This is a genomic window from Rhizobium sp. SG741 (assembly GCF_012275435.1).
GTDB lineage: Bacteria > Pseudomonadota > Alphaproteobacteria > Rhizobiales > Rhizobiaceae > Rhizobium > Rhizobium lusitanum.
Window position 1 is genome coordinate 345,598 of record NZ_JAAZQP010000006.1, and the last position, 96,615, is coordinate 442,212.

Below are 96,615 nucleotides of genomic sequence, written 5' to 3' on the forward strand. Positions count from 1 at the left end.
TGCGGCCGAGCCGGCGCTGCTATCGGGCGTGATCAGGCTCTGCATGATGAAGGCCATCAGAAGCGCGCACTGGTTCGTCGTGGCGATGATCGCCAGATTGAGGCCGCCTGTTATCAGGGGCGCCATCATGGCCAGCGACAGCAGCCCCAGCAGCGGCAGTTGATACATGAACGATTGCAGAGTGCCGACCGAGGCAAAGTTCGGAATAAACAGGGAAAAGCCGGCAACCAGCAGTACAAGCAGAACGACAAGCCCCGTATGTGCGCCGGGAATGCCCGCCTTCATGCGCGTCATCAGGTCGGAAAGACCGTTGTTGAGATTATAGAGAAGCGGCGGTTCAGCCATTGGATGGTGCTCCCGCGATGATACGATGGCGGCGGCCCGGCCGCGAGCTGATCACCGTGATCGAGGTCGAAATCAGAATGGTGACGCCGATGACGATCTGGAAGAAATAGGAGGAGACGCCGAGCAGGTTGAGCCCGTTCTGCAGCACGGCCAGGAGCACGATGCCGAGCAGCACGCCAGGCACGGTGCCGATGCCGCCCGTCAGGCTGGCGCCGCCGAGAACAGCGGCGGAGAGCACGGCAAGCTCGGTATTGTACATGGCATTGGGCACGCTTTCGCCGACCCGGTGGGCCTGCAGGAGCCCGGCGATCGCCGCCATCAGCCCGAGATAGCCGTAGGCGACGAATTGCAGGCGGCCGATATTCATGCCGACCCGCCGCGCGGCCTCGGCATTTCCCCCCATGGCATAGAGCTGACGCCCAACCGAAGAGCGGGTCATCCATGCCCATGTAAACAGGGTGACGACCGCCATCGCGACGATCGGAAGCGTCACCCGGACGATATCGCCCGATGCCGTCTCCATCCGCCAGAACACGATGCGATTCGTCCACCAGTCCGGCAGCGTATAGATCGACTTGCCGCCCGAGAAATACATGAGCAGCGAAAAGCTGACGCTCATCATGGCGATCGTGGCGATAATGGACGTGATGCGCACATAGTGGACGAGCAGCGCATTCAGGCAGCCGAGCGCGACACCGATCGCCAGACCGCAGAGGATGACGACAGGCGCGGGAAATCCGAGCTGCGTTGCGAGCAGCGCCGCGCAGTATTGCGCCACGGATGCCGTAGCCGCAAAGGAGATGTCGATGCCGCCGGAAACCAGGACGACGAAAAGCCCCATCGCCATGATCGCCTGCACCGAATAGGTCTCAAGCAGATCGATGATGTTCGCAAGCGTCAGGAAATCACGCGCCGTCAGCGAAAAGACGATCACCACCACGGCAATGACCGCCAGCAGCCACGCTTCCGGGCGGCGCCGCAACTGCACGAGAAAGGACGATCCGGCGGCCATTTGGCTATCCTCATGCATAGATGCGCTCCTTCATGTTGGCCTCGGTGATCTCGCCCGGCACCGCCTCGCCGACGATGCGGCCGGCGCGCATGTGGAGGATACGGTCACAGGTCGCGAAAAGTTCGGACACCTCGTCGGAGATGAGGATGACGGCAACGCCCTGGCGTGCCAGATCGGCGACCACATCGTAGATGCCCTGCTTGTTCTTGATATCGACGCCGACGGTGGGGGAATCGAGGATCAGGACCTTCGGCCGCGTGGCGAGCCACTTCGCCAGAACGACCCGCTGCTGATTGCCTCCCGAAAGCGTCTGCACGGCCCGATCGGCTGACGGGACCTTGATGGCGAGGCGCCGCACCCAATCGTCGGCGAGTTGCCTGCGTGCGTTGCCGGGGATGAGCCCAAGCCGGTTTGCCATGCCCCGCATGACCGCAAGCATGATGTTGTCGCCGATCGATTGTTGCAGGATGACGCCAAGGCTCAAACGATCCTCGGAGACGTAGGCGATGCCGGCGCGCACAGCGTCGCGGTTGGAGCGAAGCGCAAGCTGCCGGCCTTCCAGGCGAATGCTGCCGTGCTCGGCGCGATGCATGCCGAACAGCGTCAAGGCAAGCTCGGTGCGGCCCGACCCCAGCAATCCGGAGATACCCAGCACCTCGCCGCGACGAAGGGTGAAATCGATATCGGCGAATTCGCCGCGACGTGACAGACCGCTGACCTCAAGGACAGGCTCGGCCTTGCCCATATCGCGGGCGACAATCGAGTGATCGATATCGAGCCCGGTCATCAGATGCGCGATCCTCTTCTCGTTCACCTGATCGGCGGGCCAGGTGCCGACCTTGCGGCCGTCGCGCATCACGGTCACCCGCTCGGCGATCTCGACCACCTCGTCAAGCCGGTGGGAAACGAAGACGACGGCAATGCCATCGGCCTTGAGCCGCCCGACGATGCCGAGCAGACGATCGACCTCCGTCCGCGTCAGCGAGGCCGTCGGCTCGTCCATGAAGATCAGCCGCGCCTCGGCGACGAGCCCGCGCGCAATGGCGACGATCTGGCGCTCGGCAACCGAAAGGTCTGATACCACGAGATCGAGGTCGAGGGTAAAGCCGAGCCTTGCGAGGATTGCACTCGCACTCTCGCGCATCCGCTTCCAGCTGACCGGCTTCAAGAGCCGATCGAGATGGTTTTCGACGGCGATGTTTTCTGCAACGGAAAGATTGGGAAACAGGGACAGATCCTGAAAGATCACCTGGATTCCCAGAGCCTTGGCACCGGCCGGATCAAGCGGAAGAACCGGCTTGCCTTCGATTTCGATGGTGCCGGCCGAGGGCGGATGCACCCCCGCAACGGTCTTGATGAGCGTCGACTTGCCGCAACCGTTCTCGCCGACAAGGCAATGGATCTCGCCTGGGCGAACGTCCCAGTCGATTTCCTCCAATGCACGCACGCCGCCGAACCGTTTGGACAGCCCGGTTAAACGAAGAAACGGAACATCATCGCTCATCGATCCACTCCGATTGTTTGGGTTGGGCGGCGGCGGCAATGCAGCCAACCGCCGGCCCTCGGGAGGAACGCCTAGAGACCGAGCGCGACCAGCCGGTCGATATTCTGCTTATCGAGGGATTCAAGCTTCTGCGCCTGAATGAGCTTCTTGTCCGGATAGACGCGCACCTTGCCGACGCCGGTCAGCTCCATATTGTCGGTCGGTTCCTTGCCGGCCGCCAGGATGGAAGCGAGCTGAACGAAGATCTCGCCAGCCGTCATCGGATTCCAGATGAAGCCGCCGCGGATCGTGCCGGACTTGACGTACTTGACGCCCTGCCCCGGCGAGAAGCCACCGACCAGCGCAATCGACTTGGCTTTTTCACGATCGTCGAGGACGCGGGCAGCGCCGATCGGCCCCTGCGAGCCGAATGTCAGGATGCCCTTGAGATCCGGATTGGCGCGAAGCTGATCCTGAGTGGTCTTGATGCTTTCATCCAGGCTTTCGGCAACGCCGAAGCGATCGCCGAGCATCTGCATTTTCGGATATTTCTGCTTCTGATAGGCAATCGCCGCATCGGCCCAGGCGTTGTGGAGCGGAACAGTCAGCGAGCCGACATAGACGATATACTTGCCTTCCCCGCCCATCTCCTTGGCAATCAGGTCCATATGCGCCTGACCATAGCCTTCGATGGTCGTGAGCTCAAAGTCCCAATCCGCTTCCTTCTGGCTCGGGCCTTCGTGGGCCAGCACCTTGATACCAGCTGCCCGCGCGCGGCCGAGAACGGGGTCGAGCGCTGCGGAATCGTTCGGCACGATACCGATGACCGCAACCTTGCGGGCAATCAGGTCTTCGATGGCGCGGACCTGCTGAGCAGCATCCGCCTGTGTCGGCCCGACCATCCAGGCATTCGTCTTGAATTCCGGCGCGGCCTTCTTGATGCCGACTTCCATGGCATTGAACCACGGGATGCCGCCGATCTTGACCACGACGCCGAGTTGCGGTTCAGCCGCCTGGGCTACGCCGATCGTGCCGCCAAGCGTGCCGACAACGACGGCGCCGCCTATTCCGGTGAGTATGGTTCGCCTTGTAACTTCCATTTTCTTCCTCCCAGTTTCAGTTTACCCGCCTCCTCAAGCGGGTTCCGCGGTGTCGAACCACGGATCTCGACGGCGCAGCGCAAGCGCCGCGTGACCGGCTTGCCGGCAGAGCCGGTCATGCGCCGCAACAGCAGCGCCCAGGCCTGCTCGGCCATTTCCTCGACAGGCTGACGCACGGTCGTGATCCCGGGCGTCACCAGCCGCATCCATTCCATCTCGTCGAAGCTCGCAAAGGCGATATCGCCTGGCACGGAAAGGCCGATCTCAGCCATGGTGCAGTAGGTCAAAAGCGTCGTGCCCTGATCGAGCGAAAACAGCGCGCCGGGCAGCGGGCGATGGCGCAGACGCTCCTCCAGAAGCTGTGCGCCATGGGCGTCATCGATGCCGATTTCCAGCATCTCGACCCGCATGTGCTTGGCCGACGCACGCACGCCTTCCCAACGCTCGCGTATGTTACTGATCGAAAGACTGGTGCCGACGACGAGGCAATCCTCATAGCCCTGTTGATCGAGATGCGCAGCGATGGCACCGGCCGACGGCCCGTTGTCGACGGCAATCAGATCGAAGCCGGCGGCATCGGGTATGCGGTCGGCAAGGACAACGGGTGCAAAGAAGCCATCCGGCAGGCGCTCGGCAAAGGCGCCGTCGCAGGGAATGACGATCAGGCCGGCGGGGCGCCAGGCGCGAATCTTGCGCAGCCGGTCAGCCTCCTCCTCCGCATTGTTGCGCGCTGATACGACGACCAGATCGTAGTCTGCGAGGCGCGCCAGATGCTCCAGCGTGGAAACGAAGGAGGCGAACATCGGATTGGTAAGATCTGGCACAACGACGCCGGCGAGCTGCGCCTTGCGCGAGCGGAGCCGCGACGCGCCGAGATCGACGACGTAACCAAGCTCGCGTACCGCATCATTCACGCGCCGGGCAAAATCGGGAGAAACCGTTGGCTTGCCGTTGAGGACGTTCGAGACCGTCGCGACCGAAACGCCGGCCCTGTCGGCCACCATCTTGATGGAAGGGCTTTGCTGTCTCGACATCTTGCCCTCCCCCACTACGCCCTCGCCAATGATAATATGAAAACTCTGGTGAAACGATTTATTGTAAGCTATACCTGAGTAAGTGCGGTGTCAACATGAACGCTTTCAAGTATAAAACGATTCATGTCTTCCGCACTGCAGCAATTCATTTTGCATCCACGAAACCGGGAGGAAGATCATGAACAAGCTGGGAGTTCACGCGCTGGTATGGGAAGCCGGCTGGAGCAAGGAGGAATGCGCCCGCGCAATCGCCAGTAGTGCCGAGGTGGGCTACGATTTCATCGAGGCACCGGCGCTGGATCCGAGCCTGATCGATCCGGAGTTTACCCGTCGCCAGTTGGAAAAGAACGGCATCGGCATCAACTTCTCGCTCGGCCTCGATTTCGACAGCGACATTTCAAGCGGCGACAAGGAGAAGGGACGGCGCGGCAAGGAAAAGCTCGAGCAGGCCATCGCCGTCAGCCGCGATTGCGGTGGCGAATATATCGGCGGCATCCTGCATTCGGCCTTCGGCAAATATTCCGAGCCGACCACGGCGGCAGGCGTCGCACAATCGGTCGAGATTCTGCGTCAGGTGGCCGAGACAGCGGCGCGAAGCCACATCACGCTCGTCCTCGAAGTGGTCAACCGCTACGAATCCAACGTGCTGAACACCGCCGCGCAGGCCGTCGAGATGTGCAAGCGCATCGGCATGCCAAACGTGAAGGTGCATCTGGACGTGTACCACATGAATATCGAGGAATCGGATATTCAGGCCGCCATTCTCGAGACGGGCGACCATCTCGGATATTTCCACACGGGCGATTCCCATCGTGGCTACATGGGCTCGGGCACGATCGACCTTGCCGGCGTTTTCCGCGCCCTTGTCCGCTCCGGCTACACAGGCCCGATCACCTTCGAATCCTTCTCCTCGCGCGTCGTCGGCCAGCCGCTCGAAGGCATCCTCGGCATCTGGCGCAACCTTTGGGACGATGGCCGCGACCTTGCCGAGCATGCCCTGATGTATACCAAGGCCCAGCTCAAGGCCGCTCAGGAGGCACAGCGCCAAAGCCTGCAGCGCAGCCTCCTGCCTTGATGGCGGGCGTCAACTTACGCTGAACGAGACCCTGCTCGACAGCGGGGTCTCCACTTCGGGTCGCATGCCGCGGCCCACTCCCAATTACAGGCCTCTGTTCGCTTCTGTGCGGACGGAGTAGCTCGCGGCGGTGCCGCGTTTGTCGCCGGGCGACAGGCCGACGCCACGCCTCGATCCGGGTTGCGTTTTAGCCCAAAAATGGGCCGAGCTTGGCGTGCAATATATATAGCTCACGGCCGCTGAAACGCTTAAAAAGACGCGCATCAGCTTTCACCGAAGGATCAATTCGATGACGAAATTTCGCTTCGCCCTCGCGGCGTCGGCAGCGCTTCTTTGCCTCGCCGGTGCTGCAAACGCCGACGACCTGACGTTCACGCTCAAGAACGGCACCAAATCCGTGCTCACCAATTTCTATACGTCCCCGGTCGGCGTCAATAATTGGGAAGACGATGTCTTCGGCAAGCAGGTACTGAACCCCGGTGAGAGCATGGATATCACCATCGGCGACGGTCGGACTGTCTGCAAGTACGACATGAAGTTCGAGTTCGAGGAAGGTTCCAGCCTCGATACGACGACGGACACCCAGAACCTGTGCGAACTCGGCAGCTATACCATCCACGAATGAGGTAGGCAGGATGCGCCGGCACCCACCGTCTTCGATTGGGGCAAGTCGATCATGCCTCGAAATTACGCAATGAGACGATGGCTTTACCCGTTCTCCGGCGCCTGCCGGAATCATTATCAGCAGACCGATTGGAGACTGCGATGCGGCAAGTGCTTGTATTGATTTTTGCGATGACTTTTGCTGCCGTTGCCCATGCCGATCCTCTGGCAGATTTGGCTACTGCACAAAAGGCCGTCATCGAAGCCTGGACCAAGGTGCCGTTCTCACAACAGAACGTCATCTTCGTGGCCGAGCCTTCAACGGGTTACGGGGTTTACAAGAAACGTGACTCAAACGTTTTCAAACCCGGCGAGCCCATCTTCAGCTATGCCGAACCGATCGGCTATGGCTGGAAGCAGCTTCCGGACAGTCTCTATGAACTCCACCTCGTTGCCGACCTCGACATTATCGACGCCAGCGGCGAGGTCGTGTGGAGTAAGAAGGGCTTCTTGGATAGCGACCTTCAAAGCCACAAGCAGAATTTGGAGTTCAAGCTAGACATGACCTTGAACGTCGACGGTGCACCGGCCGGCAAATACAAGCTTCACTATACGCTGTATGACATGACCTCGGGAAAGACGAGTTCCTTCGATCAGGATTTCGAGATCGCTTCGGCCAGCTGATTGCGGTCAATCATACTCCTTTTCCGGCTGTCTCCGCACTGCCGAAAACCATGCCAACCTCACATATCCGCTGAGATTGATCGACGACCTAAAACTCAAAGACAGAATGGAAGCCCCCATGAAAAAGATGCTGCTCATCGCCGCTGCGCTCGCAGTCTTTCCAATGCTCGCCAATGCCAAGACGCTCGCCTTTCCGAGCGAAGCGCCCGTTGCCAGCGTCACCATCCCCGACAGCTGGAAGCCGAAGGAAACCGAATCCGGCATCGACGCCAATTCGCCTGATGCCGCCATCTACTTTGCCCTCGATGTTGCCACTGGCGACAATGTCGAGAAGGTCATCGGCGATGCCGTCGATTTCCTCGACAAGAACGGCGTCAAGATCGACGCCAGCACCCGCAAGGATGACGACAGCAACGAAATCAATGGCATGAAGCTGTCGATCCTGAACTGGCAGGGCACCGATGCAGACGGAGCCGTCAACATCAATCTCGGCGTCCTTTCGCCGGCGCCCAACAAGATCCTCGTGCTCACCTATTGGGGCTCCAAGGAAGACCAGGCCAAGCACGAAAAGGAAGTGCTCGGTATCATCGGCTCGATCCAGCCAGCGAAATAACGATCTTCAGCTGGAGACCGCAGGCGCGGCGGCAGCATCGGCCTCCCGTGGGCTCGCCGGAAACGGCGGGCCTATTTATTTGATACCGAGGGCGCGGCTCGCGCAGCCAGGATACCTTCACTCCGCTTGTATCGGCAGCCGAAATCATGTCATGAAGCAAAGCTGAGCGAACCAAACGTTGTGGAGCGGGACCATGAAGAAGATCGGATTCCTTTCATTCGGCCACTGGACACCCTCGCCCCAATCGAAAACGCGTTCGGCATCCGATACGCTCCTGCAATCCATCGATCTCGCCGTCGCTGCCGAGCAGCTGGGCGCGGACGGCGCCTATTTTCGCGTGCATCATTTTGCCCGCCAGCTCGCTTCGCCGTTTCCGCTGCTGGCGGCCGTCGGGGCCAAGACCAGCCGCATCGAGATCGGCACCGCCGTCATCGACATGCGCTACGAGAACCCGCTCTACATGGCCGAGGACGCAAGCGCAGCTGATCTGATCGCCGGAGGCCGACTGCAGCTCGGCATCAGCCGCGGCTCACCTGAACAGGTGATCGATGGATGGCGCCACTTCGGTTACGAGCCGGCCGAGGGTGAGAGCGACGCCGACATGGGCCGGCGGCATGCGGACGTGCTGCTCGACATCCTGCGCGGCGAAGGATTTGCGCAACCCAACCCCCGACCGATGTTTCCCAACCCGCCCGGCCTCCTGCGTCTCGAACCGCATTCGGAGGGCTTGCGCGAACGGATCTGGTGGGGGGCGAGCTCGAACGCGACCGCTGTCTGGGCAGCAAAGCGCGGCATGAACCTGCAAAGCTCAACGCTCAAAAACGATGAGAGTGGGTTGCCATTCCATGTCCAGCAGGCCGATCAGATCCGGGTCTTCCGCGAAGCCTGGAAGGAGGCCGGCCACAAGCGCGAGCCGCGGGTCTCGGTGAGCCGCAGCATCTTCGCACTGGTCAACGATCTCGACCGCGCCTATTTCGGCAGCAGCGGCAAGGACGCGGACCAGATCGGCTTCATCGACGACAATACACGGGCAATCTTCGGACGCAGCTATGCCGCTGAACCGGATCAACTGATCGAAGAACTCAGGAAGGACGAGGCTATAGCAGAGGCCGACACTCTGCTTCTGACCGTCCCCAACCAGCTCGGTGTCGAATACAACGCGCACGTGATCGAGGCGATCCTCACCCACGTCGCGCCCGCTCTCGGCTGGCGTTGATGGCGCCGGCCATTGATTTTGCTTGAGTGGATAGCCCAAGCGTCAGGGCCGCCACCGCATCATATCGTCGGGACGAACACCTTCTCCGGAAAGGCTTTCTCCAGCACGTCCAGAAACGCGCGAACCTTGGCGCCGATCAGACGGCGCGAGCTTTGGAGTGCCCAGATTTCCACCGCCGGACCTCTGAGGGTTCCCCAATAAGCGAGCCGGCCCGCCGCAATATCGTCGGCGACAAGAAGCTTCGGCAACAAAGCCACGCCGGCACCCGCCAAAACGGCATCACGAACCATTAAAAGCGATGAAAGACGAAGGACAGGCTCTGGTTTCAGCACCACGTCTGGCTCTGCTCCGGAGCCAAGTCGCCACGCGGCCGTCTGTGAGGATGCACTGAGCAAGACGGCCTTCACGGCAAGCTCTTCGCCGTCTGCCGTTGGCGAGGGGCGCCGCATGCCCGGTGGCGCCACGATCAGGCGTTCGTCATTGAGGAAGCGGCGACCGACGAGCCGTTCGTCCGGTGCCGGATCAATGCGGATGATCAGGTCGTAGCCGTCTTCGACCGGGTCGACCTTGCGATCCTCGGCGACGATATCGAGCTGGACCTCGGGATAGGCCAGGGCAAAACGCGCGCCGATGCGACCGAGCGCGACATGGGCGAAGACCACGGGCGCGCTGACACGCAGGCGTCCTCTCGGGGTTGAGGCCCCGAGGACAACCGCCTCGCCGGCCTCGGCGATTTCAGATAGCAGCCCATCGGTGCGCTCATGGAGCGCCCGTCCCTCGTCAGTTAAGCGCAGGCTCTGCGATCCGCGTTCGATCAGCCTGACACCGAGGCTCTGCTCGAGCTCGGCAACCCGACGCGACAGCGTCGCCTTCGGCCTTCCGGTGACGCGGCTGGCGCGACCGAACCCGCCATGGGCAGCGACCAGATTAAAGTCGGACAAAGCCTGCAGATCCATACTCATGTTCCATAATTGAGACGACCTGTCTTAATATAGCCATCTCCAAATAGAAATTGGAACGGCTATCTTTCTTCTCGAGACATCGGGTCTCTCGCAACATCTTGAGGAGTTTTTAAAATGGCTATTCTTGTTACCGGCAGCACAGGGACCATCGGGTCCCAGGTCCTGGCCCACTTGCAGGGTCACAATGTCGATGTCCGCGCCCTGACGCGCTCGCCTGAAGCGGCACAGCTTCCCTTGGGCGTAACGCCGGTCCGCGGCGATCTGGCCGACCCGGATTCGTTGCGCGCCGCGCTGAAAGACGTCAGCACATTGTTCCTGCTCGCCCCGAACGTTGCCGACGAACTGACCCAGACGATGCTCGCGCTTGCCGTCGTCCGCGAGGCCGGCGTCAAGGGCATCGTTTATCTCTCGGTGTTCAAGGGCGAGGCCTATGCCGACGTTCCGCATTTCGCCGGCAAACACACGGTCGAGCGGATGATCGACGCTCTCGATCTCCCGGCCACGGTTCTCCGCCCAGCCTATTTTATCCAGAACGACCTTCGTCAGAGGGATCTGTTGCTGAATGTCGGTGCCTACGGCGTACCTGTGGGGTCGAAGGGCATCTCGATGGTCGATATTCGCGATATCGGCGAGGCGGCTGCGCTCGAACTAATCCGGCGGGAGCAAGCTTCCGCACCGCTCGGCCGCGAGACCTATACGCTGGTCGGTCCGGACAGTTTGACGGGCGAGGACATTTCCGCCATCTGGAGCGAAGCGCTCGGCCGCGTCATCCGCTATGGCGGCGATGATCTTGTTACGATGGAACAGCGTATGAAGACCATGCTGCCCGCCTGGCATGCGCTCGACCTGCGCCTGATGTTCAGCCGCTACCAGACGGATGGCGCGGTCGCCGCGGCGGACGACATTCGTCGTCTCACCGGGCTGCTCGGTCGCGCACCACGCTCCTACAGCACCTTTGCCAGAGATGCCGCCGCCCAATGGGCAAAGAACTGACAGCTGTAGACTTCATCGGCCGAAGCGAAATCTCGTGGCCCAACATGGGGCCGCGAACAGGAGCAACGTCCTTCATCCCGATCCGAAACGGCGGGCAACTCCAATCCTATGACGGCAGATCCTCGATCTCGGCTGTCAGCCATTGGCGAAACGCCTTCATCGATGCGGTTTCCGCGCGCGATTTCAATCGTGTTAGCCAATAGCTTCCGGTGATAGCGGTGATCCGGAACGGCTGCACGATCCTGCCCGCCTCGATCTCATGCGAGAACATGGCGACGGGGACGAGTGCCACGCCGACACCACGCGCCGCGGCCTCCACCAGTGTCAACGAAGAATCGAACATCCAACCGCGAAGATTGGGCGGCGTGAGGCCTGCCGCCCTGAACCAGAGAGCCCACTCATCGATCCGGTAGGAGCGCAGCAGCTCGACATCGGCAAGGTCGGCCGGCGTGCGCAAACGCGCGCCGATCGACGGCGTGCAAACCGCCGACAGCGGCGCATCCATCAGATGGATCGCCTCGGTTCCATGCCATGCCCCATCGCCGAAACGCAGGAAGAAATCGAGCCCATTGAGCACCATGTCAGCACGATTGTTGTTCGTCTTCAGACGCAGATCGACATGTGGATGCTGAGCCTTGAACGAACTCAGCCGAGGCAAAAGCCAGCCGATCGCAAAGGTGCCGACCACACCGACTGTCAGGATCTCGTCGAAGTTGCCTTCCTCCAGCTGGCTCAAGGTGGCGCTCATGCGGCGAAATGCGTCGGTCAGCACGGGCAGCAAGGCATGGCCCTCGTCGGTCAATGCAAGTCCGCGCGGCAGCCGTTTGAACAGCGTTACCCCGAGCACATCCTCCAGCGCCTTGACCTGATGGCTGACGGCCGTCTGCGTCACCCGGAGCTCAAGGCCGGCCCGCGTGAAGCTGCAATGCCGCGCCGAGGCTTCGAAAACGCGGAGCGCGTTCAGCGGAAGTTGTGAAATGTCCATTATGTCCTAAGCCCAAGTTTTTCTCATGCCTAAGCCCAGAATTGATCGTTTGTCTAGGGCACAAGGGGGCGCCATAGTCTGCGTCGCGAGGTGATTGCAGGGGCCAAATGACCCCCAGGCGGCATCGACTGCAACCCCGACCGTGCCCACCAACCCCGGATCCATGACCTCAGGCCGCAATCATCTGCGCGGCCTGTCCACCAATATGAGGACATTATCTTGCACATGCATTCCATCTCGCTACCGAAACTCGGCATGATCGCCAGCTGCCTTTTCTATGCGGTCAGCGCCCATGCGGCAGACGGCAACGATCAGGATCGGCTGGAGCGAGCCGTCAATGATGCAATCCGGCCGGTCATGACGGAAAACGATGTCCCGGGAATGGCCGTCGCGATCACGATCAAGGGCAAGCATTACTTCTTCAACTATGGCGTCGCCTCGAAGGAGACTGGTCAGAAGGTCACAAACGACACGATCTTCGAGCTCGGCTCGATCAGCAAGACCTTCACCGCGGTTCTCGGATCTTACGCTCAGGTCAGCGGAAAACTGTCACTTTCCGATAAGGCGTCGAAGTATCTGCCCGCGCTTACCGGCGGCAGCTTCGACAAGATCAGTCTTCTGGATCTCGGCACATACACGGCAGGCGGCCTGCCCCTGCAGTTTCCGGATGATGTGACTGATCAGGATAAGATGATCGCCTACTATCGCAACTGGCACCCATCCTATGCACCGGCCACCCATCGGCTCTATTCCAATCCCAGCATCGGCTTGTTCGGTTATCTCGCCGCCGAAGCCATGGGCAAGCCATTCGATGCGCTGATGCAGGAAAAGATCTTCGCGGGCCTCGGCCTCAATCATACCTATGTCCGCGTCCCGCCGGGCGAGATGGGCAATTATGCCTACGGCTATTCGAAGCAGGACAAGCCGATCCGCGTGACGCCAGGCGTCCTGGACACGCAAGCCTATGGCGTAAAGACCACTTCGGCTGACATGGTCGGCGTTCTCGAGGCCAATATGGACGGCTCTCGGCTTGACGAAACCCTTCAGCGCGCGATCGCCGCGACCCATGTCGGCTATTACACGGTAGGAAACACGACACAGGCGCTGGGCTGGGAAATCTACGCCTATCCGACGACGCTCACCCGGCTACTGTCAGGCAATTCATCGGACATGGCGCTGAAGCCACATAAGATAACCCGGCTCGTGCCACCACAACAGCCGCGCAAGGATATCTTGCTCAACAAGACCGGCTCGACCAACGGTTTTGGCGCCTATGCGGCCTTCATTCCGGCCAGACAAATCGGGATCGTCCTGCTGGCGAACAAGAACTATCCGATCCCGGAACGCGTCAAGGCCGCATACAAGATCCTGACAGCAATCGAAAGCCTGCCCGGCTCGAACGGCGCGCAATAGGAGGCGGCACCTTCGGAACGTGTTTGATCCACAAAGGGGCCGGCTCTCGGAGAAACGTCGAGGGCCGGCCGCTTTCGTTCTATGTGTCGATTGCTATCGATTGCCGAAAGACCGGTGCGGGGCAGCATCTGCTTGGGAGGCTTCCACCCCGTTGAAGAATTCCTGCAGGAGCCGGGTAATCCGCTCGGGGGATGTGCCCTTGGCATATTCTTCCTGCATACGGCGTCTCACTAATATTTCCAAGACTGACATTTGCTTCACCTCATCAATCCGGCGCGAGGCAAATGTCGCTCTCAATGGCATGGGAGGCAAGTTACAGTTTCTTCATGGTTTTGATCGACCGAAACCGAAATAAACCGAGGGCGCCATGATCTGCCCTTGATCCCGTGCGAGAGCCGGGATGTCCGATCAGGATCAGCTCATCACTAGAGTTGCCAATTGCCAACGCATCGTAGAATTGAAAGCGGCTAAACGGTCGGTTGTTTGCGTTTCGTTAACTTCCGTGCTTTAGCGCGCACACCCCGGCCTCTGGACGAGGTCGTATGCAAGGAATGAACAATGCCCGTAAAGAAAAGCTCTGCTTCTGATGTTTTCCAACGCAAGATCTCGGATTTTTGCGACCTGAGGCTCGCACCTTTGCTGCAGCCCCGCAGCTTTGAAAACCTCAAGGGCTTCATGATCGGGCTTGTCGTCTTCCAGTCGCGTCCTCCGCTGCGGGCCGGAAGAGTGGACTGGCAGGAAATCGCAACGCTTTGCGGCATGGATGCGGAAATGAGCCCGGAGTTCAAACGCGCGGCTCAACCCGGTTTTGACGCGATTCTTCGGTGGCTGAGAGCGGGCCAAGGCAATAAGGCGGCCATCCCTCATGCCGCTCAAAAAGGGCAATTGCAGAGCGCCGGCAAAGCGGGCATCGTGGCGCGGACGGAGCGTCGAGCAATAGCGCCGCAAAGACCATAAGGCAGCCCTCATTGCGGCCCACCTGGCGTCCGTATCACTCTTTTCCTCGCTCGACAGATCGCAAAAAGCCGTACAGTATAATACCAGTATCGGACAGGACGAAATTTCGCTCCTAGTCGTGCGATCGAAGGGAAGGTTTGCCTTGGCGACTGATATCATCGACCTGGTCAGGAGGGAGTTCGCAGCCGGCGCGCCGGGGATGCCGCTGTACAAGCAGCTCAAGACGGCGATCGAAACCGCCATTCGCAACCACGCCTTCAAGTCCGGCTCGGCTCTGCCAGGCGAACGGTCACTCGCCGAGGCCCTGTCGCTGTCGCGCGTGACAGTCCGCAAGGCACTCGCCATGCTGGAAGAGGAGGGCATGGTGAGCCGGCGGCAAGGCGCACGCAGCGAAATCGGCTCCCGGGTCGAAAAATCGCTTTCCACGCTGACCAGCTTCTCAGAAGATCTGCGGGCGCGCGGAATGGAGCCTGGATGCATCTGGCTTTCCAAGCAGTTAACCCGGCCTTCCCCGGCTGAAATGATGGCGCTCGGCATCTCCGCAAACGCGCAAGTCCTGCGCATGCGCAGGGTACGGACCGCCGATGGCGCACCGATTGCGGTGGAGCACGCGGCCGTGCCCGTACGCTTTCTTCCCTCACCTTCGTCCGTTGGCGATTCCCTCTACGAAGCTCTTGCCCAGCGCGGCTTTCTGCCCCTGCGCGCCGTCCAGAGAATGCGGGCGCGGGCCGCTTCTCCTGAAGATGCACAGCATCTGCGCTGCGAGCCGGGCGCACCGATCCTGACGACGGAACGCCGCTGCTTTCTCGCCGATGGAGAGATCGTCGAATATTGCGAGACGCGCTACAAGGGTGAGGTCTACGACTTCGTCTTCGAGCTCCAGAGATAATACCAGTTTAAAACCGGTTGCTTTCTGGTGACCTTGCTCTATCGTGACCCTTCGAAAGGGGTGCCGAATGCGCAAGGAAGATCTCAATCTAAGTCTTATCGTCTCCTGCCAGCCCGTGCCCGATGGCGCGATGGACGAGGCTGTTTTCGTGGCCGGCTTTGCGCGCGCGGCACTCGCAGCCGGCGCGCGAGCCCTGCGCATCGAATCATCAGCCTATGTCGCCGCAGTCAGATCAGCCGTCGACGCGCCGATCATCGGCATCGTCAAGCGCGATCTCGATGACAGTCCGGTGCGCATCACACCCTTCATCGCCGATGTCGAGGCGCTCGCCGATGCGGGTGCCGATATTATCGCCTTCGACGCCACGGATCGGCCTCGCCCAGCAACTATCGAGGCGCTTCTGGCGGCCATCAAGGCCAGGGGCCTGCTCTCCATGGCCGATTGCTCCTGCCTGGACGATGCGAAACGGGCGCTGGCCGCCGGCGCCGATTTCGTCGGCTCGACCATGTCGGGCTATGTCGGCGGCCCCGAACCGGCGGAGCCGGATATCGCGCTGATCGCCGCCATGCGGCAACTGACACCCTATGTCATTGCCGAAGGCCGCATCCGCACCCCGCAGCAGGCGGCCGACGCCGTGCGCGCCGGCGCCTGTGCTGTTGTCGTCGGATCGGCGATCACGCGCACCGAGCACGTGACATCATGGTTCCACGACGCCGTTTCGACCGCCTTCTCGCAGCGCGACGCGGCGACGCTTGCGATCGATATCGGCGGCACGAAGATACTTGCGGCGCTGGTACGCGGCGTGCAGGTGCTGGCCGAGGCAACCATTGCCACCGGTCGGGAAGCGGGTCCCGACGATTGGCTGGCTGCCATCGCCGAACAGGCCAAGCATTGGAGCGGCCGATACGAGCGCGTCGGTATTGCCGTAACCGGCCTTATCGACGAAGGGCGCTGGTCGGCGCTCAATCCCGCAACGCTCGCGCTCCCCGATGGCTACCCGCTCGTCGCGCAGGCAAGCAAATTGTTCGGCAAACCCGCCTTTGCCGTCAACGATGCCCAGGCCGCAGCCTGGGGCGAGCACAGGTTCGGCGCCGGCGGCAACGAGGATACGGTGTTCCTGACCATATCCACCGGCATCGGCGGCGGTGTCGTCATCAACGGAAGCGCCCTGCTCGGTCTTGCTGGCCATTTCGGCCAGCTACGCAGCCCGACGCTCGGCGAAGCTCCACTCGAGGATGTCGCTTCCGGCCGCTGGATGGCAGCCGAGGCCGCTCGTAGCGGACATCAGGCCGAGGCGCCCGAGATCTTCGAGCACGCTCGCAACGGCGCAGCCTGGGCGCAGGCGATCGTCGCGCAGTCGGCGCTGCGCGTCGCGCTCCTGTGCCGCGACGTTCAGATGATGTTTGCCCCGAAACGCATCGTCATCGGCGGCGGCATTGGTCTGGCATCCGGCTATCTCGACGCCATCAGCGCGCATCTCGTAGCGCTCCCGCCGCACCTCGCGCCGCATCTGGTCGCCGCAAGCCTCGGCCCACGCGCCGGCATCATCGGCGCGGCGGATCTTGCCAGCCGCAACGGATAGACGGACCCAATTCAATGCAAGAAACAACGATAAAGGAAAGGGAACAATGATGAAATTCAAGCACATATCGTCCGCAGTGCTCGCCCTTGTGCTATCAGCGGCAGCGCTTCCGGGCTTGGCGAACGCCAAGGTGGTCGTACTCGGCTGGCCTGGTGGTTCGGAGGAAACGGCACTGCGCGCCACCACCGACCTTTACAACAAGACGGCGGCGGATGCCGACAAGATCGAACTTCTGTTCTTCAATCGCGACGGCTTCTTCGACAAGCTGCAGGCCGATATGGCCGCCGGCTCGAATGCCTTCGATGTCAATCTCGTGGCGACCTATTCGATCGGCCGTTATGCACCCTACATGGAGCCGATCGAACTCAATGCCGACGCGCCGAAGGTTTTCGGCGACGCCGTGCTGAAGACGATGCAGTTCGACGGCAAGCAATATGGTGTGCCGACCGACCTCTCACTGCACTTCATGTACTACCGCAAGGATCTCATCGACGCGCTTATCGCCGACCCCGATGCCAAGGCCAAATATGCCGAGATTTCAAAGAAGTATCTCGGCAAGGAGCTTGCGCCCAAGCAGCCGGATGACTGGACGTGGGATGACTGGGCGGCGACCGCGCTCTATTTCAGCAAGCAGGTGAACCGTCAAAGCCCGGTGCGCTACGGCACCGTGCTGCAGATGAAGAACCTCCTCTTCAACATGATGGTGTTCCAATCCCTGCCGCGCGCCTATGGCGGCGACTGGACGGACGCGAGCGGCAACGTCACTGTCGATTCCGATGCCTACAAGACCGGCCTCACGCTCTACAAGACACTCTATGACGCCGGCGCTTCGCCGAAGGATTCACTGAGCTACGAATATGCCGAGACCAATGCCGCCTATAGTTCCGGGCAGGCAGCCACCGCGCTGCAATGGAATGCCGCCGCGGCCGAACTCACCGATGCGAAGAAGTCGCCTGTGGTGGCCGATGTCACCGGCATCGTCGCGCCGCCGGCCGGGCCGAATGGACGCGCCGACCATATCCACGGTCTCGGCCTCGGCCTGAACAAGAACGCCAGGAATAAGGAAGGCGCCATCAAGTTCCTCAAATGGCTGTCCTCGGAGGACGCGGCCCTTGCCTATGCCCGTGCCGGTGGCTCCCCCGCCCTGACGCCTGATGTCGTCACCAAGGTGGCCAAGGAACGTCCTGATCTGGTCAAGCTCGGCGAATTTGCCAGCAAATACGGCTACGTGATGACAGGCGCCACCTCCGCAAAGGCGCTTTCTGTGTACGAACTGCAGGCCAAGGAATTCACCGGCTACTGGTCCGGCCAGCAGAGCCTTGAGGATGCGCTTGCCCACACCAAGGCAGGCATGCAGGATCTGTTGAAAAAATAGGGACAGGGCCGGATGCCGGCTCTACGGCATCCGGCCGCTGCGGCTGACAATATGGCTCTCGTAAAACGCGCCGAAGGCAGGCTCTACCTGGCACCGCTTGTCGGGTTTCTTCTGCTGTTCCTCGGCTTTCCGGCACTTCTCAATCTTCTCTATTCCGTCTCCACGGTCTCATTCGAAACGCTGCGCAGCCCTCAGATCAGTGGCTTCGGCAACTATGCCGCGGCCCTGACGGACGCGGCATTTTGGCAATCGGTATGGTTCTCGCTGCGCTTTGGCATCATCACGGCGGTTTCGGAGTGCCTGCTCGGCCTTTTCCTGGCGATTTTCCTAAAGCCGCTCCTGTCGGCACGGCCGGTACTGATGGCACCCTTGATGCTGCCGCTGATGGTCGCGCCCGCCATGGTCGGCCTGATGTACCGCCTCGTGCTGCATGAATTCGCCGGACCGGTGCCCTATTACCTGTTCGAATGGTTCGGCGACAGCCCGGCCTTCCTCGATTATGCGAATGCCTTTCGCACGCTCATCGTGATCGAAGTGCTGCAATGGACGCCATTCGCCTTCCTGCTTTTTTACGTCGCCTATATCGCCATTCCCGAAGACGTCCACGAGGCGGCCGCCCTCGACGGCGCCACGGGCCTGCAGCGGCTGTGGCGCATCGACCTGCCGCTGATGCTTCCGACGCTGACCGTCGCCTTCTTCATACGCTTCATCGACGGCTTCCGCGTTTTCGACAACGTCTATGCATTGACCGGCAGCGGCGCCGGCGGATCGACGACGTCGCTTTCGATCTACATCTACCAGGCCTTCTTCAAGGAAGGCGCCATCGGCAAGGCGGTGGCGGCCTCTGTCGTGCTGTTCATCAGCTCGCTGCTGGTCCTCTACGGCTTGAACTGGCTGAGCGCCCGAAGGAAAAGATAGGATGCTTAAGTCGCTGCGCTGGATCGTCTACGGCCTCGTGGTTTTTGCCATGAACTTCCCCGTCCTCGTCACCCTTATCACCTCGTTCAAGACGACGCGCGAAATCGCCGGCAATCCCGGCCTATGGATCGAGCAACCGACCCTCGACAATTATCTGAAGGTGCTGACGGAAACCGAGCGCTTCAACATCTTCCTCTATCTCGCCAACAGCACCGCAGCTGCCCTCATCGGCACGACCCTTGCGATCCTGCTCGCCTTCCCTGCGGCCTATGTGATCGCGCGCAGTGAGACCGGCCAAAAGCTCTTGCTTCCGCTCGTCATCAACCTCCGCGCCGTTCCCCTGATCGTCTTCGCGATCCCGCTTTATATGATGTATCAATGGCTCGGCCTGCTCGACACGCAGATCGGCCTCGGCCTCATCTTCACGATCGTCAACATTCCACTGGCTCTGGTGATGCTGGTCAACGCGATATCGGACGTGCCGGTGGAGCTCGATGAGGCCGCGACCGTCGATGGAGCAAGCGTCTTCGACATCATGATCCGTATCATTCGCCCGGTGATCCGCCCGACGCTTGTAACCACCTTCATCTTCGGCTTCATCACCGCCTGGAACGAGTTTCTCTTCGGGCTGATGCTGACGACCAGCCGCGCCGTGCCGATGACCGTCGGCGCCTCCTTCTTCTTTGCCGCCAGCGGCGGCGGCGTGCAGTGGGGCATGGCATCGGCCGTCATGATCCTCGGAGCATTGCCGCCGGCGCTGCTCGGTATCGTGATGTATCGGCAGCTGTCCGGCTCGATGACGGCAGGTGCGGTCAAGGGCTAGGCGCGGCTAGAGCCCGCTTGCCAGCGAGACGAGGATATCGGCGCCCCGCGCGACCTCCTCCATGTCGACATGCTCATCGGCGGCGTGAGCCTGTTCGATCCGGCCGGGACCGAAGATCACGGTCGGCGTTCCCGCGCGCGTAAGCTTGGAGGCATCCGAGCCGAACGGCACGCCGATAGCCTCATGAGGCAGACCCGCCTTAGCGAGAACCGCCGACAGCTCCCGGACGATGCGCGCATCCCGCGAGACTTCCATCGACACGGAATCGACGAACGGAGCCTGCATAAGAATGTCGGCACCGGCGGCATGACCCCGCGCAAAGGCGTTCACCACGTCAGCGATTTCCTGCCAGGCTTCATCACCGGTCTGATCAGGCAGGGTGCGCAAGTCGAAGGTCAAGGAAGCATGACCCGGCACGGTGTTTGCTCCTTCGCCCGCCTGCATCAGCGTGCAGGTCAGGCTGCGGCGGCCAAGCAGCGGATGCGTTCGATCGGTCGCGCGCATGTAGCCACGGAGATGGTGCAGGAGATCGGCAGCAACGGCCAAGGCGTCGATGCTGTCCTCAGGCTTTGACGCGTGCCCTGCCCGCCCCCGCACATCGATGACCCAGCGAATGACACCTTTGCAGGCGCGGACGATGGCAAGGCTGGTCGGCTCGCCGGCAACGCCGAGATCATAGGGCTGGTGAGCACGCACATGGTGCTGAACGCCCCTGAAGGTCGTCTCTTCATCGATCGCGGCAACGAAGGTGAGATCGCAGCCGCAGCCGCGCCTTTTCAGCGCCCGCATAGCCAGCATGAACATGGCGAGGCATCCCTTGTCGTCGACAGAACCTCGGCCATAGAGCCTCGTGCCCTCGATGCGCGGCTGGAAGGGCGACGCCATGCCCTCCACCTGAACCGTATCGGTATGCCCTTCCCAGATCATCGCCGGCGCTCCTGGCCGGCCACGCAGATGGGCGACGACATTGGGGCGTCCAGGCAGGACCTCCTCCATCGCGACCTCGATCCCCTCGCGGCTCAACCAGTCGGCGATGAACGTGGCCAGCTTTGCCTCGCCGAACCAGCCCGCCGGCAAGCTCGGCTGAAGGAAGTCGGGATTGATGCTGGGGATCGACACCATGGCGCTCAACAGGCTCACAACCTCTTGCGGTTCGATGCGATCATGTCCTGCAGCGGCACTCATCCGGTCGATCCTCTCTATGGCCTATCGCGTGATATGACCGACGCGACATGCCTCGGCATGCATCAACCGCCAGCACCCATCTCCTTGGGCGAGCGCAGACGCGGCGAGAGCCGTGCGGAGATGCGGTCGCAGGCGGCTTGCAGGACGCTGAGCGTGGCGGCGTGGCGGCTCTCCCGCGTATGACGATTGATATAGGCGATGATAATCGACGCGATGGCATTGCCATCGGCACCGATGACGGGACAGCAAATGTCCGTAATGCCGACGAAGTCACGGCTGTTATGCAGCTCGTAGCCTCTTCGGCGTATGGCCGTCAGTTGCTTGTCCAGCGCCTTGCGGTCGATCGGTGCGGCTGAGCGCGCCTGGCATTCATCGATGATCCGTTTCGCCGTGGCGGGTGATTGGAAGGCAAGGATCACCTGGCCGGAGGTTGAATCCGTTGCGAGCCGACCGTAACCCAGCCTCAGCGTGAACGACATGTCCTCGCCGCCGGGCACGGCGGCGGTGACGACGGTCAGCCCGTGGCTGATGACGACGAGATGGGGCGACTGCTGGCTTTCCAGAGCGATCGTGGACAGCTCCGGCATCGCCGCAGTCATCAGGTCCTGGGTGCTCGGCGTATGCAGCCCGAGCTTGAAAAGCCGGTCCGTCAGCGAAAAGGCATCCGTCTCGGCATCGCGCTCTATGTATCCGCGTTCCTGCAGGGCAACGAGCATGCGAAAGATCTCATTCTTCGAACGGCCCAAGCCGTCGGCGATCGCCTTCATCGTCAGGGACGTGTCGGCCTCGGCAAGCAGTTCCAGGACTTCCAACCCCTTCGTCAGGGCTGGAGCCGAGTAGGAAAGCTTGCCGCCCTCATTGGAACCATTGCTCATGAATCGAATCCTCCATGGGTCACCAACCATAGGAACTGCAGTAGCGCTTGTCATTCGTTTCATATTCAAACTTGACACCATATATAAAACCGCCATGATACCTCCAGCAAGATAGATGAGCGGACGCCATGACAAATTTCAGTGTGGTAAAATCGGGCGCTTCGGAGCGAAAGCCGCTGACACCGCGTCGCAACAGCATCTTCACCTCAGTCGATCTCGATCGCTCCGGCAAGCAGATCGGCTATTTCTGCGTGCCGCAATCGCCGCATGACGATGCCTGGGGTGTCGTTCAGGTGCCGATCGCCGTCGTCAAGAACGGTACCGGGCCGACGGTGCTGATCGAAGCAGGCAACCATGGCGATGAATATGAAGGGCCGATCGCGCTCGGCGAATTGCTGCGCGAAATCGATCCGGCCGACGTGACTGGACGCATCATCGCGATCCCGGCCATCAACGTGCGTGCCGTCGAGGCCGGCCAGCGGACATCACCCATCGACGGGCTCAATTTCAACCGCAGTTTTCCCGGCGATTTCAACGGCACGCTGACAAGCCAGATTGCCGCCTATGTCAACGATTGTCTGTTTCCCATCGCGGACTATTTCCTTGATCTCCACTCCGGCGGATCGTCGCTGATGATCCTCCCAAGCGCCATCATCGAGCCGTCTCCGACGACGGAGGGGCATCGGCGCAACATAAGGGCCACCCTCGCCTTCGGCGCACCGACCGTCGTCATGATCGACAATCTCGGCGACACCCGTACGTCGACTGCGGCAGCCAACCAGCAGGGCCTGATCGTCATCGGCAGCGAAATGGCCGGCGGCGGCCTCGTCAGCCAGGAAGCGCTCACCATCTGCCGACGTGGCATCCGCAATATCCTCAAGCATGCGGGCGTGCTGAAAGGCGCGCCGGATGTACCGGCCGGCGCCAATGCGAGGGTACTGAAGGTGCCGGGCACGGAGGGCTATGTACTTTCCGAGGACGACGGCGTGTTCGAGCCGATCAGCGAGCTCGGCACCGCCGTCAAGAAGGGCGAGATCGCGGGCCGGATCCATTTCCTGCGCTCGCCGGCCCGGGAACCCGTCATCCTCCATCATCCGATCGATGGTATCGTTTTCGCCAAGCGGCAGCCCGGCCGGGTCCGCCCCGGCAATTGCTGTTTCGTGCTTGCCAACGAATATCCGGAGGCGTTGAGCAATGAGCTATGAGGATATCAAGGCCGCCGCCCTTCGCATCGCCCCCTTCGTGCGCCGCACGCCGACGATCAAGCTCGAGCATTGCGCCGGCTTCGATCTGCGCAACGATTTCCACCTGAAGCTCGAATGCCTGCAGGTCAGCGGCTCCTTCAAGATCCGCGGCGCGGCAAATCGCGTAAGGTCGCTGCCGCCTGAGCGAATTCAGCGGGGCCTTGTGGCGGCCTCCGGCGGCAATCATGGTCTCGCCACCGCCTACATGGCGCATCAGTCCGGCGTTCCGGCAACGATCTTTCTGCCGAGCAATGCCAGTCCCATCAAGGAAGAGAAGCTTCGTCGCTGGGGCGCGGAGGTTCGCCGTGCCGGCAACGTATGGGACGAGGCACAGGAGGCCGCACTTGCCTTTGCCGAACGGCAAGGCGCATTCTGCATGCATCCCTTTGCGGACGAGGCCATCGTTTCAGGCCAGGGAACGGTGGCTTTGGAGATGGTGGAACAATTGCCCGCGGCCGATCTCTACATCGTCGCGATCGGCGGTGGCGGCCTGATCGCCGGTATGTCCCAGGTCATCAAGACGGTCAATCCGAAGGCGCGGATCATCGGCGTCGAGCCTGTCGGCTCGCCAACGCTGCGCGCCTGCTTGGATGCCGGCCGGGTCGTGCGCCTTGCCGAGGTCACCACCAGGGTCGCAACGATGGCCTGCGGCCGCACGGACGAGTGCATCTACGAGATCGCACGGCGCAATGTCGATGATATCGTTCTGGTCGACGACGATGCCATGCAACGTGCCGCTGCACTGCTATGGTTCGAGTTCGGTATCGCTGCGGATTTGAGCGGCGCTGCCTCATTGGCCGCCGTCATGTCGGGAGCCCTCGTGCCGCCACCCGGAGCCCGCATCGCCGGCCTCGTCTGCGGCTCGGGAGTCGATGGCTTTAACGCGTAAAGGTTGAATAATTCTAGCACATTTAGAAAGTGCTGTATAAGAATGAGCGCAAAGCGCCATAGTCGCCGACAGGACGCGTCACTGGGGACGAATGCCTGACCGGCGGAATGTGAAGAAGAGGCGAGACAATCGCCCGCCATGATCACGAAAAGCCTTCAAGGCAGAGGAGAACAGAAACATGCGCGCACTTCTGAAAGCATCCGTCGCCCTGCTCGCGCTTGCGCTTGCAACACCATCGATCGCCAAGGACAAGGTTCTTGGCCTGGCAGCGATCGACCTGCAAAACTCGTTCTTCGTCCGCATGAAGGAAGCCGGCGATGTCGCCAGCAAGGACTATGGCGTAAAGGCCACCTGGCAGAGCGCCGAGGGCAGCTTGGAAAAGCAGGTCGGCATTATCGAGAATTTCGTCAACCAGGGCGTCAGCGCCATTCTGATCGACCCGATCGACAAGAATGCTGTCGTTCCTGCCATCAAGAAGGCGCTGGCTGCCGGCATCCCGGTCATCACCATGGGCAACAAGGTCGAGGCCGGCGGCAACTATTCGACGCTCTATCCCGACTATGACAATATGTCGATGGTCGCCCGTGCCGTCGGCACGTCGCTCGGCGGCGAGGGCGAAGTCGCCTTGCTTGTCGGCTCTCGCGGCAACTTCGTTTCAGATACGCGCGAGAAGGGCTTCGTCGAAACGATGAAGAAGGAGTTTCCGAAGATCAAGATCGTCGGCATCGAGCCGACCGGATGGGATGCCGCCAAGGCAACCAACGCCGCGCAGACATGGCTGACGACCTATCCGGATCTTAAAGCCATCGCATGCATTTCCGACAGCCTTTGCCTTGCCGCCGATTCCGTTGCCAGCTCGATGAACATCAACCTGATCTATGGCGGCTATGACGGCGATGCCGAGATGAAGGATCTGATCGACAACGGCAAGATGGTCATGGATGTGCTCACCGGCGCCTATCGCGTCGGCTATTGGAACATTGCGGTCGCCGCACGTCTTGCCAACGGCGAGAAAATGCCGAACGATCTCTTTATGCCGACTTATTTCGTGACCTCGGACGCGACAGCGGAAAAACTGAAGAAGGCCGGCCTCAATTTCGAGCATATCAACACCGACAAGGAAGCGGTGGAAGCCAAAAACTATACGGAGCAGCTTGGACCGAAGGTTCCGACCTCGGCAATGACCGTCGGGAAATAAGTCCGACGCAGGGCTGCCGGTACGCATCCGTACCGGCGGTCCCCACTCCATGAACATCCTGAATCCTCGCCCCTCCGGGCGATGCGCATCGTGTTCGAGAGGCGGCCGACCATGCTTCAAAACCGGATTTCATCCCTGCTCCGCCGCAACGAGCCGGTGCTGGTGATCGTTCTTGCTATTGCCGTCGTCGTCTTCGGCTGGATCGACCCGCGGTTCCTGACGGCGGGCAACTTTGTGAGCATCGCCCAGCAGAGCGCCGTCATCGCACTCATCGCCTTCGCCATGACGGCCGTTATCATTGCCCGCGGCATCGATATCTCCGTCGGCAGCACGCTGGCGTTTTCCGGTGTGGCCGCCGGTCTCGTCTATGCAGCGACCGGTTCGGCTGCGGCGACACTCCTGACCGCAATCCTGGCCGGCTCCGTCATAGGCCTGCTGAACGGCGTGTTGATCGGCTTTGCCGGTATCTCTCCTTTCATTGCAACGCTCGCGACCATGGCCTTCGCACGCGGGCTTTCGCTCAGCCTTTCGGGCGCATCGAGCATCGCGATCGACAATCCCATCGTTCTCTATGCCGGGCGCGAAAGCCTCGGTCCCATTCCAGCTGCCATCATCGTCGCAGCCGTCTGCCTGCTTGCCTGGTGGTTCGTCCTTGCCCGTACCGTCTATGGCCGCTGGATCTATGCCATCGGCGGCAATGCCGATGCGGCGCGGGCCTCCATGGTGCCGGTCGGCCTTGTGCGCATCTCGGTCTATCTCATCGCCGGAGCCACCGCCGGGCTCGGCGCCATCCTGACGATCGGCCGTCTCGGCTCGGCCCAGCCGCTGGCCGGCACTGGCCTCGAATTCACCGCCATCACGGCAGCGATCGTCGGCGGCACCAAGCTGTCCGGCGGGCAAGGCTCCATCTGGGGCACCGCGATCGGGGCATTGCTTCTCGGCGTGATCAATACCGGGCTATCCTTTCTCCAGGTGCCGCAGATCGTCATCTACTACATTACCGGCGCCCTTATTCTCGTTGCGGTGCTGGCCAGCCAGCCGGAGAGCATCACAGCATTCGTCAAAAGCGGCCGGCGCAAAAGCCAAGCGACAAAGGCCGCTCCGCCTCAGAATGGCACGGCGAAAGCGCCGGCGGGTCGGAGCATAGAGCTGCGCGCCCTCGGCAAGTCATTCCCCGGCGTCAAGGCGTTGGACGGCGTTTCATTCGCTATATCGTCGGGCGAGGTCGTAGCGCTCGCCGGCGAGAACGGTGCTGGCAAATCGACGCTGGTGAAGTGCATTTCCGGCGTCTATCGGCCTGATGAAGGCGAGATCGCCATCGACGGTCGTCTGGTCGATTTTCATGCGCCGAGCGATGCCGAGGGCATCAGCGTCATCCACCAGCATTTCAGCCTTTCTCCTGATCTGACGGTCGCCGAGAACCTCTTCGTTGGTCGCGAGCCGCATACGCGCCTCGGTCTGCTGGACCGTGGCCGCATGCGACGTGAAGCCGCCGCGATCATGCGGGAGCTGTCGCTCGATATCGACATCGATGCCGAACTGCGGACCCTCTCCGTTGGCCGCCAGCAGATGGTGGAGATCGCCCGCGCCGTCCTGTCCGACGGCTGGCTCTTCATCATGGACGAGCCGACGAGCGCGCTTTCCAATCGCGAGCGGGATCATCTCTATGAGCTTATCGCCAAGCTCAGGCAACGCGGAGCGGGCATTCTCTACATCTCGCACAAGATGGAGGAAATCTTCAGCCAGTGCGACCGCGTGGTCGTGTTGCGCGACGGCAAGTTCATCGGCGAACGGCAGACGCGGCTGACCAACGAAGCGGAGATCGTCTCGATGATGGTCGGCCGCGATCTCGGCGACATTTTCCCCTATCTCAAGGCCGATATTCGCGAAAAAGCGGTGGAGGTGCTGGATGCCTCGAACGGCAAGCTGCTGAAATCCGCCTCGCTCTGCGTCCATCGCGGCGAGATCGTTGCGATTGCCGGACTGATGGGCAGCGGCCGTTCGGAAGTGCTGCGGTTGATCGCCGGTCTGGAAACGCTGCACGGCGGGTCCATCGAGATCTTTGGCAAGGGGCAATCCGGCGGCGACATCAAGGCGGCGAACCGCGCCGGCATCGTCTATATCCCGGAGGACCGGCACCTCGAAGGCTTTGTTGGCACCATGTCCATCCGCGACAACCTTTCGCTCGCCTGGATACGCGGCAATAGCCGCTTCGGCCTGCTGTCGCCGCGCCGGATCAGCCGCTTGGCGGGCGAATTGATTGCCTCCCTCGGTGTGCGGCCGGCACAGCCGGACAAGCGGACAATCGAGCTTTCCGGCGGCAACCAGCAGAAGGTCGTCATCGGCAAATGGCTGGCGACGAAGCCGCAGATCATCCTGCTCGACGAGCCGACGCGCGGCGTTGACGTCGGCGCCAAGTCCGAGCTGCACCACCTTATCGCCGAGCTGAAACGGCAGGGCGCCGCCATCCTGATGGTATCGAGTGAATTGCCCGAAGTGCTCGGCGTCGCCGACCGCATCATTGTCATGCGCGAGGGGCGTTCGGTTGGCGAACTCGGGCGCGGCGCCAGCGAAGAGGACGTGATGGCGCTCGCCTTCAGCGAAACTATTCAGCCCTCGAATATCAATCCGAACGACGCCCAGAGCGCACCGCAACACGTTGCGTGAGGAGGTTTTAATGAGCAGACTGCGCATAGCGATCGTCGGCGCTGGCTTCATGGGACATCTGCATGCTCGCGTGGTGGCCGATAGCGACCTTGCCGACGTTTCCGCCATCATCGATCCGAATGTCGAACTCGGCCGACAGGCAGCGGATGAATTCGGTGTTCCTCATTTCGCAGATGTGGCGTCCGCGCTCAGCGCCGGCGCGGCGGATGCCTATATCGTCGCCGCACCCGACCGGCTGCATGAGGCCGTCACCTGCGAACTCCTCGAGGCAAGCAAACCAGTCCTTCTCGAAAAGCCGATGGCCCATACGCTCGACGCGGCCAAGGCCATTGCAAGAACGGCGAAGAGAAGCGGCGCGCGCCTGCTCGTCGCCCATATTCTTCGCTTCGATCCCCGCTATTGCGAGGCAGCAGTTGCCGTGCGTGAAGGCCGCATCGGCCAGCCGATTCATGCCAGCAGCGGCCGTTTCACCAAGCGCGACGTCGGCCAGCGGATGAACGGCAAGTCGAGCGTCTGTTTCTATCTGGGCATTCATGACATCGACATGCTGCAATGGATCAGCGGCGCCGACGTCACCTCGGTTTACTCGCGCGCAGTCTCCAAGCTCATGCCCTCGCTCGGCATCGCTTCGGAGGACGCGATTTTCTCGACGGTCGAAATGTCGAACGGCATGAGCGGCCAGCTCTATTTCGGCTGGACGCTGCCGGATACCGCTCCGACCGGCATATGGGCGCGCACCGAAGTCGTCGGCACCGATGGCCTGATCGATCTCGATGTCCGCGACCATGGTCTGCGGCTGCTATCGCGCGGCTCCTGGTCTTTGCCTGATAGCCAGCACTGGCCGACGACGAACGGACATATCGTCGGCGATCTCTACGAGGAAGTCAGGCATTTCATTTCGGCGGTCCGATTCGAAAAACCCTTCGTCATGTCGGTCGAGGATGCCTTGAGGGCTGTTGCCGTCAATGACGCCATCCTGCGCAGCGTCGACACCGGCAAACGCGAAGCGGTGGAAGACTGGCACATTTGAGGCGGGACAGATGATGACAACGACAAACAATCTGCGGCTGAGGCGTATCCTCGATCTTTCACCGGTCATCCTGCTCGCAGTGCTGCTGGCGGTCTTCTCGGCCGCTGATCCGCGCGTGATCTCGACGCAGAGCCTGATCAATATCGTGTCGCAGGCAACACCGGTTGCGGTGCTCGCCCTTGGCGCGCTGATTGTGCTCTTGACCGCCGGCATCGATCTGTCGGCCGGCGTCGGCGTTGCCTTCTGCGCCGTGCTGATCGCGACCTTGATCGATTCCGGTCTCGGCCTGCCTGCTGCGCTGGTGATCGCGCTGGTCGTCATGCTCCTCGTCGGATTGGTGAATGGCCTCGTCATCGCGCTGCTGAGAATCCCGCCCTTCGTAACGACGCTTGCCACCATGGTGGCGCTGCAGGGCGCGACGCTCGGCGTCGCCTCCAAGGGCGTGCTGGTGCTGCGCGAGCCTGCACTCAAGTTCATCGGCATCGAACGCACCCTCGGCATACCGAACGTCATCTTCGCAACGCTCGCCATCATCCTCGTCGCCGCCGTGCTGATGCGCCGCAGCGCCTTCGGGCTAAGAACCTACGCCCTCGGCTCCGATGCCGCGGCGGCAGAACTGGCCGGCATCCCGGTCACGCGACACTTTATCCTCGTCTACTGCGCATCCGGCCTTTTCGTGTTTCTGACGGCTTTCATCATGATCAGCCGGGTTCCCGTCGTCACGCCAAATATCGGCGGAACATCACTGCTGCTGGATGCGATCGCAGCCGCCGTTCTTGGCGGCACCAGCATCTTCGGCGGCCGCGGCACGGTCTGGGGCGCCGTGGTCGGCGCGCTGATCGTCAGCCTTTTGACGACGGCCCTGCGCATCTTCGGTACGGACCCATCGAGCCTGGAACTCTACAAGGGCGCCATCATCATCGCCGCGCTTCTTGCCGACGCCGCCATGACCCACGCGAAGGCTCGCCTCGTGGAGGCTTCACGATGACCTCCTCTCGTGATGATGCCACCACCAAGCACACAACCGGCTTTGCCTTCATGACCTCGCCGGACGCGAAGGCGCTGAGCAAAAGCGGACGGAAAAGGCCGGTCGCAATATTGCCGGTCGGCGCCGTCGAACAGCACGGCCCGCATCTGCCACTCGGCGTCGATATCTGGCTTGCCCATGCCGTCGCGCTCGCTACGGCTGAAGGCGAAGAGGGTATGCGCGTCTGCGAGCCTTTGGCCTATGGCTCCTCCCATCATCATCGCGCTTTCGCGGGAACGATGAGTCTCAGCCCCGACACATTCATCGCCGTTCTGGTCGATCTCTGCACCTGCCTTTCCGAGGACGGCTTTCTCCCCGTCATCCTCAATGGCCATGGCGGCAACCGCGCTGCCATGCAGGTGGCGATCACCAAGCTCGGGCAGCGCGGCATCACGTCAGCCGGCTTCTCCTATTTCGACCTTATCGCCGACATAGCGGCCGAGGTCCTGCCCGATGCGGCCGGCGGCACCGGCCATGCCTGTGCGCTCGAAACCTCCCTGATGATGCATGTCGTGCCGGCAAGCGTCCGCGAACCGTTGATTCCGGAGGGCACGACACCGCCCTCCTGGCCGGATCCGCATCTGTTTGCCGGCTCTGCCGTTACCGTGTGGAGGCCGTTCGAAACCATCCGGGACAATGGCGTCATCGGCACACCATCGGAAGCATCCCGGCAAGCCGGAGAAACGCTGTTTGCCGCCGCCGTCGAGCGTAGCCGCGCCACGATCCTCAGAATCCAAAAGGACTACGGTCAAAGGAGGCCTTCATGACATTCCATTTCAAATCCTCGATCGACGGTCCGCACCTGCGCGGCATGCCGATCGTCAGCGAGACGGAATCGGGCGCGCGCGTCGGCAAGAACCGGATCGGTTCGGAATGGGTTGCCGGCAGCACCGGCACCTTTCTTGCGGTCGACAGTCCGGCAACGGGCGAGAGACTGGGATATCTGGCGCTGTCGACCCGCGCCGATGTCGGGCGCGCGGTGGCAGCCGCACAGGCCGCGCGCGAAACCATGCGCAAGATGGGCGTCTTTGCGCGCGCGGCCCTTTGCATGAAGATCGCCGACGAAATCGATCGCCGCGCCGAGGAACTCGCCCGACTTCTGTGCCTTGAACAGGGCAAGCCTTTCCACGCCGAGGCCAAAGGCGAGATTGCCGCAGCAGCCCTCGGCTTCCGCAATGCTGCCGAGCAGATCAAATGGCTGGAAACGGCTGCCTTCCCGGTCGCAGACGTCAACAAGCGCGCCTTCAGCTTCCTGCAGCCGAAGGGCGTCTTCGCCATCATCACGCCATGGAACTTCCCCGCCGCCCTGCCCTGCCTCTATTATCTCGGCCCGGCAGTTGCGACCGGCAATAGCGTCGTCTGGGTCCCGGCGCCGACGACGTCGCTGATCGCTGTAGCGCTGATGGAATGCATGATCGAGGCCGGGGTGCCTGATGGTGTCATAAACCTCGTTCTCGGCGATGGCGCGGAGGTTGGCGATGAGGCCGTCATCCACCCGGGCATACATGCCATCGGCTTCACCGGTAGCTCGGCCACAGGCGCGACAATCGCTCGCCGTGGCGCCGGCAAGCCGCTGCTGCTCGAGATGGGCGGCAATGGCCCGACCATCGTGCTTGCCGACGCCGATATCGACATGGCGGCGGCCGAGATCGGCGCGGGCTGCTTTGCCAATGCAGGGCAGATTTGCACCGCGACCGAGCGGGTTCTCGTGCATAGATCCGTGCATGATCGCTTCGTGGATGGGCTGATGAAAGCGGCCGGCAAGGTGCGCATGGGCGATCCCTTCGACCCGTCGACAACGATGGGGCCGCTCAACAATGCGGCATCGCTCGACAAGATGCTGAGCCATATGGCCGATGCGCATGCTCATCAGGCACGCGTCGTGACCGGCGGTGGCATAGCCGTGGGATTGCCGACCAACCTCTATTTCGAGCCGACAGTCGTGACCGGACTGACACGCGAGAGCCTTTTGAACACCGAGGAATCCTTCGGCCCGGTCGCCCCGGTGCTGACGTTCGATACGGATGAGGAGGCTTTGGAGCTCGCGGCCTCCAGCCCATACGGCCTGTCGGCGGCGGTCTTCACCAACACGATCAAGAGGGCCTTCTTCTTTACCGAAAGCCTTCGCGTCGGCATCGTCAACGTCAATGAGAAAAGCTGCTATTGGGAGCCGCATATTCCCGCCGGCGGCGCAGCCGGAACGCGGAGCGGGCTTGGCCGCACAGGCGGCCGGCACACGCTCATGGAAATGTGCGATCTGAAGACGATGACGATCGATATTTCGCGATAAGCAGGAATGCTGCCGGCCCGGCAACACGCCGGGCCGCAATAAAAAAATGGCCTTCGCACACAAAGGAAACGAAGGCCAGTTGGGGAAAACAGTCAAAAATCAGTCGCGCGGCAGCACGCGCAGGATAGCCTCGATCTCCACGGTGATGCCGTTCGGCAGGGATCCCATGCCGACGGCGGAGCGAGCATGGCGGCCCGCCTCACCCAGCACTTCGATGAGCAGATCCGATGCCCCATTGATCACCTTCGGATGATCGGCAAACTCGGCAACCGCATTGACCATACCGAGCAGCTTGATCACCTCGACACGGTTGAGATCGCCGACGGCATCGTGGATGACGCCGAGCAATTGCAGGCCGACGAGGCGCGCATGCTGATAGGCTTCCTCCAAGCTCACATCCTTGCCGACCTTGCCGACGCACCAGGACCCGTCGGGGCGTTGCGGCCCCTGCCCGGCGAGATAGAGCATCTCACCGCACAACTTGGCCGGAATATAATTGCCCGCCGCTTTCGGCGTCTTCGGCAGCGTGAGCCCCAGGGCACTCAGCCGTTCGTAAGCATCCATCGCCATGCGTCCGCCCTCCGCTTTCAATGGACAGCCCGTCGCAGGCTGTCAGCCATCTTCTCGCCTATCATGATGGTGGTGAGATTGGTGTTGGCCTGGCAGTCGAGCGGCATGATCGACGCATCGATGACGCGCAGGCCTTCGAAGCCGTTGACGCGGCATTCCGGATCGACGACGCCGGCGCCGGCACGCCCCATGCTGCAGCCACCGATACCGTGCTGTGCATCGGAAGATTGCGTCAGCAGGAAATCCTCCACCGCTATATCGCTGGCAGTGTCGAGCCAGGAGAGCGGCAGATCGGAATCACCCAGCAATATGCCTTCGGTGATGGCCTGGATCGGCGCCTGCGCTGCCATCCTGCCGAGATGGCGGTAACCGGCGCGCATGCGCGCCAGATCGAGCGGATGGGACAGCATGTTCTCCTCGACGACGGGCTGATCGAGCGGATTGACCGAGCGGAGGCTGACCGAGCCGCGGCTCTTGGCCTCCATGAGGATCAGATTGATCATTGCCTCGCCGAATTGGGCGCTGTCGGATTCGACGCCGATACCACCGTGGTTCATCGACACCAAGAGAATATCGTCGCGTTGCGCGCCCGGAAGACCCGAGCTCATGCGCACGCAGCAATTGGTATGGCGCGCGTTGACATCGGTCGCCTTAAACTCGCTCTTCAGCTTCAGCTCGATGCGGCAGTAGGGATGATCGAAGAAATTCTCGCCCACCGGCAAGTCAGCGACAACCTCCACGCCGCGTTTTCTAAGCAATGTCGCCGGGCCGATGCCGGAGCGCTGCAGAATGACGGGCGAGTGAATGGAACCGGCCGAGAGAATGACGAGCGGCGCAAGGAATGTCTTCGCCTGACCATTGACGATGGCGCTCACCCCCGTCGTCCTGCGGCCATCAAGCATGACCTTGTCGACGGTCGTCGAGCCGATGATCGTCAGGTTGGCACGGCCGCGCGCCGGCTCCAGATAGGCATCATTGACCGAAACGCGTTTGCCATTGCGGCTATTGATGGGATAGCAGCACACGCCTTCGGCTTCAGGGTCATTCAGGTCATCGTTCCAGCTATGGCCGAGAGCCAGCGCACTGTCGCGCATCGCCCTATCGACATTGCCCCATGTATCGACAGGCGCGCGATAAATCGGTGTCGGCCCGCCGCGACCATGGTAGTCCGCATCGATAGGATCGTCCTCGAGCCGGTTGAAGAATGGAAGCACATCGGTACCGGACCATCCGTTACAGCCGATATCGGCCCAGCGATCGAAGGCATGGAGCAGGCCGCGAATGGCAATCTGACCGTTGACGGCGGTCGAGCCGCCCATGCCCTTGCCGCGCCAATAGACGCGATGCGGCTGCCTTTTCGTCCGGCGCGCCATCAAATCCGGATACATGTAGGCTTCCTGGAAGCGGCGCGGCAAAAGGAGGTTGAACGGGTTCGGACTTTCCATTTCGGCTGGCTGTTCGCTGCTACGATAGTCGGGGCCGGCCTCCAGCAACAACACCTTCTTGCTTAGGTCTTCCGTCAACCGGCCGGCAAGCACTGCACCGGCGGCTCCGGCACCGACAATGATGACATCATAAGGCATGCGGTCATTCCCCGTTCTATTTGTGTGATATTTCGCCTGCGCGACGTACTCCCCATTGCAGCCGGCCATAAGGACACCGGCGCATCAAGATCATCACATTTCGGTTTATATGTAAATGAAATTTTGTATATGAAACCATGTACTTTCTCGTCGATTCTCGCCGAAAATCACACGTACGCGGCAGCGACATCAACCGACCATTTTGGGGTCCATCAGCTCACGACGCTGGATTGCCTCTGCAATGCCGATGCTATCAAGGATTGGCAAAGCCTGCATCTGTCATGTCGGCAATATCGTCGAAACCAACAGGCGGCGCGGATTTGCTCAGCGCCCGCCTTCCGCGTACGTCAGGACACACCGCTTTCATCTGCAGCAAGCGAAGGCTGTTGCACGGCTGCACGCCGCCGCCGCGGCATATCACCGAAGAGCCCGCCGGGACGCACCAACAGGATGATGCAGAGCATCACGCCGATCGCCACGATCTGCAGGGACGCTGCGCGAGCCTGCTGTTCCGGCGAGACCAGCGCGCTCGTCAGCGCGCCGGACCCTGCCCAGATCGCCCAGACAAGGACGCTGCCGACAACGGCGCCCTTGTTGCTGCCCGAGCCGCCGACGATCAGCATCACCCAGACCTGGAAGGTCAGGATCGGAACGTAATTGTCCGGCGCGATGAAGCCGACGAAATGCGCCTGTATGGCCCCCGCAAGCCCCATGATGGCTCCGCCAACGGCAAAGGCCTGCACGCGATAAAAACGCGCGCTCTTGCCGAGAGAAACGGCGGCACGTTCATCTTCGCGGAGCGCCTTCAGCACGCGTCCCCAAGGGCTGTGCGACAAATGCTCGAGAGCCAGGTAGACGACCAGCATCACGATCGCCACGACGCCAAGATTGGCAAAATTGAAGAGCAATGGCGTTTCGGCAAGGCTTGCGAAGGGACGCGGGATGAAGCCGATGCCGAAGGGGCCGCCCGTCAGGCTTTGTGCGTTCAACGCCACGAGCTGGACGACGACAGCAACGCCGAAGGTGGTGATCGCAAGATAATCCGACTTCAGCCGCAGCGTGGCGACCCCGATGATAGCAGCAGCCAGACCGGCAACGATCATCCCGCCGAGCCAGCCGACAGCGATCGGCAGATCGAACCCGCCGAAGCGACCGGCGGCGTCCGGAGTGGTCAGAAGCGCCGACGTATAGGCTCCGATGGCGACAAAGCCGGCAAGGCCGACGTTGAAGAGACCGGTCAGACCCCATTGCAGGTTCAGTCCGAGGGTAATGAAGGAAAAGATCAGCGCCGTCGTCAGGAAGAAGGCGCCATAGCCAAGAATGTCCATCATCGCTCCTTCACTCCGAAAAGGCCAATCGGCCGGATGAACAGCACCGCCATCAAGATGATGAAGGAGACGGCGGCGCGCCATTCGGCGCCGATAAGCTGCACCGCACCAGCCTCGGCAAGGCCGATGATCAGGCCGCCGAGAACAGCGCCCGGCACGCTGCCGATGCCGCCGAGAATGGCGGCTGCGAACATCGGCAGCAGCATGTCGAAGCCCATCAGCGGACGGATCTGCACGAGAATGCCGATCATGACGCCGGCAACGCAGGCAAGACCGCCGCCAATCAGCCAGGTGACGCGAACGACCTTGGCGACATCGATGCCGACGACGCGGGCAAGCGCCGGGTTCTGGCTGAGCGCCTGCATGGAGCGGCCGGTCTGCGTCTTCGTGATCAGCAGATGCACGCCGAGAACCAGCAAAGCCGTGACGATCAGAAGCACGATCTGGTCGGGCGTGATGCGAATGCCGAAACCGACAGGCATGGCGATCTGGATGGCACGGCTGAAATAGGTCGGCCGCGAGGTGAAGAGGAATTCGAGCAGGCTGCGCAAGGCCATGGAGGCGCCGAAGCTTGCCATGACGACGATGATCGACTGCCCCTTGGAGCGAAGCCTGGAAAACAGGACCTTATCCAGCGCCAGAGCGAGAAGTCCGGTGAAGCCCATGGCAATTATTACCGCAACGATCAGCGGCCAGCCGAAGGAAAGCGGTCCGATCGGCGCGACCTTGCCGAAGATAGCGCCAATGGCGCTGACGACGGCAAGCGTCGCATAGGTGCCCCAGGCCATAAAATCGCCGTGGGCGAAATTGGAAAAGCGCAGGATCGAGTAGGTCAGTGTCACGCCGATGGCACCAAGGCCGATCATCGAGCCTGTCAGCAGACCATCGACGATGAATTGCAGGTTCATGCCGCACCTCCTGCTTTAGAGACGGTTGGGCGTTGGCCCAGATAGAGCTCGGCGACGACGGGGTCGTTCCACAGCTCGGACGCCACCCCTTCATGCCTGTCCTTGCCTTCGACGAGGACAAAGGCGCGGTCGCCGATCGAAAGGGCGGCCTTCGCATTCTGTTCGACGAGGAGAATGGTGACGCCCGACTTGCGGATATCAGTCAGCATCTCGAAGACCATCGACACGAATTTGGGCGAGAGACCTGCCGATGGCTCGTCGAGTACGAGCAGCTTTGGGCGCACGATGAGGGCACGCGCGACGGCCAGCATCTGCCGCTGACCGCCCGAGAGATTGCCGGCTGCGATGCGGCGATGACGGGCCAAATCCGGGAAGGTTGCGTACATTTCCTCGATACGAACAGGCACCTCTTTCGCCTTCAAGATGCCGCCAGCGACCCTCAGATTGTCATCCACCGACATCAGTGGGAAGACATTTTCCGTCTGCGGCACGAAAGCGAGACCGAGCCGCACCATATTGTGAGCAGGCGCGCTCGTTATATCATTGCCAGAGAGTTCCACTTTGCCGCTTTCGATCGGCACCAGGCCGGCAATCGCCTTGATGAAGCTCGACTTGCCGGCGCCATTGGGGCCGAGGACGACGACGATCTCCTTTTCAGCGACCGTGATCGAGGCGCCGCGTACGATCGGTACGCCCGGCTCGTAGCCGGCGACGAGATCGCGAACGATGAGGACAGGCTCGCTCATGCCGCGCCTCCGAGATAGGCTTCGATGACGCGGGGATCGCGGGCGACCTCGTCCGGCGTGCCCTCGCAAAGAAGTTGGCCGCTCGCCATGACGAGCACGCGGTGGCAAAGGCGCGTGACCATATCGATATTGTGCTCGATCAGAAGAAAAGTGACGCCGCGCTGGTTGATGTCGCGAATGCGGTCGATGATGGTCTCAAGAAGCGTCGCGTTGACGCCGGCGGCCGGTTCGTCAAGCAGGATGAGCGCGGGATCGGCCATCATGATCCGGGCAAGCTCCAGAAGCTTGCGCTGACCACCCGAAAGCACCCTGGCCGGCTCATGCGTCAACCGCGTCAGGTGGACGAGGTCGAGCAGTTCCATGGCCTTTGCCTGGGCCGCCTTTTCCTCCGCTGCGACTTTCCAGGGACGCAGGAAATTCGACAGCAGGCGCTCGCCGGCCTGACCCTGCGCCGCCAGCATGACATTGTCGAGCAGGCTCAAATTGGGGAAAGGGCGCGGAATTTGGAACGTCCTGCCTAGGCCACGGCCTATGCGGCGATGCGCGGGCTCGCCTGCCACCGGCGCACCGTTCAAAATGATCTCGCCGCTGCTCGGGGCAACGCTGCCGGCCAGCAGATCGAACATCGTCGTCTTGCCGGCGCCGTTCGGACCAATCAAGCCGAGAATCTCGCCTTGCCGCACATGGAATGAAACGTCGTTGACGGCGGTGACGCCGCCGAAACGTCGCACCACATTCTTGGCCGTCAGAACAGGCCGGGCTTCCTCCCCATGCCGTTCAGTTGTCGTACTCATGAGATCCCTCTGGCCGGAAGCCGGTCGTTGCCGCTCCCTGATTATTTGATTTGTGATCACACTTGCATTGATCACGCTAATCAGCTTTAATCCACTCCGCAAGCCAAAAAAGGGACTTCGAATGCAAAAGGCCACCGCCGAAAAGAGCGATCCGATTGCCGCACAGCTTGCGCCCGTTGGCCGCGAGACCGTCCAGGACCGCGTCTATTCCGAGCTGCGTCGCGCGCTGATCGGCGGGTTGTTCGAGCCCAGCCAGGTACTGACGATCCGGGGGCTCGCCGATGCGCTGATGACCAGCACCATGCCGGTACGTGAAGCTCTCGGCCGGTTGATCACCGAAAAGGCGCTGGAAGCCCTTCCCAACCGTTCGGTGCGTGTGCCGCCGATCACGCTCGAGCGCATGGATGACCTGTTGCGCGCCCGCATCCTGATCGAGGGCGAGGCCATTGCGTTGGCCGCAACCCGCATGACCCCGCGCCTGATCTCCACCATCGAGAGCATGCTCAGCGAATGGGATGAGATGCGCGCGCTGAAGCACAAGAAGGACGTCGACCGCGAGGTGACGCTCAATCAGGCCTTCCACTTCGAAATCTACCGCGCCTGCGGCTCGGCCGTCCTGATCCCGATGATCGAGAGCCTGTGGCTGCAGTCGGGCCCGTGCATCCGCGTCGCCATCTATGCCTTTTCGGAGGCGGGCGAGGTCGATACCGCTCATTATCACCGCACGATCGTCAAGGCGATGGCTGCACAGAACGCCAGGGAAGCACGCGAAGCGCTGGTCGCCGATATCAGCCGCCCCTTCGTGTTCCTGCGCAACAAGCTGGAAGCCGATTCCAAGAAAGGCATACCCGCATGAGCCAACGCGCCATCAAGATTTCCGAACCGCGCTCCAGCCTGAGCGTTTTCGCACCGATGCTCGACGCCAAAGCGCCCGACAACGCAGCCTTTATCTGGGATTATCTCAGTGAAGCGCGCATCGTTGCCGGCATTCACGCCATGTGGACCGGCCCGGAGATCTCCTGCCCGATCCCGCCCGGACACCTGACGGGCGCCTCCTATGCGGCAGCCCTGCCAGCCGAGAATGCGACGCTGACGCCGCAGCCCGGCGACATCGTGCTGAGCTATGTGCCGCCGCGCATGTGGGGCGGCAATCCCGACGCAATCTTCGACATCGGCCTATTCTACGGACAGGGCGCTCGTCTGCTTTTCCCGATCGGCTGGCTTGCCGGCAGCGTCGTCGCACAGGTCAGGCCCGAGGAGCGCGAGCAGTTCGCCGCGGCCTGCGGCATCATCCGCCGCAACGGCGCCTGCGACGTCGCCTTCGAGCGCGCGGAGATCTGAGATGGCAGCCGAAGCCGACGACAGTTTCGAGCTCTTCGACCTCAGGATCGAGGCGGTCGTTCCCGAAGGCAAGCCGATCTATTGCGGCGCCAAACCTGGCGATTATTTCGAGTTGAAGGGCGAGATGCTGTCGCTGCCGCCGGGTCAGGGCTTCTCGATCTACTCGATCTCCGCCGTGTTGCCGCTGCTGGCGGCCAAGCAGCGGCCGACCCACAAGAATGACTGGATGACCTCGGACGCGGAAATCGCCTGCCCCGACCCGAATTGCGCGAGCCGGCTGCGGATCGTCAGAACAGGTAAGCGGCGATTCAGCCATGCCGACACGACGGCCGAGCCGTTGCCTGAAGGAGAATGATCGTAAATGAGTGCCAAGACGTTCGAACTGAGCCCCGGATATTCTATCTCGCGCGTCATCCGCGGCGGCTGGCAGCTGGCCGGAGGACATGGCGCCGTCGATCGCTCCCAGGCCGTCACCGACCTGATCGCCGCCTTCGACGTCGGGATCCGCACCTATGATTGCGCCGACATCTATACCGGGGTCGAGGAGCTGATCGGCGAGGCCCGCGAGCGGCTTCGCAATGAACGTGGCGCGGAAGCGGCAAGAGCCATGAACGTCCATACCAAGCTCGTGCCGGATCTGGAGAAGCTTGCCACGATCAGCCGCGACTATATCCGCGGTATCGTCGACAAATCCTTGCGCAAGCTCAAGACCGAGCAGCTCGACCTCGTGCAGTTCCACTGGTGGGATTATGCACTGCCCGGCTATCTCGACGCGCTCGGCTGGCTCGATGAGGCACGTCGTGAAGGTAAGGTGCGGAATGTCGGCACGACGAATTTCGACACTCCGCATATCGCCGAAATCCTTGAGGCTGGCATCCCCCTGGTCAGCCAGCAGCTGCAATATTCGGTTCTCGACCAGCGACCTCTCAACGGCCTGTCGCAGCTGGCGGCCGAGAAGAACGTGAAATTCCTGTGCTATGGCTCGGTGGCCGGCGGCTTCCTCAGCGACAAATGGCTGGGCCAATCCGAACCCGACATGCCGCTCGAGAACCGGTCGCTGGTCAAATACAAGCTGATCATCGACGATTTCGGCGGCTGGGATCTGTTCCAGTCGCTGCTCCGCACGCTGAAGACGATCGGCGACCGTTATGACGTCGATATCGCCACGATTGCCAGCGCCTGGGTGCTGGAGCAGCCGCAAGTGGCCGCAGTCATCGTTGGCGCCCGCAATCAGGCACATGCACTTGCCAACGCGAAAATCATGGACATCGCGCTTGACGACGAAGACCGCAGGCAGATCGCTGCGATTATTAGCCAAAGCCGAGGACCTGAAGGCGACGTCTACACGCTGGAGCGGGATCGCAACGGCAGGCACGGTTCGATCATGCACTACAACCTGAATGCGGGGAAGATATGAGCCAGGAACCGCCGCTCTTTCAGAAGGCCCGTGCAGAGGTCCTTGCCTTCCATCGCTTCTTCGAGGAGTGGTATGATGCAGCGACCGCCGATAGCGTCGACTTTGCCCGTTGCGATCGCACTTTTGGCCAGTCCTTCCATATGATCCCGCCGACCGGGCGCCTGTTCAACCGCGCGGAGACCATCGAACTGATCCGCGCAAATCGCGCGACCTATCGCGGCGACTTTACCATCGAAATCACCGATATCAGCGCCGGCTTCGAGACGGCGGATACGATCGTTCTGACCTATGTGGAAGCGCAGTGGCGCGCCGGCAAGCATAGCCGGCGCCAGGCAAGCGCTCTCTTCACCGCAAGTTCATCGGCACCCAACGGCGTCGAATGGCAGCATCTGCATGAAACCTGGCTGCAGATGCCGGACAACTGACAGGTTCGCAAAAAACGCAATGAAAATCGTTGACCGAACAAGGGGAACAAAGATGAAAAAGACGATATTTCAAATCACGACGGCCCTGGCTCTTCTGGCTGCGGCCAGTGCTGCCAATGCTGCCGACTGCAAGGTAACCGTCGGCCTGGTGATGGAACTCACCGGCCCGGCCGGCGAATACGGCCAGGCTGGCGCAAAATCCGTCGAGATGGCCTTCCGCGACATCAATGCCGCCGGCGGCGTGCATGGCTGCGATCTGGTGACGGATACGCGCGACAGCCAGAGCCAGGGCAATGTCGCCGTCGACGCGGCGACGCAGCTCGTGCAGGTCAAGAAGGTGCCAGCCATCATCGGCGGCATTATATCTTCCGTGACCATCCCGATCCTGACCTCGGTGACCGCGCCTGCCAAGATCGTACAGGTATCGCCCGCCGCCTCCTCGCCGACGCTGACGGCACTCGGCCGCGACGGCAAGACCAACGGCATCTTCTTCCGCACCATCACCTCGGATTCACTGCAGGGCATCGCCGCCGCCAAATATGCCATCGACAAGGGCTTCAAGAAGCTGGCGATCATCCACGTTAACAGCGACTTCGGCGTCAACATGGTCGCGGAATTCTCCAAGGCCTACAAGGCGCTCGGCGGTACGATCGTCTCCACCACGCCCTACAATGAGAAGCAGTCGAGCTACGCGTCGGAAGTCACCGCCGGCATGGCCGGCAGCCCTGACGGACTCTATCTGGTCAGCACGCCTGTTGATGGCGCAACGATCGCCCGCACCTGGATCTCCCAGGGTGGCCCGCAGAAATTCCTGCTCAATGACGGCATGAACAGCCCGGACTTCATCGATTCCGTCGGCGCCGACTATCTGAAGGATGCCTATGGCACGTCCTCGGGCACGACACCGACGCCGTCGACCGACTATTTCAACAAGAACTACAAGGATTTCTCGGGTATCGAGCCCTCCAATCCGGCCGCCGACCGCGCCTATGATGCCGGCGCCATCGTCGGACTTGCCCTCGCGATCACCGGCGACGACACGTCCAAGCTCAAGGATGCCATGTTCAAGGTCGTCGATCCGAAGGGAACGCCGATCTACGCCGGCAAGGAGGAATTCACCAAGGGCCTCGGCCTCATCAAGGATGGCAAGCCGATCCGCTACGAAGGCGTCATCGGACCGGTCTCGTTCGATCAGTATGGTGATATCACCGGTCCCTTCCGCCTTTGGAAGATCGTTGACGGCAAGGTGACGACCGACAGCCAAATGACGATGGAGGACGTCTCGGCGCTCAAGGACAAGATCAAGTAAGCCGGCGAAAGGTCATCGGCAAAACTGCGAGGTGCTCCAACCGGGCGCCTCGCCTGGAGAAAACCCTTGAGCAATCCCCTACAGCGGCTGACATATCGGGACAGCTACCAGCGCGTGCTCGACGTCGTCGATTCCCATACGTGCGGCCAGCCGACACGCGTGATCCTTGCCGGACATGGGCTGGAAGCAGGCATGTCGCCGCTGGTGGCGCGCGACATGCTCCGCGATGAGCGGGACTGGGTCAGGACCGTCTCGGTCATGGAACCGCGCGGGCATCGCTCGATGTTCTCGGTCGCGCTGATCCATCCGGATCGGCCCGGGGGCGAATTCGGCGTTGTCTTCATGGATGCCGCCTATCCGGACATGTGCGGGCATGCGACGATAGGGACAGCAACGACATTGCTTGAGCTCGGTCTCGTGCAGGCTCCGACACCAGACTTTACCGGCATATTTGAATTCGGCCTGCAAACGCCGGGCGGGCGGGTTCCCCTACGCGCCCGGTTGGAAACAGGCCGATGCAAATCGGTCGCCTTTGTCTTCGAGGGGGCTTATTTTCTGAAGACGGTCGATCTCAACCTTCCCGACATCGGCGCGGTCGCGGTCGATCTCGCCTATGCCGGACAATGGTACGCTTTCCTGCCGGTCTCGGCCGCGCGGACGACCATCGATGTCGCAAAGATCAAGGCGCTCATCGCGGCGGCATCCGTTGTCAGGGAAGCACTCGCCGAGCGACTTCGCGATACCGACGCGAATGAACGGATAACACCGGTTATCGGCAATATCGTCTGGACGGATGCGCCGAACCATCCGCAGGCCCAGCATCGCAACGTGCCGATTTCGGCGGCCGGCTCCTTCGACCGCTCGCCGTGCGGCACGGCCACCTGCGCCCGCATGGCGACACTGGTCGCCAAGGGCGAACTCGGCTTTGGCGAGCGCTTCGTCAACGAAGGCCTCGTCGGAACGATCTATCACGGTGTCGCAAGGCCCGGCTCCGCAAAAGCGGAGCAGCCGACCATAGTGGCAGAGGTGGAGGGCACCGCCTGGATCACCGCAGCAAGCACCCTTCTTGTCGATCCGAGCGATGCGCTCGGCAACGGCTATCTAGCGTAGACTTTGGAAGAACGCTCGCCGATGTCCAGCCATATTGCTCGCCCCATCAACCCGACGCTGTGGACGCTGACGACAGGCCCGGCTCCTGACCTCGCTCACGATGTGCCTTCACGTTGCGACGTGCTCGTGATCGGCGGCGGCTTCACGGGCCTGACGGCAGCACTCCATCTTGTCCGCGCCGGCCGCTCCGTCACCGTTCTCGAAGCGGGACGGCTCGGCGCCGGCGCAAGCGGCATGAATGCCGGCTTCGTCGTTCCCAACTTTGCGAAGGCCGACCCGGCCGCTGTCCGTCAGAAACTGCCTCGCGACGAGGCCGATGCTCTTCTATCGCTCGTCGGAGCGGGAGCCGACCAGGTTTATGCGACCATCGCCGAAGAAGAGATCGCCTGTGATGCCACGCAAACCGGTTGGCTGCAGCCGGCCTATGGCGAAGACATGGCGGATGTCCTGCGACAGCGCGCTCGCGATTGGACGGAACTCGGTCGCCCCGTAGAATTCCTCCAGGCACGCGATATTCATGCCGAAACGGGAATGGACATCTATTCCGGCGGATTGATCGACCACTCCGGCGGCACCATTCATCCGCTGAACTATCTTTACGGTCTTGCGCGCGCCGTGACGAGGCGTGGCGGCATCATCCGCGAGAATAGCAAGGTCGACAGTATCGTCCGAAATGGCCGGGCTTGGCAGGTCGCTTTAGCGGATCGGGAAATCAAGGCAGACAGCGTTCTGCTCGCCACCAACGCCTTCACCGGCGGTGTCGCGGCGCGCATAGGACGCACCGGCGTGCCGCTCAGGGTCTATCAGGTGGCGACCAAGCCGCTCGACACCGAGACCGTTGCCCGTATCGCGCCGCATCGGCGCCCGGTCGGCGACACGCGTTCCAACCTTTTCACCTACCGGCTGGACCGTGACAACAGGCTGATCAGTGGCGGCATGGCCATCAATCCGATAGGCGCCTTCGATCGGGTCGGTCGCGCCGTTGTCGACCGTCTTGTGTCCGAACTCCGCCTGCCGCGCCATCCGGGCGTCGAAGTCGTCTGGACCGGCATTGCCATCATGACGCCGGACTTCCTGCCGCGTCTTTATCGTTTCGGTGACGGCTTCTTCGGCGGCATCGGCTGCAACGGTCGGGGGATCGCCATGACGGCTCAGCTGGGTCATGTACTTGCCAGACTGGCACTTGGCGAAGCAGCGGAGTCCCTGCCGATCCCGCTTCAGCCCGCCCGCTCGCTACCTTTTCACAGTTTCACGCCGCTCGTCGCCTCACTTGCCCTGGCGCATGCCCGTTTTGACGACTGGCGGAGGGGCCGCCTGTGACTGGCAGGCGCACTTAACGCGCACGTGCGACATTGCTCCGAACGCAGTTATTATCTACCTATTCTATAGATAAAGAAAACACGAACCGGACCCCTTCACAAAAACGAAATGCCTTTCCTCGAAGCGCGGCTTTGAATGCTGCATCGTGACGCCGATGAAACCGGAGTCGGCCTATGAACGCGCAATTGCACCATCTCAACTCGACGCATCCGCAGGCAACGCTGCTTGAGACTGAGCAGCAGGCGCTGGCCGTCGCTCGCGATCTTGCCGCGCGTTTTGCCTCCACGGCATCCGATCGCGACAGCGAAAGGCAGCTTCCCTTTGCCGAGATGGATGCGCTGTCGCAATCCGGACTGCTGGCGATCACTGTTCCGGAAGAGTATGGCGGACTGGATGTCTCGAATACCGTGCTGGCGGAGATCACCGCTATCCTCGCGCAGGCCGACGGCTCGATCGGCCAGATTCCGCAGAACCATTTCTATATCCTGGAAGCATTGCGCGTCGACGGCTCGGAGGAGCAGAAGCGTTACTTTTTCGGCCGCGTTCTGGCCGGCGACCGCTTCGGCAACGCCTTGTCGGAACGCGGCACGAAGACGGTCGGACATTATAATACCCGCATCACCCGCGACGGCCCGGGCTACCGCATCAATGGGCGCAAATTCTATTCGACAGGCGTTCTCTTTGCCGATTGGGTCACGGTCTTCGCGCTCGACGAGAACGACAAGCTGGTGATGGCCTTCGTTCCGAAGGGCACCGAGGGCGTCGAGGTCATCGACGACTGGGACGGCTTCGGACAGCGTACAACCGGCAGCGGCACCACTGTACTCAACAATGTCTACGTCAATGCCGACTGTGCCGTTTTCCATCACAAAGGCTTCGAGCGGCCGACGACGATCGGCTCGGTTGGCCAGATCATCCATGCCGGCATCGATCTCGGCATTGCCAGGGCCGCATTCGCCGAAACGCTGGATTTCGTGAGAACCAAGTCGCGCCCCTGGATGGACAGCGGCGTCGAGCGCGCATCAGACGATCCGCTGACGATTGCAAGGATCGGACAGATCGCCATTCGATTGGAGGCCGCAACCGCGACCCTCGAGCGCGCCGGCAGAAAGATCGACGCGGCGCAGGTCGAAACCACGGAAAAGAAGGTCGTGGAGGCAACGCTGGCGGTCGCGGCAGCCAAAGTGCTGACGACGGAAATCGCCATCGAAGCGACGAACACGCTGTTCGAGCTTGCCGGGACCGCATCGGTCAAACTGGACCTCAATCTCGACCGCCACTGGCGCAACGCCCGCACCCATACGCTGCACGACCCGGTCCGCTGGAAATACCACGTCGTCGGCAACTATCACCTGAACGACGTCATCCCGCCGAAGAACGGCGCGCTCTGACGAAGACACAAAGAAAAGCCCCGTAGCCAAGTCGGGCAACGGGCTTTTCGTTGTTCGGTTCATTCATGATCGGCTGTAAAGGCCACGCTTATTTCCGTGGCAGTGTTCGACCTTGGGCATCACCTTGCGCTTTGCGGCAGCGCACGAGCAGAGCTTGTCGGTTATGATCCGCTTAGGCGAACAGCCTTGTTTGTACAGGAGCCGATTCTGCAACCACTTCGCGGCTTTTGCGCCCCGGCGAATTTGCACAATCTCGCCGAGGACATAGCCCGCGGAAAACCGTGACGTTTACAGCCGATCGGACGAATGCGCATGCGCCGCGTCCCATCATCCAAATCGGCATTGCTGATATCGCCCGTGCAGCTCCTTAGTAAATCGCCCCCTCCTGCAAATGACCTCTTCCTGCCTTGCCAGACAAAGATTCTGGAAATATCAATGTTTCGACAGCGGAATGGAAATCTCCGCCGAATTCTGGCGGTCCGTGGTTCTTCCGCGTCTATCGCAAGGGATTCAAGATAGGCTATCGTGAGCCATGTCTTCGGACATGACTGGCTCATCAGCAGAAATTCGAAATCACGTATGAAATATCGTCCTGTCGTTCTCTCTATTTCTCTCGTTATTGCAGTCATCATCATGAGCTCATTTGCCAGCCGCTCTGCCTTGGGGCTGGTCGTTGAAGCCTGCGAGATCAACTCTACCCTGACGGGATCGCCATATCCGTGCCTCAAAGTAGTTCAGGCGCAGGATCCATTGTCCGCCTACGTCGTTCTTCGCGAACCGGCTGACAAAGAGCGAACCATTCTTGCGCCGCTAGCCGATGTGCCCGGTATCGAAGACCCGCGCCTTCTGGCCGCGGGAGCGCCGAACTATTTTGACGCAGCGTGGAAAGAGCGAACAGCCGCAATAAGCCTGCGCGCAGGGAAGGTTTCGCCGCAGGATTTTGCGCTAGCGATAAACCCCGCCAGTTGGCGTACACAAGATCGCCTTCATGTACACATGGGATGCGAGACACCTCGCTTTCGCGCGTTGCTGAAGACCCATGCGGCAGAGATCGGAAGTGTCCGGTTTACAAACTTGAGAACCAATGCCGGTTGGTGGGCAACATTCCATGCGGCCGATGACCTCTCAAATTTGAACCCGTTGACGGCTGTCGCAGACGGTGTTGATGGAGCCCGCTCAAATATGGAAAACGTGGTCGTTGGCGTTTTTGGCTCCACGTTGCCGGACGGGCAGCATGGCTTCTATATTCTGGCGAGAATAATCGGAGCAAACAAATCCCACGGCGGGTCCGCGGAGGATATGATTGATCCTAAATGCCAACTCTAGGGCGGTCATATGGAGATCGCATGTTCCTAGTCGGCATGCCGCAGACTTCGCGCATGGATAAGGGCAACCTCGTATGCTCACACGGTGTGAACCGGTTCTGCACAACGACCCCGTTGAGATCCCCTGCAACAATTTGAAATCAACAGGAAAATCGGAACATAAACGGGGTCATGGGCGACGCCGGCATGATCGCCATTCTCTCCAAAAAATCGGAAAGAAAGCCATCATGTCCAGTCAAAACTCCTCACCCAAGATTACTCTTGTGACCGGCGGTAGCCGCGGTCTCGGCCGGAAAGCGGTCGCCGTACGCTTGATACCGCTGACGTCGGTTCTTTCGACGCCTTCGCCGCCTCTCTGCGCAGCGAATTGGGTCGGCTCGGACACGAAACATACCTGAGGTGAATGCTTTCATCGCGTCGCAGAAAGCTCTCGGGCGCGCCAGAGTACCCGACGATATCGGGCCTGTTATCGCGGCGTTGCTGTCCCCGTCCCAGCGCTATATCCGCAACGGCAACCGAGAGCGTTTTCGCAAGCCTTTCGTTGAAAAGGCTTATGCCCTTCCTCCCAATCGTTGGGCACTAAACTGCCACAGCATTGGTGCACGGATCCATGACGGCGCCGATCATTTCGCCTTCGTCTTGCAGCCAACAGATTTCGGGCGGGCACAGGCCAACATACGATTGAGGACCTCCTTGCCATTGCATCCGGCAGACGGTCTCCACATCAGTGCCCTCCGGCTGGGCGTTGTATGATCGGGAACTACCGGCACGAGATGTTGAGACAGAATCTCGATGTCTGAAATCGACTTACTCAAGGCTGCCCGCAACTCATCAACCCTGCTTAGGCGGGATAAAATTCTACTATTTCTATAGAAAAAGAATGACCTGTCTTTCTGCGACTGCGAGGTCGCGTTAGCATCCACATACGATCCGATGAGCCAAACATGGGGATAATCATATGCCGACCGAATTCATCAGCATCACGTTTCCAAACGCGTCGACCGAGATAAGTCCTCTCGAGAACCCCGCACTCGATCCGCAATATCTCGCGCGCTATGCCCGTTCGCTCGACGATTACGGCTTCAACTACACCCTCATCCCCTATGATACCGCGTCTTTCGATCCCTTCACCATTGGTGCAACTGTCGCGGCGCACACGAAGAACATCAAGATCATCATCGCCCTTCGCCCGAATACTATCTATCCGACGGTTGCGGCAAAATCGCTCGCGACGCTCGATCAGCTCAGCGGCGGCCGCGTGGTTGTCCACTTCATTGCCGGCGGGAGCGATGAGGAACAGGCCAAGGAAGGCGATTTCCTCGACAAACATCAGCGCTATGAACGGCAGGAGGAGTATATCCGCATCCTGCGTCGCGCCTGGGGGGCGAGCGAACCTTTCGACTTCGATGGGCGGTATTATCAATTCAAGCAGTTTCATAGCCGAGTGCGTCCTGTCAACGGCACCATCCCGGTGTCAGTCGGCGGGTCTTCGGACGAGGCTTACCGCATCGGCGGCGAGCTTGCGGATATCTTCGGACTGTGGGGCGAACCGCTGGCGGAGACCAAGCAGCAAATCGATCGCGTCTACGCCGAAGCGGCACGGGCCGGACGTAAGGATCGCCCGAGGATCTGGGTCACCTTCCGTCCAATTATTGCGGAAACGGATGAGCTTGCCTGGGCCAAGGCTCATCGCACACTCGACTTGCTGAAGGAAAATCGTGCCAAAGGTCTTGGCAAGGTTCCGCCGACCGCGCCTTCCCCGCAGAATGTCGGCTCGCAGCGCCTTCTGGAAATTGCGTCCCGTGGCGATGTGCACGATCGGGCTCTCTGGTACCCGACGGTGACGGCGACGAATGCGCGCGGTGCGTCCACTGCCTTGGTCGGCTCGCCAAGAACGATCGCGGACTCGATCCTCGACTATGTCGATCTCGGCGCCGATCTGATTTCGATCCGCGGTTACGACAATCTGAACGATGCCATCGACTACGGCCGCTATGTCTTGCCACTCGTCAGGGCGGGTCTGGCGGAGCGAGAGGCGCCGCAGCAAGCGGTCGCCTGATCCGTCGTCACAGGCACCAACAAACACCACTCGGATTATGCCAGCAACGATCAGCCATCGCGCGGTGAGCGCCGCGCGATGGCATTCCTCGCTGCTTCAAAGAGGCTGATGCAAAGTGTCTTATAGCACCATCGATCTGGCGGAAGTAACCAGCAAGCTTGCCGCCGCAGCACCCGCGGCGGACGCGTCGGGCGCCTTTCCCTGGCCCGGCATCGAAGCTGTGCATGCTGCCGGTCTTCTCGAAAGCACGGTGGCGACACGCTTCGGCGGGAAGGGCGCGAGCATTGCCGACGTTGGACGTCTCCTTGCGGCGCTTGGCCGGGGTGATCCTTCCGTCGCCTTGATTAGTGCGATGACCATATTCACTCATCTCGGGCAGGCGGCAGCCAGCCGGTGGCCGGACCCGCTTTACCGACGTTTGCTGGAAGACGCCCGGGATCGTCCCATCCTGTTGAACGCCGCGCGGGTAGAGCCTGACCTTGGCTCCCCCGCTCGTGGCGGACTTCCCGACACATTGGCACGCCGCACCGCCAGTGGGTGGGCGATCTCGGGTCGCAAACGTTTCGTCACGGGTGCTCTCGGCTTGACCCATTTCCTCGTCTGGGCTCGCACCGATGAAACACCGCAACGGGTCGGCACTTTCGTCGTTCCATCGAAACTTTCCGGCATCGAGGTGATCGAGAACTGGAAGAGCCTGGGAATGCGGGCCAGCGGCTCGCACGACGTAGAGTTCAAGGACGTCGAGGTGCCGCTCGAAGATGTCGTCGATCTGGTCGACGTCTCGGTTGGCGCGCAGGACAATCGTGCCCATGCCGCCGCTTCCGTCGCGCTGACCGCCATATATCTCGGAGCGGCAGAAGCTGCCCAGGAGGCGTTCATCCGCTTCGGTCACGAACGGATACCCGCCAATCTCGGCTTTCCGATTGCAAGAACGGACAGGTTTGTTTCTGCGGCCGGCGAGATCGACCTGCTCGTGGGTGGAGCAAGACAAATCCTCTTCAACGCGCTCGACCATTCACTGGATGAACCGGAAGCTCTCATCAGGGCGCGCCTTCTTGCGGCGCGCAACATACGCGACGCGGTTCAACTTGCCGTTCGCACGCTTGGCAATCCCGGTCTCAACGGTGATCTGGGAATCGAGCGGCATTTCCGCGACGTCCAATCGGTTCTCGTGCACGCGCCCCAGGAAGACACCGCGGTTTCGATCCTCGGGCGCTCATCATGCGTCCTGTGGAACCAAAAAAACGAGGAGAAACAGCCCATCTTCACCGAGGAAAAAACTCCCGATTCAATCTCCGGCTCCTCGCAAACCGAAAACACACGAGAACTCCTGAACGCCATTCCTGGAAGACGAGCATGACGCGCTACATCATTATCGGAGCAGGCGCTGTCGGTGCCAGCCTTGCCGCGCAGTTCGAGCTTTCGGGCCTCGACTATGCCCTTGTCGGCCGTGGTGCCCAGATAAGACATATCATCGATCATGGCCTTGCCTACCGGCGGCCCGCCGGGACACGGCAGATCCGGTTGAAGGCCTTCGATACTGCCCAGCCACCATCGCTGCGGCAAGACGATATCCTGCTGCTGACGGTGAAATCGCAGGACGTTGCGGAAGCTCTTGCCTTCTGGGCCTGGCGGGCAATCGAATATTCGCAGGAGCTGACAGCATCCGATCTGCCAATCGTCACGTTTCAAAATGGCCTGGCAACGGAAGCAGCCGCTCTCAGAATTTTTCCGAACGTCTACGGCGCCAGCATCCTGACCCCTGCCCGGTTCACCGAGACCGGTCGGGTCGTAGTCGGCGGCGACCCCCAGGTGGCCGTCGTCACCATTGGCCGTTATCCGCATGGAACGGATGAGACGGCTGCCAAGCTCGTCGCAGACCTCGGCCGGTCCGATTACATTGCCGAGACGACCAGTGATATTCAGCGATGGAAAGCGGCGAAGCTTCTTCACAATGTACGCAATGTGCTGGAGCTCTTCGACGGCGCCGAAGATGAGCGAGCAGCATTCAGTGCGGCCCTTGTCCAGGAGACCGAGACGGTTCTCAAGGCGGCGGGCCATACTTTCGCGTCACACTCGGAGCGTACAGTCAGCGTAGCGCACTGGAAGATCACCGAAAACTCCGGCATTCGGGCCGGCCAGCAGTCGACCTGGCAGAGTTTCACGCGCGGCGCGTCGAGCGAAGTCGACTTCCTAAACGGAGAGATCGTCCTTCTCGGACGCCTGCATGGGATAGTTACGCCCTATAACCGTGCCGCCCAGGAGATTGCCGGATCGGCGGCACGACAAGGTGGCTTCACGGCGCTCCTTCCTTTCGCTAATCTGCGCCGGCTTGCCGAGAACCACCTTTCTTTCTCCATCCTTACCCATTCGAGACCGAAAGCACATCAGACGGGTGGATCCCGGGGTTTTGCGTGAGAAGGCATCCGGACCAACACGATGAAAATATCCGAGCATATCCTGACCACCGCTGGCGCCCTCTTCTACAGGGAAGGCATCCGCGCCGTGGGCATAGACCGTATCGTCGACGAGGCCAACGTCGCCAAAGCGACCCTCTACAGACACTTTCCCTCCAAGGATCATCTTGTCGCAGCCTATCTCGAGGAGCGTCACGAGCGCGTGCTTCTTTCTCTGAGAGAGGTGACTTCCACCGCCACGCTATTGCCGCGGGACCAGATTGCCCTGATTTTCGAGCGCCTGTTCGAAAAGGCCGATAGTCCCGAGTTCCGCGGTTGCGCATTTGCCTTGGCGGTCGCCGAACACGGCGATTCCGAGCGCGTCGTATCTGTCGCTCGCGAGCATAAGAATGCCGTGCGCAACATCTTCCGCGCCATCATGGCGGCTGCCAAGCGTTCGACGGAACAGAGTGCTGCCCACATGTCGTTGCTTTACGAAGGGGCGCTGGCGACAGTCGCCGTCGGCCGTGATCCCCAAGCCGTTCTGGTGGCGCGTGACTGCGCGCTGTCCGTCTTCGATATGGCTACCGGCCAATCTATTTCCTCTGGAGAGAAACCTTATGACCAAAACCATTGACTATTTTTTCGGGATCGGATCGCCGTGGTCGTACATAGGTCTCGATCCGTTTATCGATCTTGCGGCGCGGTTCGGCGCCAAGGTTCACCCCTACCTTATTCCGCTGATCGTCGAAAACGGTGCCATCTACTCGCGTGAACGGCCGGACGCGCGGCGCGCATATTGGGTGAAGGATCTCCAGCGCTGGGCCGCAATTCGCGGCAAAACACTCGACTTCACCAATCGATCCGCGCTCACTGACCCAACCCCTGCCGGCTTTCTTGTTTTGGCAGCCCAGCTCGAAGGGATGGATTGGGTCGCACTCACCCGGGCGCTGCAACAAGCATTCTGGAGCAACGGTGCGGATATCGGCAACGCCGATGTGCGAAAGGCAATTGCCAATGGTGCGGGGTTTGACGGTGCGGCGCTCGAAGCTCGCGCGGCATTTCCCGACATCTCCGAACTCTGGAGCAACAATCGCGAAGTTGCAAAGGAGGCGGGCGTCTTCGGCCTTCCGACCTTCCGCTATGAAGGCGAGCTCTATTGGGGGCAGGATAGCCTCCCCTTTCTGGAGCGCCATCTGTCGGGTGAAAAACTGGTGGCCTGACCGAAATCCTCCGGCCGTCTCCAATCAAAAAGTCAGGGCGCGATGTCGCGCGAAAACCACGCACACTTTCGGTATCCTGCCCTAGCGCCAGATCTCGGTAGAACCGGTGCGTTCGGAAAACTGCGCCGAACTCGATGAGGTCGGCACCGTCAACAGGATGATGGTGCGGTATGTCCTGCCTGAGTGACATCGGTGGCCTGTTGAAACGCCTTGATAGCATGGAGCTTGCAGATGAATTCGCTTCAAACCCATAGCTCCCATTGGGGCGCCTTTTCGGGCCGCTACGAGGACGGGAAGCTCGAAATCCGCGCCCATCCGGCCGACCCGCATCCCTCCCCCTTGCTGGGCAATCTGCCGGCGGTCGCCCATAGCCCCGCGCGCATACGCCGTCCGGCCGTAAGACGCGGCTGGCTTGATGGCAAGAAAGGTAATGCTGAGGATCGCGGCGCGGATGAGTATGTGGAAGTCAGCTGGCCACAAGCGCTTGACCTTGTTGCGAAGGAGCTTCGGCGCGTTTACGGAGACTTTGGAGCCCAGGCCATATTCGGCGGTTCCTACGGCTGGTCGAGCGCGGGACGCTTCCATCATGCACAGAGCCAGATCCATCGCTTCTTGAATGTGCTCGGCGGGTATGTGCGATCCGTCAATACTTACAGCTCCGGTGCTGCGATGGTCATCATTCCGCATGTCTTGGGGCCGTATGACCATTTCGACCGTAAGAGCGTCACCTGGGATGCCATCGAACGGAGCAGCGAGCTGATCGTCGCCTTCGGCGGAATGGCGCTCAAGAACACGGACGTGCATGGCGGCGGCATCAGCGCGCATATCGTACGCCAGACACTCAACGGTGCGCGGGCGCGCGGTGCGCGTTTTGTCCTCGTCAGCCCGTTGAGGGACGATTTTCCCGCTGAGCTGAATGCGCAGTGGCTGCCGATCGTACCAGGCACAGATGTCGCACTGATGCTCGGTATCGCGCATGCGCTCGTCAGCGAGGGATTGCACGACCGCGAATTTCTTGATCGCTACACGGTCGGTTACGAGCGTTTCGAGGATTATCTACTCGGCCGCGCCGATGGTGTCGAAAAGAGCCCGGAATGGGCTGCGGGCATCTGCGGCATCGGCGTCGACGATATCAAGAACCTCGCACGTGCCATGGCACACGCAAGGACGCTGGTCACCGTCAGCCATTCTCTCCAGCGCGCCGACTATGGCGAGCAGCCTGTGTGGATGGGCATCGTGCTGGCCGCAATGCTCGGGCAGATCGGACTGGAGGGCGGCGGCTACGCCTATTCCCTCGGTGCGTTGGGCAATATCGGCAAGGCCCAGCTTGCCGTTCCACTGCCGACCCTTGGCCAGTTCAAAAATCCGGTGCCGGATTTCATTCCCGTCGCCCGTGTCGCCGACATGCTCCTCAATCCCGGCGACGAATTCAATTACAACGGCCATGCGATGCGCTATCCCGATATCCGCCTCGTCTATTGGGCAGGCGGCAACCCCTTTCATCACCATCAGGATCTCAACAGGCTGCGCGCGGCGTTCAAGAGACCAGAGACCATCATCGTGCATGAGACGGCCTGGACGTCCTCCGCGCGTCACGCGGATATCGTGCTGCCTGCGACCACCACGCTTGAGCGCGACGATATCGGCGCGGCGGACCGTGATCCTCTGATGATAGCGATGAAGAAGCTGATCGAGCCGGTTGGGGAAGCGCGAGACGATTATGAGATCTTCTCCGAGATAGCGCGCCGTCTCGGAAAATTCGAAGAGTTCACCGAAAACCGCACCAGCCGGGATTGGCTCGCCTTCCTGTTCGAGACCACGCGCTCGGCGCTTGCAGCCGGTGGACACGAGGCTCCCGATTTCGAAGTGTTCTGGAAACGCGGAGAGATTCGCCTGCCGCTCAAGCCCGACGATGGCGGCCCGGCCCGCGCCTTTCGCAATGATCCGTCCGGATCCCCCCTGCAGACGCCATCCGGAAAGATCGAGATCTTTTCGCAGACGATCGAGGGCTTCGGCTACGACGACTGCCGTGGCCATCCGCGATGGTATTCTCCCAGGGCGGAGACCAAGGCGGACGAGAGCTATCCTCTGCATCTGGTCTGCAACCAGCCACATTCGCGGCTACATAGCCAGTTGGACTATGGAGATTTCAGCCGTTCCACCAAAATCAAGGGTCGGGAGCCGGTTCGCATCAACCCCGCCGACGCGGTCGAGCGCGGTATCGCGGATGGCGGGATCGTAAGGTTGTTCAATGCTCGCGGTAGTTGCCTCGCCGCAGCGGTGATAAGCGAGGACGTGCGTAAGGGGGTCATGCAGTTGGCGACAGGCGCATGGTTCGAGCCGGACGACCCGACCGCCGGCAACGCAATGTGCATTCACGGCAATCCCAACATCCTTACCCACGATGTTGGGACCTCGCAGTTGGCTCAGGGCTCGACCGGACAGCTTACAAGGGTGGAGGTCGAACGCTTCGTTGGCGAGGCGCCGCCGGTGCGGATATTCGACGGGCCCAAGGTACAAAAACCGATTCCAATAGGATCCGTACCGAGACCCTGAACGCCAAGGAGGGTTTTGAACCCGCAGCACCCTCGCGGACACGCCCTGAAAAAAGCTGACCCTTGCGCATGCGAAAATCGGACAAAATAATCTATAAAATTAGTAGAAAAAGAACAACTGGTCTTTCTCCTTTAGGTCTGCCTGCATAGGCTCTGTTTCACGAATTCTCAGAACCCGACCATCAGGATCTCTCCATGACCGAACGCCTTTTTTCGTTGTCCCTCTCTCGGCGTCGTCTGCTGATCACCACTTCCGCCGTGGCAACCGGCGCTCTGGTGACGATGGCAGGCCTCACTCCGGCTCTAAGTGCCGGCGAGCCGACCAACGGCGGGGACATCACCTTCCTCATCGACTCATTGGGCGATACCTGGATCCCGAACAACAGTGCGATCTCCAGTTTTCAAGGCCACATCTGGGGACACGTGACCGACAAGCTTCTCTACGTCGACGCCGACGGCAATGTCAGCCCCTGGATCGCCGAGCGGTGGGAGCAGAACGACAGCGCTACCGAGTTCACCCTCCATCTCAAGACCGGCGTGACGTTCTCCGACGGTACCTCGCTCGATGCGTCGGCCGTCGTCGCCAACCTCGACATCTGGTATGCCGGCCGCAAGAACGAGGGCATCAACCCGATTGGTCTCTTCCCCAAAACCTACGACCATGCCGAGGCGGTTGACGCGACCACGGCGAAGGTCTTCTTCAAAAAGCCGACGCTCGGCTTCATTCCGACCCTCGGCTATCACGGCTCCATCCTGATCTCCCCCAAGACCATCGCACAGCCGGCCGCGCAGCAGGCTGACCTCAGCAAGACCTCCGGCAGCGGCCCTTACGTGGTCGATTCCTGGAAGGAAGGCGATTTCGTCAAGCTGGTCAAACGCAAGGATTACAACTGGGGTCCTGCGGCGGTCGGTCATACCGGTCCAGCCTATCTCGACACAATCACCTATAAGCTGGTGTCCGAGCCCTCGCTGCGAGTCGCCGCTGTCCAGTCCGGCCAGGCGGACGTCGCCTACAACGCCTCGCCACAGGAGTTGGAGTCTCTCAAGGCAGAGGGCTTCACCATCGCGACGCCACGTTATCTTGGCTTCGTGAACGGCTGGGCGATCAACACCAAGCTTGCGCCATACGATGACGTGAAGGTACGGCAGGCCCTCCAGGCCGGCATCAATCGCCAGGAAATCATCGACACCGTCTACACGCCGGACTGGAAGCTTGCGACGTCCTTCATCCAGAGCAATGTGCCGGGAGCGACCGACCAAAGCAACCTGCTGGCCTATAACCCCGATAGAGCCGAAAAGCTCCTCGACGAGGCGGGCTGGATAAAGGGTGCCGGCGGCATCCGCACCAAGAATGGCGAGCCGCTGTTGCTGACGCTGTATTCCAACCCCTACCTCGCAACATCCAAATCGGTCGACGAACTCATCGCCCAGCAGCTCGGCAAGATTGGCTGGAAAGTCTCGATCCGTGCCTACGATGTCGTCACATTCGGCCAGAAGGTCAAATACGGCGGTCCGGCTGTGCCTGCCTACGAGGTGACGCGCAGCTTCATCGACGCAGGCACCGTCGCCAGTATCCTGACAAACGCCAACAACGGCGAGAACTGGTTTGCGCTCGACGAGAGCGACAAGACGCTCAACGAGCTGCGCGACAAGATCGCCAGCGCTGGTTCTACGGAAGCCCGAAAACCGCTCCTGGACGAGCTGCAGAAATACATCCTCGATCAGGGCTACTTCATCCCGCGCACACAGATCGTCCAGCGGATCTACGTTCAGTCTCCCAAGCTCAAGGGCGCGGTCTACAACGGCGTCGCCTACGCCAGCTACTACACGGCCACGAAAAGCGCGTAACCCGCAGTTCAACCGAGCAACGCAAGAAGGTGACCGGCAATGAGCAAAGCCTACCTAAACTACGGCGCAAAGCGCCTCGTGCAGGCGATCGTCGTAATCCTGTTGGCTTATGTCTTCACCTTCGTCGTTGTCAGCATCCTGCCCGGCGACCCCATCACCAATGTCTTGAACAATCCTCAGAATGGGTTCACGCAAGAGGAGATCAAGGAGATTATCGCCGCTCAGGGTCTGGATAAGCCGATCCCGGTGCAGCTATGGACATCCTTTTCCGGCTTCGTGACCGGCGATCTGGGCCTGTCGATGCGGACCAATCGGCCTGTGACGACCCTGATCGCCGAGGTCCTCCCGTCGACGTTGGTCCTTGCTTCCGCAGGCCTCATCGTCGCGCTTCTGCTGGCGGCGGTGATCGCCTATGGCACACAGTTTGTTCCGAAACGGTTGGGCCAGGGCCTGCTGCGAGGCTTCCCGTCATTGTTCCTGTCAGTGCCAAACTTCGTGATCGGCCTGGTGCTGATCCACCTCTTCGGTTTCCAGCTTGGCGTCTTTCGCGTAATTGAGCCCGACAGCGTCTGGGCGACCCTTTTTGCGGCGATCGCCCTCGGTATCCCCATCTCCGCGCAGATCGCCGAAGTACTGATCGCGAACCTCGACCATGAGTCCGGGCAGGAATACGCCGCTGTCGCGCGAGGCCGTGGCCTCGGGCAAATGCGCCTGTTCGCCAAGCACCTGCTTAAGCCGTCCTCGCTCCCGGTCGTCACCGTCATCGCGCTGACTATCGGCGAACTGCTCGGGGGCTCGCTGATCACCGAGACGGTCTTTGGACGCACCGGTCTTGGCAGCTTGGTGCAGCGTTCGGTGAGCACTCAAGACCTGCCCGTCCTTCAGGCGGTCGTCTCGCTGGCAGCGGTGGTCTTCGTGATCGTCAACCTGATCGCCGACCTCGCCTACCCGCTACTCGACCCGCGCGTAAAGCTCCTCGGCGCTCCCGAGCGTCGTCCAACCACGGCTGATGAAGGCGCCGTCAGCGTTTCCAAGGCGGTGACATCATGACCCTCGCCTCTGCCTACTCGACCTCGCGTGTCACGGCGATCAGCCGGCTGACAACCCTCCGTATGCCGCCGGTCGTCGCGCTCTCTTTCGCAATCGTCGCGATCGCGATTGCCTGGTCGGTCGCCCCAAGCCTGTTCACGAGCTACGACCCTATCAACGGCATTCCTGCTCAAAAACTGCTCGGCCCCACCGCGGCGCACTGGTTCGGCACCGATCACCTCGGTCGCGACCTCTTCACCCGTGTCGTCTATGGCACAGCCTCCTCGGTGGCGAGCGCGCTGATCGCCGTAGTCATCGGCGTTGCCGCTGGCGGCCTCATCGGCCTGCTGGCCGGCTTCTTCGGCGGCTGGGTGGACACCGTGTTCGCCCGCCTGGTCGACGTATTGCTTGCAATTCCAAAATTCCTGCTGGCCGTCATCGTCGTCACGGCCATCGGCTTCGACACCACGAACGCCGCTATCGCAACGGGCGTTTCGGCGGTGGCCCTCTTTGCCCGGGTGATGCGCTCCGAGGTCATCAAGACCCGGCAGGCGACGTTCGTCGAGTCTTCCTTTCTGCTGGGCGGGTCGCGCTGGCACATCCTATGGCGCCACGTGCTGCCAAACGCATCGCGCTCGGTGCTGCCGCTGGCAGTGCTGCAGTTCGGCGACTCGATCCTGATAATCGCCAGTCTCGCTTTTCTCGGTTACGGCGACCCGCCGCCCGCCTCCGATTGGGGCCTGCTGATCTCGATCGGCAAGGACTATCTCAAATGGCCGTGGCTCGTTTACGCGCCCGCTTTTGTCACAATCGCGACCGTCCTCTCTGTAAACAGGATCAGCCGATGGCTCCGCAAGACAGACTGACTGAGCTTTTCACTCGCACTGACACCACCGGGTCGGCGCTGCAGCGATCGGCCTCACTGCTCCGGATCGACGGGTTGTCGGTTTCCTACGGACCGCACCAAGTCGTCAGCGACGTCGGATTTGAACTCGGCCGCGGCAAGAGCCTCGCTCTCATCGGCGAGTCGGGCTCGGGCAAATCGACGATTGCCCGAGCCGTGCTGCGACTGCTTCCCACCGGTGGGCGCGCTACCGGCCGCGTCGAGTTCGACGGCCAAGAGGTGCTGGGGCTCTCGGAGCGGCGTTTCCGGCCGTTGCGGGGACGTGCTATCGGGTTCGTCCCGCAAGACCCCGGCAACTCGCTCAACCCGGTGCGGACGATCGGCGCCCAGGCGATGGAGGCTGCCGCGCTCATCGACGAGCCCAATAAAACACTCCGCAAGGCGCTGATCTTGGAGACATTCGCTCAAGTTGGGCTCGACAATCCCCAGCGAGTTTATGACTCCCACCCGCATCAACTGTCCGGCGGCATGCTGCAGCGTGTGCTGATTGGCCTTGCAGTTCTTCCACGGCCGTTGCTGCTGGTCGCAGACGAGCCGACCTCCGCGCTCGACGTCACGATCCAGAAGCGCATCCTCGACTTGCTTTCCAAGTTGCAGCACGAGTTGGAAATCAGCCTGCTCCTCATCACCCACGATCTGGCGATCGCCTCCGAACGGGCGGACTCGCTGGTGGTGCTCAAGGACGGCGTCATCCAGGAAGCCGGCAACACCGCGGCCGTCTTCTCCTCGCCTGCTTCGGCATACGCGAAGAAGCTGCACGCCGACGTTCCGGCCCTCAACCCCGATCGCTATCGTGCACTGCGCGACCCCGCCTTCCGCCTCATCGGGGCCAAGGCTGACAAGGCGCCGAAGATCGAGGTAAGCGGCGTCACGAAGACCTTCACGGTCGACGGCAAGGTATTAACGGCCGTCGATGACGTGTCGTTTGCCGTCCAGGCTGGCACCACACACGCGCTTGTCGGCGAGTCAGGTTCGGGCAAGACGACGGCAATCCGGCTGTTGCTTGGGCTCGAGCAACCTGACATCGGAAACGTCACCGTCGCCGGCGAACAGCTCAACGGTCGCTCGCACGAGTCGCTGCGCGCGGTATGGCGCCACCTTCAGCTCGTCTACCAGAACCCGTTCACCTCACTGGACCCGACCTGGAAAGTCGAGCAACTGGTGGGCGAACCGCTCGACCGATTCAAGATTGGAACCCGCGAGGAGCGGGCCAAGCAGGTCCGCGAAGCGTTGGCCAATGTCGGGCTCGGCGAGCACCTGCTTGCACGCAAGCCGGAAGCCTTGTCAGGTGGCCAACGCCAGCGCGTGGCCATTGCCCGGTCGCTGGTCCTCAAGCCGGATGTGATCGTGCTCGATGAGCCGACCTCGGCGCTCGACGTCAGCGTCCAGGCCGACATCGTCGAGGTGCTGCTTTCGCTACAAGCCAAGCTTGGCCTGACCTATGTGTTCGTCTCCCACGATTTGGCCCTGATGCGCCAACTCGCCCACACCGTCTCGGTGATGCAGCGCGGGCGTATCGTCGAACACGGGACCGTCACCGATATCTTCGAAACCCCCCAGCAGCCCTACACCCGGTCGCTGCTGGAGTCGATTCCGTCCGGTGCCGCTCGCATCGCCCGCGTGCCACACCCGCAACCCCGACGGATCTTCAACGAGGAAAAAATCGCATGAATGTGATTGCGCCCGCCAGAACGCTGTCCACATCGTTCCGACCGAAGACGCGACTCGGTTTCAACACTCGGGTGTCCTTCAACGATGACGCCGGGCCGGCACAGGGGCTGCGCGACGGGATCGATCTGTTCAAGGCCGCGGAGCGGTTGGGTTATCAGTCGGGCTGGGCCTACCAGCGACACTTCGACCACTACCTGTCTTCACCGCTTCCGTTCTTCGCCGCGGCCGGCCAGCACACCAAGCATATCACGCTCGGCTCGGCTGTTATCCCGATGCGCTACCAGGACCCTATCCTGCTCGCCGAGGCGGCTGGCACGACCGACCTGTTGATCGGTGGGCGCTTGGAGCTGGCCATCTCGACCGGCGCGAATGCGGCCTTCGACGCTGTCTTCGGTACAGTCGACACCGATGCCCGGACGGAGGCCAAGCGCCGCCAGTCGCGCTTCCTCGCCGCGATCGCGGGCGAGGTTCTCCACACCGTCGCCGGGGCGGGCCAGGGTGCCCCAGAGGGCGCCGAGCTGCGCGTGACACCGCACAGCCCGACCCTGCGGTCCCGGATTCGGCAGGGCTCCGCCAGCCTGGGCTCCGCGGTGCAGGCTGCCGAGCTCGGGATCGGGCTCATCTCCGGAACCGTACAACACGACCACGCCGAGGGCGAGACCTTTGGAGAGTACCAGGCCCGCAGCATCGAGGCTTTCCGTTCCACCTGGCGCGAGACGTGGGGCACTGAGCCGCCGTCGGTCGCCGTCGCCGCCTCGATCCTGGTCGGCACCACTGCCGAGCTCCGGGAGAAGTACGCCGCCTACGACCTCGAGCGCCGCACCCAGGGAATCGCGGCGTCCCGTCCCAAGGGCGCGCTTGCGCCAGCCAATCAGCCGCCTGGGGCTCAGATTTCCCCGGTCTTCCATGGCTCCCCCGACGAGGTGCTTGAGGCGGTCCTCAACGACCCCGGCCTCGCCGCCGCAGACGAGATTGTGCTCTTCCTTCCGCCCGCCTTCGGTCTCGCCGAGAACGTACGGCTGCTGACCGACCTCGTGAAGACGGTGGCCTCGAGCCTGGGCTGGACGCCTGCCGCGTGACCACGCATAACCCTATGCCTTGACGGGTTCGCTATCTCGCCTTCAACGCGTTGCCCGCAACTCTTTGTGGCGGCTGGCGGGGCATCCCGGCATCGGCCCGATCACGGCAAGCGCTATCGTTGCGGCGGCACCCGATGCATCACTGTTTTCCTCGGGCCGTTCCCTTGCAGCGTGTCCTGGCCTGACACCGCGCTCGCATAGCAGTGGCGGCAAGGAGACGCTTGTCAGCATCAGCGGGGCGACAGCTATACTCGGCGCCTACTCGTTGTCGGGGCCACGGCGGTGATCCGTCGAGCAAGACAGGATAATGCCCATTTAATGTGAGATTCTCTTCATCGCGAATCTCAAATTGCCTGCCAAACGAAATCCAAACGGTCGCATTCTTACGTCCAAGTGCCACGCGACGTCAGGTCTTCCAATCAATGGATCGCAACAGGCGAACCTGTCAAAAGCCTGTCATAGGACGATGAAAGCGGTCTGCTGAAGAGGTGTGATCGCGCATTTCGCCGCAATTGCTCCCCTAGATGTCAGGGCTCTTGAGAGCTGCAGTTTGGTCGTTGCCGTCAATCATCCGGTTCCGGCCAAAAGTACCCCCATTTGGAAATCAACAAAAATCGAGCGTCATGACAAAATCGCAAAAATCATTCTCCAAGCTGAATCGTTACATCTGTGCCGGACTTGTTCTCGCCGTACTGGCGGTGCCGGCCGTTGCCGCTTCACTTAAGAGTATCATGGGCAGCATGGGCGATAACACGACTTCGGCCAAGGCGGTCCTTGCCAACTTCGACGGCAAAGCCGCCGAGCAGGTCCTGCGGCGCTACGCGGCGGATGCCGAGGCCGCCGATGCCATGTTTACCAACCCGGGCAGCGCCAAGGAGAAGGATCTCCATGCCCGCTTCAGCAAGATGGCCATGATTGCCAACACCGCGAGCCAGCAGGCGCAAGATAAAGCCTCGTTCCGCAAGGCATTCGCGGCGGTGGCAACCGAGTGCAAGTCCTGCCACGCGACTTACAAATAGCCGCTGCAAATTTCTCCGAACAGGACACTCCGTATGAGCGAACAAAGATCAGCCTATAAGCCTTACTCCCAGCCACCCGCCGAACATAGCGGCAAGACTTCATCCGCCAAGGGTGATGTCGTTCGTGCGTGGGACCTTCCCACGCGTCTGTTCAAATGGTCGCTCGTCGCTTTAATCCTGGTGGCCTGGGTCTCGAGCGGTTTCAACGATCCGGATATGACCGTTCACAAGGCGGCCGGTTACGGCGTTCTCGTGCTGGTGGTCTACCGCGCCCTTTGGGGTGTTTTCGGGAGTTCAACGGCTCGTTTTTCCGGTTTCGTGCGTTCTCCCGCCGCCGTATGGACTTACCTGAAGGCACTACGGCTAAACCGTGCGGGGCGCTATCTCGGCCACAATCCCGCGGGTGGTCTGATGGTTATCGGTCTCATCGTCGTTTGCGGTGTGCAAGTTCTGCTTGGGATGTTCTCCAGCGACGGAGTGACCGCCTCAGGGCCTTTTGCTGGACTGGTGGGTGATACGGTTTCCAGTTGGGCTGCTTCGATCCATGCTGCGTGGTTCTATTTCGCCATCCTTGCCTTGGCCGGGCTGCATATCGTCGCGAACTTCTACTACCAGTTCGTCAAGCGTGAAAACCTCATCGGCGCCATGATCACCGGCCGCAAAAGGCGCGAAGCCTATGTCGATCATAAGGAAGCGACGGGTGGATCTCTGCCCGTTGCGGCTGTCTGTCTTCTGACAGCCTTTGGCCTGGTTTATGGCACAGTGACGCTGTTTGGCGGCAGTTTCTTCGCCTCAATCTAGGATTTTGGCTGGTCAAACAGGAGGGTCGTGGCGGTGCGACGGCCAGGATCCACCTCAATCTCCATCCGCCCGCCATGCAGCGCCATGATCCGGCGCACGATCTCAAGGCCGATACCCATATGGTCGGCCTTGAGATCGCCAAACGGGGGCTCGGCTGGTGCGTCAAAAACACCAGCATCATCCTTGACCGTCAGACGCGGGCCAGGACCTGCAACGACTTCGATGGTGGTGCCATCGGGGGTATGTTTGGTGGCGTTTTCGATAAGGTTGCGCAGCGCGTCGGCAAGCAGCGGCGCATGGCCTTCGATTGAGCCCGCGCCTAAATTGCTATATGCGATGGTATGATCGCGGTCGTAGACCAGGGGGGCGATATCGGCGACCACCCAATCGGCTAGCTTTGCCAGGTCGACCTGCTGGAACACCGCACGGTCAGCGCTTTCGAGCCGCCCTAGCGCCGTGATCTGACCGACAAAATCCGCCAGTGCATCCAGGTCGGCTTCGATTTTTCGGGCTCGCGGATGTTCGATATTGCCAAGCTCCAGCTTCATCATCGCCAGCGGCGTGCGGATTTCATGCGCAACAGCCGTGGTGAACAGACGCTGCGACTTCATGAGCGCACCAATGCGCGCAAGGCTCCGGTTCACGGCAGCAGCAAGATCGGCAATTTCGCGGGGCATGCTGGTCTGGTTGATCAGATGGCTGGGGTCGAGTGGATCGAGATGGCCGGCCTCTTGCGCCGCTTTTGCAACGGGGCGCAGAGCCTGGCGGATTGACAATAAGGTGCCACCGAGAACGAAAAACAGCATGATCGCCATCGGGGTGGCGAGATGGTCCGCAAACTCACGCCCGATCACCGCCCACATGATGCCATCGCTATCGTGCAGGATCGCGATCTCGACAAAAATCTTGTCTCCATGGATTTCATAGGTCTTGCCGCCGGCGACGGCGAGCGGTTTGCCGTCGCTCAGCATACGAGACCAGAGGTCCGGCGGATTGACCTCCTGCGGCAGAAGGTGATTGTCGCAGCGCGCATCGCAGTTTGTATAGAGAATCTGACCGGAGGGTGTGCGGATACGGGTGATATAGAAGCCACCCCGGATGCCGTAGCGGTGGAGGTCGTGCGGCAGCTTGTAGGGCGCCTCGTCATGGCGGCGTTCGAAACCCTTCGACAGCTCTGCGGTTTCACGTTCGATCATCAACGTCGCCAACTGCTTGTTGTCGAAATAATAATCGGCAAAGACGAGTGCGGCCTGGATCGCCATGGCGAGCGCCGCAAAAAGCGCGATGCGCAGCGTGATGATGCGGATCAGCGTTGGCGGCCGGACAGACCGATCAACCATCTTGCCGCTTTTCCCGCAGCAAATAGCCGATGCCGCGTATCGTTTCGATGCTGATGGGCAAATCGAACGGGGCGAGGCGGCGGCGCAAGCGCGAAATCGCCAGTTCCACGGCATTGGTCGAGATGTCGTCGCCAAATTCGGAGAGCTTACTTTCGATTATTTGCTTAGGAGTGACCCGACCGGCGTTTCGAAGCAGCAGTTCCAAAACGGACCGTTCGCGCGGTGCGACTGCGAGCGGTTCGCCACCTGCCGCCACGACACCATTTGTGGGATCGAAAGATAGGCCGCCAACGACGATGGATTCAATGTAGTGCGGCGCTCTGCGGCGCAGAAGGGCGCGGCAGCGCGCGAGCAATTCGATGTGATTGAACGGTTTGACGAGATAGTCATCGGCGCCGCCATCGAGGGCCGCCACGCGATCCTCGATCGAACTGCGCGCGGTGACGACGAGGATGGGCGGGATAAAGCCGTCACGGCGTAGTTCCCGTATGAGATCCAAACCGTCGCCATCGGGTAAGCCCAAGTCCACCAAGAGCAGGTCATAGCTGACAGTTTGTGTTGCCAGGAGTGCGGCGCCAACCGTCGCCGCACTATCCAGGCGCCAACCGGCCCGATGGACACTTTCGGCCAGCAAATCGCGTAGACGCGCACTATCCTCGACTAGTAACAAGCGCATACGCACCTCGATCTGCAATCATAGTGGTCACGCACCGCAACAACACATTGTCAGCACTACTTCCCGCTGGACTAGCGTTCAATCGAGACTGGTGAACCATACGATTTGAACGGGATTTTGCAAGAACACCTAATGCGGATCGGACGCTGCGCGGCGGAAGCTATTCGCGACCCCGCTTCCCGTTCGCGCGCATGAATGCATCCCGATCTACGCTTGGCACGCCGCGCGATATCGCAATATGGACGCTTGACTGGCCGCCTTCCGGCAGGTCTCCGCGACCGACGCACCTTCATCCACTTGGTTCAGGATGAAGGCCTTTTGAGTGTCCGAAATCTGTGATGCCTCCGTCGTCTTCCGTTCCCTCCAATCCCTCGCGTTCGCGGTATTCCGCTTTTCTTGCATAAATCTAATGTCCAACAACCTGATTATCCATCTCCCGCTCGGTAAATATATGCAGCATCGCAACGACGAGGAATTCAAAGATGAAGGGATTTCTGGGTATTGGCTCCGGCCCAGGCATGGGTTTCGCAACCGCCGAGGGGTTTGCCAAAGAGGGCTTCCAGAGCCGGCCCGCTGCTCTTTCTTTCACTGCTGTCTACATCGAAATGACAGCCGCCGTTGATGCCGCGGTTGTGTTCAACGTGGAGATAGACATGGATTATCGCAAAGTCGGCCCGAGCGGCACGATCGTCACCGCCTATTGTCTCGGTACGATGAAGGCGCTGAATCGGTCGGTGGATGAGGCATGACGGGACCGGGTGCGAATGCGCGGGTCTACCTCGCCTGCGGCGTGACGGCTGCTGGGCTTCGCTTGCGATGAATCGTCTTTTTCCACTTCGGCCACCCTGCAACGGAGTGTCCAGCGCGGCTCAAGATAGCTCGTGCCGAATTTGTCAGAACTGGCGGCTCATGTTTCTAATATTGGTCGCGTTGCCGAGCGCGCTGTTCCAGGGCAGCTTCAAACGCTCGAAATAACTTCTTCATCACCCGCCCTTTGTAGGGAAACAGCTCCGCCGAATCCATGCAATGGACGTACATCCCAACATCGGCCTCGAACACCAGCAGGCGGCCGTCGGGCAATTCGGCGCAGTCGATGGCAAAATAGTCCAGTCCGAAACACCGACCGAGTTCGGCGAAGGCGTTTGCGTGGCGGATAGCGAAGTCCTCGTCGAACCTCGTCATCCAGGCGGCTTCCTCAGCGCGCCTGTCCTCGAAATGCGACATGCCGGCGTTCTGGTAATGCACCATCCTATGCTCGGAGACAGCCATATGGCTGGCATAGGCATTGCCGTCGATAAAGGCTATGCGCTGCTTGCGGAACTTGCCGTCCTCGCTGCTGTAATCGATGAATGAAGCAATATAAAATAACGGGTCGGGATGCGCTTCCAAGAAGCCGAGCAACTGCCGGGGGTCAACGATCTTTTCCATGCCGTGGCCGGCATGGGTGTCGAGCGGGCGGACGATGAACGGGTAGCTGGCGATACCGGCGGCAGCCTCCGGGCCCAACACACCGTCGGCGATGTCCTGAAGCACGTTTCTGGGAATTCGCGCAATGGCTGGTGTCACGACGGCAACTGCTTCCCGGAGCGACTCGGCGACGCCGTCGCGAGACAAGCCCATGACAACGCGCGGCGCATTGTTCATTATTGGGCCGCGCCAGTCCCGCAGCAATCTTTCAAGATTGAGTAGCACAGGCAGATTGTCGGTCGATTCGGCAACGGCAACAAAGGCGATGTCATGGTTCGGGATGTCATCGAGGTTGGGCGTATTGGCATCGACATAGTGGAGTAGGACGTTGACGTTTGATTCTTCCAGCAGGAGCTCGATCGGCGCGTTAGCCGTGAAGTCGCCTTTTGCGACGAAGACGAGGACGTTAAGGCCGCTGCCACGGCCGAATGTCAGCCGGTAGGTCTTCGAAAGCCGAAGCGCAGCCCTTTGGGCGATCGCGGCCTCGCTTTTTTGGCCTACCGAATTCATAATGATCGACAGGTCAAACAAAGCTGCTGCATCGGAATGATCGGCCGTTACCCGGGCAAGGAGGTCGTTCCACAGGGGCACGATGTCACGACCCTCGTAGATCGAGCGGATAATTTTTGCCTTGCCAATGATGTCGACCATGCCTGGCGTTCTTGAGTCAAGCGTCGGCTCGTTCGGCAAGATTTCCATCATTCGCTTTAGCTCGCGGGAAATATTCTCCCGTCTATCCTATTGGCAAATCTCATAAACGCGCTGGTTCCTTTTGAGCATAACCAACTGACAGTCATGGCTATCACCCTTCACTGACGGGACACTGAACTCGGACCAGCTCTTCACGTTTCTGAAACCTGGTCTGCCCCTGAAAAGCGATCCTTTTTGAGGTATGGCTTATGGGCCTCAGGAGCGCATTGAAATGGCAGCGACATAAAGCGGAAGAGATCGTCACGAAGCTCCGTCAGCTCCATGCACTATGATCTGGGCTATATCGATTTGAGCCAGAGGACCTTGCAAACCATCGACAACTCGACCCAGGTCGATACGCGCCGTTCGGTTCACCAGACGACGGGATGCGATTGGCCTGTGTTGACGTTGACAAGTCCTGACGGCACCTCATCGCTCGGCGCGACGAATACCCAGCGCCAGGGCAGGCAAGTCAGGGTGGCGAATATCAGCGTTTCCGGAAAGCCCGGTTTCCAGATCTTGGTAGCGGAAGGCTCGTACATCCACTCGATCTTTTCCGCGGCTGAGTATAGCTGCTGCATTTCTCGATCAAGTTCCTCGGCCGAGCGCGCCGTCATCAGGCCGCCGATCTCGTAGCGGACCTCTGCTACGATCTCGCCCCGATGCACCAACACCCATCCGCCGGCTATTTCCTGCAGGCGATTTACGGCCATTGCCATCGCACGGTCGGAGGAGCCCACCGTCCAGACATTGTGTGAATCATGGGCGACGGAGCAGGCAAGCGCAGTGTCCGGATCCGCCGGACCGCAGCCCAGCCAGAACATCGATGCGAGCTTTCCGTTGCCGCTATAGCGGTCGATGATTGCGAATTTCGTGATCTTCCGCGCCGTGTCCCGCTGGACCTCACCGTTTTCAACCTTCAGTTCCGTGGTCAGAAAATCCTGATTCCAGTGAAAGGGGCGCAGGAGCGCTGCTTGGACGCTGTGGCGGTCGCTGGGACCCCGAACGGCAAAATCCGCCGCAGTCAGGAGGCGTCCGATGTTCAGCGTTTCGCTCGCCCATTCCGGCCAGGAAATGTCGGGTTGCGGTCCGAGATATTGCTTGCCTTCGGAAACGAGCAAGCCATCTGCGTAAACGACTGAGATGGAAACGGACCCCACATCGTCGAGCAGCACGAGATCCGCGTAGCGGCCGGGTGTAATGCTGCCTACCCATGCGTCGATGCGCATATGTCTGGCCGGGTTGAGCGTGACGCATTGAATGGCGGTTTCGGGCGGGACGCCGTGCTCGATCGCGGACCGAAGATTGTAGTCGCTCGCGCCTAATCTCAGTGTTTCCGAGGCGCTGCGGTCATCCGTGGTAAAGGCGATATTGGACCAATCGGGAAGGCCGCGCTCAAGGAAGCCCGGCAAGACCTCGGGGAAATTATAGGGGCGGATCTCGATGAAGATGCCACGGTTTATTTTCTCCCACCCGTCCTCGAAACTCCAGATCTCGTGGTCGGAAGAGATGCCGGACGCGGCGAAGGCGCTTGTTTCATGCGCCTCGACAAGACCTGCACCATGCCCCTCGACAACGCCGCGCTGTTCGACAGTTGCGCGGATCATTCCCCATATCCGCTCATAGGCGGGGTTTTGCGGATCCCAGACCGCCGGCCAATCCATGACCTCGTCGAGACTGACCACGGACAGGTCTTCCGTCAGGAAACCGCGCTGCTCCTCATAGCCGTAATGGCCGCCAGTGCTCTCCCATCCGCTCGGAGGCACTGCGGAGCCGGGCTGGATGAAGACCTTGTGTGGTACGCCATGGCTGCGGGCCGTCTTCCAGAATGCCGTATTGTTGGGGCCATCGACATTTGCGAATTCGTGGCTCGCCTCGCATGTCCAGGTGTTGCCTCTCGGCAGGACAAGGGCTGCCTCATATTCGGGCGTCAGGTGCGTGCTTTCGATGTGCTTGTGCACTTCGCCGAAGCCGGGAACGGCCGACAGGTCCGGATAGTGTACTCGGCCGGCAACCTCTCCCTTGTATTGGCCGGCAGGGCCGACCCAGGCGATGCGCCGTCCCTTGACGACGATCTCCTGGTCAAGAGCCCACATGCGCGTATGAACATTCAGCAGGCGGCCCACGCGGATCGCCAGATCCGCCGGTCTTTTGCCCAAGGCCACGAGGACGAGATCCTGGCGGATGGCGATATCGTCCTTTGCGCTGAGGATGAGGTCGTTTGGAAGGCTCATCGTGCGCGCTCCTTAAAAAGCCCGATGGGCGATAATGATGTAGATGATGAAGATGACATCGAGGGTTACGAGCATCGCGGTGAGTTTCTGCCACTGACGCGTCGCCAGAACGATCAGCGAGTAGACGAAGCAACCGATCGCCAATCCCATCATCAGATCGGTGGTTACGACCGTGATCAGGAGGATCAGGATAGGCGGAATGGCATTCTCCGGCCGCGACGTGTCCAGGTCGCGAATGCCTTCCATCATCAGAACGCCGACCATCACCAGGGCCGGAGCCGTCGCCTGGGCCGGAATGATGCCGATGAGCGGCCAGAAGAAAAGCGAGACGCCGAAGAGAACTGCGACGACGATGCCGGTCAGGCCCGTACGACCGCCTGCTTCGACGCCCGCCGCCGATTCCACGTAAGCCACGACGGTCGACGTGCCTAAAGCAGCACCGATAATCGAGGCAAAGCCGTCAGCGGCGTAGGCCTGCCGGGCGCTCGGAATGTTGCCGTCCTCATCCATGATCTTGCCGCGGCGCGTCACACCGATCAGCGTGGCGGTCGCGGAGAAGAAATCGGATATGAAGAAGTAGAGCGTGATCGGCAGAACGAGCCAGAAGTGCGTGAAAAACTCATGGAAATCGAAGGCGAAGAAGAGCTCTTTCGGGATGATCGGAAAATCGACGATGCGATCGGGAAAGGCGGTCAGTGGCGCTCCATGCGCTGTGATGAACAGGCCGATGACACTCAGAGCGGCGATAGAGATCAGGAAGGCGGCCGGTATCCGCAATGCGAGCAGCATCGGCGTAGCCAGCACGCCGACGAGCGACAGCATGACGGCCGGTTCGGCGATATTGCCGAAGGAAAGACGGTCGTGGGCCAGGGACACCAAGCCGGCGTTCTTGAGGCCGAGATAGGCGATGAAAAGACCGAGGCCGCATTGTATGCCCAGCCGGATCGGCTCGGGAAAACCGCGGACAATCCGCTCGCGCCATCGGGTGAGCGACAGGATCGTAAACAGGATCCCGCCGATCAGGACCATGGTGAAGGCGGTCTGGTAGGATACTCCCATCTGCAGCACGACAACTTGTGCGAAGATCACGTTCGATCCCATACCCGGGGCGAGCGCGATCGGCAGATTGGCCCAAAGCGCCATGATCAAGGTTCCCACCATCGAAGCGAGGGCCGTGGCGATGATGAGCGAATGCATATTCATGCCCGCGGCCGACAGGATCGCCGGATTGACCACGATGATGTAGCTCATCGCGCCGAAGGTCGTGAGACCGGCTACGACCTCGCGCGATATCGACGAATTCCGCTCCTCGATGCGAAAATATCGATTGAAGGCCGATAGTTTTGAGCCCTCCTGATCCGAAAAAACATTGCCTGTCATCGCCCATCGTTCCCCTGCTTTTGACGTCGCGTTGGCAGCTTCTTGCTGTCTATCGAGCGCGATGAAACTGGATATCGTCATGAAAAGGCGGGCGCCATGACTGCGGCTTCGTGAAGTTGATTGGAACTCAGGAAGATATGCGCATTCGGACACCCGAGAGGCTTCGGTCGCTGCATAGGGATTACTTTTGGGCTTGGCACGAATGCCCTAACCGCAGTGAGACAGGCGGGTCAGCGTTCACATAGAATGCGATGAGTTAGGCACGAATATTGCTTGTTATCGACATGGAACGCCGTCGTAAACTGGCAAAGGCCGAGGTTCTCACACCAACCCGCAGCCGACCGAGTGCAATTGGGTTCTACGCATCGGATGCGGGCTGTTCTGGAGGAAGGATCGAGTTATGGAGATTTTAAGTCGAGACTATAATTTTCACTTTCATAAGGCGACAAGCGACAGCAATCCTGCCGGCACCTATTTCGGCGAACCACGTGTCGAGGTGTCGCTCATTATGAAGGGGTCGGTGCGGTTCATCGTCGACGGCCGTGTGCGTGTTGTGCATGCGCCCTGCGCCACATTGCAGGCGTATCACGTCGATCTCCACGCGCTATCGAACACCGACCAAAAGGTTCAGACAATGTGGTGCCACTTCTCCCCGGATGCGCTGTCGGAGGACGACTGGTTGGTACTGGAAAATTTGCCGGCCGCTCAGCCGATTCCTCCCTTGATGCCATCGCTCTTCGCCGGCGCTCTTTCCTTGCAGCAGGAATCCGATTCCCCGCCCGAGCATGATGTCACCAACCACATGCGCAATTCGCTCGGCCGGACGATCCTTGCGGAATATATTCGAGGCACCCAGCTTGCGGGGCGAACGAGGCCATTGCCGAAGGCGGTTATCGTGGTAAAAAAGGCGCTCGACAGTGAATATTCACGATCGTGGACGGTTGCAAAGCTCGCGAGCCTCGCCGGTACAAACGCAAACTACCTCATTCATCTTTTCAAGACGTATCTCGGCGTGCCGCCGATGCATTATTTGTGGGAGAGAAGGCTGGATGCGGGTATCCACATGCTGCAGTCCACCAGCCTGACAATCGACGAGATATCCCATCGCTGCGGATTCCGGAGCCCGGCGCATTTTTCACGACGGGTCAAGGACAGGAACGGCGCTCCACCAAGCCGTTTCCGATAGTGGCGGCATTCTCTTGCATTCGGCTTTCTGCAAGCAACAGCTTGCAACAAGGCGTGGGCGGCTCAGCTATCCGGCGCCGCGAGGGGACACAGGGAGAAGGATGTCGCTCAGCGGATCACCCTATTGCCGCGGCGTCGCCGCCGGCTTCACGCGCGGCTCCCTTGGCATATGCAAATTCACCCCGGCGTACGGCGGGTCGCATGCTCCGGGCGTGACATCGTTGTCGACGGCGGGGCATGCCGATGGCCGCTGCTTCCCGTCAGGACGTCGCCTCGACCGGAATACCGATGCCGACAAGCGCCTCGCCGGCGTTCACAGCCAGTGTGGTGAGTTGGTAAAGGACTTCGCCTGGCTTTTCGGCCACGATTGTCGCCAGCACGGTCCCGAACACGTCGCGAATTTCGCCAAGTCTGTCGCCGATGGCGATTGGATCGGACAGGCGTTTCGCGCTGTACCAAAGGCCGGACACGGGTGCGAGCGGCACGCTCATCGTCATGAGCCGCGGGGCAATGACTGGGTTGGTGGCGCCTTCGGTCATGTGCATGTGATGCATAATGCGCCCGATTCCATCCATCATGGCGGTAACGCTGGCCTCGTCCCAAAGACCGTTGCAGCCGATCTCGACAAGCACGCTCGGTATGCCAAGCGCGCCGGCCGCGCTGATCGTGTTGCTCTTCGATTGCGATCCAACCGAAATCGGCAGGCCGAAGGCAGCGGCCAGCGCTTCGGACGGCGCGTGGCCGCCGGGATAGATCGTGAAAGGCGTCAGGCTCTCGCTCATGTCACCGCCGTGCAGGTCGAGATAGGCGTCCGCCTTCGGGAATACCTCGGTTACGAGCCAGTGTGCAAGCCGCTGGCCCGCGCTGCCGTCCGGCTGTCCGGGAAACATGCGGTTCAGGTTGTTGCCGTCTTCCGGCATCACGTAGATGCTGCGCGCCCGGAACCCCGTGACATTGAGGATCGGGAGAACAAGAAGGGTCCCGCAGAGCTTCTGCGGGTCCGTATGCATCAGACGGACAGCAGCCTCGATTGAACAATATTCCGAAGCGTGCACGCCTGCAGTGACGATGAGGCACGGTCCCGGCTTAGCCCCTTCAACAAGGCCGAAGGGAATCTCGATCTCGGGTATCGGACGCAGGAATCCCTGCTCGATGCGTGGGCGCCCGGTCTTAAGTTCAGGTAGGTTTTGCATGCTGGTCTCCTAGCTGGCGGATATGCAGAAATCGATGAGGTGACGGCAGCCTGACGGCGATAGCGGCGGCCCGGGCAAAATTCTCCGCGGCGGCAGCGGCTTGAAGGAATTTGTCATCCTGGAAGGGCTCTCTTTTGTTATAGTTTTATATAACGATTATGTATCAATTGCTGATCTGTCAACGCACGCGACCAAAGAAACATAACGCACGCATGCTGTGTTTCTGGACGCTTCGTCATTGACGAGCCTAATATTGTTCTATTACTGTGTAACAATGAAAACGCAGAATCCAATCCGCCTCGTGCTCGACCGCGCCCTGCCGGTGCCCCTCGGCGTCCAATTGCGGGGCTTGATTCAATGGGGAATTTCGTCTGGCGACCTGAAACCGGGCGACCGCCTTCCGTCCGTCCGCGATCTGGCGGACGAGACCGGCGTGGCGCCGATGACGATCGTCCAGGTCTACCGCGAGATAAAAGAGGCCGGGCTCATCGAGGGGCGGGTGGGCTCTGGCACGTTTGTCGCTCGCCCCGCGGACCCAATCGACCAGCGCCTCCAGGACTTTCACAGGCGTGTGGACGCAGTCCTGGATCAGGGCCTGGCTCTGGGCCTGAGCAACAGCGACATCGCAGGACTGATCGCGACGCGCTTGACCGCGAGGAGCGCCGGCGGGAGAACCTGGCAGCTGGTGATGGTCGGCAACTTTGCCCATACTACCGCAGCCTATGCTCGAGTGGCCACCTCGATACTCGGATCGGGCGTGATGATCGAGCCTGTCACCTTCGACGCACTCACCAAGGACGAAGGCGCGCTTCACCGGGCCGCCGCTGCCGACTTTGTCGTGGCCTCGCTCGTGCTCCAGCGGGAGGTGTCTGCTCTGCTTCCGGGGCAGCGCGTCGTCGCGATCGGCCTGATCCCATCAGAGGATACGCGCCGCGCGCTCGCGTCGATCGATCCCCGCGCCCGGGTTATCGCCGTGTCGCTCTTCCCGGACTTTCTGCCGATTTTGAGCTCCGGCGTCCGCCGGTTCGCACCTCATGTCGCAGTGCTCAATGCGGCGATGGTCGACAGCGATGAGTTGGGGGCGGCGCTCACTGACAACGACGTCGTTGTCTATTCTTCCGGTGCCGAAGCCGTCTTGGAGTTGCTTCCACCAGGCATGCCCGCCATCGAATATCGCCACACCCCCGACCCCGGCGACATCGAGCGGCTTCTTCGACCCCTGCTCGAAGGCGCTGGCCCCATCGCTCGTCCCCGTACTTCCGGAAAGGAACCCGAAAGCCATGCCGACTGACGTCGAAGCAGTTTCCGACAGCCCAGGCTTCCCCAGCGAAGTGGATGTCGTCGTGATCGGAGCAGGTATCGTTGGCGTATCCACTGCCTATGAGCTTGCCCGCAAGGGAGTGTCCGTGGCGCTGATCGACAAGGGTATCGTCGGCGGCGAGCAATCGAGCCGCAATTGGGGATGGGTCCGGCAGCAGAACCGCGACCCGTATGAGTTGGCGCTGGCCATGTACAGCTTACAGCGATGGGAGCAGCTCGGTCCGGAGCTCGGCCGCGACCTCGGTTTCCGCCGTGCCGGCATCCTATACTGCACCCGCCATCAGGCCGACCTGGATCGCTGGGAGAAATGGGGTGCAGCGGCGCGGGAACAGGGATTCCACAGCCAAATCCTCACCGCGTCCGAAATGAAGAAGCGCTCGCCCCTCAGCAGTTCGTCCTGGCTCGGAGGCGTGTGGTCGCCAACCGATGGCAAGGCCGAGCCAAGCTTGGCCGCTCCAGCCATGGCCGAAGGCGCCAAGCAGATCGGCGTCTCGCTGCATCAGAATTGCGCCGCTCGCGGCCTGGAGATTACCAACGGGCGAGTGGCAGGGGTTTGGACCGAACACGGCCTGATCAAGGCGAACGCGGTTGTTTGCGCCGGTGGTGCCTGGACCTCCCGCTTCTGCCGCCATCACGGTATCGATCTTCCGGCCGCAAACATTGGCGGCACGGCCTTGCAGACGACGGCTGCTCCCGATGTCCTCGGTGCGGGCTGCGCCCACGTTTCGGATCTGGCACTGCGGCGACGCATCGATGGAACCTATACGCTTGCCATTCCTGGCCGCGGGACGGTCAGCATCGCCCCACAAGGCATGCGTTACGCTACCAAATTCTATCAGATGTATCGCAGCAAGATCGCAAAGAAACTCAAATATCGGCTCAATGGCAGTTTCTGGAATGGCCCCGAGGCTTGGGGCGGCTGGGAAAATGATCAGGTATCGCCGTTCGAGAAAATACGGATCCTGGACCCGGCGCCGGACGCCCAACTGGTCAAGCGAGCCTTGATAACTGCCGTAAAGGAGTTTCCGGCTCTTGGAGGCATCGGTGTAGCCCGCTCCTGGGGCGGAATGATCGATACGTCGCCGGATCTGATCCCGGTCATATCGAAGGTCGACAAGGTGGCAGGCCTCGTCATCGCTTCCAGTTTCAGTGGCCACGGCTTCGGCATCGGACCAGGCGCCGGACGCCTCGCAAGCGAGTTGGCTCTTGACGAAGACCCTTTCGTCGATCCGGCACCCTACAGATTGAGCCGTTTCAGTGACGGCTCGGCTATCCGACCAGCTGAGATGATGTGAACCGTTCACCGATCACGCGACGATAAGTTGCTGTCGATCGGACACCGGATCCAGGGTGAATTTGATGGGAACGCCGCCGAAGTCATTATTGAACATACAGACGCTGGGCAGGCCCAAGACAAAACAACCGGTGGTGCCGCTTAAGGGCAAAAGTCTGGTCTTCGCCCAACCAACACCGATTGCGAGATCGAATTTCGTGGTTGGACCAACGCCGGCAATCTGCGCCGCCCGTCGTATAAGGGTCTATGTGCGGTTCAGGATCCGGCTTTAGTCCATGTAAAGCCGGACGCTCACGCCCCGCCGGGCCAACCCGCCCTGACGGCAAGCACGCTCCCCGGCCCGTGCACGGCGGCAAAGAACAGACCGGCTACAAAGGTAAAGTGGTCGACGAAGAAGCCGAATTCCGCCTGGTTGCCGGCCCAGTGCGACGGGCCATGGAATGAGAATCCGAGGAAGATCACATAAACGGCAGCAACGATCGCCGCCGGGGTGAAGAAGGCGCCGGTCAAGAAGGCAATGACCAGCAGCACTTCGAGGATCGCTGCACACCAGGCCAACAACGGCGAGAACGGGAAGCCGGCGGCGGCGATATAGCTGGCAGTGGCGCCCATATCCATGAATTTGAATGAGACGGCCATCAGAAAGACGGCAGCGAAGATTAGGCGGGCGATGAGAATGGCGGCGGTCTGCCAAGTCGATTGAGCGTTTTCCACGATATCCCTCCGGGTTGAAGCGTTTGATGCTCCAAGGACGGCCAACAGAAGGGGGTTCCGACAGAGGCCGGGAAAATTTTTTGCCGGGAGCGATCGCCTGCACCGGGGGAGCCCATCTTCACGTCATTTGCCGCTATGGAAAAGACCGCGCCGAAAACAGAGGCCTGCGTGATTTCATTCTCAGATGCAGAGGCGCTGCCATCTCCTTCCAGTTGGAAGGTTACCGTCCGTTTAGAAGAGGTTGGGGTCTGGTCAATGGCCGCATCAGCCGCATGATGCCGAAGAACGCTGCAACGGCGACAGTGCCGAGTACGGCGGCGACAGACAGAGACCAGGATACGCCGATGTTTTCCATCATGAACGCCAGAATAAACGGTGCGGTCGATGAGATCATCAGACGAATGGCTAAGACTTGTCCCTGCCGCTTTCCGTAGCCCTCACTTCCAAATAGTGCCAGTGGCAAAGTCCCCTGCACGATGCTGTTCAGCCCCGACCCAAGACCGAAGACGACGGCAAACGCCAGTGCGCCCAGCACCGACGGCGCAGTGACTATCAAAACGACAAGAGCTGCCGGCAACAACACAGCGGAGATAAGCGCGAGCGTCAGTTGCGATAGACCACCCCCGAAGACCATGTTGGTGAAGCGGCTCAGCACCTGCGACGGGCCAAAAAGCATGCCGACCATCACGGCCATGGCTCCAAGCCTAAGTCCGGACAGCACGGGAACCATATGGACCAGCAGTGCTGCGTTGACGAAGCTCTCCAAGGCAAACCCCATGACCATCAGGATGAAGGCCGGCGTCCGGATCGACGGCGGAAGGCTTGGTTCGACATGCCTTGGCGCTTCGTTCTTCTCGCGTTTGCGGATTTCGCTGACGCTGTGCGACAACCACGCATGAATGGGAAGGCAGACCAGAAGATTGATCGCCGCGAAGATCAGATAGACGTTTTGCCAGGAGAGATGCGTATGCAACGCCGTCGTGATCGGCCAGAAGATCGTCGAAGCAAAGCCGGCGATCAGCGTCAGATAGGTAATGCTGCGCTGGGCAACCTTCGGCCTGATCTGGACGAGCAATGCGAAAGCCGCCCCATATTGCACCAGGCTGGATGCAGTCTCGATCGCGATCAGCGCGGCAACGAAGGCGACCTTGCCGGGAGCAAACGCGCAGGCGGTAAGCGCCGCAGCCGCGATCGCCGAGCCGGTCGTCATGATCCTGCCGGCGCCAAAGCGATCGATCCACTTGCCCATCGTTGGCGCGGCGAGACCGCCGATCAGGAGAGCCGCTGATAGCGCACCAAAAATCCATTCCGACGACCAGTTCAAATCCCGCGCCATATCCGGCGCGAGGATGCTGAAGCTGTAATAGAGCGTTCCGTAGCCGATGATCTGCGTGAGACCGAGGGCGAGGATTGCGGCGATGGGTGGCCGTTCGTTGCTGGTGGTCATAGGGATTTCAGGCTCACACGCTGCTCGAGCTTTTCTGCTTCCTCCTTCCGCTCGCTGTAACGATCGGTGAGGTAATCTGATGCGTCACGCGTCAGCCAGGTGAATTTGACCAGTTCCTCGCAGACGTCGACGACCCTGTCGTAAAAGGAGGATGGTTTCATCCGGCCGTCGGCGTCGAACTCCTGAAAGGCCTTGGCGACCGACGATTGGTTCGGGATGGTGATCATCCGCATCCAGCGCCCGAGAATCCGCAACTGATTGACGGCGTTAAACGATTGTGAGCCGCCCGACACCTGCATCACTGCCAGCGTCTTGCCCTGCGTTGGCCGCACGGAGCCGACCGAGAGCGGTATCCAGTCGATCTGTGCCTTCATGATGCCAGTCATCGCACCGTGGCGTTCCGGGCTGACCCAGACCTGACCCTCGGACCATGCTGACAACTCGCGCAGTTCCTGCACCTTCGGATGGCTGACCGGCGCGCCGTCGGGTAGCGGCAGACCTTCCGGATTGAATATCCGCACCTCGCAGCCGAAGTGCTCGAGCAACCGGCCGGCCTCATGCGCGAGGAAGCGGCTGTAGGAGATGGCGCGCAGCGAGCCGTAGAGGATCAGGATGCGGGGCTTGTGCGTGGAGAACGGCGGCCGCAATGTCTCCAAGTCAATGTGGCGCAGATGTGCCGGCGAAGCGGCTGGCAGATCAGACAATGCGCTTGCCCTCGGCATCGAGCACCTTCTCGCCGTCTTCCTTGGTGAAGGCGCCCTTGTGCGTTTCCGGCAGGATCTCGAGCACGACCTCCGATGGCCTGGACAGGCGCGTGCCGAGCGGTGTGATCACGAACGGCCGGTTGATCAGGATCGGGTCCTTCAACATTGCATCGAGCAGCTGATCGTCGGTCAAGGCAGGATTGTCGAGACCGAGCTCGGCGTAGGGCGTATCCTTCTGACGAATGGCTTCACGCACGCTGAGGCGTGCGTCGGCGATCATCTTGGCGAGCTCTTCACGCGATGGCGGCGTCTTGAGATATTCAATGACGGTCGGGTCGATACCAGCATTACGGATCATCGCCAGCGTATTGCGCGAGGTGCCGCAGGCCGGATTGTGATAGATGGTGACGTTCATAGCTTTGCCTCTGACGATACGGTTGATGACGCACGTGGCTGCAGCAGCCAAGTGAACAGAATAAGGGCTGCGACCGCGCCGGCGATCTCCGCCACCCAGAAGCCCGGAAGATCGACCGGGCGAATGCCGGAGAAGGTATTGGTCAGCGAGCGGGCCAAGGCCACTGCCGGATTGGCGAAAGAGGTCGAGGCGGTGAACCAGTAGGCGGCGGTGATGTAAAGTCCGACCAACCACGGCACCGCCTTCTGTTCGAACTTGATGCCGGCAAGGATGGTCGCCACCAGCCCGAAGGTTGCAACACCTTCCGAGAACCATTGCGCGCCACCGGTGCGAACTCTGCTCGACAGCTCGATCAGCGGCAGGTCGAACATCAGATGCGCAGCCAGCGTGCCGACCACTCCTCCAGCAACCTGTGCCAGGACATACCCGCCAAAATCGCGCTTCGGCAGTACGCGCGACATTGCGAAGACCAGCGATACCGCCGGATTGAAGTGGGCGCCGGAGATCGGTCCGAGCACGGTGATCAGCACGACGAGGATGGCGCCTGTCGCCAAAGTGTTGCCGAGTAGCGCGAGCCCTACGTCCTGTGTCAGCGACGTTGCCATGATGCCCGATCCGACCACGGTCGCGACCAGCATCGCGGTGCCAAGGGTCTCGGCGACCAACCGGCGCGTCAGATCGAACCCGGCCATCAGTTTGCCTCGGTCTGCTTTTGGCTGGCGCCTTCCATCGCGCCGATCTGACGCAGGTGCGTTTCCAATGCGAGCTTGTCGATCGTAGCGAGCGGCAGGTTCACGAACAGCGATATACGGTTTTTCAGATATCTTGCGGCCTGAGCAAAGGCACGAGCCTTCTCGACTTCGTTGCCTTCGACGGCGGCGGGATCCTCGATTCCCCAGTGGGCAGTCATCGGATGGCCGATCCAGACCGGGCAGGCCTCGCCGGCGGCGCTGTCGCAGACCGTGAAGATGAAGTCCATTTCCGGTGCGCCCGGCTTGGCGAACTCGTCCCAGCCCTTCGAACGGAAGCCCGTAGACGGATAGCCCAGTGCTTCGAGTTCCTTCAATGCGTGCGGATTGACCTCGCCCTTCGGCTGGCTGCCGGCCGAATAGGCCTTGAAACGGCCCTTCCCTTCGGTGTTGAGGATCGACTCCGCCAGGATCGAGCGGGCGGAATTGCCGGTGCAGAGAAAGAGAACATTGTAAACGCGGTCGGTGGTCATCGCAGTTTCTCCTCCATTTTAGGAGTGCAGCAGGCCGCGACCTCCGCGGCGGGTGCACAAATTTCCGGGTGACCGGAGCAGCAATCTTCCATCAGGAAGCGGACCAGGCCGCCCAGGGATTCATAGTGGGCGGTGTAGATGATCGAGCGGGATTGTCGTTGCGCGGCAATCAACCCGGAATGCTCGAGCTCCTTGAGATGGAAGGAGATGTTCGACGGGGAGACCTCGACCTTCTCGGCCAAGGCGCCGGCAGCCATGCCCTCCGGACCGGCAACAACGAGCAGGCGCACGATCTGCAGGCGGGTTTCCTGAGAAAGGGCGGCGAAGGCGCCGAGGGCTTGACGCTGGTCCATATTTCAATCATCCTTGAATCATTGAAACGAGGAATACCGCAAATGAATGCGATCGACAACTCGAAAATTCAGCGCACCGATATCAGCCTTGGTTTGCTTCTCGAAACGCTGGCGACAGCGAAGGATCTGCCACTGGTGTTCCACTACGACGGTCGGTCTGTGAAGGGTGGCTATCATGTGACCGAGGTCAAAGCCGGCCAGTTCGCCGCGCTCGACTGCGGCGCCAACCCGGAAGCCTGGACGGAGATTTTCGTGCAGCTTTGGGATATTGACGAGGATGATCGCACCCATATGCCGGCCGGCAAGTTCGCGGCGATCATTCGCAAAGTGTCCGAACATGTGAAACTCGACGGCTCGGCCAAGCTGACCTTTGAGGTGAGCGATGGCGTGCAGCCGATGCAGCTTTACCAGGCAGCCTACCCTAACCTTCGCGCCGGTCAGGTCCATATCGAGCTTGCGGCACGGCCGGCAAGCTGCAAGCCCCGCGATCGCTGGCTTGCTGAGGAAACTGGAAAAGGCGTTAGCTGCTGCGGTCCTTCATCGCAAAAGAGCGCCTGCTGCGGATAAAAGTGAGAAAGACCGTATCGACGGAGCCCAGCTTATGCTCTTGCCCTCAGGGTATCGGTCGTCCCATCGCTTTAATTGGAAGGTCGACAGCCCAGTGTGAATGCCGAGAGCCCAACGAAATTGCGCTCGATTTAGATCCGAGTTTATACAGACGCCTGTACTTGTTTAAAGGCTGCTCATTTCGTGACGTAGGGGAATCTATGTTGAAATAAGCAAAGGTTGGAGGACCGGACCTCATGCATCAGCCCCGCATTGCCATCATTCTCGATGAGAACACGAGCACAGGCGGCACCCGCTACGAAGCGGCGAAGGGATATTTTCAGGCTATTCGGGATGCGGGAGGCCTACCTTTCGGCATCCCCTATCTGCCTGAAGTCGTGGATGTTGTTTTGAACGAGTTTGATGGCCTGGTGTCTGTGGGCGGCCGGTTCGCTTATCCCGACGATTGGTATATCCCCGGCGAAGTCTCCAAAGCCCCACCATCGGAACGCCTCGATGTCGAAAGAGCCATGGTTGAGGGCTACCTTGAGAGGAACAAGCCCGTCCTCGGCATTTGCGCGGGTATGCAGATGCTTGCCTGCCTGAGCGGATGTCGCCTCACACCCGACCTACGCGCATCCGTTCCTGCTGCGTCCGAGCACGACAAGCGAGGGCAACTGCATTTCGTCGATATCCTTCCAGGCTCGCGGCTGGCGGACATTATCGGCACGCTGCGCATTGAGGTGAACACTTTTCACCGCGAAGCGGTCGTGCAACTTTCGCCCGCCGTGATTGCGAGTGCCTGCGCAGAAGACGGTATCGTGGAGGCCATCGAAATCGTATCCAACGCGTTTGCGATTGGCCTTCAATGGCACCAGGAGCTATTTGCCGGAACGGACCATCCGGGAAACCGCGTTTTTCGTGGCTTCGTAGACGCGGCCTCATAAACTGTGGCCGCATCAACGGTTGAGACTGACGCTTTTTGCAACCGCTTGCTGGGCTTCCGCCACATAGCCGATCAAAAGTTCACGGCGCCTTGTAGGCGCCGTGAATATTTTCGTGTCGTTCGAGACTAATCGCACCGCAATCGCTGTGCGATTGGATTAGGCGGCGTGATAAGCCGCAATGACGGCTGCTACCTGATCAGTGTTCATAGCCTGCAGCTGTGTTGTCGTGATCGCTTGCAACTGACCGCTCGACAAGCTTCCGATATCCGTCGTCGACAGACCGGCAAGGGCTGTGGTGGTGATAGCCGCGATATCATCGGTTGAGAAGACCGCAATATCGGCCGTCGACAGCGCACCTATCTGACTTGAAGTCAAGGCTGCGGTCTGTGTCGAGCTCAAAGCCTCGACCTGTGTCGAGCTCAGTGCGCCGACCTGTGCGGTGGACAGACCCGTCACAGACTTTGTGCTGAGAGCACCAATCTGCGTGGTCGAAAGACCGGCGACGTTGTCCGTGGTCAGAGCGCCGACCTGGGCAGCGCTGAGAGTGCCAACCTGAGAGGTGCTGAGCGCACCGACCTGGGTCGAGGTCAGAGCATGGATCTGCGTGGTCTTGAGCGTCGCGACCTGAGCCGTCGTCAAGGCAGCAGCCTGATCAGACGATAGTGTCGCAACGTTGGTCTCCGACAGTCCTCCGAGAGCGGCGGTGTTGATGGCGGCGATATCCGCCGTCGACAGACCAGCGAGTTCTGCGCTGCTCAAGGCACCGATCTGAGTGGAGTTCAGGGCACCGACCTGAGCCGTGCCGAGTGCCGCGACATTGGCCGAGCCGAGTGCGCCGACCTGAGCGGTGGTGAGACCGGTGATCGACTTGGCGCTGAGGGCCGCGGCCTGCGTGGTCGACAGGCCCGCAACATTGTCCGTAGTCAGAGCACCGACCTGGGTCGAACTGAAAGCTCCAACCTGCGAGGTGCTGAGCGCACCGACCTGCGTCGAGGTCAGAGCGTGGATCTGCGTGGTCTTGAGCGTCGCGACCTGAGCCGTGGTCAAAGCGGCAGCCTGATCAGACGACAGGGCTGCGACATTGGCCTCCGACAGTCCTCCGAGAGCGGCGGTGTTGATGGCGGCGATATCCGCCGTCGACAGACCAGCGAGTTCTGCGCTGCTCAAGGCACCGATCTGAGTGGAGTTCAGGGCACCGACCTGAGCCGTGGAGAGTGCCGCGACATTGGCCGAGCCGAGTACACCGACCTGAGCGGTGGTGAGACCGGTGATCGACTTGGCGCTAAGCGCTGCGGCCTGCGTGGTCGACAGGCCCGCAACATTGTCCGTGGTCAAGGCCCCGACCTGGGCAGCGCTGAGAGTGCCGACCTGCGAGGTGCTGAGCGCACCGACCTGGGTCGACGTCAGAGCATGGATCTGCGTGGTCTTGAGCGTCGCGACCTGAGCCGTGGTCAAGGCGGCAGCCTGATCAGACGATAGGGCTGCGACATTGGTCTCCGACAGTCCTCCGAGAGCGGCGGTGTTGATGGCGGCGATATCCGCCGTCGACAGACCAGCGAGTTCTGCGCTGCTCAAGGCACCGATCTGAGTGGAGTTCAGGGCACCGACCTGAGCCGTGCTGAGTGCCGCGACATTGGCCGAGCCGAGTGCGCCGACCTGAGCGGTGGTAAGACCGGTGATCGACTTGGCGCTGAGGGCTGCGGCCTGCGTGGTCGACAGTCCGGCGACATTGTCGGTAGTCAGAGCACCGACCTGGGTCGAACTGAAAGCTCCAACCTGAGAGGTGCTGAGCGCACCGACCTGGGTCGAGGTCAGGGCGTTGACCTGCGTGGTCTTGAGTGTCGCGACCTGAGCCGTGGTCAAGGCGGCAGCCTGATCAGACGACAGGGCCGCGACATTGGCCGTCGACAGACCGGCAAGCGCCGCGGTGTTGATCGCTGCGATGTCGGCGGTCGAGAAGGTAGCGATGTCAGCCGTCGACAAGGCCCCGATTTGTGCGGAGTTCAACGAACCGACAAGCGTGGGGCTCAAAGCCTCGACCTGTGTCGAGCTTAGGGCACCGACCTGAGCGGTCGACAGACCGGTCACGGACTTTGAGGTGAGAGCACCAATCTGCGTGGTCGAAAGACCGGCGACGTTGTCGGTCGTGAGGGCACCGACCTGAGCGGCATTCAAGGTGCCGACCTGAGAGGTGCTGAGCGCACCGACCTGGGTCGACGTCAGAGCATGGATCTGCGTGGTCTTGAGCGTCGCGACCTGAGCCGTGGTCAAGGCGGCAGCCTGATCAGACGACAGGGCTGCGACATTGGCCTCCGACAGTCCTCCGAGAGCGGCGGTGTTGATGGCGGCGATATCCGCCGTCGACAGACCAGCGAGTTCTGCGCTGCTCAAGGCACCGATCTGAGTGGAGTTCAGGGCACCGACCTGAGCCGTGCTGAGTGCCGCGACATTGGCCGAGCCGAGTGCGCCGACCTGAGCGGTGGTAAGACCGGTGATCGACTTGGCGCTGAGGGCTGCGGCCTGCGTGGTCGACAGTCCGGCGACATTGTCGGTAGTCAGAGCACCGACCTGGGTCGAACTGAAAGCTCCAACCTGAGAGGTGCTGAGCGCACCGACCTGGGTCGAGGTCAGGGCGTTGACCTGTGTGGTCTTCAGTGTAGCAACCTGCGCCGTGGTCAAGGCGGCAGCCTGATCGGACGACAGGGCTGCGACATTGGCCGTCGACAGACCGGCAAGCGCCGCGGTGTTGATTGCTGCGATGTCGGCGGTCGAGAAGCTGGCGATGTCAGCGCTGCTCAAGGCACCAATTTGTGCGGAGTTCAACGAACCGACAAGCGCGGGGCTCAAAGCCTCGACCTGTGTCGAGCTCAGTGCACCGACCTGAGCGGTGGACAGACCCGTCACAGACTTTGAGGTGAGAGCACCAATCTGCGTGGTCGAAAGACCGGCGACATTGTCCGTGGTCAGTGCACCGACCTGGGCAGCGCTGAGAGTGCCGACCTGAGAGGTGCTGAGCGCACCGACCTGGCTCGACGTCAGAGCATGGATCTGCGTGGTCTTCAGTGTAGCAACCTGTGCCGTCGTCAAGGCAGCTGCCTGGTCGGACGACAAGACCGCGACATTGGCCGTCGACAGTCCTCCGAGAGCGGCGGTGTTGATGGCGGCGATATCCGCCGTCGACAGACCGGCGATTTCGTCGCTGCTCAAAGCGCCGATCTGAGTAGAGTTCAGGGCACCGACCTGAGCCGTGGAGAGTGCCGCGACATTGGCCGAGCCGAGTGCGCCGACCTGAGCGGTGGTGAGACCGGTGATCGACTTGGCGCTGAGGGCCGCGGCCTGCGTGGTCGACAGGCCCGCAACATTGTCGGTAGTCAGAGCACCGACCTGGGTCGAACTGAAAGCTCCAACCTGAGAGGTGCTGAGCGCACCGACCTGCGTCGAGGTCAGAGCGTGGATCTGCGTGGTCTTGAGCGTCGCGACCTGAGCCGTGGTCAAAGCGGCAGCCTGATCAGACGACAGGGCTGCAACATTGGCCTCCGACAGTCCTCCGAGGGCGGCGGTGTTGATGGCGGCGATATCCGCCGTCGACAGACCAGCAAGCTCAGCGCTGCTCAAGGCACCGATCTGAGTGGAGTTCAGGGCACCGACCTGAGCCGTGGAGAGTGCCGCGACATTGGCCGAGCCGAGTACACCGACCTGAGCGGTGGTAAGACCGGTGATCGACTTGGCGCTAAGCGCTGCGGCCTGCGTGGTCGACAGTCCGGCGACATTGTCCGTGGTCAGAGCACCGACCTGGGCAGCGCTGAAAGCTCCAACCTGCGAGGTGCTGAGCGCACCGACCTGGGTCGACGTCAGAGCATGGATCTGCGTGGTCTTGAGCGTAGCAACCTGTGCCGTCGTCAACGCAGCAGCCTGGTCAGACGATAGTGTCGCAACGTTACCCGTTGAGAGACCGGCAAGCGCCGCGGTGTTGATGGCGGCGATATCGGCGGTCGACAGACCGGCAAGCTCAGCGCTGCTCAAGGCACCGATCTGAGTGGAGTTCAGGGCACCGACCTGAGCCGTGCTGAGTGCCGCGACATTGGCCGAGCCAAGTACACCGACCTGAGCGGTGGTGAGACCGGTGATCGACTTGGAGCTGAGGGCTGCGGCCTGCGTGGTCGACAGTCCGGCGACATTGTCCGTGGTCAGAGCACCGACCTGGGTTGCGCTGAAAGCTCCAACCTGAGAGGTGCTGAGCGCACCGACCTGGGTCGAGGTCAGGGCGTTGACCTGCGTGGTCTTGAGTGTAGCAACCTGAGCCGTGGTCAAGGCAGCAGCCTGATCAGACGACAGGGCCGCGACATTGGCCGTCGACAGACCGGCAAGCGCCGCGGTGTTGATCGCTGCGATGTCGGCGGTCGAGAAGGTAGCGATGTCAGCCGTCGACAAGGCCCCGATTTGTGCGGAGTTCAACGAACCGACAAGCGTGGGGCTCAAAGCCTCGACCTGTGTCGAGCTTAGGGCACCGACCTGAGCGGTCGACAGACCGGTCACGGACTTTGAGGTGAGAGCACCAATCTGCGTGGTCGAAAGACCGGCGACGTTGTCGGTCGTGAGGGCACCGACCTGAGCGGCACTCAAGGTGCCGACCTGAGAGGTGCTGAGCGCACCGACCTGGCTCGACGTCAGAGCATGGATCTGCGTGGTCTTGAGCGTAGCAACCTGTGCCGTGGTCAAAGCGGCAGCCTGATCGGACGACAAGACCGCGACATTGGCCGTCGACAGACCGGCAAGAGCGGCAGTCGTGATGGCGGCGATGTCGGCGGTCGAGAAGCTGGCGATATCGTCTGTCGACAAGGCACCGATCTGGGCAGAATTCAACGAACCGATAAGGACGGGGCTCAGCGCCTCGACCTGTGTCGAACTCAGCGCGCCGACCTGAGCGGTGGACAGACCCGTCACAGACTTTGAGGTGAGAGCACCAATCTGCGTGGTCGAAAGACCGGCGACGTTGTCGGTCGTGAGGGCACCGACCTGGGTCGAACTGAAAGTTCCGACCTGCGAGGTGCTGAGCGCACCGACCTGGGTCGATGTCAGAGCATGGATCTGCGTGGTCTTGAGCGTCGCGACCTGGGCCGTGGTCAAGGCAGCAGCCTGATCGGACGACAGGATTGCGATATTGGCCGTTGATAAGCTGCCCAGTGCTGCGGTGTTGATGGCAGCGATGTCAGCGGTCGACAGACCAGCGATCTCGGCGCTGCTCAAAGCACCGATCTGAGCAGAGCTCAGGGCGCCGACCTGAGCGGTCGTCAGGGCGGCAACCTTGTCGGAACCGAGCGCACCGACCTGGGCCGTGGTGAAGCCGGCGACCGACTTGGCGCTAAGCGCTGCAACCTGGGTGGTCGACAGGCCCGCGACATTGTCCGTGGTGAGAGCACCGACCTGGGTCGAACTGAAAGTTCCGACCTGCGAGGTGCTGAGCGCACCGACTTGGGTCGAGGTCAGAGCATGGATCTGAGTGGTTTTCAGCACAGCAACCTGTGCCGTGGTCAAGGCGGCAGCCTGATCGGACGACAAGACCGCGACATTGGCCGTCGACAGACCGGCAAGAGCGGCAGTCGTGATGGCGGCGATGTCGGCGGTCGAGAAGCCGGCAATGTCATCCGTCGACAAGGCGCCGATCTGGGCGGAGCTCAAGACGTGGACCTGTGAGGTGGTCAAAGCCTCAGCCTGCGACGAGCCAAATCCCCCAATCTGATCCGCGCTAAAGGCGGCGACCTGCTCTGTGCTCAGGTTTTCTATTTTTGTCGTGTCGAGAACCGCCAATTGGCTCAGGCTGAGACCCTTGATCGCGCTGGCGGATACCGCGCTCATCTGATCGGTCGTCAGGGCTGCGACCTCGTCGGTCTGCAGCGCTTTGATCTGTGATGAGGAAAGCGCTTTGATTTGCGTGGTGCTCAATGCTGCCACGTCACTGGTCGTGAGAGATGCGATGACGGTGGTGGAAAGAGATTTGATCTGATTGACGGTCAAAGAAGAAATGATTGAGGTCATTGGTGTGGGGGCCCCTAATGTTAACCTATAGCTGATGCCATTTCTCTGACGTCGACAGCGTAAAAGAGCGCGCCTGTCTCTTGACCGGGGCTTCGGACGCAGGTCGCGCCGAAACCCCGACACCCACGTGGTCAGAGGCGGTTATTGCGCCTGCCACTCAAGTGTCCTGCCGGACGGAAAGAATGTTGTGAGAAACATGGCTCGCGAAAGCCGAAGCGCTGGAAGGGCTTCATGCACGCAGGGTCCGTAACGACCCTGATCCCAACGCCTTCGTATAAACGTCTCGCTAGCGCTGAGCCGTTTGATCAAAATCTTGACTTCAGCACACGCTAATGTTGCGTCATCAGCCCGTGTCTTAACCAGAGAATTAATGGGCCGCCTTTAATTTACGGTTAACGTGGCATAACTTTTACCAGAAGCCACGAAAAACAACCGGGGATATACTTATATTAATCCACAATCCGCGAGAGAGCTTGCGGACATACAAGCTTAATTCCTGTATTCCGCTCGAAGAAATCAATCATTACGGCGAAATCAAATTAACTTCTGGGAAATACGCATTACTTTTTCAATACAGCTGGTTATATCCCGCAATATATGGCATATAACATTAAAATAATTCTATAAATCTCACATATTTACACAATGCATAAAAAATATCACATTTTAATTGCAAAAATTGCCTTGGTTTATCTTAGTTATACATATCGCGCCACCCAATAAGATCATTTGTTCGTTATTGATACAATAATTAATTAATAAAATCGAATATTGACTGCACATACGCGAAATAGTGACAAGCTCAAAGCAAGCTAGCATCGATACACGAGAGCAATGCCACTTCCTCCGGCTTCGAACCCGACCGGAAGACCATTTACTGCTAGGATGCATATGCTCGTTAACAATGCAGTTGCCCCGGATGTTCCGCCTCCGCTCGTAGAGCTCCTGAACAGGGCGCGAAATCAGCACCTATCCCTTTCCGAGTTACTGCAGCTCGTTGAGAGCCTCAGCGAGACGGGTCAAGCACGGCTGGCGTCAGAGCTTTACAGAACGTGGATCGCGTTCAACGACACGCATCCGTTGCTGCACGTTGTCTACTTCAATTACTCCGTCATTTTGCGGCAGTTGGGGGATGTGGCTGGAGCGATTCATGCGTTGCGCGCCTGTTTGAAAATTGATCCGCGATTCGGGCAGGCACACATCAACCTTGGTCGGGCACTCGAAGATTGCGGTTCAACCGGCCAGGCAGTCCAGCAATGGTACAGTTACCTGGATGCCACGAATGAAATCACGGCGGAACGAGCAGGTCATCGTTTGATGATGCTGCAGCATGTCGGCCGTGTTCTCGAAAACGCAGGTCATTTCGAAAAGGCAGAAACGGCGCTATGGCAAGCTATCGAGTTGCGGCCGGACAAAACCGAATCAGCTCAGCATTGGACGTCACTGCGGCAGCGCCAATGCAAATGGCCAACATTGGTTGGCTCAGATCATGTTTCAACACGCCAATTGCTCGACGCGATGTCTCCGTTGACGCTTGCCTGCCACGTCGACGATCCCTTGTTTCAGCTTGCCAAAGCTTATCGCTACAATAAGCAACTGGTCGGACAACCCGATCTTAAGAACTTCCCACGCAAGCAGCCACGGATGAAAACCGGAACCGAACAGCGCTTGCGTGTCGGCTATGTATCGTCAGATTTGCGGGATCACGCTGTGGGCTTCGCGCTCAGCGAGGTTCTCGAGCTACATGATAAACGTAGCGTCGAAGTTTTCGCTTATTATTGCGGTGAGCCGCGAACGAACGATGCGACGCAGGAACGGATCAAAATCGCCGTCGACTCTTGGCGTGATATTACCGGGCTCAGCGATATCGATGCGGCCGCACAGATTGGTGCGGACGAAATCGACATCCTCATCGACGTCAACGGCTATACAAAGCATGCAAGAACGGGAATCTTTGCCTTCCGCCCAGCCCCGGTGATCGTCAATTTCTGCGGCTACCCCGGTTCCATGGGCAGCCCCTATCATCAATATATCATTGCGGACGACCAAATCATTCCGCCTGAAAATGAAATCTATTTCACGGAAAAGGTGCTGCGGATCGCGTGCGATCAACCTGTCGATCGCAAACGGCTCATCGGCTCCCGGCCAAGCCGCCCGGAAGCAGGACTGCCTGAGGATGCTTTTATATTTGCCTGCTTTAACGGCATGCAGAAAATCACCGCCGCATGCTTTGCTCGCTGGATGACGATACTTTCGGCAGTTCCCGACAGCGTTTTGTGGTTGCTTGGCGGCGATGACGATGTCAATCAGCGCCTGCGCCAAATAGCAGCGCAACATGGCGTTGCCGCCGAACGCCTCATTTTCGCGCCTAAGGCTGCAAACCCAGACCATCTTGCTCGAATTGGGCTGGCCGACCTCTTCCTCGATACCTTCCCTTACGGCGCTCACTCTACGGCATCAGATGCTCTGACGATGGGCTTGCCGGTTCTTACCTTTCCCGGGAGAGGCTTCGCTGCGCGTTTCTGCGCCAGCATCGTTTCTGCAGCGGGCGTCAGTGAACTGATTTGTCACGGACCGGATGATTATGTGGCGAAGGCCATTGATCTTGCGCGGCAATCTGGTCGGTTAAGGGCGATCAGAGAAGCATTGCAACGCCAGCGAGACACGAGCGCCTTGCGCGACATGCCGGGTACGGCACGGCGCCTTGAACAGTTGTTCTGGCAAATGCAGGGCGAATCTGAGCGTGGTGAAACTCCAACGCCGGATTTGCGTAATCTCGACCTATACTACGAAATCGGGGCGGAGATCGTTTTGGAGAATGTGGAGTTCCAAGACGACAGAACTTACAGGCACCGATACATCGAAAAGTTGATCCAGCGGCACGACTATACACCAGTCTCGCCCGACGGCCGCCTGTGGGCAGAGCTGCCACTCCAAATCCGTAACTAACGCACTCATTTCAAGCGGTGAGAATTGTATGGCCCCTGTTGTACTTGTGACATTTGCCGGCAGGCAGAAGAGAATGGAAATTCTGACCGACTACATCCGCGAAGCGATGGATCGCGGAATAATAGACGAGTGGCATATTTGGGATTTCACACGTTCACAGAACGACCATGAATGGATCAGCCGCGAATTTGGCCCGGCGCGCTATATGGGATCCGGCGCCCAATATCAGTTGGCGGGAACCGTTACCAACCAGTCTTGGTTCCGCGCGAGCGCGTCGATCACCAATGATCTTCATATTGCGATCTTGCCACATGATGATAGCGACCACTTTTTCGAAATCGTCATAGGCGGCTGGGACAATCAGTATACGGCTCTGCGCAAACTTCCGCGCAGTGAATTGATGAATTCCGAACGTCCAAATGATTCGGCGACATGGACGAGGTCAACGCCTGGTATTCTCTCTCCGGGTATGCCTAATCAGATCGTTCTCAAAAGTGACGCGGGCGGTGTTCAACTACACGTCAATCACGTGCTCGTCGGCCAATGGCAGGAAATCAATTTGCCATTTGGCGCATCGATCATGGTGCGTGGAGGATGGGGCGCCGGTTTGGAGCTCGGCAACTCCGGCTCACGCATACAGCGTTTCCTCGGCAATCCGGACGAGAGGCCCCCATACTGGCAGGCCTACAATTACTACGCGACCAGGCTGCAGAGGTTTTCGGATACGGTATTTTTGAAGTGTGACGATGACATTGTCTACGTGGACGTCGATAAGCTCGACGGCTTTATAGAATTTAGACGGAGCAACCCGAACTACTTCATCGTTTCGGCCAATGTCGTGAACAACGGAGTGTGTGCGTACTGGCAGCAGGTCGCAGGATCGCTTCCTGATCGGCTCGGCCAATTTGAACATCCGCCGGGAGGATTTGGTGGAAGCTTGTGGCAGAGCGGGAAGCGCGCGACTGAGCTCCATGATTTCTTCTTGCAAAGCCATGACAAGCGACTGCCATTGCCCGCTCAGGTCGTTGAGTGGAAAGGGCGTCAGTCGATCAATTTTATTTCCTGGCTTGGGAAGGATTTGGTGCATATGGCGCTGCCAAAAGGCGATGATGAGGCCCAGTTGACGATCGATTTACCAGAGCTTCTGGGGCGTCTTACAGCTATCTATTCTGACTTTATGGTGAGCCATCTGAGTTTCGGCCCGCAAGAAAACGGACTTGATGTCGACCGCCTGATCGATGCCTACGGTGCCTTGATGCAGGCAAGGAGAAAATAGCCCCCGCCCCTCTCCCGTGCTTGAACTACCCCAGATCACTCGGCGCGGCATCACAGTTGGTATGTTGGCGGCTTTTAAAATCTCCGCTCCAAAGAATCTCCATGTAATGCGAATCAACGTGAAGCCCGCTAGGGTAAATTTTAAATTAACGGATGCTGCAACTCTTGGGATACTCGCATTCCTAGACGCCGGAACACTCTTTCCGTCTAACGGGACGCTCAAATGGTCGATGCCAATAGCGGCTTCTGATCATAACAGTTACGCGAACTTCAGGAGCAAGCACATCCAAGGCAGTTGCCAAAAGACCCGCGTGCTCCCTTCACACCATCGGTTGCGGAGAGGTGACATTTGAAATCGGTTAATATTGCGGAGCCCACACGCTAATGACCTCAATCATTTCTTCTCTGACCGCCAACCAGATCAGATCTCTTTCCACCACGGTAATCGCGTCTCTTACCACCAATGACGTGGTCGCGCTGAACTCCACGCAGGTCAAGACGCTTTCGTCAGCTCAGATTGCTGCCTTGCGAACCGATGATATCGCAATCCTGACGACCGGGCAGATCAGTGCCATATCCGTTAGCGGGATCAAGGGCCTCAGTCTGAGCCAGTTGGCCGTTCTTGACGCGACCAGGATTGCGAGCCTTGGCACAGCACAAGTCACGGCCCTGAGCACCAATCAAATCGAGGATTTGGATTCTTCACAGATTGAGGCTTTGACATCGTCCCAATTTGGAGCCTTTGGCTCGGCGCAGGTCGCGGCCTTGTCGACCGCCGATATCGCGGAATTATCGACCGCCGATATTGCGGCGATCACTCCAATAGCAATGTCCGGACTGTCGACGGACGATGTCGCCGCGCTTTCTACTGGCCAGCTCGCCGCCCTGAAGACGGGTCAGATCGCAGCCCTGAAGACCAGCCAGGTCAAAGTGCTGACCACCCTCCAGATCACCACGTTGACCGCTGCCCAGATCGGTGCTTTCAGCTCGGTGCAGGTCGCGGCCCTGACCACCGCCGATATTGCAGAATTGACGACCGCCGATATTGCAGCGATCACTTCAACAGCAATGTCCGGACTGTCGGCGGCCAATGTCGCCGCACTTTCTACTGGCCAGTTCGCCGCCCTGAAGACAGGTCAGATCGCAGCCCTGAAGACTAGCCAGGTCAAAGTGCTGACCACCCTCCAGGTCACTACGTTGACCACTGCCCAGATCGGTGCTTTCGGCTCTGCGCAAGTCGCGGTCCTGACCACCGACAATATTGCAGCCCTCTCGACCAGCCAGATCTCCGCCCTAAGCTCGAGGTCCGTGGCAGGGCTCACCACTGCCCAGATCGACACCTTGAGCTCCAGCCAGATTGAAGCTCTCGGCTCCGCACTTGTCGGAGTCCTCGGCTCGGCGCAGATCGCGGCCCTGACGACTGCAGATATTGCCGAATTGTCGACCGCCAGTATTGCAGCGATCACTTCAGCAGCAATGTCCGGACTATCGGCGGCCAACATCGCAGCACTTTCTACTGGCCAAGTCGCCGTCCTGAAGACGGGTCAAATCGCAGCCTTGAAGACCAGCCAGGTCAAAGTGCTGACCACCCTCCAGGTCACTACGTTGACCACTGCCCAGATCGGTGCTTTCGGCTCTGCGCAAGTCGCGGCTCTGACCACCGACAATATTGCAGCCCTCTCGACCAGCCAGATCGCCGCCCTAAGCTCGAGGTCCGTGGCAGGGCTCACCACCGCCCAGATCGACACTTTGAGCTCCAGCCAGATTGGGGCTTTCGGCACAGCACAGGTCAGAGCCTTTGGCTCGGCGCAGGTCGCAGCCCTGACGACCGCAGATATTGCAGAATTGTCGACCGCCAATATCGCAGCCATCAATCGAACGGCATTATCGGGGTTGTCGACAACGGATATCGCGAACCTGAAGAGTGATCAATTGTTGGCGATCACAACTGCTCAGTTGCAAGCGCTGGATTCGGGACAGGTTGGCGCAATCATCGCGGCGTATCATGCGGTCTGATGGGCTTATCATCTAAGCAGCTCATCAAGGTTATGCAGGATCCGTCGATAAAATGAGCTGCAACCATTCCAATCAGCCCGCGGACGTGCTGATTGGAGCAAGTTGACATCGCCGTCGATGGCACGATCTGCCGGATATCCGCCGCCGTGACCTCCGTAAAGGCGATTGCCCATCGACAAGACTCCGAAACCGTCATGAGCACTATCTGGAGTTGTTATCCCTCTGGGCCGAAAATAGGCCCGGAGGGATAAGTCGCCTGGGCAGGGCCCGAAATCGGATCTGCAATCGGACCAACCAAATTCGATCTTTCCAGACAGCAGTATACCCATCGGCGGCCAATCAGCTCTGCAACCAGCACCACGCTCGCAGCCTGCGCCGCATTTGCGGTATAAATGCCGGCCGCGCGCGCAATGATTGGCATTTGCTGGGGCCTTTAGTGCGTTTTGTTTCTTTACGCATTCCAGACGGAAAACCGCTTCGCACTTTTCCTGGAAATGCTCTAGGTCACATACCCATAAAATAGTTTTTGTTTTTAATGGATTGTGATTCACTGCTTCCGTTGATTTGGAGGCAGTGATGGCTCGCTTTGATTTG

At 60.5% G+C, this 96,615-nt stretch carries 83 protein-coding genes and 4 pseudogenes (1 of these 87 only partly in view); 56 read left to right on the plus strand and 31 right to left on the minus strand.

Annotated features, from left to right (window positions below; translation table 11 throughout):
* From FHT29_RS18005 to FHT29_RS18025, 5 genes are all read right to left on the minus strand, one after another.
* A protein-coding gene (locus tag FHT29_RS18005) for an ABC transporter permease (protein ID WP_113102457.1) crosses the window boundary here: on the minus strand, positions 1–345 show its start. The gene continues 714 nt to the left of window position 1, outside the view; 345 of the gene's 1,059 nt are visible here — the first part of the coding sequence; its start codon is at positions 343–345; its stop codon lies beyond the left edge, outside the window.
* On the minus strand, positions 338–1,357 hold the full coding sequence (locus tag FHT29_RS18010; protein WP_037197670.1) for an ABC transporter permease: 1,020 nt from the start codon (positions 1,355–1,357) through the stop codon (positions 338–340). Before FHT29_RS18010 ends, FHT29_RS18005 begins: the two co-directional genes overlap by 8 nt.
* 10 nt (positions 1,358–1,367) lie before the next feature.
* Positions 1,368–2,861: a sugar ABC transporter ATP-binding protein gene (locus FHT29_RS18015; protein ID WP_168599957.1), complete on the minus strand. Its 1,494-nt coding sequence runs from the start codon at positions 2,859–2,861 to the stop codon at positions 1,368–1,370.
* A 71-nt stretch (positions 2,862–2,932) separates the two neighbouring features.
* Complete coding sequence (locus FHT29_RS18020; protein ID WP_047559067.1) at positions 2,933–3,940, minus strand: substrate-binding domain-containing protein; 1,008 nt, start codon at positions 3,938–3,940, stop codon at positions 2,933–2,935.
* Positions 3,904–4,974, minus strand: coding sequence for a LacI family DNA-binding transcriptional regulator (locus FHT29_RS18025; RefSeq protein WP_051963616.1), 1,071 nt, complete (start codon positions 4,972–4,974; stop codon positions 3,904–3,906). Before FHT29_RS18025 ends, FHT29_RS18020 begins: the two co-directional genes overlap by 37 nt.
* A gap of 178 nt (positions 4,975–5,152) precedes the next feature.
* Here FHT29_RS18025 and FHT29_RS18030 point away from each other — a divergent pair, with 178 nt between their 5' ends.
* From FHT29_RS18030 to FHT29_RS18050, 5 genes are all read left to right on the plus strand, one after another.
* Positions 5,153–6,049, plus strand: a complete 897-nt coding sequence (locus FHT29_RS18030) for a sugar phosphate isomerase/epimerase family protein (protein WP_168599958.1) — start codon at positions 5,153–5,155, stop codon at positions 6,047–6,049.
* A gap of 289 nt (positions 6,050–6,338) precedes the next feature.
* The gene (locus FHT29_RS18035) at positions 6,339–6,674 is read left to right on the plus strand and encodes a hypothetical protein (protein WP_168599959.1); all 336 of its coding nucleotides are present in this window, start codon (positions 6,339–6,341) and stop codon (positions 6,672–6,674) included.
* Between the two features lie 77 nt (positions 6,675–6,751).
* Entirely contained in the window at positions 6,752–7,336 is a 585-nt protein-coding gene (locus tag FHT29_RS18040) for a hypothetical protein (RefSeq protein ID WP_210255482.1), read from the plus strand.
* 118 nt (positions 7,337–7,454) lie between these two features.
* The gene (locus FHT29_RS18045) at positions 7,455–7,949 is read left to right on the plus strand and encodes a hypothetical protein (RefSeq protein WP_047559234.1); all 495 of its coding nucleotides are present in this window, start codon (positions 7,455–7,457) and stop codon (positions 7,947–7,949) included.
* Between the two features lie 193 nt (positions 7,950–8,142).
* On the plus strand, positions 8,143–9,165 hold the full coding sequence (locus tag FHT29_RS18050) for an LLM class flavin-dependent oxidoreductase (RefSeq protein WP_112442241.1): 1,023 nt from the start codon (positions 8,143–8,145) through the stop codon (positions 9,163–9,165).
* 59 nt (positions 9,166–9,224) lie between these two features.
* Here the strand turns inward: FHT29_RS18050 and FHT29_RS18055 are convergent, their stop codons facing one another.
* Positions 9,225–10,121 carry a LysR family transcriptional regulator gene (locus tag FHT29_RS18055; RefSeq protein ID WP_168599960.1) on the minus strand — a complete coding sequence of 299 codons (897 nt, stop codon included), beginning with the start codon at positions 10,119–10,121 and terminating at the stop codon, positions 9,225–9,227.
* A 120-nt stretch (positions 10,122–10,241) separates the two neighbouring features.
* On the opposite strand from FHT29_RS18055, the gene FHT29_RS18060 reads away from it, so the two are divergent.
* On the plus strand, positions 10,242–11,120 hold the full coding sequence (locus tag FHT29_RS18060) for an NmrA/HSCARG family protein (protein WP_047559060.1): 879 nt from the start codon (positions 10,242–10,244) through the stop codon (positions 11,118–11,120).
* A 106-nt stretch (positions 11,121–11,226) separates the two neighbouring features.
* On the opposite strand, the gene FHT29_RS18065 is transcribed toward FHT29_RS18060, so the two are convergent.
* Entirely contained in the window at positions 11,227–12,105 is an 879-nt protein-coding gene (locus FHT29_RS18065) for a LysR family transcriptional regulator (protein WP_047559059.1), read from the minus strand.
* A 225-nt stretch (positions 12,106–12,330) separates the two neighbouring features.
* Between FHT29_RS18065 and ampC the strand changes: the two genes are divergently transcribed.
* The 7 genes from ampC to FHT29_RS18100 all read left to right on the plus strand — a co-directional run bounded on the left by ampC (position 12,331) and on the right by FHT29_RS18100 (position 20,062).
* Positions 12,331–13,518 (plus strand): class C beta-lactamase, encoded by a 1,188-nt coding sequence (gene ampC / locus FHT29_RS18070; RefSeq protein ID WP_047559058.1) that lies wholly within the window; start codon positions 12,331–12,333, stop codon positions 13,516–13,518.
* 558 nt (positions 13,519–14,076) lie between these two features.
* Positions 14,077–14,475 carry a hypothetical protein gene (locus FHT29_RS18075; RefSeq protein ID WP_037197652.1) on the plus strand — a complete coding sequence of 133 codons (399 nt, stop codon included), beginning with the start codon at positions 14,077–14,079 and terminating at the stop codon, positions 14,473–14,475.
* A gap of 199 nt (positions 14,476–14,674) precedes the next feature.
* Positions 14,675–15,364, plus strand: coding sequence for a GntR family transcriptional regulator (locus FHT29_RS18080; RefSeq protein ID WP_037197748.1), 690 nt, complete (start codon positions 14,675–14,677; stop codon positions 15,362–15,364).
* A 67-nt stretch (positions 15,365–15,431) separates the two neighbouring features.
* Positions 15,432–16,946 carry a putative N-acetylmannosamine-6-phosphate 2-epimerase gene (locus tag FHT29_RS18085; protein WP_047559057.1) on the plus strand — a complete coding sequence of 505 codons (1,515 nt, stop codon included), beginning with the start codon at positions 15,432–15,434 and terminating at the stop codon, positions 16,944–16,946.
* Positions 16,947–16,995: 49 nt separating this feature from the next.
* The gene (locus tag FHT29_RS18090) at positions 16,996–18,321 is read left to right on the plus strand and encodes an extracellular solute-binding protein (protein WP_047559231.1); all 1,326 of its coding nucleotides are present in this window, start codon (positions 16,996–16,998) and stop codon (positions 18,319–18,321) included.
* 51 nt (positions 18,322–18,372) lie between these two features.
* Positions 18,373–19,239 carry a sugar ABC transporter permease gene (locus FHT29_RS18095; protein WP_037197746.1) on the plus strand — a complete coding sequence of 289 codons (867 nt, stop codon included), beginning with the start codon at positions 18,373–18,375 and terminating at the stop codon, positions 19,237–19,239.
* A 1-nt stretch (position 19,240) separates the two neighbouring features.
* A complete protein-coding gene (locus tag FHT29_RS18100) occupies positions 19,241–20,062 on the plus strand; it encodes a carbohydrate ABC transporter permease (RefSeq protein ID WP_047559054.1) in 822 nt (273 codons plus the stop codon).
* Positions 20,063–20,068: 6 nt separating this feature from the next.
* Here the strand turns inward: FHT29_RS18100 and FHT29_RS18105 are convergent, their stop codons facing one another.
* Together FHT29_RS18105 and FHT29_RS18110 are read right to left on the minus strand one after the other, a co-directional pair.
* The gene (locus tag FHT29_RS18105; protein WP_047559051.1) at positions 20,069–21,247 is read right to left on the minus strand and encodes a M20/M25/M40 family metallo-hydrolase; all 1,179 of its coding nucleotides are present in this window, start codon (positions 21,245–21,247) and stop codon (positions 20,069–20,071) included.
* A 62-nt stretch (positions 21,248–21,309) separates the two neighbouring features.
* Entirely contained in the window at positions 21,310–22,122 is an 813-nt protein-coding gene (locus FHT29_RS18110) for an IclR family transcriptional regulator (protein WP_052212479.1), read from the minus strand.
* 128 nt (positions 22,123–22,250) lie between these two features.
* On the opposite strand from FHT29_RS18110, the gene FHT29_RS18115 reads away from it, so the two are divergent.
* The 8 genes from FHT29_RS18115 (at position 22,251) to FHT29_RS18150 (ending at position 32,467) form a co-directional block, all read left to right on the plus strand.
* Complete coding sequence (locus FHT29_RS18115; protein ID WP_051963611.1) at positions 22,251–23,327, plus strand: succinylglutamate desuccinylase/aspartoacylase family protein; 1,077 nt, start codon at positions 22,251–22,253, stop codon at positions 23,325–23,327.
* Positions 23,317–24,255, plus strand: a complete 939-nt coding sequence (locus tag FHT29_RS18120) for a pyridoxal-phosphate dependent enzyme (protein ID WP_047559050.1) — start codon at positions 23,317–23,319, stop codon at positions 24,253–24,255. The genes FHT29_RS18115 and FHT29_RS18120 overlap by 11 nt, the downstream gene beginning before the upstream one ends.
* A 178-nt stretch (positions 24,256–24,433) precedes the next feature.
* The gene (locus FHT29_RS18125; protein WP_037197646.1) at positions 24,434–25,453 is read left to right on the plus strand and encodes a sugar ABC transporter substrate-binding protein; all 1,020 of its coding nucleotides are present in this window, start codon (positions 24,434–24,436) and stop codon (positions 25,451–25,453) included.
* 111 nt (positions 25,454–25,564) lie between these two features.
* Positions 25,565–28,120, plus strand: a complete 2,556-nt coding sequence (locus FHT29_RS18130) for an ATP-binding cassette domain-containing protein (RefSeq protein ID WP_168599961.1) — start codon at positions 25,565–25,567, stop codon at positions 28,118–28,120.
* Positions 28,121–28,130: 10 nt separating this feature from the next.
* The gene (locus FHT29_RS18135) at positions 28,131–29,150 is read left to right on the plus strand and encodes a Gfo/Idh/MocA family oxidoreductase (RefSeq protein WP_047559047.1); all 1,020 of its coding nucleotides are present in this window, start codon (positions 28,131–28,133) and stop codon (positions 29,148–29,150) included.
* A gap of 10 nt (positions 29,151–29,160) precedes the next feature.
* On the plus strand, positions 29,161–30,138 hold the full coding sequence (locus FHT29_RS18140) for an ABC transporter permease (protein WP_197072767.1): 978 nt from the start codon (positions 29,161–29,163) through the stop codon (positions 30,136–30,138).
* Positions 30,135–30,944 carry a creatininase family protein gene (locus FHT29_RS18145; protein ID WP_052212476.1) on the plus strand — a complete coding sequence of 270 codons (810 nt, stop codon included), beginning with the start codon at positions 30,135–30,137 and terminating at the stop codon, positions 30,942–30,944. Before FHT29_RS18140 ends, FHT29_RS18145 begins: the two co-directional genes overlap by 4 nt.
* A complete protein-coding gene (locus tag FHT29_RS18150; RefSeq protein WP_168599962.1) occupies positions 30,941–32,467 on the plus strand; it encodes an aldehyde dehydrogenase family protein in 1,527 nt (508 codons plus the stop codon). The genes FHT29_RS18145 and FHT29_RS18150 overlap by 4 nt, the downstream gene beginning before the upstream one ends.
* Before the next feature lie 99 nt (positions 32,468–32,566).
* Here the strand turns inward: FHT29_RS18150 and FHT29_RS18155 are convergent, their stop codons facing one another.
* The 6 genes from FHT29_RS18155 to FHT29_RS18180 form a co-directional block, all read right to left on the minus strand.
* Positions 32,567–33,031, minus strand: coding sequence for a RidA family protein (locus FHT29_RS18155; RefSeq protein ID WP_052212484.1), 465 nt, complete (start codon positions 33,029–33,031; stop codon positions 32,567–32,569).
* A 23-nt stretch (positions 33,032–33,054) separates the two neighbouring features.
* Positions 33,055–34,620 carry a GMC family oxidoreductase N-terminal domain-containing protein gene (locus tag FHT29_RS18160; protein ID WP_168599963.1) on the minus strand — a complete coding sequence of 522 codons (1,566 nt, stop codon included), beginning with the start codon at positions 34,618–34,620 and terminating at the stop codon, positions 33,055–33,057.
* A gap of 347 nt (positions 34,621–34,967) precedes the next feature.
* Positions 34,968–35,951, minus strand: coding sequence for a branched-chain amino acid ABC transporter permease (locus tag FHT29_RS18165; protein ID WP_047559017.1), 984 nt, complete (start codon positions 35,949–35,951; stop codon positions 34,968–34,970).
* Entirely contained in the window at positions 35,948–36,856 is a 909-nt protein-coding gene (locus FHT29_RS18170) for a branched-chain amino acid ABC transporter permease (RefSeq protein ID WP_047559011.1), read from the minus strand. Before FHT29_RS18170 ends, FHT29_RS18165 begins: the two co-directional genes overlap by 4 nt.
* Positions 36,853–37,602, minus strand: coding sequence for an ABC transporter ATP-binding protein (locus FHT29_RS18175; RefSeq protein ID WP_047559007.1), 750 nt, complete (start codon positions 37,600–37,602; stop codon positions 36,853–36,855). The genes FHT29_RS18170 and FHT29_RS18175 overlap by 4 nt, the downstream gene beginning before the upstream one ends.
* On the minus strand, positions 37,599–38,396 hold the full coding sequence (locus FHT29_RS18180) for an ABC transporter ATP-binding protein (protein WP_037197634.1): 798 nt from the start codon (positions 38,394–38,396) through the stop codon (positions 37,599–37,601). Before FHT29_RS18180 ends, FHT29_RS18175 begins: the two co-directional genes overlap by 4 nt.
* A gap of 121 nt (positions 38,397–38,517) precedes the next feature.
* Between FHT29_RS18180 and FHT29_RS18185 the strand changes: the two genes are divergently transcribed.
* The 9 genes from FHT29_RS18185 (at position 38,518) to FHT29_RS18225 (ending at position 46,709) form a co-directional block, all read left to right on the plus strand.
* Complete coding sequence (locus FHT29_RS18185; RefSeq protein ID WP_112442227.1) at positions 38,518–39,252, plus strand: GntR family transcriptional regulator; 735 nt, start codon at positions 38,518–38,520, stop codon at positions 39,250–39,252.
* A complete protein-coding gene (locus tag FHT29_RS18190) occupies positions 39,249–39,737 on the plus strand; it encodes a DUF3830 family protein (protein ID WP_047558989.1) in 489 nt (162 codons plus the stop codon). Before FHT29_RS18185 ends, FHT29_RS18190 begins: the two co-directional genes overlap by 4 nt.
* 1 nt (position 39,738) lies before the next feature.
* Positions 39,739–40,092, plus strand: coding sequence for a TIGR04076 family protein (locus tag FHT29_RS18195; RefSeq protein ID WP_037197632.1), 354 nt, complete (start codon positions 39,739–39,741; stop codon positions 40,090–40,092).
* Positions 40,093–40,098: 6 nt separating this feature from the next.
* The gene (locus FHT29_RS18200) at positions 40,099–41,154 is read left to right on the plus strand and encodes an aldo/keto reductase (RefSeq protein ID WP_047558986.1); all 1,056 of its coding nucleotides are present in this window, start codon (positions 40,099–40,101) and stop codon (positions 41,152–41,154) included.
* Entirely contained in the window at positions 41,151–41,579 is a 429-nt protein-coding gene (locus FHT29_RS18205; RefSeq protein ID WP_047558984.1) for a hypothetical protein, read from the plus strand. Before FHT29_RS18200 ends, FHT29_RS18205 begins: the two co-directional genes overlap by 4 nt.
* 52 nt (positions 41,580–41,631) lie before the next feature.
* Positions 41,632–42,888, plus strand: coding sequence for an ABC transporter substrate-binding protein (locus tag FHT29_RS18210; RefSeq protein ID WP_037197628.1), 1,257 nt, complete (start codon positions 41,632–41,634; stop codon positions 42,886–42,888).
* Positions 42,889–42,954: 66 nt separating this feature from the next.
* The gene (locus tag FHT29_RS18215; RefSeq protein ID WP_168598086.1) at positions 42,955–43,998 is read left to right on the plus strand and encodes a proline racemase family protein; all 1,044 of its coding nucleotides are present in this window, start codon (positions 42,955–42,957) and stop codon (positions 43,996–43,998) included.
* Between the two features lie 21 nt (positions 43,999–44,019).
* Positions 44,020–45,318, plus strand: a complete 1,299-nt coding sequence (locus FHT29_RS18220; protein WP_168598087.1) for an FAD-binding oxidoreductase — start codon at positions 44,020–44,022, stop codon at positions 45,316–45,318.
* A gap of 173 nt (positions 45,319–45,491) precedes the next feature.
* Positions 45,492–46,709 carry an SfnB family sulfur acquisition oxidoreductase gene (locus tag FHT29_RS18225; protein ID WP_168599964.1) on the plus strand — a complete coding sequence of 406 codons (1,218 nt, stop codon included), beginning with the start codon at positions 45,492–45,494 and terminating at the stop codon, positions 46,707–46,709.
* 78 nt (positions 46,710–46,787) lie between these two features.
* On the opposite strand, the pseudogene FHT29_RS34510 reads toward FHT29_RS18225, so the two are convergent.
* Positions 46,788–46,979: pseudogene (locus FHT29_RS34510) on the minus strand (hypothetical protein); the annotation flags it as partial.
* A gap of 255 nt (positions 46,980–47,234) precedes the next feature.
* On the opposite strand from FHT29_RS34510, the gene FHT29_RS18230 reads away from it, so the two are divergent.
* From FHT29_RS18230 to FHT29_RS18300, 16 genes and pseudogenes are all read left to right on the plus strand, one after another.
* Positions 47,235–48,035 carry a CDP-diacylglycerol diphosphatase gene (locus FHT29_RS18230; protein ID WP_245297560.1) on the plus strand — a complete coding sequence of 267 codons (801 nt, stop codon included), beginning with the start codon at positions 47,235–47,237 and terminating at the stop codon, positions 48,033–48,035.
* Between the two features lie 383 nt (positions 48,036–48,418).
* Positions 48,419–48,538, plus strand: a pseudogene (locus FHT29_RS34515) (3-oxoacyl-ACP reductase); the annotation flags it as partial.
* 454 nt (positions 48,539–48,992) lie between these two features.
* Positions 48,993–50,093, plus strand: coding sequence for an LLM class flavin-dependent oxidoreductase (locus FHT29_RS18235; protein WP_047558975.1), 1,101 nt, complete (start codon positions 48,993–48,995; stop codon positions 50,091–50,093).
* 115 nt (positions 50,094–50,208) lie between these two features.
* Positions 50,209–51,453, plus strand: coding sequence for an acyl-CoA dehydrogenase family protein (locus tag FHT29_RS18240; protein ID WP_168599965.1), 1,245 nt, complete (start codon positions 50,209–50,211; stop codon positions 51,451–51,453).
* Positions 51,450–52,511 (plus strand): ketopantoate reductase family protein, encoded by a 1,062-nt coding sequence (locus FHT29_RS18245; protein WP_168599966.1) that lies wholly within the window; start codon positions 51,450–51,452, stop codon positions 52,509–52,511. The genes FHT29_RS18240 and FHT29_RS18245 overlap by 4 nt, the downstream gene beginning before the upstream one ends.
* Before the next feature lie 21 nt (positions 52,512–52,532).
* Positions 52,533–53,126, plus strand: coding sequence for a TetR/AcrR family transcriptional regulator (locus FHT29_RS18250; RefSeq protein ID WP_168599967.1), 594 nt, complete (start codon positions 52,533–52,535; stop codon positions 53,124–53,126).
* Complete coding sequence (locus FHT29_RS18255; RefSeq protein ID WP_112442858.1) at positions 53,110–53,712, plus strand: DsbA family protein; 603 nt, start codon at positions 53,110–53,112, stop codon at positions 53,710–53,712. The genes FHT29_RS18250 and FHT29_RS18255 overlap by 17 nt, the downstream gene beginning before the upstream one ends.
* Before the next feature lie 231 nt (positions 53,713–53,943).
* Positions 53,944–56,268: a molybdopterin guanine dinucleotide-containing S/N-oxide reductase gene (locus tag FHT29_RS18260; protein ID WP_168599968.1), complete on the plus strand. Its 2,325-nt coding sequence runs from the start codon at positions 53,944–53,946 to the stop codon at positions 56,266–56,268.
* Between the two features lie 194 nt (positions 56,269–56,462).
* Positions 56,463–58,115, plus strand: coding sequence for an ABC transporter substrate-binding protein (locus FHT29_RS18265; RefSeq protein WP_168599969.1), 1,653 nt, complete (start codon positions 56,463–56,465; stop codon positions 58,113–58,115).
* A 39-nt stretch (positions 58,116–58,154) separates the two neighbouring features.
* Entirely contained in the window at positions 58,155–59,165 is a 1,011-nt protein-coding gene (locus FHT29_RS18270; protein ID WP_168599970.1) for an ABC transporter permease, read from the plus strand.
* Positions 59,162–60,010, plus strand: coding sequence for an ABC transporter permease (locus FHT29_RS18275; protein WP_037197611.1), 849 nt, complete (start codon positions 59,162–59,164; stop codon positions 60,008–60,010). The genes FHT29_RS18270 and FHT29_RS18275 overlap by 4 nt, the downstream gene beginning before the upstream one ends.
* Positions 59,989–61,719, plus strand: a complete 1,731-nt coding sequence (locus tag FHT29_RS18280) for an ABC transporter ATP-binding protein (RefSeq protein ID WP_168599971.1) — start codon at positions 59,989–59,991, stop codon at positions 61,717–61,719. The genes FHT29_RS18275 and FHT29_RS18280 overlap by 22 nt, the downstream gene beginning before the upstream one ends.
* Positions 61,716–62,798: an LLM class flavin-dependent oxidoreductase gene (locus FHT29_RS18285; RefSeq protein ID WP_168599972.1), complete on the plus strand. Its 1,083-nt coding sequence runs from the start codon at positions 61,716–61,718 to the stop codon at positions 62,796–62,798. The genes FHT29_RS18280 and FHT29_RS18285 overlap by 4 nt, the downstream gene beginning before the upstream one ends.
* 70 nt (positions 62,799–62,868) lie before the next feature.
* A pseudogene (locus FHT29_RS18290) lies at positions 62,869–63,107 on the plus strand (transposase); the annotation flags it as partial.
* 314 nt (positions 63,108–63,421) lie between these two features.
* Positions 63,422–63,817: a cytochrome c gene (locus FHT29_RS18295; RefSeq protein WP_037197607.1), complete on the plus strand. Its 396-nt coding sequence runs from the start codon at positions 63,422–63,424 to the stop codon at positions 63,815–63,817.
* A gap of 33 nt (positions 63,818–63,850) precedes the next feature.
* The gene (locus FHT29_RS18300; RefSeq protein WP_051963606.1) at positions 63,851–64,618 is read left to right on the plus strand and encodes a cytochrome b/b6 domain-containing protein; all 768 of its coding nucleotides are present in this window, start codon (positions 63,851–63,853) and stop codon (positions 64,616–64,618) included.
* Here the strand turns inward: FHT29_RS18300 and FHT29_RS18305 are convergent.
* Complete coding sequence (locus FHT29_RS18305; RefSeq protein ID WP_168599973.1) at positions 64,615–65,958, minus strand: HAMP domain-containing sensor histidine kinase; 1,344 nt, start codon at positions 65,956–65,958, stop codon at positions 64,615–64,617. The genes FHT29_RS18300 and FHT29_RS18305 overlap by 4 nt on opposite strands.
* Positions 65,951–66,634: a response regulator transcription factor gene (locus FHT29_RS18310; RefSeq protein ID WP_047639995.1), complete on the minus strand. Its 684-nt coding sequence runs from the start codon at positions 66,632–66,634 to the stop codon at positions 65,951–65,953. The genes FHT29_RS18305 and FHT29_RS18310 overlap by 8 nt, the downstream gene beginning before the upstream one ends.
* A gap of 482 nt (positions 66,635–67,116) precedes the next feature.
* Here FHT29_RS18310 and FHT29_RS34520 point away from each other — a divergent pair, with 482 nt between their 5' ends.
* On the plus strand, positions 67,117–67,383 hold the full coding sequence (locus FHT29_RS34520; RefSeq protein WP_244655229.1) for a hypothetical protein: 267 nt from the start codon (positions 67,117–67,119) through the stop codon (positions 67,381–67,383).
* A 166-nt stretch (positions 67,384–67,549) separates the two neighbouring features.
* Here FHT29_RS34520 and FHT29_RS18325 read toward each other — a convergent pair whose 3' ends face one another.
* The 3 genes from FHT29_RS18325 to FHT29_RS18335 form a co-directional block, all read right to left on the minus strand.
* A complete protein-coding gene (locus tag FHT29_RS18325) occupies positions 67,550–68,752 on the minus strand; it encodes a tetratricopeptide repeat-containing protein (protein ID WP_168599974.1) in 1,203 nt (400 codons plus the stop codon).
* 410 nt (positions 68,753–69,162) lie between these two features.
* Positions 69,163–71,025 (minus strand): adenine deaminase C-terminal domain-containing protein, encoded by a 1,863-nt coding sequence (locus FHT29_RS18330; RefSeq protein WP_168599975.1) that lies wholly within the window; start codon positions 71,023–71,025, stop codon positions 69,163–69,165.
* A gap of 12 nt (positions 71,026–71,037) precedes the next feature.
* Positions 71,038–72,405: an NCS2 family permease gene (locus FHT29_RS18335; RefSeq protein ID WP_168599976.1), complete on the minus strand. Its 1,368-nt coding sequence runs from the start codon at positions 72,403–72,405 to the stop codon at positions 71,038–71,040.
* 400 nt (positions 72,406–72,805) lie between these two features.
* Here FHT29_RS18335 and FHT29_RS18340 point away from each other — a divergent pair, with 400 nt between their 5' ends.
* Complete coding sequence (locus FHT29_RS18340) at positions 72,806–73,591, plus strand: AraC family transcriptional regulator (RefSeq protein ID WP_168599977.1); 786 nt, start codon at positions 72,806–72,808, stop codon at positions 73,589–73,591.
* 259 nt (positions 73,592–73,850) lie between these two features.
* Here FHT29_RS18340 and FHT29_RS18345 read toward each other — a convergent pair whose 3' ends face one another.
* Positions 73,851–74,783, minus strand: coding sequence for a M14 family metallopeptidase (locus tag FHT29_RS18345; protein WP_047558932.1), 933 nt, complete (start codon positions 74,781–74,783; stop codon positions 73,851–73,853).
* Between the two features lie 274 nt (positions 74,784–75,057).
* Here FHT29_RS18345 and FHT29_RS18350 point away from each other — a divergent pair, with 274 nt between their 5' ends.
* The 3 genes and pseudogenes from FHT29_RS18350 to FHT29_RS34525 form a co-directional block, all read left to right on the plus strand.
* Entirely contained in the window at positions 75,058–76,074 is a 1,017-nt protein-coding gene (locus FHT29_RS18350; RefSeq protein WP_162693776.1) for a GntR family transcriptional regulator, read from the plus strand.
* On the plus strand, positions 76,064–77,398 hold the full coding sequence (locus FHT29_RS18355) for an FAD-binding oxidoreductase (RefSeq protein ID WP_168599978.1): 1,335 nt from the start codon (positions 76,064–76,066) through the stop codon (positions 77,396–77,398). The genes FHT29_RS18350 and FHT29_RS18355 overlap by 11 nt, the downstream gene beginning before the upstream one ends.
* A gap of 97 nt (positions 77,399–77,495) precedes the next feature.
* Positions 77,496–77,671: pseudogene (locus tag FHT29_RS34525) on the plus strand (ATP-dependent DNA ligase); the annotation flags it as partial.
* Positions 77,672–77,688: 17 nt separating this feature from the next.
* On the opposite strand, the gene FHT29_RS18360 reads toward FHT29_RS34525, so the two are convergent.
* The 7 genes from FHT29_RS18360 to FHT29_RS18390 form a co-directional block, all read right to left on the minus strand.
* Entirely contained in the window at positions 77,689–78,111 is a 423-nt protein-coding gene (locus FHT29_RS18360) for a DoxX family protein (RefSeq protein ID WP_173411522.1), read from the minus strand.
* 220 nt (positions 78,112–78,331) lie between these two features.
* A complete protein-coding gene (gene arsK, locus FHT29_RS18365; protein WP_168599979.1) occupies positions 78,332–79,558 on the minus strand; it encodes an arsenite efflux MFS transporter ArsK in 1,227 nt (408 codons plus the stop codon).
* Complete coding sequence (gene arsH / locus FHT29_RS18370; protein ID WP_168599980.1) at positions 79,555–80,280, minus strand: arsenical resistance protein ArsH; 726 nt, start codon at positions 80,278–80,280, stop codon at positions 79,555–79,557. Before arsH ends, arsK begins: the two co-directional genes overlap by 4 nt.
* The gene (gene arsC / locus FHT29_RS18375) at positions 80,255–80,677 is read right to left on the minus strand and encodes an arsenate reductase (glutaredoxin) (protein ID WP_037197596.1); all 423 of its coding nucleotides are present in this window, start codon (positions 80,675–80,677) and stop codon (positions 80,255–80,257) included. The genes arsH and arsC overlap by 26 nt, the downstream gene beginning before the upstream one ends.
* A complete protein-coding gene (locus FHT29_RS18380) occupies positions 80,674–81,369 on the minus strand; it encodes an MIP/aquaporin family protein (RefSeq protein WP_047558920.1) in 696 nt (231 codons plus the stop codon). Before FHT29_RS18380 ends, arsC begins: the two co-directional genes overlap by 4 nt.
* A complete protein-coding gene (locus FHT29_RS18385) occupies positions 81,369–81,899 on the minus strand; it encodes an arsenate reductase ArsC (RefSeq protein WP_168599981.1) in 531 nt (176 codons plus the stop codon). Before FHT29_RS18385 ends, FHT29_RS18380 begins: the two co-directional genes overlap by 1 nt.
* The gene (locus FHT29_RS18390) at positions 81,896–82,252 is read right to left on the minus strand and encodes a metalloregulator ArsR/SmtB family transcription factor (protein ID WP_113109022.1); all 357 of its coding nucleotides are present in this window, start codon (positions 82,250–82,252) and stop codon (positions 81,896–81,898) included. Before FHT29_RS18390 ends, FHT29_RS18385 begins: the two co-directional genes overlap by 4 nt.
* Before the next feature lie 42 nt (positions 82,253–82,294).
* Between FHT29_RS18390 and FHT29_RS18395 the strand changes: the two genes are divergently transcribed.
* Together FHT29_RS18395 and FHT29_RS18400 are read left to right on the plus strand one after the other, a co-directional pair.
* A complete protein-coding gene (locus FHT29_RS18395; protein ID WP_113109023.1) occupies positions 82,295–82,819 on the plus strand; it encodes a DUF6428 family protein in 525 nt (174 codons plus the stop codon).
* Positions 82,820–83,055: 236 nt separating this feature from the next.
* Positions 83,056–83,745 (plus strand): gamma-glutamyl-gamma-aminobutyrate hydrolase family protein, encoded by a 690-nt coding sequence (locus FHT29_RS18400; protein ID WP_113109024.1) that lies wholly within the window; start codon positions 83,056–83,058, stop codon positions 83,743–83,745.
* Positions 83,746–83,901: 156 nt separating this feature from the next.
* On the opposite strand, the gene FHT29_RS18405 is transcribed toward FHT29_RS18400, so the two are convergent.
* Positions 83,902–89,781 (minus strand): hypothetical protein, encoded by a 5,880-nt coding sequence (locus tag FHT29_RS18405; protein WP_210255484.1) that lies wholly within the window; start codon positions 89,779–89,781, stop codon positions 83,902–83,904.
* An 891-nt stretch (positions 89,782–90,672) separates the two neighbouring features.
* Between FHT29_RS18405 and FHT29_RS18410 the strand changes: the two genes are divergently transcribed.
* From FHT29_RS18410 to FHT29_RS18420, 3 genes are all read left to right on the plus strand, one after another.
* Entirely contained in the window at positions 90,673–92,730 is a 2,058-nt protein-coding gene (locus FHT29_RS18410) for a glycosyl transferase (protein WP_168599982.1), read from the plus strand.
* Between the two features lie 28 nt (positions 92,731–92,758).
* Positions 92,759–94,006: a hypothetical protein gene (locus FHT29_RS18415; protein ID WP_168599983.1), complete on the plus strand. Its 1,248-nt coding sequence runs from the start codon at positions 92,759–92,761 to the stop codon at positions 94,004–94,006.
* 611 nt (positions 94,007–94,617) lie between these two features.
* Positions 94,618–96,021 (plus strand): hypothetical protein, encoded by a 1,404-nt coding sequence (locus FHT29_RS18420; protein WP_168599984.1) that lies wholly within the window; start codon positions 94,618–94,620, stop codon positions 96,019–96,021.
* An 8-nt stretch (positions 96,022–96,029) separates the two neighbouring features.
* Here FHT29_RS18420 and FHT29_RS34310 read toward each other — a convergent pair.
* Positions 96,030–96,615: hypothetical protein (locus FHT29_RS34310; protein WP_210255485.1), on the minus strand; the 586-nt coding region annotated here is incomplete at its 5' end.

Excerpts from the sequence above, each read along its gene's own strand:
- FHT29_RS18010 (WP_037197670.1), bottom strand. The coding sequence starts at position 1,357 with ATGGCCGCCGGATCGTCCTTTCTCGTGCAGTTGCGGCGCCGCCCGGAA.
- FHT29_RS18015 (WP_168599957.1), bottom strand. The coding sequence starts at position 2,861 with ATGAGCGATGATGTTCCGTTTCTTCGTTTAACCGGGCTGTCCAAACGG.
- FHT29_RS18020 (WP_047559067.1), bottom strand. The coding sequence starts at position 3,940 with ATGGAAGTTACAAGGCGAACCATACTCACCGGAATAGGCGGCGCCGTC.
- FHT29_RS18025 (WP_051963616.1), bottom strand. The coding sequence starts at position 4,974 with ATGTCGAGACAGCAAAGCCCTTCCATCAAGATGGTGGCCGACAGGGCC.
- FHT29_RS18030 (WP_168599958.1), top strand. The coding sequence starts at position 5,153 with ATGAACAAGCTGGGAGTTCACGCGCTGGTATGGGAAGCCGGCTGGAGC.
- FHT29_RS18035 (WP_168599959.1), top strand. The coding sequence starts at position 6,339 with ATGACGAAATTTCGCTTCGCCCTCGCGGCGTCGGCAGCGCTTCTTTGC.
- FHT29_RS18040 (WP_210255482.1), top strand. The coding sequence starts at position 6,752 with ATGGCTTTACCCGTTCTCCGGCGCCTGCCGGAATCATTATCAGCAGAC.
- FHT29_RS18045 (WP_047559234.1), top strand. The coding sequence starts at position 7,455 with ATGAAAAAGATGCTGCTCATCGCCGCTGCGCTCGCAGTCTTTCCAATG.
- FHT29_RS18050 (WP_112442241.1), top strand. The coding sequence starts at position 8,143 with ATGAAGAAGATCGGATTCCTTTCATTCGGCCACTGGACACCCTCGCCC.
- FHT29_RS18055 (WP_168599960.1), bottom strand. The coding sequence starts at position 10,121 with ATGGATCTGCAGGCTTTGTCCGACTTTAATCTGGTCGCTGCCCATGGC.
- FHT29_RS18060 (WP_047559060.1), top strand. The coding sequence starts at position 10,242 with ATGGCTATTCTTGTTACCGGCAGCACAGGGACCATCGGGTCCCAGGTC.
- FHT29_RS18065 (WP_047559059.1), bottom strand. The coding sequence starts at position 12,105 with ATGGACATTTCACAACTTCCGCTGAACGCGCTCCGCGTTTTCGAAGCC.
- ampC (WP_047559058.1), top strand. The coding sequence starts at position 12,331 with ATGCATTCCATCTCGCTACCGAAACTCGGCATGATCGCCAGCTGCCTT.
- FHT29_RS18075 (WP_037197652.1), top strand. The coding sequence starts at position 14,077 with ATGCCCGTAAAGAAAAGCTCTGCTTCTGATGTTTTCCAACGCAAGATC.
- FHT29_RS18080 (WP_037197748.1), top strand. The coding sequence starts at position 14,675 with ATGCCGCTGTACAAGCAGCTCAAGACGGCGATCGAAACCGCCATTCGC.
- FHT29_RS18085 (WP_047559057.1), top strand. The coding sequence starts at position 15,432 with ATGCGCAAGGAAGATCTCAATCTAAGTCTTATCGTCTCCTGCCAGCCC.
- FHT29_RS18090 (WP_047559231.1), top strand. The coding sequence starts at position 16,996 with ATGAAATTCAAGCACATATCGTCCGCAGTGCTCGCCCTTGTGCTATCA.
- FHT29_RS18095 (WP_037197746.1), top strand. The coding sequence starts at position 18,373 with ATGGCTCTCGTAAAACGCGCCGAAGGCAGGCTCTACCTGGCACCGCTT.
- FHT29_RS18100 (WP_047559054.1), top strand. The coding sequence starts at position 19,241 with ATGCTTAAGTCGCTGCGCTGGATCGTCTACGGCCTCGTGGTTTTTGCC.
- FHT29_RS18105 (WP_047559051.1), bottom strand. The coding sequence starts at position 21,247 with ATGAGTGCCGCTGCAGGACATGATCGCATCGAACCGCAAGAGGTTGTG.
- FHT29_RS18110 (WP_052212479.1), bottom strand. The coding sequence starts at position 22,122 with ATGAGCAATGGTTCCAATGAGGGCGGCAAGCTTTCCTACTCGGCTCCA.
- FHT29_RS18115 (WP_051963611.1), top strand. The coding sequence starts at position 22,251 with ATGACAAATTTCAGTGTGGTAAAATCGGGCGCTTCGGAGCGAAAGCCG.
- FHT29_RS18120 (WP_047559050.1), top strand. The coding sequence starts at position 23,317 with ATGAGCTATGAGGATATCAAGGCCGCCGCCCTTCGCATCGCCCCCTTC.
- FHT29_RS18125 (WP_037197646.1), top strand. The coding sequence starts at position 24,434 with ATGCGCGCACTTCTGAAAGCATCCGTCGCCCTGCTCGCGCTTGCGCTT.
- FHT29_RS18130 (WP_168599961.1), top strand. The coding sequence starts at position 25,565 with ATGCTTCAAAACCGGATTTCATCCCTGCTCCGCCGCAACGAGCCGGTG.
- FHT29_RS18135 (WP_047559047.1), top strand. The coding sequence starts at position 28,131 with ATGAGCAGACTGCGCATAGCGATCGTCGGCGCTGGCTTCATGGGACAT.
- FHT29_RS18140 (WP_197072767.1), top strand. The coding sequence starts at position 29,161 with ATGATGACAACGACAAACAATCTGCGGCTGAGGCGTATCCTCGATCTT.
- FHT29_RS18145 (WP_052212476.1), top strand. The coding sequence starts at position 30,135 with ATGACCTCCTCTCGTGATGATGCCACCACCAAGCACACAACCGGCTTT.
- FHT29_RS18150 (WP_168599962.1), top strand. The coding sequence starts at position 30,941 with ATGACATTCCATTTCAAATCCTCGATCGACGGTCCGCACCTGCGCGGC.
- FHT29_RS18155 (WP_052212484.1), bottom strand. The coding sequence starts at position 33,031 with ATGGATGCTTACGAACGGCTGAGTGCCCTGGGGCTCACGCTGCCGAAG.
- FHT29_RS18160 (WP_168599963.1), bottom strand. The coding sequence starts at position 34,620 with ATGCCTTATGATGTCATCATTGTCGGTGCCGGAGCCGCCGGTGCAGTG.
- FHT29_RS18165 (WP_047559017.1), bottom strand. The coding sequence starts at position 35,951 with ATGATGGACATTCTTGGCTATGGCGCCTTCTTCCTGACGACGGCGCTG.
- FHT29_RS18170 (WP_047559011.1), bottom strand. The coding sequence starts at position 36,856 with ATGAACCTGCAATTCATCGTCGATGGTCTGCTGACAGGCTCGATGATC.
- FHT29_RS18175 (WP_047559007.1), bottom strand. The coding sequence starts at position 37,602 with ATGAGCGAGCCTGTCCTCATCGTTCGCGATCTCGTCGCCGGCTACGAG.
- FHT29_RS18180 (WP_037197634.1), bottom strand. The coding sequence starts at position 38,396 with ATGAGTACGACAACTGAACGGCATGGGGAGGAAGCCCGGCCTGTTCTG.
- FHT29_RS18185 (WP_112442227.1), top strand. The coding sequence starts at position 38,518 with ATGCAAAAGGCCACCGCCGAAAAGAGCGATCCGATTGCCGCACAGCTT.
- FHT29_RS18190 (WP_047558989.1), top strand. The coding sequence starts at position 39,249 with ATGAGCCAACGCGCCATCAAGATTTCCGAACCGCGCTCCAGCCTGAGC.
- FHT29_RS18195 (WP_037197632.1), top strand. The coding sequence starts at position 39,739 with ATGGCAGCCGAAGCCGACGACAGTTTCGAGCTCTTCGACCTCAGGATC.
- FHT29_RS18200 (WP_047558986.1), top strand. The coding sequence starts at position 40,099 with ATGAGTGCCAAGACGTTCGAACTGAGCCCCGGATATTCTATCTCGCGC.
- FHT29_RS18205 (WP_047558984.1), top strand. The coding sequence starts at position 41,151 with ATGAGCCAGGAACCGCCGCTCTTTCAGAAGGCCCGTGCAGAGGTCCTT.
- FHT29_RS18210 (WP_037197628.1), top strand. The coding sequence starts at position 41,632 with ATGAAAAAGACGATATTTCAAATCACGACGGCCCTGGCTCTTCTGGCT.
- FHT29_RS18220 (WP_168598087.1), top strand. The coding sequence starts at position 44,020 with ATGTCCAGCCATATTGCTCGCCCCATCAACCCGACGCTGTGGACGCTG.
- FHT29_RS18225 (WP_168599964.1), top strand. The coding sequence starts at position 45,492 with ATGAACGCGCAATTGCACCATCTCAACTCGACGCATCCGCAGGCAACG.
- FHT29_RS18235 (WP_047558975.1), top strand. The coding sequence starts at position 48,993 with ATGCCGACCGAATTCATCAGCATCACGTTTCCAAACGCGTCGACCGAG.
- FHT29_RS18245 (WP_168599966.1), top strand. The coding sequence starts at position 51,450 with ATGACGCGCTACATCATTATCGGAGCAGGCGCTGTCGGTGCCAGCCTT.
- FHT29_RS18250 (WP_168599967.1), top strand. The coding sequence starts at position 52,533 with ATGAAAATATCCGAGCATATCCTGACCACCGCTGGCGCCCTCTTCTAC.
- FHT29_RS18255 (WP_112442858.1), top strand. The coding sequence starts at position 53,110 with ATGACCAAAACCATTGACTATTTTTTCGGGATCGGATCGCCGTGGTCG.
- FHT29_RS18260 (WP_168599968.1), top strand. The coding sequence starts at position 53,944 with ATGAATTCGCTTCAAACCCATAGCTCCCATTGGGGCGCCTTTTCGGGC.
- FHT29_RS18265 (WP_168599969.1), top strand. The coding sequence starts at position 56,463 with ATGACCGAACGCCTTTTTTCGTTGTCCCTCTCTCGGCGTCGTCTGCTG.
- FHT29_RS18270 (WP_168599970.1), top strand. The coding sequence starts at position 58,155 with ATGAGCAAAGCCTACCTAAACTACGGCGCAAAGCGCCTCGTGCAGGCG.
- FHT29_RS18275 (WP_037197611.1), top strand. The coding sequence starts at position 59,162 with ATGACCCTCGCCTCTGCCTACTCGACCTCGCGTGTCACGGCGATCAGC.
- FHT29_RS18280 (WP_168599971.1), top strand. The coding sequence starts at position 59,989 with ATGGCTCCGCAAGACAGACTGACTGAGCTTTTCACTCGCACTGACACC.
- FHT29_RS18285 (WP_168599972.1), top strand. The coding sequence starts at position 61,716 with ATGAATGTGATTGCGCCCGCCAGAACGCTGTCCACATCGTTCCGACCG.
- FHT29_RS18295 (WP_037197607.1), top strand. The coding sequence starts at position 63,422 with ATGACAAAATCGCAAAAATCATTCTCCAAGCTGAATCGTTACATCTGT.
- FHT29_RS18300 (WP_051963606.1), top strand. The coding sequence starts at position 63,851 with ATGAGCGAACAAAGATCAGCCTATAAGCCTTACTCCCAGCCACCCGCC.
- FHT29_RS18305 (WP_168599973.1), bottom strand. The coding sequence starts at position 65,958 with ATGGTTGATCGGTCTGTCCGGCCGCCAACGCTGATCCGCATCATCACG.
- FHT29_RS18310 (WP_047639995.1), bottom strand. The coding sequence starts at position 66,634 with ATGCGCTTGTTACTAGTCGAGGATAGTGCGCGTCTACGCGATTTGCTG.
- FHT29_RS34520 (WP_244655229.1), top strand. The coding sequence starts at position 67,117 with ATGAAGGGATTTCTGGGTATTGGCTCCGGCCCAGGCATGGGTTTCGCA.
- FHT29_RS18325 (WP_168599974.1), bottom strand. The coding sequence starts at position 68,752 with ATGGTCGACATCATTGGCAAGGCAAAAATTATCCGCTCGATCTACGAG.
- FHT29_RS18330 (WP_168599975.1), bottom strand. The coding sequence starts at position 71,025 with ATGAGCCTTCCAAACGACCTCATCCTCAGCGCAAAGGACGATATCGCC.
- FHT29_RS18335 (WP_168599976.1), bottom strand. The coding sequence starts at position 72,405 with ATGACAGGCAATGTTTTTTCGGATCAGGAGGGCTCAAAACTATCGGCC.
- FHT29_RS18340 (WP_168599977.1), top strand. The coding sequence starts at position 72,806 with ATGGAGATTTTAAGTCGAGACTATAATTTTCACTTTCATAAGGCGACA.
- FHT29_RS18345 (WP_047558932.1), bottom strand. The coding sequence starts at position 74,783 with ATGCAAAACCTACCTGAACTTAAGACCGGGCGCCCACGCATCGAGCAG.
- FHT29_RS18350 (WP_162693776.1), top strand. The coding sequence starts at position 75,058 with ATGAAAACGCAGAATCCAATCCGCCTCGTGCTCGACCGCGCCCTGCCG.
- FHT29_RS18355 (WP_168599978.1), top strand. The coding sequence starts at position 76,064 with ATGCCGACTGACGTCGAAGCAGTTTCCGACAGCCCAGGCTTCCCCAGC.
- arsK (WP_168599979.1), bottom strand. The coding sequence starts at position 79,558 with ATGACCACCAGCAACGAACGGCCACCCATCGCCGCAATCCTCGCCCTC.
- arsH (WP_168599980.1), bottom strand. The coding sequence starts at position 80,280 with ATGCCGAGGGCAAGCGCATTGTCTGATCTGCCAGCCGCTTCGCCGGCA.
- arsC (WP_037197596.1), bottom strand. The coding sequence starts at position 80,677 with ATGAACGTCACCATCTATCACAATCCGGCCTGCGGCACCTCGCGCAAT.
- FHT29_RS18380 (WP_047558920.1), bottom strand. The coding sequence starts at position 81,369 with ATGGCCGGGTTCGATCTGACGCGCCGGTTGGTCGCCGAGACCCTTGGC.
- FHT29_RS18385 (WP_168599981.1), bottom strand. The coding sequence starts at position 81,899 with ATGACCACCGACCGCGTTTACAATGTTCTCTTTCTCTGCACCGGCAAT.
- FHT29_RS18390 (WP_113109022.1), bottom strand. The coding sequence starts at position 82,252 with ATGGACCAGCGTCAAGCCCTCGGCGCCTTCGCCGCCCTTTCTCAGGAA.
- FHT29_RS18395 (WP_113109023.1), top strand. The coding sequence starts at position 82,295 with ATGAATGCGATCGACAACTCGAAAATTCAGCGCACCGATATCAGCCTT.
- FHT29_RS18400 (WP_113109024.1), top strand. The coding sequence starts at position 83,056 with ATGCATCAGCCCCGCATTGCCATCATTCTCGATGAGAACACGAGCACA.
- FHT29_RS18405 (WP_210255484.1), bottom strand. The coding sequence starts at position 89,781 with ATGACCTCAATCATTTCTTCTTTGACCGTCAATCAGATCAAATCTCTT.
- FHT29_RS18410 (WP_168599982.1), top strand. The coding sequence starts at position 90,673 with ATGCTCGTTAACAATGCAGTTGCCCCGGATGTTCCGCCTCCGCTCGTA.
- FHT29_RS18415 (WP_168599983.1), top strand. The coding sequence starts at position 92,759 with ATGGCCCCTGTTGTACTTGTGACATTTGCCGGCAGGCAGAAGAGAATG.